The sequence below is a fragment of the Ureibacillus xyleni genome, from assembly GCF_900217795.1.
Lineage (GTDB): Bacteria > Bacillota > Bacilli > Bacillales_A > Planococcaceae > Ureibacillus > Ureibacillus xyleni.
The window spans coordinates 57,672-144,417 of the sequence record NZ_OBMQ01000010.1 but is presented as its reverse complement, the minus strand read 5'-3'; the positions used below and the strand labels follow the sequence as shown (position 1 = coordinate 144,417).

At 34.6% G+C, this 86,746-nt stretch carries 84 protein-coding genes, 8 tRNA genes and 1 rRNA gene (1 of these 93 running past the window's edge); 19 read left to right on the top strand and 74 right to left on the bottom strand.

Going from position 1 to position 86,746, the window contains the following annotated elements:
• The 21 genes from CRO00_RS14465 to acpS all read right to left on the bottom strand — a co-directional run.
• A 16S ribosomal RNA gene (locus tag CRO00_RS14465) occupies nucleotides 1-60 on the bottom strand; the annotation flags it as partial.
• Between the two features lie 115 nt (nucleotides 61-175).
• Nucleotides 176-249: transfer RNA gene (locus CRO00_RS14460), tRNA-Gly, on the bottom strand.
• A gap of 19 nt (nucleotides 250-268) precedes the next feature.
• A tRNA-Arg gene (locus tag CRO00_RS14455) sits at nucleotides 269-345 on the bottom strand.
• A 21-nt stretch (nucleotides 346-366) separates the two neighbouring features.
• Nucleotides 367-452 (bottom strand) — tRNA-Leu (locus CRO00_RS14450).
• Between the two features lie 59 nt (nucleotides 453-511).
• Nucleotides 512-586 (bottom strand) — tRNA-Lys (locus CRO00_RS14445).
• Between the two features lie 7 nt (nucleotides 587-593).
• Nucleotides 594-668 (bottom strand) — tRNA-Gln (locus tag CRO00_RS14440).
• A 4-nt stretch (nucleotides 669-672) separates the two neighbouring features.
• Nucleotides 673-748, bottom strand: a tRNA-Asp gene (locus tag CRO00_RS14435).
• A 29-nt stretch (nucleotides 749-777) separates the two neighbouring features.
• Nucleotides 778-852 (bottom strand) — tRNA-Glu (locus CRO00_RS14430).
• 1 nt (nucleotide 853) lies between these two features.
• Nucleotides 854-928 (bottom strand) — tRNA-Asn (locus tag CRO00_RS14425).
• 270 nt (nucleotides 929-1,198) lie between these two features.
• Nucleotides 1,199-1,666 (bottom strand): SprT family protein, encoded by a 468-nt coding sequence (locus tag CRO00_RS14420; protein ID WP_097074366.1) that lies wholly within the window; start codon nucleotides 1,664-1,666, stop codon nucleotides 1,199-1,201.
• A 153-nt stretch (nucleotides 1,667-1,819) separates the two neighbouring features.
• Complete coding sequence (locus CRO00_RS14415) at nucleotides 1,820-3,991, bottom strand: Tex family protein (RefSeq protein ID WP_097074365.1); 2,172 nt, start codon at nucleotides 3,989-3,991, stop codon at nucleotides 1,820-1,822.
• A 213-nt stretch (nucleotides 3,992-4,204) separates the two neighbouring features.
• Nucleotides 4,205-4,987 (bottom strand): RNA polymerase sigma factor SigB, encoded by a 783-nt coding sequence (gene sigB / locus CRO00_RS14410; protein ID WP_097074364.1) that lies wholly within the window; start codon nucleotides 4,985-4,987, stop codon nucleotides 4,205-4,207.
• A complete protein-coding gene (rsbW, locus tag CRO00_RS14405; RefSeq protein WP_097074363.1) occupies nucleotides 4,965-5,435 on the bottom strand; it encodes an anti-sigma B factor RsbW in 471 nt (156 codons plus the stop codon). Before rsbW ends, sigB begins: the two co-directional genes overlap by 23 nt.
• A 6-nt stretch (nucleotides 5,436-5,441) precedes the next feature.
• Complete coding sequence (locus CRO00_RS14400) at nucleotides 5,442-5,765, bottom strand: STAS domain-containing protein (RefSeq protein WP_097074362.1); 324 nt, start codon at nucleotides 5,763-5,765, stop codon at nucleotides 5,442-5,444.
• A gap of 76 nt (nucleotides 5,766-5,841) precedes the next feature.
• On the bottom strand, nucleotides 5,842-6,834 hold the full coding sequence (locus tag CRO00_RS14395; RefSeq protein WP_097074361.1) for a PP2C family protein-serine/threonine phosphatase: 993 nt from the start codon (nucleotides 6,832-6,834) through the stop codon (nucleotides 5,842-5,844).
• A 4-nt stretch (nucleotides 6,835-6,838) separates the two neighbouring features.
• Nucleotides 6,839-7,246, bottom strand: a complete 408-nt coding sequence (locus CRO00_RS14390) for an anti-sigma regulatory factor (RefSeq protein ID WP_097074360.1) — start codon at nucleotides 7,244-7,246, stop codon at nucleotides 6,839-6,841.
• A gap of 346 nt (nucleotides 7,247-7,592) precedes the next feature.
• Nucleotides 7,593-7,943 carry a type II toxin-antitoxin system PemK/MazF family toxin gene (locus CRO00_RS14385; RefSeq protein WP_097074359.1) on the bottom strand — a complete coding sequence of 117 codons (351 nt, stop codon included), beginning with the start codon at nucleotides 7,941-7,943 and terminating at the stop codon, nucleotides 7,593-7,595.
• A 5-nt stretch (nucleotides 7,944-7,948) separates the two neighbouring features.
• On the bottom strand, nucleotides 7,949-8,176 hold the full coding sequence (locus CRO00_RS14380) for a transcriptional regulator (protein ID WP_245987433.1): 228 nt from the start codon (nucleotides 8,174-8,176) through the stop codon (nucleotides 7,949-7,951).
• 200 nt (nucleotides 8,177-8,376) lie between these two features.
• A complete protein-coding gene (gene alr, locus CRO00_RS14375) occupies nucleotides 8,377-9,495 on the bottom strand; it encodes an alanine racemase (RefSeq protein WP_097074357.1) in 1,119 nt (372 codons plus the stop codon).
• Nucleotides 9,496-9,580: 85 nt separating this feature from the next.
• A complete protein-coding gene (locus CRO00_RS14370; RefSeq protein WP_097074356.1) occupies nucleotides 9,581-10,594 on the bottom strand; it encodes a LolA family protein in 1,014 nt (337 codons plus the stop codon).
• A 111-nt stretch (nucleotides 10,595-10,705) separates the two neighbouring features.
• Nucleotides 10,706-11,059, bottom strand: a complete 354-nt coding sequence (gene acpS, locus CRO00_RS14365) for a holo-ACP synthase (RefSeq protein WP_097074376.1) — start codon at nucleotides 11,057-11,059, stop codon at nucleotides 10,706-10,708.
• Between the two features lie 68 nt (nucleotides 11,060-11,127).
• On the opposite strand from acpS, the gene CRO00_RS14360 reads away from it, so the two are divergent.
• Nucleotides 11,128-11,733, top strand: coding sequence for a rhomboid family intramembrane serine protease (locus tag CRO00_RS14360; RefSeq protein WP_097074355.1), 606 nt, complete (start codon nucleotides 11,128-11,130; stop codon nucleotides 11,731-11,733).
• A 40-nt stretch (nucleotides 11,734-11,773) separates the two neighbouring features.
• Here CRO00_RS14360 and CRO00_RS14355 read toward each other — a convergent pair whose 3' ends face one another.
• The 7 genes from CRO00_RS14355 to CRO00_RS14325 all read right to left on the bottom strand — a co-directional run bounded on the left by CRO00_RS14355 (nucleotide 11,774) and on the right by CRO00_RS14325 (nucleotide 20,143).
• The gene (locus tag CRO00_RS14355) at nucleotides 11,774-13,270 is read right to left on the bottom strand and encodes a PH domain-containing protein (protein WP_097074354.1); all 1,497 of its coding nucleotides are present in this window, start codon (nucleotides 13,268-13,270) and stop codon (nucleotides 11,774-11,776) included.
• Nucleotides 13,263-13,742 (bottom strand): PH domain-containing protein, encoded by a 480-nt coding sequence (locus CRO00_RS14350; protein WP_237658431.1) that lies wholly within the window; start codon nucleotides 13,740-13,742, stop codon nucleotides 13,263-13,265. Before CRO00_RS14350 ends, CRO00_RS14355 begins: the two co-directional genes overlap by 8 nt.
• A 349-nt stretch (nucleotides 13,743-14,091) precedes the next feature.
• On the bottom strand, nucleotides 14,092-15,612 hold the full coding sequence (gene cshA, locus CRO00_RS14345) for a degradosome RNA helicase CshA (protein ID WP_097074353.1): 1,521 nt from the start codon (nucleotides 15,610-15,612) through the stop codon (nucleotides 14,092-14,094).
• 361 nt (nucleotides 15,613-15,973) lie between these two features.
• The gene (locus tag CRO00_RS14340; protein WP_097074352.1) at nucleotides 15,974-16,690 is read right to left on the bottom strand and encodes an alpha/beta hydrolase; all 717 of its coding nucleotides are present in this window, start codon (nucleotides 16,688-16,690) and stop codon (nucleotides 15,974-15,976) included.
• 96 nt (nucleotides 16,691-16,786) lie between these two features.
• Nucleotides 16,787-18,154 (bottom strand): UDP-N-acetylmuramoyl-tripeptide--D-alanyl-D-alanine ligase, encoded by a 1,368-nt coding sequence (locus CRO00_RS14335; protein ID WP_097074351.1) that lies wholly within the window; start codon nucleotides 18,152-18,154, stop codon nucleotides 16,787-16,789.
• Between the two features lie 12 nt (nucleotides 18,155-18,166).
• The gene (locus tag CRO00_RS14330; RefSeq protein ID WP_097074350.1) at nucleotides 18,167-19,240 is read right to left on the bottom strand and encodes a D-alanine--D-alanine ligase; all 1,074 of its coding nucleotides are present in this window, start codon (nucleotides 19,238-19,240) and stop codon (nucleotides 18,167-18,169) included.
• A gap of 153 nt (nucleotides 19,241-19,393) precedes the next feature.
• On the bottom strand, nucleotides 19,394-20,143 hold the full coding sequence (locus tag CRO00_RS14325; RefSeq protein WP_097074349.1) for a hypothetical protein: 750 nt from the start codon (nucleotides 20,141-20,143) through the stop codon (nucleotides 19,394-19,396).
• Between the two features lie 197 nt (nucleotides 20,144-20,340).
• Between CRO00_RS14325 and CRO00_RS14320 the strand changes: the two genes are divergently transcribed.
• Nucleotides 20,341-21,531: an FtsW/RodA/SpoVE family cell cycle protein gene (locus CRO00_RS14320; RefSeq protein ID WP_097074348.1), complete on the top strand. Its 1,191-nt coding sequence runs from the start codon at nucleotides 20,341-20,343 to the stop codon at nucleotides 21,529-21,531.
• A 184-nt stretch (nucleotides 21,532-21,715) separates the two neighbouring features.
• Here the strand turns inward: CRO00_RS14320 and CRO00_RS20565 are convergent, their stop codons facing one another.
• A complete protein-coding gene (locus CRO00_RS20565) occupies nucleotides 21,716-21,847 on the bottom strand; it encodes an Lmo0850 family protein (RefSeq protein ID WP_253427679.1) in 132 nt (43 codons plus the stop codon).
• Between the two features lie 320 nt (nucleotides 21,848-22,167).
• Between CRO00_RS20565 and CRO00_RS14315 the strand changes: the two genes are divergently transcribed.
• The 3 genes from CRO00_RS14315 (at nucleotide 22,168) to cls (ending at nucleotide 25,843) form a co-directional block, all read left to right on the top strand.
• A complete protein-coding gene (locus CRO00_RS14315) occupies nucleotides 22,168-23,334 on the top strand; it encodes an MFS transporter (protein ID WP_097074347.1) in 1,167 nt (388 codons plus the stop codon).
• A 172-nt stretch (nucleotides 23,335-23,506) separates the two neighbouring features.
• Nucleotides 23,507-24,310 carry a YwqG family protein gene (locus CRO00_RS14310; RefSeq protein WP_161946702.1) on the top strand — a complete coding sequence of 268 codons (804 nt, stop codon included), beginning with the start codon at nucleotides 23,507-23,509 and terminating at the stop codon, nucleotides 24,308-24,310.
• A 75-nt stretch (nucleotides 24,311-24,385) separates the two neighbouring features.
• Complete coding sequence (gene cls / locus CRO00_RS14305; RefSeq protein WP_097074345.1) at nucleotides 24,386-25,843, top strand: cardiolipin synthase; 1,458 nt, start codon at nucleotides 24,386-24,388, stop codon at nucleotides 25,841-25,843.
• 59 nt (nucleotides 25,844-25,902) lie between these two features.
• On the opposite strand, the gene CRO00_RS14300 is transcribed toward cls, so the two are convergent.
• The 3 genes from CRO00_RS14300 to CRO00_RS14290 all read right to left on the bottom strand — a co-directional run bounded on the left by CRO00_RS14300 (nucleotide 25,903) and on the right by CRO00_RS14290 (nucleotide 28,551).
• Complete coding sequence (locus CRO00_RS14300; RefSeq protein ID WP_097074344.1) at nucleotides 25,903-26,736, bottom strand: M15 family metallopeptidase; 834 nt, start codon at nucleotides 26,734-26,736, stop codon at nucleotides 25,903-25,905.
• Nucleotides 26,737-26,839: 103 nt separating this feature from the next.
• A complete protein-coding gene (gene yidC, locus CRO00_RS14295) occupies nucleotides 26,840-27,607 on the bottom strand; it encodes a membrane protein insertase YidC (RefSeq protein ID WP_097074343.1) in 768 nt (255 codons plus the stop codon).
• A 149-nt stretch (nucleotides 27,608-27,756) separates the two neighbouring features.
• Nucleotides 27,757-28,551, bottom strand: coding sequence for a helix-turn-helix transcriptional regulator (locus tag CRO00_RS14290; protein ID WP_097074342.1), 795 nt, complete (start codon nucleotides 28,549-28,551; stop codon nucleotides 27,757-27,759).
• A 508-nt stretch (nucleotides 28,552-29,059) separates the two neighbouring features.
• On the opposite strand from CRO00_RS14290, the gene CRO00_RS14285 reads away from it, so the two are divergent.
• From CRO00_RS14285 to CRO00_RS14275, 3 genes are all read left to right on the top strand, one after another.
• The gene (locus tag CRO00_RS14285; RefSeq protein WP_097074341.1) at nucleotides 29,060-29,710 is read left to right on the top strand and encodes a LytTR family DNA-binding domain-containing protein; all 651 of its coding nucleotides are present in this window, start codon (nucleotides 29,060-29,062) and stop codon (nucleotides 29,708-29,710) included.
• 326 nt (nucleotides 29,711-30,036) lie between these two features.
• Nucleotides 30,037-31,557, top strand: a complete 1,521-nt coding sequence (locus tag CRO00_RS14280) for a succinate CoA transferase (protein ID WP_097074340.1) — start codon at nucleotides 30,037-30,039, stop codon at nucleotides 31,555-31,557.
• 140 nt (nucleotides 31,558-31,697) lie between these two features.
• On the top strand, nucleotides 31,698-32,852 hold the full coding sequence (locus tag CRO00_RS14275) for an MFS transporter (RefSeq protein WP_097074339.1): 1,155 nt from the start codon (nucleotides 31,698-31,700) through the stop codon (nucleotides 32,850-32,852).
• A gap of 18 nt (nucleotides 32,853-32,870) precedes the next feature.
• Here the strand turns inward: CRO00_RS14275 and CRO00_RS14270 are convergent, their stop codons facing one another.
• The 10 genes from CRO00_RS14270 to CRO00_RS14225 all read right to left on the bottom strand — a co-directional run bounded on the left by CRO00_RS14270 (nucleotide 32,871) and on the right by CRO00_RS14225 (nucleotide 41,446).
• On the bottom strand, nucleotides 32,871-33,158 hold the full coding sequence (locus tag CRO00_RS14270) for a hypothetical protein (RefSeq protein WP_097074338.1): 288 nt from the start codon (nucleotides 33,156-33,158) through the stop codon (nucleotides 32,871-32,873).
• A 452-nt stretch (nucleotides 33,159-33,610) separates the two neighbouring features.
• Nucleotides 33,611-33,892, bottom strand: a complete 282-nt coding sequence (locus CRO00_RS14265; RefSeq protein ID WP_097074337.1) for a GNAT family N-acetyltransferase — start codon at nucleotides 33,890-33,892, stop codon at nucleotides 33,611-33,613.
• A 72-nt stretch (nucleotides 33,893-33,964) separates the two neighbouring features.
• Nucleotides 33,965-34,876 carry a DUF1002 domain-containing protein gene (locus CRO00_RS14260; protein WP_097074336.1) on the bottom strand — a complete coding sequence of 304 codons (912 nt, stop codon included), beginning with the start codon at nucleotides 34,874-34,876 and terminating at the stop codon, nucleotides 33,965-33,967.
• 75 nt (nucleotides 34,877-34,951) lie between these two features.
• Entirely contained in the window at nucleotides 34,952-35,806 is an 855-nt protein-coding gene (locus tag CRO00_RS14255) for a CvfB family protein (RefSeq protein ID WP_097074335.1), read from the bottom strand.
• Between the two features lie 32 nt (nucleotides 35,807-35,838).
• Nucleotides 35,839-36,249 carry a transcriptional regulator MntR gene (gene mntR / locus CRO00_RS14250; protein WP_097074334.1) on the bottom strand — a complete coding sequence of 137 codons (411 nt, stop codon included), beginning with the start codon at nucleotides 36,247-36,249 and terminating at the stop codon, nucleotides 35,839-35,841.
• Between the two features lie 127 nt (nucleotides 36,250-36,376).
• On the bottom strand, nucleotides 36,377-36,655 hold the full coding sequence (locus CRO00_RS14245; RefSeq protein WP_097074333.1) for a late competence development ComFB family protein: 279 nt from the start codon (nucleotides 36,653-36,655) through the stop codon (nucleotides 36,377-36,379).
• 169 nt (nucleotides 36,656-36,824) lie between these two features.
• Nucleotides 36,825-39,248 carry a penicillin acylase family protein gene (locus CRO00_RS14240; RefSeq protein WP_097074332.1) on the bottom strand — a complete coding sequence of 808 codons (2,424 nt, stop codon included), beginning with the start codon at nucleotides 39,246-39,248 and terminating at the stop codon, nucleotides 36,825-36,827.
• Nucleotides 39,249-39,315: 67 nt separating this feature from the next.
• The gene (locus CRO00_RS14235) at nucleotides 39,316-40,077 is read right to left on the bottom strand and encodes an exodeoxyribonuclease III (protein WP_097074331.1); all 762 of its coding nucleotides are present in this window, start codon (nucleotides 40,075-40,077) and stop codon (nucleotides 39,316-39,318) included.
• Nucleotides 40,078-40,140: 63 nt separating this feature from the next.
• Complete coding sequence (gene murB / locus CRO00_RS14230) at nucleotides 40,141-41,061, bottom strand: UDP-N-acetylmuramate dehydrogenase (RefSeq protein ID WP_097074374.1); 921 nt, start codon at nucleotides 41,059-41,061, stop codon at nucleotides 40,141-40,143.
• Between the two features lie 76 nt (nucleotides 41,062-41,137).
• A complete protein-coding gene (locus CRO00_RS14225) occupies nucleotides 41,138-41,446 on the bottom strand; it encodes a winged helix-turn-helix transcriptional regulator (RefSeq protein ID WP_097074330.1) in 309 nt (102 codons plus the stop codon).
• Nucleotides 41,447-41,618: 172 nt separating this feature from the next.
• Between CRO00_RS14225 and CRO00_RS14220 the strand changes: the two genes are divergently transcribed.
• Nucleotides 41,619-42,146 (top strand): YceI family protein, encoded by a 528-nt coding sequence (locus CRO00_RS14220; RefSeq protein ID WP_097074329.1) that lies wholly within the window; start codon nucleotides 41,619-41,621, stop codon nucleotides 42,144-42,146.
• Between the two features lie 187 nt (nucleotides 42,147-42,333).
• On the opposite strand, the gene CRO00_RS14215 is transcribed toward CRO00_RS14220, so the two are convergent.
• Both CRO00_RS14215 and CRO00_RS14210 read right to left on the bottom strand, forming a co-directional pair.
• A complete protein-coding gene (locus CRO00_RS14215) occupies nucleotides 42,334-42,972 on the bottom strand; it encodes an FMN-dependent NADH-azoreductase (protein WP_097074328.1) in 639 nt (212 codons plus the stop codon).
• Nucleotides 42,973-43,120: 148 nt separating this feature from the next.
• A complete protein-coding gene (locus CRO00_RS14210; protein ID WP_272914320.1) occupies nucleotides 43,121-43,849 on the bottom strand; it encodes a DsbA family oxidoreductase in 729 nt (242 codons plus the stop codon).
• 100 nt (nucleotides 43,850-43,949) lie between these two features.
• Here CRO00_RS14210 and CRO00_RS14205 point away from each other — a divergent pair, with 100 nt between their 5' ends.
• A complete protein-coding gene (locus CRO00_RS14205) occupies nucleotides 43,950-45,329 on the top strand; it encodes an FAD-dependent oxidoreductase (RefSeq protein ID WP_097074326.1) in 1,380 nt (459 codons plus the stop codon).
• A 40-nt stretch (nucleotides 45,330-45,369) separates the two neighbouring features.
• Here the strand turns inward: CRO00_RS14205 and CRO00_RS14200 are convergent, their stop codons facing one another.
• A complete protein-coding gene (locus CRO00_RS14200) occupies nucleotides 45,370-46,293 on the bottom strand; it encodes a manganese-dependent inorganic pyrophosphatase (RefSeq protein ID WP_097074325.1) in 924 nt (307 codons plus the stop codon).
• 315 nt (nucleotides 46,294-46,608) lie between these two features.
• Nucleotides 46,609-47,463 carry a MurR/RpiR family transcriptional regulator gene (locus CRO00_RS14195; protein WP_161946701.1) on the bottom strand — a complete coding sequence of 285 codons (855 nt, stop codon included), beginning with the start codon at nucleotides 47,461-47,463 and terminating at the stop codon, nucleotides 46,609-46,611.
• 614 nt (nucleotides 47,464-48,077) lie between these two features.
• On the opposite strand from CRO00_RS14195, the gene thrC reads away from it, so the two are divergent.
• The 3 genes from thrC (at nucleotide 48,078) to CRO00_RS14180 (ending at nucleotide 50,861) form a co-directional block, all read left to right on the top strand.
• Nucleotides 48,078-49,130 (top strand): threonine synthase, encoded by a 1,053-nt coding sequence (thrC, locus tag CRO00_RS14190; protein ID WP_097074323.1) that lies wholly within the window; start codon nucleotides 48,078-48,080, stop codon nucleotides 49,128-49,130.
• The gene (gene thrB / locus CRO00_RS14185; RefSeq protein WP_097074322.1) at nucleotides 49,127-50,044 is read left to right on the top strand and encodes a homoserine kinase; all 918 of its coding nucleotides are present in this window, start codon (nucleotides 49,127-49,129) and stop codon (nucleotides 50,042-50,044) included. The genes thrC and thrB overlap by 4 nt, the downstream gene beginning before the upstream one ends.
• Before the next feature lie 169 nt (nucleotides 50,045-50,213).
• Entirely contained in the window at nucleotides 50,214-50,861 is a 648-nt protein-coding gene (locus CRO00_RS14180) for an NAD(P)-dependent oxidoreductase (RefSeq protein WP_097074321.1), read from the top strand.
• A gap of 85 nt (nucleotides 50,862-50,946) precedes the next feature.
• Here the strand turns inward: CRO00_RS14180 and zupT are convergent, their stop codons facing one another.
• The 11 genes from zupT to putP all read right to left on the bottom strand — a co-directional run bounded on the left by zupT (nucleotide 50,947) and on the right by putP (nucleotide 63,208).
• Nucleotides 50,947-51,765, bottom strand: a complete 819-nt coding sequence (gene zupT, locus CRO00_RS14175; protein WP_097074320.1) for a zinc transporter ZupT — start codon at nucleotides 51,763-51,765, stop codon at nucleotides 50,947-50,949.
• Between the two features lie 127 nt (nucleotides 51,766-51,892).
• Nucleotides 51,893-52,510 carry a phosphatase PAP2 family protein gene (locus CRO00_RS14170; RefSeq protein ID WP_097074319.1) on the bottom strand — a complete coding sequence of 206 codons (618 nt, stop codon included), beginning with the start codon at nucleotides 52,508-52,510 and terminating at the stop codon, nucleotides 51,893-51,895.
• Between the two features lie 343 nt (nucleotides 52,511-52,853).
• The gene (locus tag CRO00_RS14165) at nucleotides 52,854-53,186 is read right to left on the bottom strand and encodes an antibiotic biosynthesis monooxygenase family protein (RefSeq protein ID WP_097074318.1); all 333 of its coding nucleotides are present in this window, start codon (nucleotides 53,184-53,186) and stop codon (nucleotides 52,854-52,856) included.
• 65 nt (nucleotides 53,187-53,251) lie between these two features.
• Complete coding sequence (locus CRO00_RS14160) at nucleotides 53,252-54,241, bottom strand: siderophore ABC transporter substrate-binding protein (protein WP_097074317.1); 990 nt, start codon at nucleotides 54,239-54,241, stop codon at nucleotides 53,252-53,254.
• Nucleotides 54,242-54,671: 430 nt separating this feature from the next.
• Complete coding sequence (locus CRO00_RS14155; RefSeq protein ID WP_097074316.1) at nucleotides 54,672-55,436, bottom strand: iron ABC transporter ATP-binding protein; 765 nt, start codon at nucleotides 55,434-55,436, stop codon at nucleotides 54,672-54,674.
• Nucleotides 55,433-56,386 (bottom strand): iron chelate uptake ABC transporter family permease subunit, encoded by a 954-nt coding sequence (locus tag CRO00_RS14150; protein ID WP_097074315.1) that lies wholly within the window; start codon nucleotides 56,384-56,386, stop codon nucleotides 55,433-55,435. Before CRO00_RS14150 ends, CRO00_RS14155 begins: the two co-directional genes overlap by 4 nt.
• Nucleotides 56,376-57,329, bottom strand: coding sequence for an ABC transporter permease (locus tag CRO00_RS14145; RefSeq protein ID WP_097074314.1), 954 nt, complete (start codon nucleotides 57,327-57,329; stop codon nucleotides 56,376-56,378). Before CRO00_RS14145 ends, CRO00_RS14150 begins: the two co-directional genes overlap by 11 nt.
• 228 nt (nucleotides 57,330-57,557) lie before the next feature.
• A complete protein-coding gene (locus CRO00_RS14140; RefSeq protein ID WP_097074313.1) occupies nucleotides 57,558-58,421 on the bottom strand; it encodes a DUF6612 family protein in 864 nt (287 codons plus the stop codon).
• A 156-nt stretch (nucleotides 58,422-58,577) separates the two neighbouring features.
• Nucleotides 58,578-60,065, bottom strand: a complete 1,488-nt coding sequence (locus tag CRO00_RS14135; RefSeq protein ID WP_097074312.1) for a peptide MFS transporter — start codon at nucleotides 60,063-60,065, stop codon at nucleotides 58,578-58,580.
• 253 nt (nucleotides 60,066-60,318) lie between these two features.
• Entirely contained in the window at nucleotides 60,319-61,596 is a 1,278-nt protein-coding gene (hflX, locus tag CRO00_RS14130; protein WP_097074373.1) for a GTPase HflX, read from the bottom strand.
• Between the two features lie 124 nt (nucleotides 61,597-61,720).
• Nucleotides 61,721-63,208 (bottom strand): sodium/proline symporter PutP, encoded by a 1,488-nt coding sequence (gene putP / locus CRO00_RS14125; protein ID WP_097074311.1) that lies wholly within the window; start codon nucleotides 63,206-63,208, stop codon nucleotides 61,721-61,723.
• A 254-nt stretch (nucleotides 63,209-63,462) separates the two neighbouring features.
• Here putP and CRO00_RS14120 point away from each other — a divergent pair, with 254 nt between their 5' ends.
• From CRO00_RS14120 to CRO00_RS14105, 4 genes are all read left to right on the top strand, one after another.
• Complete coding sequence (locus CRO00_RS14120) at nucleotides 63,463-64,623, top strand: class I SAM-dependent methyltransferase (RefSeq protein ID WP_097074310.1); 1,161 nt, start codon at nucleotides 63,463-63,465, stop codon at nucleotides 64,621-64,623.
• Nucleotides 64,624-64,865: 242 nt separating this feature from the next.
• Nucleotides 64,866-65,486 (top strand): DUF47 domain-containing protein, encoded by a 621-nt coding sequence (locus tag CRO00_RS14115; protein ID WP_097074309.1) that lies wholly within the window; start codon nucleotides 64,866-64,868, stop codon nucleotides 65,484-65,486.
• A gap of 18 nt (nucleotides 65,487-65,504) precedes the next feature.
• A complete protein-coding gene (locus tag CRO00_RS14110) occupies nucleotides 65,505-66,521 on the top strand; it encodes an inorganic phosphate transporter (RefSeq protein ID WP_097074308.1) in 1,017 nt (338 codons plus the stop codon).
• 101 nt (nucleotides 66,522-66,622) lie between these two features.
• Complete coding sequence (locus tag CRO00_RS14105; RefSeq protein ID WP_097074307.1) at nucleotides 66,623-68,737, top strand: MMPL family transporter; 2,115 nt, start codon at nucleotides 66,623-66,625, stop codon at nucleotides 68,735-68,737.
• A 61-nt stretch (nucleotides 68,738-68,798) separates the two neighbouring features.
• Here the strand turns inward: CRO00_RS14105 and CRO00_RS20200 are convergent, their stop codons facing one another.
• From CRO00_RS20200 to CRO00_RS14050, 12 genes are all read right to left on the bottom strand, one after another.
• The gene (locus tag CRO00_RS20200; protein ID WP_161946700.1) at nucleotides 68,799-68,957 is read right to left on the bottom strand and encodes a hypothetical protein; all 159 of its coding nucleotides are present in this window, start codon (nucleotides 68,955-68,957) and stop codon (nucleotides 68,799-68,801) included.
• A gap of 13 nt (nucleotides 68,958-68,970) precedes the next feature.
• On the bottom strand, nucleotides 68,971-69,429 hold the full coding sequence (locus CRO00_RS14100) for a hypothetical protein (RefSeq protein ID WP_097074306.1): 459 nt from the start codon (nucleotides 69,427-69,429) through the stop codon (nucleotides 68,971-68,973).
• Nucleotides 69,430-69,759: 330 nt separating this feature from the next.
• Complete coding sequence (locus tag CRO00_RS14095; protein ID WP_097074305.1) at nucleotides 69,760-70,839, bottom strand: AI-2E family transporter; 1,080 nt, start codon at nucleotides 70,837-70,839, stop codon at nucleotides 69,760-69,762.
• A gap of 142 nt (nucleotides 70,840-70,981) precedes the next feature.
• Nucleotides 70,982-72,679, bottom strand: a complete 1,698-nt coding sequence (locus CRO00_RS14090; protein WP_097074372.1) for a M3 family oligoendopeptidase — start codon at nucleotides 72,677-72,679, stop codon at nucleotides 70,982-70,984.
• Between the two features lie 158 nt (nucleotides 72,680-72,837).
• Nucleotides 72,838-74,574, bottom strand: coding sequence for a methyl-accepting chemotaxis protein (locus tag CRO00_RS14085; protein WP_237658430.1), 1,737 nt, complete (start codon nucleotides 74,572-74,574; stop codon nucleotides 72,838-72,840).
• 503 nt (nucleotides 74,575-75,077) lie between these two features.
• The gene (locus CRO00_RS14080) at nucleotides 75,078-75,797 is read right to left on the bottom strand and encodes a YebC/PmpR family DNA-binding transcriptional regulator (protein ID WP_097074304.1); all 720 of its coding nucleotides are present in this window, start codon (nucleotides 75,795-75,797) and stop codon (nucleotides 75,078-75,080) included.
• Nucleotides 75,798-75,941: 144 nt separating this feature from the next.
• Nucleotides 75,942-76,391, bottom strand: coding sequence for a low molecular weight protein-tyrosine-phosphatase (locus CRO00_RS14075; protein WP_097074303.1), 450 nt, complete (start codon nucleotides 76,389-76,391; stop codon nucleotides 75,942-75,944).
• Nucleotides 76,388-76,849 carry a GNAT family N-acetyltransferase gene (locus CRO00_RS14070; protein WP_097074302.1) on the bottom strand — a complete coding sequence of 154 codons (462 nt, stop codon included), beginning with the start codon at nucleotides 76,847-76,849 and terminating at the stop codon, nucleotides 76,388-76,390. The genes CRO00_RS14075 and CRO00_RS14070 overlap by 4 nt, the downstream gene beginning before the upstream one ends.
• A gap of 51 nt (nucleotides 76,850-76,900) precedes the next feature.
• A complete protein-coding gene (locus CRO00_RS14065; protein WP_097074301.1) occupies nucleotides 76,901-77,500 on the bottom strand; it encodes a lysophospholipid acyltransferase family protein in 600 nt (199 codons plus the stop codon).
• 9 nt (nucleotides 77,501-77,509) lie between these two features.
• Nucleotides 77,510-78,361, bottom strand: coding sequence for a methyltransferase domain-containing protein (locus CRO00_RS14060; RefSeq protein ID WP_097074300.1), 852 nt, complete (start codon nucleotides 78,359-78,361; stop codon nucleotides 77,510-77,512).
• A gap of 60 nt (nucleotides 78,362-78,421) precedes the next feature.
• Entirely contained in the window at nucleotides 78,422-79,675 is a 1,254-nt protein-coding gene (locus CRO00_RS14055) for an MFS transporter (protein WP_097074299.1), read from the bottom strand.
• A 133-nt stretch (nucleotides 79,676-79,808) separates the two neighbouring features.
• Nucleotides 79,809-80,471: a nuclease-related domain-containing protein gene (locus tag CRO00_RS14050; RefSeq protein ID WP_097074298.1), complete on the bottom strand. Its 663-nt coding sequence runs from the start codon at nucleotides 80,469-80,471 to the stop codon at nucleotides 79,809-79,811.
• A 222-nt stretch (nucleotides 80,472-80,693) separates the two neighbouring features.
• Here CRO00_RS14050 and CRO00_RS14045 point away from each other — a divergent pair, with 222 nt between their 5' ends.
• Nucleotides 80,694-81,560: an AraC family transcriptional regulator gene (locus CRO00_RS14045; RefSeq protein WP_097074297.1), complete on the top strand. Its 867-nt coding sequence runs from the start codon at nucleotides 80,694-80,696 to the stop codon at nucleotides 81,558-81,560.
• Nucleotides 81,561-81,617: 57 nt separating this feature from the next.
• Here the strand turns inward: CRO00_RS14045 and CRO00_RS14040 are convergent, their stop codons facing one another.
• Nucleotides 81,618-82,568 (bottom strand): methyl-accepting chemotaxis protein, encoded by a 951-nt coding sequence (locus CRO00_RS14040; protein WP_237658429.1) that lies wholly within the window; start codon nucleotides 82,566-82,568, stop codon nucleotides 81,618-81,620.
• Nucleotides 82,569-82,849: 281 nt separating this feature from the next.
• Between CRO00_RS14040 and CRO00_RS14035 the strand changes: the two genes are divergently transcribed.
• The gene (locus CRO00_RS14035; protein WP_097074296.1) at nucleotides 82,850-83,299 is read left to right on the top strand and encodes a hypothetical protein; all 450 of its coding nucleotides are present in this window, start codon (nucleotides 82,850-82,852) and stop codon (nucleotides 83,297-83,299) included.
• Between the two features lie 30 nt (nucleotides 83,300-83,329).
• On the opposite strand, the gene CRO00_RS14030 is transcribed toward CRO00_RS14035, so the two are convergent.
• The 4 genes from CRO00_RS14030 to CRO00_RS14015 form a co-directional block, all read right to left on the bottom strand.
• Nucleotides 83,330-84,244 carry a glycine betaine ABC transporter substrate-binding protein gene (locus CRO00_RS14030; protein WP_097074295.1) on the bottom strand — a complete coding sequence of 305 codons (915 nt, stop codon included), beginning with the start codon at nucleotides 84,242-84,244 and terminating at the stop codon, nucleotides 83,330-83,332.
• 17 nt (nucleotides 84,245-84,261) lie between these two features.
• Nucleotides 84,262-85,113: an ABC transporter permease gene (locus tag CRO00_RS14025; RefSeq protein ID WP_097074294.1), complete on the bottom strand. Its 852-nt coding sequence runs from the start codon at nucleotides 85,111-85,113 to the stop codon at nucleotides 84,262-84,264.
• Nucleotides 85,094-86,305 (bottom strand): quaternary amine ABC transporter ATP-binding protein, encoded by a 1,212-nt coding sequence (locus CRO00_RS14020; protein WP_097074293.1) that lies wholly within the window; start codon nucleotides 86,303-86,305, stop codon nucleotides 85,094-85,096. The genes CRO00_RS14025 and CRO00_RS14020 overlap by 20 nt, the downstream gene beginning before the upstream one ends.
• A gap of 282 nt (nucleotides 86,306-86,587) precedes the next feature.
• Nucleotides 86,588-86,746 carry the 3' portion of a GntR family transcriptional regulator gene (locus tag CRO00_RS14015; RefSeq protein ID WP_097074292.1) on the bottom strand. It continues 474 nt past the right edge of the window, so 159 of the gene's 633 nt are visible here — the last part of the coding sequence; its start codon lies off the right edge, out of view; its stop codon occupies nucleotides 86,588-86,590.

Sequence of the window (86,746 nt, the reverse complement as noted above, 5' to 3'; positions counted from 1 at the left end):
TTGCATGTATTAGGCACGCCGCCAGCGTTCGTCCTGAGCCAGGATCAAACTCTCCATAAAAGAATTTGATAAAGCTCAAATTTGCTGGCATCAAAATTGATGTCAAATTGTTTCTCAAATTAATGAGAAATTAAATTCATTAACGTTTTGTTGTTCAGTTTTCAAAGTTCATCTTTGGAGCGGGTGATGAGAATCGAACTCACGACATCAGCTTGGAAGGCTGAGGTTTTACCATTAAACTACACCCGCATTTTCATTTTTTATATTTTGGCGCGCCCGGCAGGAGTCGAACCCACAACCTTCTGATCCGTAGTCAGACGCTCTATCCAATTGAGCTACGGGCGCAGATATTAAACGTTTGCTAGTTGGTGCGGCCGAGAGGACTTGAACCTCCACAGGGTTGCCCCCACTAGGCCCTCAACCTAGCGCGTCTGCCATTCCGCCACGACCGCGTTCAATGAAGACTAATTTAGTATAACACTTGTTCAATAGTTATTGTCAAGTATTAAACTGGTGAGCCATGAAGGACTTGAACCTTCGACCCTCTGATTAAAAGTCAGATGCTCTACCACTGAGCTAATGGCTCGTAAAATTGGCTGGGGTACTAGGATTCGAACCTAGGCATGACGGAATCAAAATCCGTTGCCTTACCGCTTGGCTATACCCCAACAATGGCGGTCCCGACCGGGATCGAACCGGCGATCTCCTGCGTGACAGGCAGGCATGTTAACCGCTACACCACGGGACCATTGTTGCTATCTATGTAATTTTAATTGTTGGTGACCCGTACGGGATTCGAACCCGTGTTACCGCCGTGAAAGGGCGGTGTCTTAACCACTTGACCAACGGGCCATGGCTCCGAAGGTAGGACTCGAACCTACGACCAACCGGTTAACAGCCGGTTGCTCTACCACTGAGCTACTTCGGAAAAATATCAACTTAGCTTGCCGACTTTTATTATTATATAGACATCTAATCTAATTGTCAACAAGTTTCTCAAACTTTTTTTATAGCTATTTGAAAACCGCGCTGTAATAATACCTTTTATAGAATGGTCCAATAGATTAATTTCTATACAATCAAAGACTCAATAATGACAAAAAATATTTTATAACATCCAATTAGATAAAGCAATACTTTTCTCAAATTTCACTTTTACAAAATGAACACTCGGTTTCCCAATTTAAGATGATTTTTTTTAGAGTATGAATTCATCCACTTTTTTCAACTTCCCATGACATTTTCCACATCTATATTTATCTAAGTTCATTCTTCTTTTCCTAGGATATTGTTGCTGACATTTTAAACATTCATACATATGTATAGTACTGTTTTTTTGTTTTTTATTCTCTTCAATAGAAGAACAGAAACGAGGTGCCCCAACTTTTTTTAGTAAATTGCGGAAATCTGTATCTCGATGTTTATATCCCAAACCACGAATATGTAAATGGTAGTGACATAACTCATGTAAGATAATCCCCTTCAATTCTTCTAAACCAAATACTTCATAGGATTTAGGATTAAACTCTATATTATGGCTACGTAAAAGATATCGTCCACCTGTTGTTCGTAGCCTTTTGTTAAAGTATGCCTGATGTAAAAAAGGCACTTCAAACTTTTCTAGTGAAAGTTTTTCTACTAGTTGTTGTAATTCTTGATCACCCATTTAAATCCTCCCTACTTTGAGGTGCACACTTAACTTTTATAAAGTGTTACTACTATAGACGAATTTTGAAGAATAAAACAAGTGAAGAAAATGGTTAACTTCTCTCCACTTGTTTTAAATTAAATCAAATATCAATTTTACTGTGTTTTCAGTTTAACTTTCCTGGTTTTCTGGCGGAATCATTGTTAATGAGATGCGCCCTTTTTCAACTTCTACTTTATCTACCCAGACAGTTACAATGTCACCCAATGACACTACTTCAAGAGGATGCTTAATTCTACGTTTTTGTAATTTGGAGATATGAACGAGTCCGTCTTGCTTCACACCAATATCTACAAAGGCACCAAAGTCTACTACATTTCGGACGGTCCCTTGCAATTCCATACCAACTTTTAGATCTTCCATTTTAAGAACATCCGTTTTTAATAATGGTTGAGGGAAGGCATCGCGAGGGTCACGAGTTGGTTTCATTAAAGTGTCAACAATATCTTTTACCGTTACTTCTCCAATTCCTAATTGTTCACTTAACGTTTTTATTTCAACACCTTCAAGTGCTTCTTCGCATTTTTTTGTTCCCACATCTTTCTTTGTCAATCCTACTGCCGCTAAAATATCTTCTGCTATTTTATAGCTTTCCGGGTGGATTCCTGTTGCATCTAGCGGATTTTTCGCCTCTGGAATACGTAAAAATCCAATCGCTTGTTCATATGTTTTAGCGCCTAAACGAGGAATTTTTTTTAGTTGTGTGCGGGAAGTAAATTTCCCACCTTCACTACGAGCATTTACAATATTTTCGGCAACAGTTTTAGATAATCCAGATACATATTGTAATAATGAGGACGATGCTGTATTCACATCGACACCTACTTGGTTTACTGCAGTTTCAACAATAAAAGTTAATGATTCTGCTAATTTTTTTTGGGAAACATCATGTTGATATTGTCCTACTCCCACTGCCTTTGGTTCAATTTTCACTAGTTCTGAAAGTGGGTCTTGCAACCTTCTTGCAATTGATACGGCGCTTCTTTGCTCGACTTGGAGGTCTGGGAATTCATTTCGTGCAATCTCGGAAGCTGAATATACAGAAGCACCCGCCTCATTAACAATTACGTAAGCTACGTCTGTTTTTACTTCTTTTAAGACATCTGCAATAAATTGTTCCGTTTCTCGTGAAGCTGTACCATTACCAATTGCAATAATACTAATTGGATATTTCTCAAGTACCGATTTAACGACTGCTTTTGACTTTTCAACATCTGGTTTTGGTGGATGTGGATAAATTGCTGTTACTTCTAACATTTTCCCTGTTTCATCAACTACTGCAAGCTTACACCCAGTACGATAAGCAGGGTCCACACCTAATACTACTTTTCCGCGCAATGGCGGTTGAAGTAAAAGACTGCGTAAGTTTTCTGAAAAGATATGAATTGCTTGTTCTTCAGCTTTTTCAGTTAGTTCGTTTCGTAGTTCTCGCTCAATTGAAGGTTGAATTAAACGTTTGTAGCTATCTTCAATTGCTTCTTTTACATACACTACAGATGGGGAAATTGAATTCTGAGGCAGCCATTCTTTTTCCATTACTTGAAGCACTCTATCGGTTGGTACATGAATGGCTACCTTTAATATATCTTCTTTTTCGCCACGATTTATTGCAAGTATGCGATGGGGTACAATATGCTTTACTGGCTCTTCGTATTCATAGTACATTTCGAAAACTTTCTTTTCATCTTTTTCCGCATCTTTAATCGTAGTAATAATACGCCCTTCTCTTCTTGATAGATTTCGAAGTTTCTCACGCATACCAGCATCGTCAGCAAATGTTTCAGCAATAATATCTTTCGCACCAGCAATTGCTTCTTCAACATTTGTTACCCCTTTTTCTTCATTAATAAAGGTAAGGGCAATATCCTCAACATTTTGTTTTGAGAACTTTAACAACTCGTCCGCTAATGGTTCTAACCCTTTTTCTTTTGCTATCGTTGCTTTTGTCCGACGTTTTTGTTTGTAAGGACGATATAGATCTTCAACACGTTGCAATACAGTTGCTGCTTTAATTGAAGCAGCCAATTCTTCTGTCAGCTTTCCTTGTTCTTCGATTAATCGAAGTACCTCTTCTTTTCTTTGTTCTAGTTGCTGTATGTAGTGATAGCGGTCTTCAATTGATTTAATTTGTACCTCATCTAGCGAACCCGTTGCTTCTTTTCGATATCGAGCAATAAAAGGAACCGTATTTCCATCATCTAACAGCTTAATTACTGCCTCCGCTTGAGAAGGCTTTACTGATGTACTTGATGCAATCATTTGGAGCATTTTTGAATCAATCATTAATCCACTACCTTTCGCATAACGTATCATTATTTTACCATTTACTTAACACTTTCTACTATTGAAGACTTTAGAAAATGAACAAAAGCTTAACACCCTTTCTGCAATAAGGTTTCTTAAACAAAAAAAGTCTACTCTATTATGGTCACGAGTAGACTAGTTTAAATCTTCAGTTATTAATTGCGACAGTTCTCACGCTCGGTATAGTGTTAATTATGAAACGTCTGAGTTAACCTCTATTGCATCTTGTAACTTTTGAATAGCTTTTCGTTGTATACGAGAAACATGCATTTGAGAAATCCCTAGTAAATCGCCAGCTTCTTTTTGGCTTAATTGATCCAAATATGTTAACTTTAATATGCTTTTTTCCCTCTCACTTAAAACATCCATTGCTTTTGATACAACTAATCTTCTGTTCGCTTTTTCAAAACCGTCATCTTCTTTACCAATAATATCGAATAACGTAACCGTATTACCGTCAGTATCTGCTTCGATTGAATGGTCCATCGATAGTGCATGATAGCTTCTCGACATTTCCATTGCTTCTAACACATCTTCTTCATTAACTTCTAAATATGTAGCAATCTCATGAATAGCCGGTGAATATTGCAATCTATTTGTCAATATTTCAACAGCTTCTTTTATTTTTGGACCAAGTTCCTTAATTCGCCTAGGAACATGAACATCCCATGTTTTATCACGTAAAAAGCGTTTAATTTCACCTATAATGGTTGGTACTGCAAACGCTTCAAAACTTTTCCCTATAGATAAATCGAACCTACGTACTGCCCCAAGTAAACCGAGCATGCCAACTTGTACTATATCTTCATAATGCGATTTTCCAAATGAATATTTCTTAGCTATTGATTCAACTAAAGTTTTATAGTGTAATACAAGATTGGTTAGAACAATATCATCTTCGGTTTCTTGATATTGCTCTATCCACATGTATACTTCATTCTTTTTCGTCGATTCAAGTTGAGATTTGTCCGACATCTTCTCCCACCTGCTCTCTCGTGACATACTTTGTCATGAAAACAGTAACTCCGCCTTCGTTATTAACTCTCACTTCATCCATCAATGTTTCCATTAGGAACAATCCTAGTCCACCTTCACGTATTAGTTCAATGTTATTGTGTTCATGATATGGACCAATATTTGATTTAACATCTTCAAAGTTAAAGCTACTTCCAAAGTCTGAAATCATTACTTCAATTTTATGTTGGTACAGAGCACTACCAATAACAATTTCACCGTCTTCAAATCCGTTATAAGCGTGTTGTACTACATTTGTAACAGCTTCACTTACAGCAATCTTTAAATCTTCAATTTGGTCATACGAAAAACCTACTCTAGTAGCCATTCCAGAAATCGTTAACCTAATGACGCTGACGTACTGTGGTTTTGCAGGAATTCTAATTTCAATGTAGTCAAATGCTCTCATTAATCTTCACACCTTCTTAACTGATTCGACCTCCATCAATTCGCTTAGGCCTGTTATTTCAAATAATCTCGTTAATCTACTAGATAACGCTACCAATTTTAAATTAGCATTTTGTTTCATCACTTTTTTATAGAAGGCGACAAAAACCCCTAGACCAGTACTATCCATATAACTAACATTAGAAAGATCAAGTTCGATAGACAATCCTTCAAGTAACTGTATAGAATCTAATTCCTCTCGTAACATTGAAGCAGTATAAGTATCAAGTTCTCCTTCTACAAAACCTTGTATAATGTCTCCATCTTTTCGAAACTGCACACTTACATTCATTTTGGGCACCTCCCATCAAAACCTATAATACATTTCCCTAACATCACATATTTAAACCTACCAATTACTAAATATATTATTTTTTAATAATAACAATTGTAAAATCATCTTCTAAGTTGAAATTTAACATTTGCTGCAATTTTTCATAGATAAATTCACACATTTCTTGTGCACTTAGGTGGCTAACGTTTAAAGCTAGTTCTTTTATATAGCCTCTGGAGTCAAATTCCTCCATAGTTCTAAAATCAGTTACGCCATCTGTCATTAATATTAGAAAATCGTCATTATTTAATTTTATATCATGCTGGTTGTATTTGACTTCTTGTAAAATTCCTAGCAATAATCCCTTTGTTTCTAAATCATAAAAGGTTTGTTCCGTTGAGTTATAGTAAAGTGCTGGTTCATGGCCAGCAGAACTCCATGTAAAGATATTATTCTCTAAATTAAAGCGTCCATAAAAGAGAGAGACAAACATACTGTCATCTACGCTTTTTTCGATGATATTATTTAATACTTGGAGAACATAGGAAGGATTACTCCGGGCATACTCTAATGTATCTAACCCGTATTTTACCATCGACATACAAAGAGCTGCAGGAACACCTTTGCCAACAACGTCTGTTACTGCAACACTAAAATGATTTGCATCATGCATAAAATGTACATAATCACCGTTCATTTTACGGACAGGAACTGATACCATTCCTATATCTAAATCTTTTGGGTTAGGAATGGTTGTTTCTAACAATAAGTTTTGAATTTTTGCAGCAACATCCATTTCTATTCGAATTTCTTCCTGCTTAATAAGGAGGCTCTGGTGTTCTTTAAACATTAAACCGAAATGAATCATCACTTCAATTAAAAAATCGTATGCATGCAACATTGAATCAGGTAGATCATTATAAATTTCTTCTATTGCTTGCTTATGTAGGTCAATTACATCTTCTGGGGTTAAATTTTTTTGGATAAGTTGCTTAATTAAGTTTTGTCCAATATACAAATTACTCTCATTCTGGCTTTGAATATAGTCAGATAATATTTTTTTATATTGAGCTTTTAATTGTTTCATGTCTTCACCCCTGTTTAAGCCATTTAACAATTTTGATTTTTGTACCCAATCCAACTTCAGATTGAATATCAATAGAATCTACCAATCTTTTAACAGCTGGTAACCCTGCGCCAACACTATCAGGAGAAAGATACCGGTCTTCTAAAACTTTTCTGACCTCTATAATCCCTGGACCTTTATCAATTGCAGTTATCCCAATTCCTTTTTTATCGTTACTTTCTAATCTTTCTATTATGATTTTTCCAACATGTGCATATAAAAAAATATTTTTAGCTAATTCGCTAATAGCAGCTGTTATTCTTGCTTGATCGACCGTAGTAAATCCAATCGCTTTAGCTTTATCACGACCAAGTCGACGTGCAGCTACGATATCCAATTCTGTTACAATCTCAACTGTCGACTTACAATCCATACTGCACCTCCACTAAATTAGAAATACTTTTAAATTACTAGCTAGTAAATTATGTATATTTAATCTAATATCTCTAATATATCTTATCGGACGACATTCCATCAATTACATTATTTTACTATGGACAATACTCATTTCTTAATTTTATTAATTTTCAGATATTTTAATCGTTTTATTAAATAAAACGCAAGAATTTATGAAAATATAAAATCGTCTACATAGTCATGTTAGCTATACCTACCCTAAATTGTATTTGTTACAGTTCTGAGCAAGTTTGCTTTTATTTTTAGAGAAAAAAAACACTTTCCATTTTGCTTATGGAAAGTGTTTCAATATTTTTTATGTATTAAAATTTCAATAAACCTAAACTTATTTCTAAAGCTATATCTACTTTTTCCATCAGTTCGTCATCAAGTTGTGTTATACGATCAGTTAGCCTTGACTTGTCAATTGTACGCAATTGTTCAAGCAAAATTACCGAGTTCCGTTCGAAACCATATTTTTTCGCGTCGATTTCGACATGTGTCGGTAATTTTGCTTTTTGAATTTGCGCAGTAATTGCAGCGATGATTACTGTTGGACTAAATCGATTTCCAATATCGTTTTGAATGATTAATACGGGTCTAGTACCGCCTTGTTCAGATCCGACAACCGGTGAAAGATCTGCAAAAAAAACGTCCCCTCGTTTCACAATCAAAAATGTCATCTCCCGCTTACGAGACGCTCAACCATATGCTGTGCTTCATACTCTACATGTAGACACTCACTACAAATAGAAAGATTGATCTGCGACATTTCCACATAGCCTTTCATTAAAGCTTCCCGTATTTGATTTGGTTGCTTGTGCGTTGACAATCTACGAGACGAAATATATACAAAATTCTCTTTGCCTCCAGATTTTTGCTCAAGTGAATGATATTCCATTAACATTTCTTGAGGAATAAACTCTATTTCCTTCACATTTTCAACTTTTTTCGCGTACAAAACAAGCACCTCCACAAAAACCGTCCCATTTCTCATTTCTGTTCTCATTCTATCATCTAAATGATACGTTGAAAAGATAGCTAAATAAAAAATCTAGCAAACTGTGTAATTATAACGGTTTTTGTTGGAGATTTTGTCGAATTTTCTTATTTTGTATGATAGATTCTAGGTACTCTACTAGTAATAATACAAGGAATTTCATAGTTAATCGTATTTACTTTTAGAGCCCATTCATCCATTGTTATTTCTTCGTTCTTTTGTTTTCCAATTAAAGTTACTTTTTCACCTATATTATATGCAGTTGGTAATAATATCATACATTGGTCCATACATATTCGCCCAATTATCGGAACTCGAATGCCATCGATCAAAACATCTTGACCGCTATGTTGACGAATTAACCCGTCTGCATATCCAATTGGGAGTGTCCCGATATAAGACGGTTTAGTTGCAGTATAAGTTGCACCATATCCTACAGATTGCCCGACTTGAATTTGTTTAACTTCAATCAACTCAGTTTCTAATGAAAACGCTCGATGTAAGGGAAACGGTAATTTGTTTTTAACATAGGTAGAAGGTGCGAGACCATACAATGAAATGCCAAATCGTACTGCATCAAATTGAAGATTTGAATCCTTTATTAGCATAGTCGCTGTGTTGGCAGCGTGTACTAATCGCGGTTTTGGTATTAATGAAATGTATTGCTTAAAAGTTTGTGCTTGTTTATTAAAATAATCTTCAACTTCTTCATCAGCAGTAGCAAAGTGGGTAAAAACTCCATCAACAATTAAATTTGAAGACGAACTAATCGTTTTATGAAGATCCAAAAAATCTTCAATAGAGGTAACACCGATTCTACCCATGCCAGTATCCACTTTGATATGTAGCTTTAATGGTTTAGAAAGTGTTTGAGTATTCAATTGTTCAACCCACGCCTTGGAATATACTGTTAGTGTAATATTTTCATCTGCTGCGTAGGTTGCAAAAGATACAGGCGAATAACCTAAAATCAAAATTTCGATGTTTGGAAAATGCTTACGAAGATGAAGGGCTTCTTCTGGTGTAGCAACTGCTAACATTGTTGCACCAGATTCGATCGCGACACGCGCAACCTCTACATCCCCATGTCCGTAAGCATTTGCCTTTACCACTGCTATAATTTGAACATTAGGTTGTAAATGTTCTTTTAATTGGCAAATATTCTTTCTAATTGCTTGTAAATCAATAATGGCTTTTGTTGGACGGAAGTGTTGTTTGTTTTGCATTGTCTATTTACCCTCTTTTACGATTATTAAAACTATGATTACTAGTAAAATAAATTATTTTTTTATCTCCGTCCAACAAAAATGTTTATTTTAAGCCGCCAGCTGTAACAGATGCTGCAACTTCCATCATTTCATCTTTTGTTAAGTTGTTAGACGCGATAAAGAATGATACCCCATCTCGTTCCCAACTAATCGATTTATCTGTAATCGCACCGATTGTAAATCCTAAATCTGCAGGATCTCCAGGAGCAAATACTGGAAGAGTGGAATCTTCTTCATATACAATTGGTTGTTGAACAAGTGTGAAGGATTTGTCCCCTTCAAATGTTAAAATTTTACGTTCTATACCATCTTCAGAAACTGTTTTCTCATCTACTAATTTTGTGCTATCCCAATCTAGAACTGGGTAATATGTTTGCATTTCTTTTGTTTCTACTTCAGCACTAGCTGTACTCTTGTCCTCGGCGTCATCCGTAAACTTTTCTACTGCATATTCACTTTCTTTATGTTGCATTCCTAAGTCAATGTTTTTGAAAGTAATAAGCAATTGTTCTTCTTGTGCTTCGTTTAGTACAGAAACCGATTTTGGTAACATTGTTTTCTTATCTACAGTAATCTTTTGTGTCGGCATGATACTTTTATGATTATTTCTAGTTGCTGCTGTAAAGATATAATTCTTTTCATCTTCTTTCATTTCCACTTTATCATCTGCTAATAAATCTTCCGCAAGTGCACCAATTAGGTAGGCTTGGCTATTTTGTTTTGGCCATTCACTTTGGAACTTGTACGTTTTTCTTAAAGAAGGTGTGACAACAAATACTCCTTCTTTATTTCGGATAATCATTTGCGTAACATCTTCACCTTGTTGCGTTACTTTCACACGGTAGAAATCTGGCTGAGTATGCCATACGTTCACATCGTAAACACGTGGTTCATTACCTGTTTTGATTTCCATTGTGGCATCAAGCTCGTACCCTTTTACATCGTTCCATTTGTCATTGAGATCCTTCAAAACTTCCTCCTGTGAATCCTCCCCACAAGCCGCAAGTACTAGCACACTTAACAACATGACAATAAAAGTGATTAATTTGTGTCGCAAAACTCCATCCTTTCTTCTACTTTGAGCTCAGATACGTCAAATATATGAGTGGTTGTCTAACTTTATGCTATCACTTTTGGACAACTTCACAAATTATACTGCAGAATATTTTTATTCAACTAATAGAACTTGTGCGGCTGCATATTCTTTTGAATGTGTGATGCTAACATGTCCACTCACTAATTTTCCGTTAAAATATAATTCAGGCTTACCTAATTCATTATTGAGAACTTCAATTTGATGAAATTCACAATCTTTTCCAATACCTGTCCCATTTGCCTTTGAATATGCTTCTTTTGCAGCAAACCTCCCCGCTAAAAATTCTACTTTACGTTTTTCTGATAGTTGGTAAAATATTTTCAACTCCCGCTCAGATAATATTCGTTGTTGGAATTTTTCTGAACGCTCAATTGCTTTTTCAATTCGCGCAATTTCAACTATATCTAAACCTATTCCTTTTATCATCATATGGATGTTCTCCTTTTATTATTATTTAATTAGCATGTATAATTAGATTAAATTGAGGTGGATTTATGTTTATTCGTAGAGAAAGTTTTAAACAATTTATAAAGCTTTATCCAATGGTATCAACCATTATCGCGATTAATTTCATAGTTTACATTTTAACGATTTTGCCTGTTTTTGGGGATTTTATTTTTTATGCAGGGATGAGCGTTAATTATTTAATTGGCGATGGCCAGTGGTGGCGTATCATTACTTCTGTCTTTATTCACGGTGGTTTTTTACATGTATTATTTAACATGTTCTCATTATTTTTATTCGGTCCAGAATTGGAAAAAATTGCAGGGAAAGCTCGATTTATAACCATTTATGTTCTAGCAGGGATATTCGGAAACGTTGCTACATTTGTTACACAAGACCCTCTCTATGCTAGTGTAGGGGCAAGTGGTGCTATTTTCGGTATTTTCGGCGCATTTTCAGCACTTGTTTATTATACACGTCGAACAATGCCGCAATTAAAACAAATCATCCTGCCATTAGTCATCATCAGCGTGATAATTACATTTTTATCACCGAATGTTAATATTGCTAGCCATTTAGGTGGGTTAGTTACTGGTTTTTTATTAGGTTTATCCTATTTTTCTCCAAAGAGAATTGTACGTTGGCGGAAGAAATAATGTTAAAGAGGATGTGATTGAAACTCACATCCTCTTTTTATTATGCATTAGATTTTTCAAACCATCGTAATACTTGCTCTGCATCATGTTCATTTAAATTAGACGCTTTGGCAGTTGCTCCCGTCATTCCTGACATTACAATCGCCTGAACAGAGGAAATATTTTTCCTTCTTTGAAAATAACTTTGCTTACTTTGAATCGCTTGAATACGCTTTTTCTCAACAACAAAAGTGACTTTACTAATTATTCGATATACAATTGTTAGCTGATTTCCTTTTATCGCAAAGCCCGTTGTTTTATATTGCCATAATCCCAAAAAAATAACAGGAATGATAATCAGGATTGATAAAAGTCCAAATGGGAACCAAAAGTAACTACATAAACCAATTAAGGGTACTATCCAAAAAAAATCTAACCGATAAAAGAATGGTTTTGCCTTTTTAGGTGGTCTTGTTAATGATTGCTCCCATTCAAAAGCAGGTAACAGTTCCTGGAGTGGTTGATAAACTTTCTTTTTTGAAATAAGGGGGAAGAGAGTCATTTTCTTATCTTTTTCTCCATATCCTGCACTCGCACTTTCTACTACAACTGAAGAATAACCAAAAAGCTGTTTTAGAGGATTTTCCACAATCTTTATTGCTTGTATTCTATTTAATGGTATCGTTATTTTTTTCTTTTCTAATAATCCTCTTGTAATTGTTATACGTTCATCTTCTTCGATAACAGTATAATTATAATAATTAATAAATGTAATCATTACAGATATTAACCAAGCTACTAATAGACCAGCAAATATTATTAAGGTTACAAATACGAAGCCGAACTTAATAAAAGATGACACTTCCTCAAAAATCCATTCGTAAGGTATGAACTCCGAAAACTGTGATAGTACTGCCGCTACCCCTGCTAATACAACTCCTATACTATTAGAAGTAGAAGCTAATATGATAAGATCTTTCATATTCATTTTTAAGATGGTACGTTGAGGTTGGATAATACTGTTTTCATCTTCCAAAATTGCCACATTACCCTCAACATCAGTTAAGCTATCCATGTTATTTTGCTTTACATTACGAGTTACTTGCTCAATTTGTTTAGCGGCTTCTTTTGTAATCGCTGTCAAAATAACTTCAGGTTTCCCATCTGTGCTCCCGGCAGTTTCTACCATTACTTGAACAAGCCCAAAGATTCTATGAAATATTCCTTCTTTATAATTAAAGCTTTGAATTCGATGAAATGGGATATACCTTTTCTTTTTTATTAGAAAACCGTATTCAACTCGTAACTCATCTTCCTCAAACCAATATACAAATGTCCACCATTTTAATACCCCATTAAATAAATAGGCTAGTGTAAAAATACTCATAATCACAAGTGGAATTAACTCTGCCCAAAAACCTTCTTCTTTTGGATTAAATGATACATTAAATCCATTCGCTACAAAAATAATGAGAAAAGGGATAATTAAATCTTTTAATCCTTTCACAAAGTTAATAATTGTAGACACTGGATGTAATTTATAACGGTTATTAGACATCATCTTCCGCCACCCTTGCTAAGACTGAAATACGTGATCGTAGTTGATCTGCATCATTGGTAATCAGCATTGGAATGACGTGGGTCGTTGCAGCTGTTGATATTGAAATATTGGCTAAATCGTATTTTTTTAAAATAGGTCCTTGTGCTGTATCAACATGCTGTACACGGACCATAGGAATTAAAGTAGTGGTTACCACAAATAACCCACTCTGAATCTCAATTTCATGTTCACGAACTTCATAACGCCAATGATCCCAACGTATTTTTGGAAACAACCATATTAAAGTAATTGCACAGATTAATACAATAACAGCTGCTATGAAATAAATCATGACCGACCATTCAAATTTATAAGTTAAAAAACTTGCAATACATGCCAAAATTAATACAAATAGTGTGTTAAATAATCCATATAAACGCCAAACCGTCAATCCTTTTTTTGGAATATGATACATCAATTCATTCCTCAAACCTCACACCTCTTCTCTTTCCATTTTATACGAATGACAAAGAAAATTGTTTCAAATAAAAAAAGTGCCCTAAGAAATTTAGGGCACTGAAAAAGTCGATTTTAATAAATTTTTATAATAAAAATACGCTCAGATCTTTTAGGAAGTGGGATTCACGAAGACTCCTACGGGAACAGCTTGAGCTGAAGACCCCGCAGGAGCTTGCGACGAGGAGGCTGAAGCCAAGCCCGTGGAAAGCGAAGTGAATCCCACCTTCTATTTAGAAGCAAATAATTACTATAAATTTTTATCGGTATTTAGTTTTTCAGTGGCTTCAAGAAATTTTAGGACACTTTTCAACTATATATGATTAATCTTCACGACGGGTACGTGTTGTTGTTCCTCGACGGCGATCTCCTTCACGGCGTCCACCTTCGCGACGAGCACCATCACGACGTCCGCTTTCACGGCGTCCGCCACCACTACTACGTCCACCACGACCGAAATCACGACGTCCACCTTCACGACGTCCACCACCACTACGGCTTGAAGAAGAACGTTCTTTACGCATTGGCAATGGTCGTTCTTCTGAAATTGTTACAGGAGTATCATCCGGTTCTTTTGTCATAAATTTAATTGCTGCAGCAACTAAATCCACAGCATCATAATTTTCTAATAGTTCATTTGCAAAAATACGATAATCCCCTAAATCATTTGCTTGTACAATTTCTACCAAAGTTTCCATTGATGTCTGCTGTTGACCTGCTAAAGCCTCTGATTCTGTAGGTGGGCGAAGTGGTGTCATACGTTTTTTCGTTGTTTCTTCAACGATACGTAAATAACCCATTTCACGTGGTGTTACAAATGTAACTGCAAGCCCTGATTTACCAGCACGACCAGTACGACCAATACGGTGAACATAACTTTCTGGGTCTTGCGGAATATCAAAGTTATATACATGCGTAACGCCTGAAATATCTAAACCACGAGCTGCAACGTCTGTAGCAACTAAAATGTCAATTTTATTTTCTTTAAATTGACGTAATACAGACATACGTTTTGCTTGGCTTAAGTCACCATGAATTCCTTCAGCTAAGTACCCACGAAGACTTAATGCTTGTGATAATTCATCAACACGACGTTTTGTACGACCAAAAATAATCGCAAGTTCAGGTTGATGTACATTTAATAAACGTGATAAAATATCGAATTTTTCTTTTTCTTGTGATTTCACAAAGTATTGATCGATATTTTCAACCGTCATTTCTTTTGATTTAATTTTTACTTCTTCAGGATCATTCATGAAGTTTGTAGCAATTTTTCGGATTGCTGGAGGCATTGTCGCCGAGAATAATAAAGTTTGTCTTTCTTTTGGTACATATTCTAAAATTGCATTGATATCATCAATGAATCCCATGTTTAACATTTCATCAGCTTCATCTAAAATAAGCGTTTGAACATTTTCAAGTTTTAATGTTTTACGGTTAATATGGTCAATGATACGTCCTGGAGTACCTACAATAATTTGTGGTTTGTTCTTTAATGCACGGATTTGGCGCCCAATATCCTGTCCACCATAAACTGATAAGATTTTTACACGTTTGTCATAACCAATTTTATAAAGTTCTTCAGACACTTGGATAGCTAATTCACGAGTAGGAGCAATTATTAATCCTTGAATATTTGGGTTGCTTGGTTCGATTTTTTCGATAAGTGGAATACCAAATGCTGCAGTTTTACCAGTACCTGTTTGTGCTTGCCCAATTATATCGCGGCCTTCTAAAGCAAACTTAACTGTACCTTCTTGGATTGGTGTAGCTTCTTCAAACCCCATTCGTTTCAATGAACGTAATGTCGATTCGGTAATATTTAATTCTGAAAAATTTGTCAAACTCTTCAATCTCCTTTTTTCCATTAAGTTGACAAATGGTTACATTTTCAGATGAAATGCGGCAAACTAAGGGCCTAAGTTTGGATCGTTTCCGTTACTTAATAAAACTCTGTATTTTTCAGAGAGCGATACTATATGAAAAGGAAAGCCCGGTCTTTGCCGAGCGGTTCAATTCTATATCTCCTGTTAACTTCAATAAAATAGAATAAAACCGTTAAATTCAAAAAAAAGCACTCTTCTTCATTAATGAGAAGAGCCTCGCACAAAATGTATCCATTGCTTTACATAGTCTATCATGGCTCATATCCGCATTGCAACGATAATGCTCTAGTTGTCATAAATGTTGATATTTTTTTGATTTTTACTTTAATAAAACCTTTTTACCTTCCATAAAATTCAAAATCTCTGGAAACCATACATCACAATCATCGCTATAACAAATATGGTGTTTCCCTTTTTCTGAGTAAAACAAATACTTCTCCTGCGAAGGCAACTCATCAAATAAATACTGGGCAGTTGCAAAAGGAACAATACCGTCTGCTTGGCCTTGAACGATAAATGTTGGGACATGAATAGTTCGAATATACGGTTCAACTTGCCGTACAATCTTCATGAATTGAACTGTGCTACTTACAGGTACATTTTTTAGTTTGTTCTCGTACCGTTTAAATAATTCATTATCTTTTAATTGCCCTCGTATTGCATCTTCTGCTATTATTCGTAAATCTTTGAGTAATTGTGCAGGTGCAATATACTTTGCTGCCGCACTTAATAAAACTAACTTTTTTACTTTATAACGTTTTGCTAAATAAAGTGCAATGACCCCACCCATTGAAAATCCAATCACGATAACTTCATCCACTTTTTTTGCTAAATTACGATAGCAAATTTCTGCATCCATTAACCAGTGCTCAGCCTTATAACCTTTTAAATCTAACTCTTCTGATTCTCCGTGCCCTGTAAAGGTAGGTGTACCAACTATCCAATTTGTTGTTTTATCTTTTATGTATTTGGCTAATGGCAGAATTTCATAAGGTCCACCAGAAAATCCATGCAGCATTAAAACTCCTATGCTCACATTTAATCCCCCTTAAAATATATACCCGACATAATCATACTAAAAACGAGGTGCCTATAACCAACTCCGGTTTACAGAGACACCTCACTTTTATTATTATTGGAATGATTTTAAGACTGTTTCTAACTTCATCCCTCTAGATCCTTTTAGTAAAATTAACGATTCTTTACTAGCGAAATTTTTTATAGTTTGAACAATTACATCATAATCATTCTCAGAATAGATTAGATTTTCTTTTGTAAACTTATTCAATAATTGTTCATAAAGCCATTTCATACGAGGGCCAAATAAACAAACTTTCGAAATTTCCTCTGAGTCTATTACTTCTGCAATTTGCTCGTGAAATTGTTTTTCGTTTTCTCCTAACTCCAGCATATCCCCGAGAACTAACCATTTCTCATTTTTTAAAGAAGTTGCTTGAACGAATTGAATTGCAGCGGTCATAGAAGTAGGCGCTGCATTATAAGCATCGTTTATAAATAAAATTCCATTCTCAGTAGAAATTAATTGCATACGCATATCGGTAAGTTTAACTTGTGCTAAACCAGTTCGAATTTTTTCCGTTGTAAGTCCAAGAGCATTTCCAACCAGCATTGCATTTAGCGCATTTTTAACTTGGTGTTTTCCTAATACAGGAATGAAAAATTCACCATTTATTTCACCGCTAACAGAAAACTTACTACCTTTTTCAGTTGTTTCAATATTAGTGGCAAATAAATCATTGTCTTGATTAAAGCCAAAAGCTCTACTATTTAGTTGGGACGCATCCTTCACTAGACTTTGTAATAACGGCTCATCACCATCAAAGAATAACGCACCTTCTAATTGAAGACCTTTAATAATTTCAAATTTTGCTTTTGCAATACCTTCTCTTGAACCGAGGTCTTGCATATGTGCTTCACCAATATTCGTAATAATTGCATAGTGTGGTTTTGCCATTTTTGATAAGAATTCAATTTCACCAAAACCACTCATGCCCATTTCCAAAACGGCAACTTCTGTATCTTCATCAAGGGTTAATATTGTAATAGGTAAACCTAACTGATTATTAAAATTACCAATCGTTTTTTGAACTTTATAAAACGGTTCCAGCATACTCGCTAAAATATCTTTAGAAGAAGTTTTCCCATTTGACCCTGTAACACCAATGAATTTCGCATTGTGTTCATTTCGATAAGCACGCGCCATTTGCTGTAATGCGATTTCTGAATCGTCTACAAACAAGATTGGTTTATCTTTAGGAGGATTTGGTTCATCTTTTAACCAAAGAGTTGCAGCAGCACCTTTTTCAAACGCTTGCTCGACAAATTTATGACCATTTACCGCCTCACCACGGAAAGGAATAAATAAATCCCCTTGCTGAATAGTCCTTGTGTCAATGGAAACTCCCGTAACGATAGTGTTACTGTTCTCACTCAATTCAATACTTAGCCAATCTGCAATTTCTTTTAACGTTTTTTTCATCTTTTGCTCACTCTAATCTCGGTTATATTGTAATTGTTGTTTTTCTAAATGACGTTCAATCGCTAATTCAATTAGTGTATCAATTAATTGTGGATAACTAACGCCTGTATGCTGCCAAAGTAACGGATACATACTTACCGGAGTAAATCCAGGCATTGTATTTACTTCGTTAATGTAGATTTCATTTTGAGCGGTTACAAAAAAGTCCGAACGAACAAGTCCCGCGCAATCTAAAATTTTAAACGCACGGATTGCCATATCTTTCATCGTTTCTTCAACATCTGTTGGTATTTCTGCAGGGATAACTAATGCTGTTGAACCGTCTTTATATTTAGAATCGTAATCGTAAAACTCGGTCATTGGTTTAATTTCACCTGCAACAGATACTTTTGGATTGTTATTTCCTAGTACCGCCATTTCGATTTCACGTGCATTAATACCTTGTTCCACAATCACTTTTCGGTCGTATTGGAAAGCTATTACAATTGCTTGTTTTAGCTCCTCAAGGTTTGACGCTTTACTTATACCAACACTTGATCCTAAATTCGCAGGTTTTACAAACATTGGATAGCTTAATTGGGATTGACATTGTTCTAATAAAATTTCTTGATGCTGATCCCATTCATGACGGATAAAATAAACATATGGCACTTGTTTTAATCCAGCTACACCAAATAATTGCTTCATAACGACTTTATCCATACCGGCTGCAGAAGCTAATACACCATTTCCTACATAAGGGAAATTTAAAACTTCTAATAACCCTTGAACTGTCCCGTCTTCACCATTCGTCCCGTGAAGAAGCGGAAAAATAACATCAAACTGCGCCTGCTTTCCTTGATCTAAAACAAACTCAGTAATGTTGTTTTGTTGCACATGTTCTTTCGTAAATTGTAATTGCTCAACCGATTCAGCAGCTTGCATTAATTGAGGTCCTCTAAGCCATTGCCCATCTAACGTAATATAGATTGGATGAACTTCATATTTGTCATAATTAATCGCTTTAGAAACTGCCGTAGCTGTTGAAAGCGATACTTCATGCTCTGCAGATTTCCCACCGTATAATAAACCAATTCGCTTTTTCATTATTTGACCTCCAAAATTGAGTATTTCTAGTTTAACACATGATGATATCAAGTATCATAATACAAGACATTAACCTATATATGACATATATTATAAAAGTTCGTGCAAAAAAGTGAAAAAACTCTCCGCCCGAAAAAAAAGGACAGAAAGTTTTTAAGAAATTTTTATCAATTCATCATAATCTTGTTTTAAAATAACATCTAAGTCATCCCATACTTCGTCAGGATAATCGTAATCAGATAGTGTTCGTATTTCTATACCATAACAATTATTCGGTTTATCCATCTTATAAAGGGATAACAATGCGCCTTCTTTTACAAAAGGACGATATGCTTTTAAAATAATCGGATCTATTTTAGGAATTGCTTCTTTTGACTTTCTTCGCCAAAAACTACCGTTTCCTTCTTTTTCTTTTATTAATAGGTTATATACGTTAGAAACAAGAACTTCGTAGTCATTTAGAAAACGGAAGTAAATTTTCGTCATTTTGTCATTCAAGGAGCAATAGTACGCGTACCGATTTGACAGTTTCGTAAAAAATGGAGAATGAATGGGTTCTTTTTTATGGCTAAGATAAAGTAATTCCGCTTGCTCAAATGGAGTTAAATTGTTTAGCTCTTTTTCCTTTAAAAAATCAACAAAACATAAATCACCTTTTGTATCTGCCATTTCCTTTACAAACTTTTTCAAATCTTCACCCGGGATAAAATCAAATTGGGTATGCATATTAAATGAGCCGTCTTCGTAGTCATGTTTTAATAACAATAAGTTCTGTATTGGTTCGACCGCATTAACAAACTGCTTTAATGATAAACCGCTAAAAATGACGAAATGGTCGACATCATTCATATGTATATATAGATGGTGTATAAAATCTTCAGCAGTTTTTTGTTTCTTCGCCATACGATCACTCTCCAATATTTTGGTCCAAATATTATTATATGATGTTATCTACTTTTTTGAAACATTTTCGTTACGCTTTTCGTCTCAACATAAAACTAATCGAAAGTACCCTTTTTCTGCATTTCTATGTTAAAGTAAAATGTGCAATCGTGAAAGAGGAAGATTACGATTTATTATAATTTAATAAGGTGAACAATATGGAAAATCATCGAAATTTTGCAGGTCGTTTTGATTGGAAGCTTGCTTTTATACTAGTTATCTTTTTAATTATTAGTTTGCTGGCAATTTCGTCTGCCCAAACATCAGGTCAATATGGTGCTACAAACTTCGTAATAAAACAACTTCAATGGTATGTAATTGGTGCATTCATTGTAGCTTTCGTTATGTATTTTGAGCCGGATCAATATAAAAAAATGTCTTGGTACTTATACGGATTTGGTGTGTTACTCTTACTTCTCCTAATCTTCATGCCTGAAGGTCGAGGCCAAATTGGGGAGCCAATTAACGGGGCAAAGAGTTGGTACCACTTACCAATCGGGAATATTCAGCCCTCAGAATTTATGAAGACATTTTATATATTAGCCGTTGCTAGGTTAATCAGTAAGCATCACGAACAATACGGAATAAGGACTATTAAAACAGACTTTCTGCTTTTAGGGAAAATAGGTCTGGCATTATTTGTTCCTTTAGCATTTATTATGACACAACCGGACTTAGGGTCATCCCTAGTGTTCTTAGCAATTACGGCAGCAATCATCATTGTAGCAGGTATTTCATGGAAAATTATTCTCCCTGTATTTATTAGTGGAGTTGCTGTAGGTGGGACCTTGCTATGGATGGCAGTTTATATGCAACAATTTCTTGAAGAGAAGTTTGGCTTTAGCCATTACCAATTTGCACGTATTTACTCTTGGATAGATCCTTATGCTTATTCTTCAGATTGGGGTTATCATTTAATCACTTCCTTAAACGCAATTGGGTCCGGGGAAATATTTGGTAAAGGCTATTTAGATCGAGAAGTTTACGTCGCAGAAAACCATACCGATTTTATTTTTACTGTTATTGGTGAAGAGTGGGGATTTATTGGATCTAGTTTTGTAATTTGTTTATATTTCTTACTCATTTATCACTTAACAAAAACTACATTAACATTAAAAGACCCGTTTTGTACTTATGTGTGCGCAGGAATTATTGCTATGATTACCTTCCACGTTTTCGAAAACATCGGGATGACAATTCAACTGTTGCCAATTACCGGTATCCCACTCCCATTCCTAAGTTACGGTGGTAGTTCGTTAATGGGAAATGCCCTTGCAATTGGTCTTGTATTTAGTATGAAATTTCATTACAGAACATATATGTTCTCAGCTAACGACGAAGAAGATTAATAAAATAGCTAAAAAAAATAATGTTCAAACACCCTTGGATGAAAATTCTCATTCAAGGGTTTTTTTACACAAAAAAAGAGTAAATGAACAATTGCTCATCTACTCGATATATAATCCCTACATAAATTATCGTCCCTTAGTGCAATAGTCGGGATTAATCATTTTCAAATCTTTTTGGGAATTATTATACTTGTGGAGTTTGTGTTGGTGGTGTTAATACTTTTAATAATTCTAATCGAGACTTTGTAACTGTTGCAGTAACACCTAACTTTGATAAGTTCGAAACTATTTTCTTTATGTCAACTTCTTTCGGCATGCTTTCCACCTAACCTTCCGAATATATATAATTTCTAACGTTTTTGATATTAAAAAAGTTTCATCTTACTAGAGGTCTGACAAGTTCATTTACCATATCATAACATGTTTCTTCGTAAATGTGTTTACATTTATGTTACAAGTTTATAAATGTCAATCAAAAAGCACTAAATGAATACCTCATGTCCATAATTTCTAAAAACTATTCGTTTTATTCATCTTTTATATTCGCACATCAAATTTCACCTGTTGCAACTTGTTTTCTTTTCTTTCCTCAATGTACAATAGTTACAATGTATACAGATAGAAAGCAGGGTTTTCATGAAAAAACCAATCATTTTGTTAATGTCAGTTCAATTTCTAGTGTATTTAGGATTTGGCATTATCATACCTGTATTACCAGAAGTGATTGTTCAACAAGGTTGGGATGAGGTACATGTTGGGGGATTACTAACAATTTATGCACTTGCTAGCTTCTTTACAGCACCGTTTTGGGGGCAACTTTCCGATCGTATAGGGAGAAAACAATTAATTTTAACCGGACTTGTTGGATTTTGTTTAAGCTTTGTCGTCTTTAGCGCTTTTATTAATAACTTGTTCATGCTCTACATTTCCCGTTTAATTGGAGGACTATTCTCCGGTGCTTTATATACTTCTGTAACTGGCTTTATTGCGGATATGTCCACGAACGAAACTCGCAATAAATACATGGGCTTTATGGGTATGTCTATCGGTTTAGGATTTATATTCGGACCAGCAATTGGGGGTGTTTTAGGTCATATTAACTTGCAATTACCCTTTATTGCATCAGCTTCACTAATAGGAGCACTATTTGTTTACGCTATAGTCGTGTTAAAGGAACCCGAGCGTATTGGTGAGGCAAACAAAAGGCTCATCATTCCTAAAGGTGCGTCACATCTATTCCGATATCGCATTCGTTATTTACTCATTTTCTCCTTTTTTGTGACATTTACATTAGCAGGTGTAGAAGCGACTTTTCAGTTATTCCAAATACAGAAAATCAACATTACCCCACTTCAACTAGGTTTGCTATTTATGTTTAGCGGTTTTGTTGATGCTGGAATACAGGGTGGAATTATTCGTCGTATTAAAGATGGAGCAGAAACGAAATGGTTAATAGGTGCCCAAATTGTTACCGCAATCGGCCTTTTTCTTATTACCTTAACTTCAAATTTAGTAATTGCTGGTCTAGCGCTATGTGTATTTACAGCAGGAAATGCTCTAGCCAGAACGTGTGTCGTATCACTAAGCTCTAAAGAGTCAGGTGGTAAGTATGGAACAGCTGCAGGTTTAACTTATTCAATGGACAATTTAGGGCGAATTATTGGTCCTTTATTCTTCACTACACTATTTAAAGTAGATATGTCTCTTACATACTACATCTCGATTTTATTAGCTTTATTGGCCATTTCCTTAATTATTATTTTTAACAAGTCAAAAAATTCTTTACGAATTGAACATGAATGATGATTTCACTGCGTATATTTACTTTGCGCAGTGTTTTCTTTTTTAGAAAAATTTTTCAAAAAATATGATTAGTTTTTTGCGTTATTGTGGAAAATAAAGTAAATTAGTTCATAAATTAGACAAAGGTCATTTTCTATGTGGAATTTGAGCAAACTTTGTTGGAGGAATTATGTTGGAGACAAAAGAAAACTTTGATTTACCTCAACAATTGGAAGGCTTTCGTGACAAGTTAATACCCTCCCTACAAACATCTTCAATAATTGTCCCATACCGCTCGATCATTTCCCTTACCCAGAGCAAATTTGCCGGATATCCCTATTTACCTAAAATACAATCGCATCCTAAAGATTCTGAAGGAAATTATATGTACTTGTTAGCTCAAATAAATTTTTCTGAAGCAACATTTCCTGAACCATTTCCTACTCAAGGCCTGTTGCAAATTTTTATTTCTAAAAGTTTATGTAATCCCAAACAACAGGTGCTTGAACTTTTATGGCAGCACAATTATAAAGTCCGTTACTATCCAACATTGTTACCTGAGAATGAAATTACACAGGACTTTTCATATCTAAATCCTTTTAATAACTTCCCTATTGAAAATGAAATGGGACTAAAGTTTACTACTCATGTCGAACCAGTTTCAGCTACAGATTATCGTCTAGAAAAATACTTTAAAAAGCCCCTATCGCATTACGGTGTTATTAGTGATGATGAACTTACTCTTGAGGAAATATATTTTAAATCATATTTAGGAGCAGAACATAAAATAGGCGGTTATCCATACTTTATTGAATCGGATACGAGGAAAAATTCGAAGTTCCTCGAATCCTTCGACACTCTTCTGTTACAAATTGTTTCAAATGATGATCATAATATAAACTACGGAGATACAGGCGTTCTAAAATTCTTTATTAATAGTAATGAATTAATGAATCTTGATTTTTCAAAAGTATATTTGCACGCAGAACAATACTAAGTCAAGTTAAAAATTTCTTTCGCACATTTAAATCAGTTATAATGGATTTATTAAAATCGAAGTAGGTGCATTTTCATGAGCCTCTTGTTTGGTACCATTACTAATATTCCTTTCATTCTTCTTATACTAAATTTCATTCTAGCGATAACTGTCATCTTTTTAGAACGTAAGGACCCGTCATCAACTTGGGCTTGGATTCTCGTTCTTTTCTTCATCCCGCTATTTGGTTTCGTTCTTTATTTATTACTCGGGAGACAAATGAGGAAAAAGCATTTGTTTAGATGGGAAGGCCAAAAAGATATCGGAATTGATAAGCTTATTAATTATCAAATTGAAGCGTTAGAAGAGAACTCCCTGGATTTCAATACTGACACTGTAGAAAAATATAAAAGTCTTATCCACATGAATTTGAAAACAAGCGATTCCGTTCTTACACAAGATAACCATATACAAATATTTGACGATGGCACCAAAAAATTTGAATCCTTAATTAAAGATATATTAAGTGCAAAAGATCATATTCATATTCAGTACTATATTTTCAAGCTGGATAACCTTGGAAATCGGATATTCTCTGCACTAAAAAAGAAAGCAAAACAAGGCGTGAAAGTTCGAGTTCTTTATGATGAGATGGGCTCTCGTGGTTTACGAAAAAGTCATTTCAAAGAACTATTAGATTTAGGGGGAGAGGTAGAGGTATTCTTCCCCTCTATCCTACCGTTATTAAATCCCCGTTTAAATTTTAGAAACCATCGAAAAATCGTTGTAATCGATGGGCGAGTTGGTTATATCGGTGGATTTAATGTTGGAGATGAGTATCTAGGGTTAAACAAGAGATTTGGTTATTGGCGAGATACTCACATAAGAATTGAAGGTAGTTCTGTACACCCTTTGCAAACTCGCTTTTTGCTCGATTGGAATCAAGCAAGTGAGAACAATATCGATTATTCTGAAAGCTATTTCCCTGCCATCCCTAAAAAAGGTAACGTAGCGATGCAAGTTGTATCAAGCGGACCTGATAATGAATGGCCGACGATTAAGAATGGCTATTTGAAATTGTTAATGGATGCAAAACGTTATATTTATATTCAAACACCATATTTTATACCTGATAGTAGCTTCTTAACAGCTATTGAAATTGCTGCACTATCTGGTATTGATGTTCGAATTATGGTACCGAATAAGCCGGACCATATGTTTGTATACTGGGCAACATATTCTTATGTTGGTCAGCTGTTAAAAGCTGGCGCAAAAATATATATATACGAGAAAGGTTTTATTCATGCAAAGACCATTGTCGTTGATGATGAAGCTTCAACAGTCGGTACTGCAAACATTGATGTACGTAGCTTTAGTTTAAATTTCGAAGTAAATGCATTTATTTATGATCATTTAATTTCCCATGAGCTAGCAGAAATATTTGAAAAGGATATACAAGATTGCACCGAATTAACCCTTGAAAAATATGAAAGTCGCCCGTTATTTATCAAGTTTAAAGAATCTATATCTAGATTACTTACACCGATATTGTAGCATTTAAAAAAGGGTTCTCAAAATCAGCACGATTTTTGAGAACCCTTTTAAATTTGATTTTATTGGATATTAAGATATTCTTCTAAAGTTAAATTTGAAGCCTTCACTTTTGCCGCCAAATCTACACCTAAATATCTAAAATGCCAAGATTCATACATATACCCTGTAATAGCCTCTTTGCCTTTTGGATATCGTAGAATAAACCCGTATTTGTGTGCATTTTCAACTAACCATTTTCCTGCTGGCGTTTCACCAAATTCTTCTGTTAGCCATAAATCCTCTTTACCCTTTTCCCCAATATCAAAGGCAAACCCAGTTTGATGTTCGGAGTATCCAGGTCTTGCACTATAACGATCCGCATTTTCTTTCCCATCACGTTCTACGTATTTGTTATACAACGTTTCCTGATATTCGTAAGATCGATATGTACTAAAAGCAACCAACACAAACCCAAGTTCTTTTGCATCTACTGCCATTTTTTCAAATGCTTCACGGGCATCTTTATTTTCACCTGGAGCAAAATTACTCGGTAACGGATATTTTTTATTCGCAATAAGTATCCCATCTACATAAGTTGGTTCGGTCGGTTCCGGTTGGCCTTCAATATAGCCTCCGTTTGTTATATCTACATTATTTTCTTCTACTGGTTCTGTAGTTGACTCTCCATTTTGGCTTTCCTCAGGCTGATCCTCAGTAATTTGGTTATTTGCTGAATCGGCTGTATTCTCCTCTGTTTGTTGTTGCTCCTTGTTGTCATCATTTAAACTAGATTTATTTTGATTTGTACCCCAGAAGTAAATACTTATGATAATAGCTAAAAGAATTAGAATACCACTAATTAAGTATTTACCTTTATTTGACTTTTTATTGTTGACATATCGATACTCTTTCATGCCACATTGCCTCTTTCCTTTACAATGGTTCTATTTTAGCACTAATTGTTTCAATTTTCTTCATATAACTTTTGTAGTTTTAAAAACAAGAAAAACCGAGGTTTTATTTAACCTCGGCTTGTTTTGCAGGGTGCTCAGAATAATATTTACGTCCAATATATGTTTGAGCTATTAGTAATAATCCGCTGATTGACCAATAAAGTGGAAGAGCTGCCATAGATGTGAATGAAATAAATACAATCATAATTGGCGAAATATAAATCATTAATTTCATTTGAGCTTTTTGAGCTTCAGGCACAGTCCATAATGAAACTTTCGCTTGAACAAAATAAACTATACCAGCAATTGCGGTCATTAAAATATCTGGGCTACCTAAGTTAAACCATAAAAATTCATGAGTTTTAACATCCCCAGAGTATAAAATTGCAAAATAAAGACCCATAATTATTGGCATTTGAATAACAATTGGCAAACATCCCATATTTAATGGATTAATACCATTCTCGCGGTATAATGTTAGCATTTCTTGTTGAATTGCCATTTGTTCTTCTTTTGTTTTTGCTTCTTTTAATCTTGCTTGGATCTCGTCCATTTTCGGTTTAACAACATCCATTTTCGATTTCATTAATGATTGTTGACGGTAATTTTTCAACATAAACGGCATTAATATTAATCGAATCGCTACCGTAATCGCAATAATAGCTAAGCCATAACTGCCATTAAATAAGTCATTACCTAAAAAATCTAATAACCAATTCATCGGTTTTACAAAAGTACCATAAAAGAACCCTTCTTGATTTTCAACTGCTTGACATCCTGTGAGTACAAGTAATAATAAAGCAAGCATTGAAAATAGTTTCAGCTTTTTCATTTTTCCACCTACTAAATATTTTCGCTAAAATGAAGTATACAGTAAAAGAAATGTGAATATCAATTAGCAGGTACAATATATTCACTTTAAAAATTAGAATAGAAGAGAAATACAGTCGGCAATATCTGCCAACTGCATCAAATTAAAGTTTATACTCTTTCTAAATCCACTTCAGGAATTTCAAATCTGTAAAATTCATGATGTAATTCGTCTCTAAAATGTTTCGGTGTAACCCCAGTATACTTCTTAAAAATTCTAGTAAAATAACTTTGATTACAAAAATGGAACTGTTCAGATATTGATGTTATACTTTTATTTGTATGCCTCAGATAGTATTGAGATTCTTCTACTCTACGAACATTTAGGTATTCAACTAATGTAATACCGACATGTTCTCTAAATATACGTGATAAATGGCTAGTACTTATATGAAACTTTTGTGCTATACTTTCTACTGTTAGGTCATTTTCTAGTTCATCATTTATGTACATTATTACTTTATTTACTGTTTGATGTCGGAATGTAGGCTGTTTTCGGTCTGCGATGAAGTAAACATAGAAATCGATTAAATCATCAGCGAACTGTAAAAATTCAGCATCCTTCATTTTATTCTCAATCATGTCGACACAAGCTAGATTAAAGGCAAACGCTTTCTTTGAAGGCACTTGGTTATCTAGCAATTTTCTAGCGACAATAGACGATAAAATGGCAAAGTAATTTCTCACTACTTTAATTACTTGTTTACCGAAACGAATAGAAAGAATATCAATGATTTCGTGTAAAGATTTTTTCGCTTTTGTTCCCTCTAAGTGAAAGATTTCAAATAACAGCTTTGATTCAATATTAAAAAATTCCTCAATTCCGTTATATTGATTTATACTATCAATTTCCTGAAAATACCTTTTTGAAATTGTTTCCGATATTGAATGTTGGTGTAGCTGCATAGATTATCCCATCTTTCTTCAGAATGCAATTTGCATAATTGTTTTTCAAAAGCAATAATGAACTTCTAGTATTCTAATATACCTATATGAATTATGTATATTGATTCTTTAATAAATTTCTGCAATAAAAAAAATGACCTATTGAGTATATTATGCTAAATATTTCAATTTTAGTAGTAGATAAATGAGAATAAAGAATTATCCAGTAGTAACTAACCTGAATATTACCATAATTTCATTTTTTTTCAACTTAATTTTCCAAATGTGTGGATAATAGGTTATTATTATCTTTTACACTATGAATAGGTTATTTACCTTATAATTGTATAATTTCCTTTTAATAAGTTACACTATTTCGAGAATGAAAACTGAAAAAGTGACAAAAATAAGAAGAAAATTTTTTTACTAGCGAAAAATTCCTAAATTATTCCGCAATCTTCTCTATTTCATTTATATAATTATGTAGTAGAATATATGATATATGTATACAAAAAAGAGGTGTAATAAAGTGGATCCAAAACAAATTGAAGAAATTATGGATGTCATTAAAGATTTCTTCCCTGAAAATACGTCTATAGCCATTTCAGATACGAATGAATATCTGTATTATCAACCAAGTAAAAAGGTTGATTTAAAAATAAAACCTGGCGATCCAATTAAAGAAGGGTCTGCAGCACATCAAGCTCTTACATATGGACAAAAAATCAATACTTATATTGAGTCTGATGTATTCGGAGTTCCATATTACGGCATGAGTATTCCATTAATTGAAGAAGGTGAAACAAAGGGATCTGTTACAGCAATATTCCCACAAAAGCCATCTCCATTTTTAACAAACTATATTACAATTAAAATAGATGATTGCTGGTATCCGATTAAACATAATCAAGTTATTTACCTTGAAACTCAATTACGAAAAACTTTTGTAAAAACAATGAGTAGAGAAGGATATCACCGTCTAAATTTAAGTGATTTAGAATTATTCTTGGCACCAGATTCTTTTATCCGATGCCACCGTTCATATATTGTCAATATCGACTATATTGAGGAAATCCAACCAGATTCACATTCAACATTCTTATTAATTATGAAAGACGGTACGAGAATTCCGGTAAGTCAAAGATATGCAAGTTATTTCCGTCGTTCTTTAGGTTTTTAATATTAAGGCGTTGTAGAAGGTTAACCTCTACAGCGCCTTTTTTGATTGTTTAACTAGTTTCTATACTCCCTTAATCAATTCACCATTTTTCGCTATAATTTTACACTTATTAAAAGTCACACCTTCTTTAATTTTACAAAAAATCTATCGTTTAGTTGCGAATATTCTCGAAAATACAAGATTTAAGCACTTTCATGTTAATCATGAAGAATTTGTGACAATATGGTGGTATTATCATTATACAAGTTGAAACATTATTCGACTAAAAGTACAGAAAATTCTACATAATTTTTAGTTTTATATCTATTTTGGGGGAGGATTTTATAATGGATCCAAGAGTTGAGAAACGCCTAGGTTTAAAACAATTAGCAGAGAAAGTAGTATCTGCACAAGAAGCAGCTGCTTTAATTGAAGACGGTACTGTAGTTGCTATGTCAGGGTTCACTCGTGCAGGGGATGCAAAAGTTGTACCAATGGCATTAGTTGAAAGAGCAAAAAACGAAAAATTTAAAATCGATGTATATACAGGGGCTTCTTTAGGGCCAGAAGTGGACAACTACTTAGCTGATGCTGGTGTAATTAACAAACGTGGACCTTTCCAAGGGGACGCTGTAATGCGTGGTTTAATTAACAAAGGTGAAATTTCTTATGTTGATGCTCACCTTTCACATAATGCTGAGTTAGTACGCCAAGGTATTATTGGACCAATTAAACATTTAATCTTAGAAGCAGTTGCAATTACTGAAGATGGTTTGATTATCCCAACAAACTCTGTTGGTAACTCACCAATCTTTGCTCAATATGCTGAAAACATTATTATCGAATTAAACATCTCACATCCTGAAAGCTTAATCGGTATTCACGATATTTATGTTCCAGCAGAACAAGGTCAACGAGAACCAATTCCAATGACAAACGCTGAACAACGTATTGGTGAAATCGGTATTCGTGTTGATTTAGATAAAATTCAAGCAATCGTAGTTTCTGAAGAGCCAGATGCGCCTTCATTAATCGTTCCTCCAGATGAGGAAACACAAACAATGGCAAACCTTTTATTAGACTTCTTCCGCGCTGAAATTAAAGCTGGACGCCTAACAAATGAGTTAATGCCTTTACAATCTGGTGTAGGTTCTGTAGCAAACGCTGTACTTGACGGTTTTGCTGATTCAGAATTCGAAAACTTAGTTGTAGCTTCAGAAGTTTTACAAGATGCTGTATTCAACTTAATCGATGCTGGTAAAGTTCGTTTTGCAGCTGCAACTTCTATTACTCTTACTGAAGAATTACAACAACGTGTATATGGCAACTTAGAAAAATATGCTGACAAAATCGTTTTACGTCCACAAGAAATCTCTAACCACCCAGAGCTTATCCGTCGTTTGGGATTAATCTCAATCAACACTGCTCTTGAGTTAGATATTTACGGTAACGTTAACTCTACACACGTTTCAGGAACAAAAATGATGAACGGTATCGGCGGTTCTGGTGACTTCGCTCGTAATGCTCGTCTAGGTATTTTCGTAACGAAATCATACGCTAAAGGTGGCGCTATTTCGTCAATCGTTCCAATGGTATCTCACGTAGACCATACAGAACACGATGTAGATGTAATAGTAACTGAACAAGGTATTGCGGACTTACGTGGTCTAGCTCCAAAAGAACGTGTGTCTTTAATTATTGAAAACTGTGCTCACCCTGATTTCAAAGAGCAATTATGGGATTACTACAACCGTGCTGTAGAAGCAACAGGTAATGCACAAACTCCTCATATCTTAGAGGAAGCTCTTTCTTGGCATGTAAACCTTGCTAAAAACAAAACAATGAAAAAAGAAACTACAAACGCTTAATATAGGAATTGCCCCGAAAGCATCAAAATGTTTTCGGGGCAATTTTTTTGAATCTACTTTTAAATAAAAAGATATAATTTAAATACTTCTTTTAATGATATAATTGAAACAAGATTGTGTATCATTAGGGGCGATTTTATATGAAATACTTTATATATACGGTTATTTTCTTTTCCTTTTTTGACTTATTTACGCAGTTACCAGTAATGAGTACCTTTGCAAAATCTGTTGGAGCTTCTTCATTTATTACTGGACTCGCAGTCGGAATGTATTCTTTTTCAAATACCTTTGGAAATGTCATTTCTGGATTTTGGACGGATCGTAAAGGCCCGTCTATTCTCTTACCATTAGGCCTTGTTTCAACAGGTCTTTCACTATTGTCATATGGAGTGGTTAACGATGCACTTTCCCTACTTATCATAAGATTTGTACACGGACTTGTTGCAGGTTTGATTGTTCCTGCTGCATTTACTTACCATTCAACTATAATGGTTAAAGAAGAAAGGGGTAAAAGCAGTGCGCTTTCAGGAGCTTTTGTCGGTATCGCAGCAATTACTGGTCCTGCATTTAGCGGTATATTAGCAAGCAGAACATCTGTCCCATTTGTTTTTAGTATTTCCGGTATTTGTATGCTACTAATCGGAGTTATTGCGATTTTTGTTTTAAGAAGAATCAGTATTAAACGAAAAATAACAAATTCTTATAAAGAAAAGGATTCAATAAAAGTGCGCTATTTATTCCGCAATCCTGGGGTAATTAAAGCATTTTGGGGTGCATTTTTCCTTATGTTTGCCCAAGGTGTAATTGCTTATCTATTGCCCCTACAAACCGTTGTACTTGGTTATGATTCAAAAGTTAGTGGTACTTTATTAAGTACATTTGGAGTCGTTGCTGTGTTAGTGTTCATATTACCAACAAATCGAATATTTGATAAAGTAGCTCCTATTTATACACTTTCTTTAGGTATAGCTTTAATGGGGTCCTCCCTGCTTTTATTAAGCGTTTCGACAGTAATTGTCGTTCTTTATCTCGCTATGGCTAGCTATGGTATAGGATTTGGTTTATTATTCCCCTCTATTAATGCACTTCTAATAGATTCTACCGACGAAAAAGTGAGAGGAAAAGCATATGGATACTTTTATGCATTTTTCTCATTAGGGGTTGTTGTTGGCTCTTCTGTATTGGGTTTGCTACAGTTAAGTATTTCACAAGGATTCCTATTTACAGGTGTGATTTTACTTTTATTTTCCCTAGTCGTTTTGATAAATAAAAGAAGTCAACAATTCTCCACTTAGGGAATTGTTGACTTCTTTTTAATGTAAATACGGCTGTTGATTACTTTCATTATAGTAAGCGAGGGCTGTTTGTGCTCCACCTTCCCCTACAAAGTTGTTTTCACGAATTCTCTGGTTTGTCGTGCTTGCAGGCGTTTCTGCTATTTCCTTTAATGAATTATTATCGTAGTTAGGGTCGGTTTTTGATCCAAAGATATTACTAATCATTTGTATTGCTTTTTCCCTATTATTTTTTTTGCTCAAATAAGACGCTGCACCAGCCACTAATGCTGATATTACAATTCCTTTTCCTTTCAACCTCGCCATTTTTCATCCCTCCAAATCATCTTCTAACAATTACTTTTCCCTATTTTCAACTGTTTATCTAAGGATAAATATTGAAATGTAGTCTTAACGGAGGATATTACACTTTTTTAGTAATACTTTCTAGTTCAGTTGAATATTCTTATATATCTGTTCTATTTTTAATTGCAAACATTCTATATTAACATATATCACAACTAAAAAGATACCATATTTCTAATAAATTCCCCAAAATTCTACAGTAAAAATAGACAAAGGACTAAAGCATTCAAAAAGGAGGCACTAAACAATGAATGAAAATGATTTCACTTATGATTGGAAAGAAATTACTTCGATTATCGTTGCATCATCTGTTTTAACTTCTCTTATTTTTGCTTTTACACATCTCTTTTATTAGCATAAAGAACAAATGAAAAGGCAATCAAATTGTTATATCAACTTGATTGCCTTAATTTTTATGCTTTTATATCGTCGTATGCGTTACTCTTTTCGAAGGATGCGACAACGTAAGAACAAAGCGGATTCATTTTATAATGATTTTCTCTTGCATAATCTGCCGCTTGATCTAATAGCTTCTTTGCTACTCCTTGGCCGCGCAGTGTATCTGATACATAAGTATGCGTCATATCCATGATTCCATTGCGTAGATTCCATTCAATGATAGCTAACTTTTCTCCATCTTGTTCATATTCATATGCAAAATGATTTGGACTTTTTTCTGCAAATTTAAAATCCATTTTCATCCCTCCCATTTGCATCAATATAACATAGTTATGCTCAATTTGTAATTTAATTGCTCGTTTATTACATTATTTAAACCAAGATGAGATTGTATCAATTAAGTTATTAAAGAAGTTTTTTACACCAGTCCAGAAACCTTCATCTTGAAGAACATCTCCAAACTTTTCTTCAAATGCCGTTGTTAAGTCTGTTAGTTGCTCAGAAAGTTTTGTAAAATCAATATCAAGTTTACTAATACGATCCATTAAGTCCACTAATAGTTGACGATCTTGTTCGCTTAGCTGAATATTTAATGCTGCAAGTTGATCTTCAACGATTTTTGCAACTTCTTCTTTCGTTGCAGGATCTAGTTCTGCAATTTGTTGTTTAATCCCTGTTAATAATTCAGCAATTTTCTCATCGCTAATATTAGCATTCTGTGCAATTTGAGTCGCTACAGATAATTCATCATTTGCAACATCTGTTCGCTCAATGTCTAAAGTTTCCCCTGTTTTCACTTCATATGCTTTGTAAATTCCTACTAAAGCAGAGTGTCCAGTTACTGGTTTTGGAGCAGCGATTTCTACTACTGCATCTTCAATTCCAGCTGTGAGCATTGCGTTTGCGTATACTTCAGAAGTAACTTCCGTAATGTTATCAGGTGTAACGATGCTAATAATTAGGCCTTTTCCGGTTTCTTGACGTGTAATTTTGGCTGATGAGTACATTCTTGAACTTGCATTACTATCTTTTATATATTTAACTAAATCTTCACCTGATACGGTGATTTCATCTACTTCTGGTTCTTCATTTACTTGTAATGCATCTTTTACTGTTGATTTTTCTTGCTCTGATAAATTCGCTCCATAAACTACAATCGGTACGCCTAACTTTTCATTGATTGCTTTTACGTCATTTGTAGCAGCAAATGAGCTTGTAGGGACAATTACTGTGAACAGCAAAGCAAATACAGCGACTATAGATAGCCATCTTTGTTTCATTTTCTTAACCCCTTTCGTAAATTAGTACGATAAAAAAAGTAAAAGGTTCCACATACCCCTTTTACTTTGCTTACTCTAAATAATTTCGGTCCATCCGTCTTGTTGCTTGATTTTTCCTGCTTTCATTAAGGTGCCAAGTGCTCGCTTAAAAGCCCCTTTACTCATCTTGAACATCTCAGAAATTTCTTCTGGTGAGGACTTGTCTCCAAATGGCATTTTTCCACCTACACTTTGTAAATAGTGTAAAATTTGTTCAGCATCTTTTCCAAGTCGTTCATGTTTCCGCGGCAACATAGATCCATTTAACGACCCATCTTCTTTTACATCAATTACACGGATAGAAACTTCTTGACCAAGTCTAGGTTCTGCTTCCATTTCAGAATTATGAACAAAGATTCGGTACGGTTCATCTACTCCAAGTAGGAACGCGCCAACAGGTAATAGTCGGTAAGGTCGTGCTGCAATATTTTTATTATGCATTTCTTCAAATGCACCTTCGTATAGTTCATTTACTTTTTCTTCTGTAATTAATCGTCCAAATAAGTCACCATTACGATCTGTTCGAAGTGTAATATATAGGTGATCGCCTACTTGTGGCCAAAGTTCCGTTAGCTGAGGTAAATCTTCTCCTTTTACAAGGACCTCTCGAGTTGAGCCAATATCAACTGTTGCTCCTTCTTTAGATACTTTAATCACCCGCGCCCAACCATAATCGCCTTGTAGTATTTGTGGAATCACAGTTGTTGCTTGTAGATTACCTCGGCGATCTGCAAATAAGAATACTTTTAATTTTGCACCTATTTCTAAAGGTTGTTGTAATTCTGAACTATTTAAAGGGATTTCTAAATCTCCATTTGTTAAGAGCCACTTTGAACCTTGCTCTTCAAGTACAGTTAATTCCACAACGTCACCTGATTTTAGTTCGCTCAATTTAGTCTTTCCTTTCCAATCCATTGCAAATTTTATTGTTCTTTCATTTCTTCAAGTTTTTTTAAAAATGGCTGATTTTCTTCTAGTAATTGTACTAAATCAGCAATACGGTCAATGGCATTCCAGCTTAAATGATGTTCAATACCTTCTACATCTTCATATATTCGTTCTTCGTCTACACCAATAAGACGTAAAAATTGCTCCAGTAACTCATGCCTTTTTACAAGACGTTTACCTAGTTTTTCACCTTTTGATGTTAGTGTTAGCCCACGATATTTTTCGTATACTAAATATCCGTCTTTATCTAATTTTTGAACCATTTTAGTTACAGAGGAAGGAAGAACCGATAATGCTTCAGCTATGTCAGACACCCTCGCATATCCCTTATTTTCAATTAATAAATAAATTTGTTCGATATGGTCCTCCATACTAGGTGTTGGCATAACAAGTCTCCTCACTTTTCTAAATGTCATTCTAATTTTACTACAACAACCTAAAAAAGGTAACTTAAAACAATGAATGCTTTTATAGGTATCGTAAAAATATGTCACATTTCGACAATTTAAAAAATTAACTATTATGATTACATTCTTTACCAACTGCATAAATGGATAAAATTATTTGTCTGTTTATTTGTTGTATATTTTCAGGAGTTTTTAAGCGTTTGAAAGCTTCATCACGGGCAGTATTCGTAGTTACATAATAAGAGGGCATTTTATTTAATGCATGTGCAGTTATCTCTAATTCACAGGACTCACAATGACAAAAGGTTTGATACTCTGGACCATGTAGTAAAAATCGAACTAAACCATATACAATTTCTTCGGTAACGTTTACCAAATTTGGCATTAAAATCGATCACCCCTCCTTCAATATTTTTTCCTATAATTTGTTTCATCATAACAACAAGCATAAAGTCCGCTTTTTCTACTGTCAATAATTAATAGAGTCTTTGGAGCAAAATATTAATAAAGGCAGAATTCATTTCAATTTAACGAATTCTGCCTCTTTTCACCTTTTATTCACCATGCAAATTTAATATATATGCTTTGTTAATATCACCATTAATAACTGTTTTGTGGTAACGTCCGAAAATCCAATCAGTGAGTTGGTTATCATACCATTTCGATTTTACATGACCACTCTGGCCTGGTGCAACGAGGTGGTATGCAACTGATGTGTCATTTAAATCGATAACAAATCTCCATGATGCGCCGTGATCTACATTGCCCTCTCCATCTTCTGAAGCAGCTTGTACGGATACACGAGAGCCCCCAACAGAATGTTTATCAGGATTTAAATAAGTAGCAAGAAACTCTGATGCATTTGCTAATGGATGATCGAATGTTAACTTATTATAACTTCCCCATGTCCACTTAGAAACATTTTCACCATATTTTGCAGAAATTTCGTTAACCGTTTTCTCAAATGAAGTGAAAACTACCTGATCTACCCCACCAGCTCCACTCAACCAAACACCTTCATTTCCTGCGTAAGCGTCTCGTAAAAGTTGATCAGTGATTTGAAATTTTCCAGGCATCATTTCATAAACATCTTCAGGCATGTTTCCTTCAAACAACGTGTTTTGAATTTCCGTCATTAATAAATTAAATACTAATGGTGCACCTTCATCTTTACCGTCATACAGTTCCCATTCTTCAAGTAAAGTAATGATGTCTGCATATTTTCCATCTGAATCCATTTTTTTAATCGTTGAAAGTATATGTGGTAAGAATTCTTCAGCATATAAATTTTTCTTATCTGATTGCATTGCTTGCATGTCTGCTACAGTTAGTCCTTTAATCTCTTTACCGGTCTTTTCATCAATACTTCCGATTTCAATCGATTCAATCATCTCTACAATACGTTCATAACGATATGGAGGTGCCCAATAGTTGGTAATATGATATGGATATTCATCACCAATAATTTTATTGTTAGCTGTCGCGATATAGCCTTCTTCAGGATTTATTACAGTTGGCAACTCATCAAAAGGAATATAACCTTCCCAACCGTATTCAGAAGAATCCCCTGGTACAGGGAATTGGCCATCTCCTGCTTTACGGATTGGAATGTTTCCGTTTGCTTTATAAGCAATCGTTCCATCTGTAGAAGCAAATACAAAGTTTTGAGCTGGTGCTTTAAAATCTTCTAAAGCATCTTCAAACTCTTCCCAATTACTAGACTTATTAAAACCAATTACAGCTTCTAGTTCTTGAGTTGGTTCTAGTGCTGTCCATTGCATAGAAAACATAGCTGTAGGTTCTTCTTCTTCAAATATAAAATCTGAAATAATTGGCCCATGACGAGTCACGACCACTTCATAATCAATTGTTTTTCCGTCTTTAACCTTGATTGGCTCCTGACGTACTTCAGCTTGTTCCCATTTACCATTATATTTAAATTGTGTTGGATTTTCTGAATTTGGAGTCTCAATGTAAAGATCTTGTACATCCGGGTTCACATTTGTAACACCCCAAGCGATTGTTTCATTGTGACCCAAAATGATTCCAGGAACCCCTGGGAAAATAACACCACTCACATTTTGCTCAGGAGATTGCAAGTGCATCTGATACCAAATTGATGGAGTACCTAAGCCTAAATGAGGGTCGTTTGCAAGTAAAGGTTTTCCATTTTCCGTCAATACACCTGATACAACCCAGTTATTGCTACCATTAAACTCATGTGGTAGAAGGTCTGGATTAAATTTCCCTGCTATTTTTACAGGGTTTTCTAAGTTTGCTTGAATTATAGTTGCAGCATCTTCTGGGTAATCGATAACTAGTTCTTGCACTTGTTCTTCAGTAAAGTTTTGAAGTGCCCAATGGTTAAATGCTTGAACAGCCCAATTTCCACCTAAGTCATAAGCCATATATTTGCCGATTGTTAATGAATCAATTGGTGTCCACTCTTTTGGTTCATAGCCAAGAAGCTTGAATTCATAAGAAAGCTTGCTCGTTCCATTGACTTCATTGATAAATGCATTTACCCCTTCAGCATACCAATTCAGAATTTGTTTCATCTCTTCACTATACCCATCATAGGACTTCTCAGCAGCATTTCGTAGACTAAACGTACGGAAAAATTTATCCGACTCTACAGCGGATTGCCCAACAACTTCAGCTAAAGTTCCACTTGCTTGTCGGCGCGCCAAATCCATTTGGAAGAGGCGGTCTTGCGCTTGTACATAACCTTGTGCGCGGTATAAATCTGCTTCCGATTTTGCTTCGATATGAGGTACCCCCGCTCCATCTCGGGTTACTACAACATCATCTTCTAAAATTGAAACAGTTAAATCCCCTTCAATAGTTGGTAAAGAATTTTTAACGTAGAGATGAATACCTATTACGCCTACTCCACCTGCTACAATGACTATTCCTATTATCCAAATAATCCAATCGATAATCTTTTTCTGTTTTTTCTGTACTACTTGTGCAGACATTTTTCCTTTCCACCTCTCATTTCAAAAACCCCTGTTACTTCCAACACTTTTATACTGGATAATTCTATCACTTCATGGTTATTAATTCTAATACGATTGGACAGTGATCGCTACCCATAACTTGTGAATGGATATCCACATTTGTAATAGAATCTACAAGTCGGTTTGACACAATAAAATAATCAATTCTCCAGCCGATATTTCGCTCACGAACCTTGTTCATATAGCTCCACCAAGTATATGCATCGGTTTTAACTGGATTAATAATTCGATAGGAATCCCTAAATCCTGATTGAAGGAGCTTTGTCATTTTTTCTCGTTCCTCAAATGTAAAGCCAGAATTACCGACGTTGGATTTTGCATTTTTTAAGTCAATTTCTTCATGAGCGACATTTAAATCTCCACAATAAATGACGGGTTTATGTTCATCAAGTTTCTTTAAATATTCAAATAAATTATCTTCCCATTGCAATCTTTTTGGCAATCTGGCTAAGTCGCGCTGAGAATTAGGAGTATAGACGTTTACTAAATAAAATTCCTCGTATTCTAATGTGATAATACGTCCTTCTGATTCTGTTTCTTCTTCTCCTACTCCATACGATACTTTAAGCGGCTCATATTTTGTAAATATTGCAGTACCGGAATAACCTTTTTTCTCGGCATAGTTCCAGTATTGAAAATATCCATCAAGAGGTAAATCCACTTGTCCTTGCTGGCATTTCGTTTCTTGTATACAGAAAAAGTCGGCATCTACTTCTTGAAAATAATCTAAAAAACCTTTTTTAACGCATGCTCGAATTCCATTCACATTCCATGATACAAATCTCATTTAAATATAAACCCTTTCTATGTATATAAAGCGCCTTTCATATTGAGAGGCGCTCATTCTTTATTATTTGGTTAGGTCTTCCCCAACTATTTTCACTTCAAGTTCTAGGTCAACCCCGAACTTATCTTTTACAACGTTTTGAACCATTTTAATTGTTTCAATATAATCCGTTGCTGTAGCATTTCCCTTATTAATAATAAATCCCGCGTGTTTCTTTGATACTTCTGCATCGCCTACACCTTTTCCTTGGAGGCCACTATCTTGTATTAATTTCCCTGCAAAGTATCCAGGTGGACGTTTAAAAACACTACCTGCAGATGGATATTCTAATGGTTGTTTTGACTCGCGTTGGTAAGTTAAGTCGGCAATCTTCGCATCAATTTCTGCTTGAATTCCCTTTTCAAGTTTGAATCTAGAAGAAAGAACAAAATATCCTTTTTTTGCAATGATACTTTTTCGATATTCTAATTCTAGTTCATCTTTTGTTAAAACTAATTTTTTGCCTTCATTTGTAAGAACTGTTGATTCTATAATGATATCTTTAATCTCGCCACCATACGCCCCTGCGTTCATTGCCATTGCCCCACCAACAGAACCAGGTATACCGCATGCAAATTCAAAACCTGTTAATGAATGGCTAGCTGCTAATCTTGAAACTTCTTTAATAAGTGCGCCACTTTGTGCATAAATTTCATTACCTTCAACACGAACTTCATCTAATTTTTGAAAACAGATCACTATCCCACGAACCCCGCCATCACGGACAACCATATTCGATCCGTTGCCCAGCATTAAAAGGGGTACATTATTATCATAAGCATACTTAACGATAGATGTTGCTTCCTCTTCTGTTTCAGGTAAAACGAACACATCGGCATTTCCGCCAAGTTTCGTCATTGTATATGTTTTAAGAGATTCATTGATTTTTATATTTTTTGGGTTAACAATTCTTTCTAAGTCTTGAGCCCATTTTTGTATTGTCATAAAAGCAATTTCCTTTCTCACGTCATACTTCCTAGTATGGGTAATTTAAAGCTTTTTGACAAGTAATTCAAAGGTGCTATTTTAGCCAATCTTTTGACCATTGTTCAATTTCTCGAATAGCCCCCTCGAGCGCAACGCCTTTTTCAGTAAGGGAATATTCGACTCGAATAGGAATCTCAGAGTAAACTCTTCTTTCAACAATCCCTTCCTTCTCTAATTCCTTTAGCCGTTCCGAAAGTAGTCTGCCACTCACTGGTAAAGCTGATTCAATTTCATTAAAACGTTGGGGGCCTTCTAACAATTGGTATAAAATTAACGTAGTCCATCTTTTTCCTAACAATTCCATTGCTTTCGAAAGGCGTGGACATAATTTTGTTTCTTTCATTATATTTAATCCCCCTGTTTACTTCTTGTCAGTTATCTTCTCTTATTAGTGTACCATTTTCATTAGGTTACAAAAAGTAACTTTTCAATTAGTTTTATTATTAACAGATATTGTCTAGTTATTCATATTAGGCTATTATTTAGTAATAATAGAAAATAGTTGAGGTGTTACCATGGTAAAGTACGCAGTAGATTTTTCTCACTCAGCAATTACTTTTTCTGTTAAACATATGATGATATCAAATGTAAAAGGCTCCTTCGACTCTTTTACAGCTATTGTTGAGGCAGATACAATAGAAGATTTAACTACAGCAAAAATCTCAGTAGTAATTGATGTTGCTAGTATTTCCACAAAAGATCAAGCACGAGACCATCACTTAAGTTCGGCAGATTTTTTCCATGCCGATAAATACCCAAAAATATATTTCACCTCTAAAGAAATTATTGCTATTAACGAACATACCTATCACATTATAGGAGATTTAACTATAAAAGAAGTTACGAATTCGATTATATTTACAACATCCTTTATAGGGCATACGAAAAGTCCTTGGGGGCAAGAAAAGTACGGATTTACTGCAGAAACAAAGGTGAATCGACGGGACTTCAAGCTATTATATAATGCCGTACTTGAATCTGGAGGTTTATTAATCGGTGAAGATGTAGATGTGTTTATTGATTTTCAACTTTATCTAGTTTAATTGTTTGTTCCTCGTAAATCAGCATGCCATCACTCCTTCAAAGATTTTATGAAACTATGGAAGGGTCTATTCATCACGAATATAGAAAAGGACTTTTATGGAAATTTGTATTATTTAAAAATACTGCAATGCTTAACATCTCACTTAATATATAAATAGAAAAACCCGACATTCGTCGGGTTTTTAATTATGCATTTACTGTTGCTAATTTTTGTACTGAATCTTTAACGCGTTCCATGCCTTGAGCAATAATTTCCTCAGCTTTACTAGGATCAGCATTATGACCTTCAATTACAACTTCGTCAAGAAGCTGCATACCTGCTACGCCACCGAATACATTTTTAATGTAGTTAGCTGCCATTTCTAAAGGCTGTGCTTCTGGTGTTGAATAAATTCCACCACGAGCATTTAATACAACAAATTTTTTATCTTGCATTAATTGTAATGCTTGTCCTTCTGGAGTGTACTTAAACATAAATCCTGCTTGGTAAATATAATCAATGAATGTGTGTAATTTTGCAGGAATTGTTAAGTTCCACATTGGGAATGCAAGTACGACTACATCTGCTGCAGTAATAGCGTCCATTGCTTTTTGTTTTGCTGAAAGTAAACGTGATTCAACGTCTGTTAATTCTTCACCGTTTTGTACTTTTCCAAATGCGTTAAATAAATCTTGTCCAAAATAAGGTGTATCTTCTTCATACACATCATAAGTAGTGATTGTTAAGCCTTGTACTTTTTTTGCTTCTTCCACATAAGTTTCAAACATTTTTGTTGAAACTCCATCAGGTCTATTATTTGCTTTAATTACTAATATATTAGTCATCTATTAAACTCTCCTTAATCTCTAGTTCATAAATCTTGAAATCAAGATATGGAATTATCATAAAGGAGAATTAATATTATTTCAATAAAATAAGCCTCATACTTTTGACCGAAAACCGCATTATCGCAAGTAATACCTAAAGAATTTATTAGAAATTACACTGCCCATCTGAACAATTATCCCCTTGATCGCCTACCATTTTTAATTTGGGCTTTAATCCTGCTTCAATTGCTACTTTTTCTATCGTTTGTTCAAACAATTCTTGAGGTTGTGCACCAGAAATTCCGTATTTATTATTAAATACAAAGAATGGTACACCCCGTACCCCAATTTGCTGAGCCTCGTATATATCGCGTTCAACCTCTTTAGCAAATTGGTCACTATCTATTACTTGTCGTGCTCCCTCTTGGTCAAGACCAACTTCATCTACTAAATTTAAAAGAACATCATGTTGACCAATAGCTTTACCTTCTAAAAAGTAGGCTTTAAGTAGTCTTTCACTTAATTCTGCACCTTTTTGTTTTGTTGCTGCCCATTTTGCAAGACGATGCGCTGCAACAGTATTTGCTTCTTTCATAATATCAAAATCATATTCTAGGCCAACTTCTTTAGCGCGTTCTGCTACTCCCTTTGTCATATTTTTTGCTTGTTCGATTGATACGTTATACTTTTTCGCTAAGGAAGAATAAACGGAATCTTTAGCATCTAAAGGCGTCGTAGGATCTAACAGAAAACTCTTATATTCGACCTCCACCTGACCTTCATAACCTGAATCTTTAATTGCCTTCTCCAATTGACGTTTCCCTATATAACAAAATGGACAAACATAATCTGACCATACTTCAATTTTCATATTTACTTCCTCCTTTCCCCCTATTTTACGATTGCATCAATATTCCTACAATTATTGTGCTCAACTGAATATTGTATTAGAAAAATTCCAATACTGGTTAAAAATAATCTTAGTGGGGGCCCTTATGCAAAATTCATTGTGGCTATCAAATATTAACAACATTTCTTCTACAAAAATTTCAAATAACATGGAGTGTGATGTTTGTATTATTGGTGGTGGTTTAAGCGGTGTTTATACTGCTTATCTACTTGCTAAAAAAGGTATTAATGTTGTGCTTATTGAAGCAAAAGAAACGGTAGGAATTGGTACAACAGGTCATTCTACAGGAAAGTTAACTCCTCAACACGGTTTAGTTTTCAGTAAGATGTTAAAAAGCTTTTCTGAAGAAGAAATTAAAACTTATTTTGATGCAAATAAAAGAGCCATTGATTTTGCTCTTCAAGAAACTCCAATCGATCTATATCAAAAAGTCGATTCATTTATTTATGCAACAACAGATGAAGGTAAACAAACATTACAAGATGAATTAAACGCTTATAAAACATTGGACTTACCTGGTATTGAAACGACTGAAACGGAATTGCCTTTTTCAGTAACATCCTCTATAAAAATGCCAGATACGTTCCAAATCCATCCAACGAACTTTGCAATACATTTTGCAAAGCATGCATTAAAAGAAGGCGCACAGATATACGTTCGTAGTCGCGTAACAAAATTGGTGATTGATGAGAATTATGTGTTAACAGAAGATGAGCACCGTATCTCTTATAAACATTTAGTTCTATGTTCTCATTATCCAATCGAATCAATAAAAGGTTTATACACGACAAAACTTTCAGTGGAGCGCTCTTATTTACTGGCTTCAAAAACTTCTGAATTATTAAAAGGTCAATATCTATCTGTTGACAGTGCATCAAGAACGATTCGAACAGCCTTAGTTTCTAACACCCCTTATTTTATTTACGGTGGAACTAGTCATACTGCTGGGACGAAGAAAAATACGCAAAATTATTATGACACTTTAAAATCTGAAATGGCTTCGGTATTTGATTTAGCCGAGCCAACATATTGCTGGAGTGCACAAGATCCAGATACACCAGACTTAATGCCATATATTGGTCAATTAACTGAAAATGAATCTAATATTTTTGTTGCCACTGGCTATCGAAAATGGGGACTTTCTAATTCACTAGTAGCAGGTGAGATTATTTCAAGCGCTATTATGAGAGAAAAACATAGAGCAGCTGATGTTTATAGTCCTTCAAGAGGCAATTTTGGACTTAATTTTTTACGGGCATTAAAGATTCTCGGTCTAGTTACAACTAATCTTGCAGGTGGATATATAACGAGAATGGAAGCGCCAAAATGCACACATCTCGGTTGTAAAACAAAATGGAACGAAGGCGATGAAACATGGGATTGTCCATGCCACGGCTCTCGTTTTGATAAAAATGGCAATGTCATTGAAGGCCCTGCAGTTTATCCTTTAAAATTAAAAAAATAAAAAAAATCCCCGAACAGTGATTCGGGGATTTTACTATTTATTATAGACCTTCTGTTAAAACTGGTACAATTTGCTTTTTACGTGATACAACGCTAGGTAAATCCACTAAGTCATTTACTAGTTCTTTACCGAAGCTAGCTGCTGCTGCTTGAGCTGCATTACCTACTACAACTGCTGTTGAATCGTTATTTAGAATATCTGTTACAACGAAGAAGAAAAGATTTAAATTATTATCTTCAACGTTTTTATTTAATAAATTAACTAATTCTTCTTTTCGATTTAATACATCATTTACATCCACAGCATTTACTTGTGCAACAACTGCTTTTACTTCACCAAATGTAAATTCTTTTGCATCTAATGACAATAAGTCTTCTAATGATTTATCGGATAAATCTGCGCCTGCTTTTAACATCGCTAAGCCATATTCAGCTGCATCAACTCCAGCTATCTCAGCCAATTCATTTCCAGCTTGTACATCTTGTTCTGTACAAGTCGGTGATTTGAATAATAATGTATCAGAAACAATAGCAGATAGCATTAATCCCGCAATATTTGCTGGAATTTCAATATTATTTTCCTTAAAAATCTTATTTAAAATCGTTGCTGTACAGCCAACTGGTTCTGCACGATAGTATAATGGGTCAGAAGTTTCAAAGTTCGCAATACGATGATGGTCAATTACTTCAGTTACTTTTACCTGTTCAATCCCATCAGCCGATTGTTGACGTTCATTATGGTCAACTAAAATAACACTACTCGCTTCTTCTGCTACATTTCCAATTAATCTTGGTGCTTCAAAACCAAATTTGTCTAACGCAAATTGAGTTTCGTTATTCACTTCGCCTAAACGTACTGCTTCAGCTTCAACACCTAGTTGTTGTTTTAAGTATGCATAAACAATTGCAGAAGTGATTGTGTCTGTATCTGGATTTTTATGTCCAAAAACTAATACTTTGCTCATGAAATGAGGCCTCCTATAATCGTGGGTTTATATTTCGAATTTATTTTAACATACCTATCGATAATTAGAAAAATAGAACTTTGCTTCCATGTAATATTTATCCACCCGTTAGACAAATCTCGACAACATTATTCGATACTTTTCAAAAAGCCTCACCCTATTTACTAACCCATTGATTTTTACAATTCAAGGCTATTTTAGGCTTTATATATATCCCTTTACGAATATATAAACTGTATATTTATGCACATCTTATTTACTTAGAAAAAAACGAATTCGCCTGTGCCCGACGAATTCGCTTTAACTTTACAATTTCTATATAATCTTAGCCTTTTCGAGAAAAACAAAGTTACTTTCTATTTGCGCATTAGATTTTTGGTAAGTTTTATATTGTCTTTTATTTTGAGCGACCATCCCTTCAACTAATCCATGGATTAACGAATGAGATGCGATAATAGTTTCTGCAGAAGCTTGTTTTTGTGCTCCCACAGTAAATACGATATCTGCATATTCTCGAATAGGAGATAAACCTGAATTTGTAATTGCAACTACCTTCACATTTTTATTTTTTGCTAATTTTGTAATCGTTAATACATCCTCTAGAACCGCATCTAACGCTAATACAAATAGTAATGAATGTTCGTCCATCCCACTAATTTGTTGAACAATATCTTCCACATCATGTTGGATTTGTTTTACATGTCTTCGGTAATTTCCTAAAGTACTACTTAAGAAGCTAGCTGATGGAGAAGATTGTCTAAAGCCTAATACATATAAAAAATTGGATTCATGCATCCATTTAACGGCTTGTTCAAACTGCCTTTCTTCTACTAATTGAATTGTATTTAAGATGCTTGTAATATCTCGATTCATTACATTACTAACAAGATGTTCCTGTTTTTTTGTAATAAGTGGATGATCACCCACCTCAGTTTTCTGAACACCCATTAAATCTTCTTTAATTCTTTCCTGCAGTTCAGAAAAACCAGACAATTCCATCGCATAACAAAATCGAATTACCGTCGATTCACTTACCCCAATAAGCTTACCAACATCGGAAGCAATATGAGTTGCGATAATATTCGGGTTATCAATAACAAATTGCGCGACCTTTCGTTGCCCTCTAGATAAACGGATGAATCGTTTTTTTATTTCATTACAAATGCTCATGTTAACTTCCACTTCCTTCCTGTTAATTGCATATGTATACATTTATTTTAATAAAAGCTAGATTAACACCATTGTAAATTGAATACAATGAGTTTTCAGAAAAAACTTTAATCTACTAAAATAAAAATCCGAAAATGACATCATTTTGTCAAATTTTCTGATAGTTTAACAAGATAAAATTCGACAATAAACGAGACACTCACCCTTCTTCTGAGTGTCTCGTTTATCCGCGCCGAAAGCAAAAGCGGCAGGCGCAATATTTAGTACTTCATTTTCTTAGGAGTTAATTTCAATATTTCCTCTGTGTCTCGTTTATCTGCGCCGAAAGCAAAAACTGCAGCTATTATCCCTTACTTCCACTTAATAACAATGTATTCTTAAATACTCACAACATTTTCTAGGTTATAATTGACTTACTGTGGTTCATTTAGGTTTCTCCAATTAACAAAACATGATTATGGCTTCACTTTCTCATATTAATTATGATCCTTAAATTAATGAGAGTATTTTGTTAATTTCCTAAATACTATTGATAAACACCACTATTTTCGTTAAAATGTCTTTTATATACAAACAACTGTTCATCCAGTGAGAACAAAAGGAGCTAACTCGTTATGTGGAAAGGTCTTATTGAAGAATATAAAGAATTTTTACCTGTTACAGAAAATACGCCGTCTCTTACTTTAAATGAAGGAAATACTCCCCTTATTCATTTAGTAAATTTATCAAAAGAATTAGGCATTGAATTATATGGAAAAATCGAAGGAGCTAACCCTACAGGATCATTTAAAGACCGCGGTATGGTTTTTGCTGTAGCAAAAGCTATTGAAGATGGGGCAAAATGTGTTATTTGTGCTTCTACTGGTAATACATCTGCGGCTGCATCAGCTTATGCAACTCGTGCAGGTATTCAATCTATCGTAGTTATCCCTAAAGGAAAAGTAGCTCTTGGTAAACTAGCACAAGCATGTATGTATGGTGCGAAAATTATCGAAATTGACGGTAACTTTGACGATGCATTATCAATTGTTCGTCAAGTTAGTGAAACAACACCTGTTAAATTAGTAAACTCAGTTAATCCATATCGTATTGAAGGTCAAAAAACTGCTGCATTTGAAATTGTAGACAGCTTAGGACATGCTCCAGATTACTTATGTATTCCGGTTGGTAACGCAGGTAATATTACTGCTTACTGGAAAGGTTTTAAAGAATATAATGAAGCAAAAAATACGGGCCTTCCAAAAATGTATGGTTTCGAAGCTGAAGGCGCTGCAGCTATCGTTAAAGGTGAGCCAATCGCAAACCCAGAAACAGTGGCAACTGCAATTCGTATCGGTAACCCCGCTAGCTGGAAATTTGCTGAAGCAGCTCGTGACGAATCAGGCGGTATTATCGATTCAGTTACAGACGAAGAAATCTTAGCTGCATACAAACTAATTGCTGGGACTGAAGGTATCTTTGTTGAACCGGGTTCTGCTGCATCGCTTGCTGGTGTAATTAAATCTGTAAACAGCGGGAAAATTGAAAAAGGTAGCCGCGTAGTAACTGTATTTACAGGTAACGGCTTAAAAGACCCAGATACAGCTATGAATGTATCTACAGTGGATTTAGTTTCACTTAAAAATGATGAAGAAGAAATTCGTAAATATATTGAGGGAATTCTATGAGTAAAAAATGGCAAATCACTGTCCCTGGAAGCACTGCTAACTTAGGACCTGGGTTTGATTCCATTGGGCTTAGTTTGTCCTTATATCTAGAATTAACAGTGTCGATTACGGACAAGTGGGAAATCATCCACATCTCTGATCACTTACCGAAAGAGTTCGTATTAGAAGAACATCTAATATACACAATTGCAAAAGAAACAGCAGCTCGTTTCGGAAAAAGTTTACCACCATGCCGAATTGAAATGAAAAGTGAATTACCTTTCGCTCGTGGTTTAGGTAGTAGTGCTGCCGCTATTGTAGCTGCAATTGAATTAGCAAACCTTGTTTGTGATTTAAATCTTACAACTCAAGATAAATTGAACATTTCATCACAAATTGAAGGACATCCTGATAATGCAACCGCATCTGTTTTAGGTGGTCTTACAATCTCTGTCCTCGATGAAGATGGGGTTGTTGATACAATTCATGTACAAGATATAGATGCAGCTTTTGTTGTGTTCATTCCAAATGTTGAATTAAAAACCTCAGAAGCTCGAAAAGTATTACCTGAACAGTTTGATCGAGGTTATGCAGTACAAGCAAGTGCAAATGCTAACATGTTAGCAGCTTCTTTAATCAACAAAGACTATGAACGAATTGGTCGTTATATGGAATCTGATTTATTCCATGAACCATTCCGTGCAAAATTAATTCCTTACTTCCATGAAATTCATATGGCAGCTAAAGAAGCTGGCGCTTATGGAACAGCATTAAGTGGTGCGGGCCCAACTGTTATTTCAATTATCCCTATTGCCATTTCTGAGCAATTTGTAAAACAAATGAAGAAGCAATTCCCAGAACACGAAATTATGCTAACAAGAGCAGACCACCAAGGCGTTTCAGTTATTGAAGTTGCTAATGATGTTTTAGCATAATCTTAAAAATTCCAAATAAAATTAATAAAGATGCCTATTAAATCATATATTTGATTTATGGGCATCTTTTTGTTTTTTCCTCTAACAAAAGATGTTCAACTCAAGGCACATTTCTTCCATTTCTCTTCCTTAACCAATTCCAAAATACGTTCGAAAGGGGTAATTCATTATGAAAATTGGCATTATCGGTGCGTCTAGTAAAGCCGGTAGAAATATTTTAATGGAGGCTAAAATGCGGAACCATGAAATTACCGCATTCGTACGTCATAGAGAAAGATTAATAGATCCAAATATTAAAATTGTTAAAAGGGAAGCATTTGAACTAACTAAGAAAGATTTAATGCACTTCGATGTTTTAATCAATGCATATAGTGCCTTACCCGGTGAAAAATTTCTACATGTAGAATTAGGTAGACATTTAATTAAACTTCTGGAAAAAACAAATACAAAATTATTTGTTGTTGGTGGTCCAGGAAGTTTATTTATTGACCGTGAGTGTACAACACGTCTTATAGATATCCCTGAATATCCCCAAGAATCTAAAAGCATCGCACGTCAACAGCTCCAAAATCTAATTGATTTACAACGCTCATCAATAAAATGGACTTTTTTAAGCCCGTCTCCTTTATTTGATTCAGATGGTCCTCGAACTGGCCACTACATTTTAGGTAAAGACCGCCTTCTTCTAAACTCACAACAAATTAGTTATGTAAGTTATGCGGATTATGCTGTTGCTGTTTTAGACGAAATCGAAAATCCCCATCATGTAAATGAACATTTTACAGTCGCTTCAGAAAATGCGACATCTGCTTCTTAAATGGATAATAGAATTTCAACAATGTTTGAACAATATAAAATAGGGAGCCGTATAAGCCATATAACTTATACGTTTCCCTATTTTTTTACGCTAATAACAATAAACTCAATGCCATGACAACCATACCTGCCACTAATCCATAAATTGATAAATGTGTCTCGTCATATTTTTGAGCAGCTGGTAGTAACTCGTCTAGTGAAATAAAGACCATGATCCCTGCAACACCTGCAAAGATAATACCAAACATGGTTTCAGTTAAAAATGGCATTAATATTAAATATGCAACAATTGCTCCGATTGGTTCTGCTAATCCGGAAGAGAAGGATAATTTAAATGCTTTTTTGCGAATACCAGTTGCAAAATAAATTGGAACAGCTACCGCAATCCCCTCAGGAATATTGTGAATAGCCACTGCTATTGCTATAGCTATACCAACGTTTGGGTCCTGAATAGCAGACATAAACGTCGCTATACCTTCTGGAAAGTTGTGTATACCGATTGCTAATGCTGTAAATACGCCCATTTTCATTAATTTCTCTTCATCTACACCATTTTCATTTAGCTTAACAGCATTAACATCTTCAACCGTTTTTACCTCATGCGGATTATTTTTCTTTGGAATAAACCGGTCAATCAGTGCGATAAATAGCATACCTCCAAAAAAGCCGATAACGGTCATCCTATAGCCTTGGGTTTCTCCTAATGCATTCGTAAGAGAATCTTTAGCTTTTACAAAGATTTCAATTAAGGAAACATAAATCATGACACCAGCAGAAAAACCTAACGCAACTGAAAGAAACTTCTTATTCGTTCTTGATGTGAAAAAGGCAATTAAAGCTCCAACTCCAGTGGCTAACCCAGCAAACAGCGTCAAACTTAAAGCAAAGATGACGTTTCCATCCATATTGAGATAATCTCCTTCTTTTATGTTACTAGTATTATATACTCAGAAGTTTCCTTTGTGCAACTTTTTTTAACCTAACAACATATTTTGTTTTCGGAAAACATCCGAATAAAAAAATAACACCATATTAGGTGTTATTTTTTATCTTATTAAATTTAGTCTTTCTTTGTTCATACCAAAATGCACAAAGAACGAACCAGCTATAGGCTATTGTCCATCCTGCAATGACATCTGTTGGATAATGATGACTTTCCGCAATTCTTGACAATCCTATCAACATTGAAAGCATAGCTGCAATTAGCCAGACTATTATCATTTTCTTTTTGCTTACGATAACTTCCGCTAATAAATATGCTATTGTAAATAAATATAACAACGAAAGCATTGCATGGCCAGATGGGAAACTAAATGAAGTTATTTGATCGGCAATCTCTGGCCTTGGTCGTTCAACTACATTTTTAATTATTTGGTTTAAAACTCTTCCACCTGCAATCGTCAACAGGACAAACAGCATACCTCGGTAATTTCTTTGTTTGAACCATAAGATGACTAAAAGAATTAAAGCAACCGCTACAATTAGTGATGTACTTCCTAAGTAGTGAAAGGCAATAATCATTTTGTTACCATAAAATAGGTCCGATATTGCTTCGTCAAGTTTTAAAAATAGTGGTTTTTTGAAGTTTGTAGAAATAATAATGAAAATACACAAAGAAATGAAAGCTAATATGTACGATATTTTTTTCATAAAGACCTCACCTTCTAATAAATATTAACATAGTAAATTATATTATTGAGGATAATAAAATAACATAAAAAAACGCCCTATCTTAGGGAAGCCACTGAAAAACTAAATACCGATAAAAATTTATAGTAATTATTTGCTTCTAAATAGAAGGTGGGATTCACTTCGCTTTCCACGGGCTTGGCTTCAGCCTCCTCGTCGCAAGCTCCTGCGGGGTCTTCAGCTCAAGCTGTTCCCGTAGGAGTCTTCGTGAATCCCACTTCCTAAAAGATCTGAGCGTATTTTTATTATAAAAATTTATTAAAATCGACTTTTTCAGTGCCCTAATCTTAGGACGTTTCTTTTACTATTCAACCACTGAATAACTTCCGTGTTCCATATTAATTATATATTCTGGTTTTGGTGGTTTGCCGCCATGTTCTTTGATTTTTGCTTTGTGTCCTGCTATATGCTCAGGGCTCTTTTCCCAAGCTTTCCATGCCTCTTCAGACTCCCAGCGCACAATCATAAGCACTTCCTCTTCACCGCGACGTACATTTTTCACAAGCAGTTCACGACTAATAAAACCTTCACGTTGCTCAATTAAAGATGGACCTTGATCTGGTCTTTTCTTAAAACGCTCAATAATTTTATCAGAATTTCCTTCTGTTACAATCCATTTACGAATTTGAACAAACATTCCTTTTCCCCCTATGCTGTAATAAAAGCTGCCCTAAACATTAGGACAGCCTATGCATATAAAAATTATTTTAATTCATTTTTAATTTCTTCAATTTTTGCTAACTCTGATTGTAAACCACCAGTTACTAAGTACCAAAGTGCTCCGTCTAAGTATACAATTTTACCATTTTGAGCAGCAGTTGTTTTGTTAATAATCTCATTTTCAATTGCTTCTTTTACATTTGATTCTTCACCTGTAGCAGCTACGCGGTCAACAACAAATAGTAATTCTGGGTTAATTTTCAAGACTTGTTCGTAAGTTAATTGTGCTCCGTGAGTTGAGTTTTCTAGTGACTCATCTGCAGCTTGGAATCCAAATACGCTGTGTACATATCCGAAACGAGAACCATCTCCAGGGCCGTATGCAGATAATGTTTCATTGTAAAGAGTTACTAACGCTTTCCCGTTTTCAGAAGACACTGCTTTTACATCTTCAATTGCTTTTTCAACTTCAGCTAATTTTTCTTTAGCTTCATCTTGTTTACCAAACATTTCAGCTGCAATGTTTACTGAATCAATGAATGAGTTCCAATAGTTTGCAGTATCAACACCAACAAATACTGTTGGAGCAATTTCACTTAGTTGATCGTAGAAATCAGCTTGACGACCAGAAATAAAGATTGCATCTGGCTCCATAGCAGCAATATCTTCAAATAAAGGTTCTTTTAATGTACCAGCGTTTAAGTATTTTTCATCTTCATATTTCGCTAAATGTTCAGGAAATACTCCTTTTGATACACCTGTTACTTCAACACCTAATGTATCTAATGTATCTAAGAAACCATAATCCATAACTACAATCTTTTTCGGCATTTCTTCAAATGTAACATCATCATAACCTTCTACTGTTGATTTAACAGTTAGTGGGTATGTAGAATTTCCAGTTTCAGTTGTTGCTTCCTCTGAACCTGTATTTGTATCTGTATTTTCTGTTGATTCTTCTTTAGAACCACAGGCAGCTAGTACTAGTAAAAGCGCCGCTAAAAGTAAAGTTAACCACTTAAAATTTTTCATTTAACTCTTCTCTCCTGTCATTTCGATATTGATAATCATTATCAACTAAATAGAATTATATCTTATTTTTATTTTCTGTCAACGGGTTTTTAAATTTTTTTCGATCGTAATCTAATTGAACTGTATTCTCTCACACTGTTCGGGCTTAAGGTCACTTGATGCGGTTTCTCTTGCTGTTTTGAAACTATGAAAGGCATTTCCACCGATTTCTCCCGTTGTTTTTGGTATTCATCATACGTTATGGTTCTTGAGGCGATTTCCCCCAATTTTTCATCAACCCTTAGCTGTCATCTTTACAACTAGCGCTTAAGAAAGGATTTGGTTAAACTAAATAGCTACTTTACTCCAACTTTGCCTAAACCAATGCACAAAAAAATGATTTAGAAAAGCAATATCTTAAATATATGCTTTCCTAAATCATTTAAAAATATCAATGTGAATTAAAATATACACAAATACGGCAACCGTTTTGCTCTTGGACAGGGATATCCATATCATAAATTTGTTTTAATGCTTCTGAATTAATAATTTCGTTGGTTGGACCATCTTTAATCACTCGGCCATCTTTCAAAGCGACAATGCGATCTGAATACACAGATGCAAAATTAATATCATGAAGTACGATAATTACTGTTTTTCCAAGCTCATCAACAAGTTTACGTAGGATTTTCATAATTTGAACAGAGTGCTTCATATCTAAATTATTCAACGGTTCATCTAATAATACATAGTCCGTATCTTGTGCAATAACCATAGCAATAAATGCCCGTTGACGTTGACCACCAGATAATTCATCTAAAAAACTATGTTGAAGATCTGATAAATTCATATATTCTAATGCTTTGTCTACAAATTTTATGTCTTCTTCATTTAAGCGACCTTTAGAATATGGATATCGGCCAAATGAAACAAGTTCACGTATAGTTAAACGAACATTCATAAAGTTTGATTGTTTTAATATGGATACACGTTTAGCAAACTCATCTGACTTAATGCGTTTAATGTCATTTGTATCTAATAAGACTTCCCCTGTATCCGCGTTTAACAAACGACTCACCATTGAAAGTAGTGTTGACTTCCCTGCCCCATTCGGACCAATAAAAGAAGTGATTTTCCCGGTTTCAATGGTAACCGATACATTATCAACTACAGGTTTCTTTCCAAAAAACTTACTTAATTCTTTTACTTGAATCATCCTGCAGACCTACTCTCTCTTAATAATAAATAAATAAAGTAAATTCCACCGACAAAATTGATAATTACACTTAACGTTGTGGAGAGCTCAAACAGATGTTCAATAATGAACTGTCCACCAACTAGTGCAATAATACTTATTAAACTAGCACCAAAGATTAGAACTGAATGCTTATACGTTATTAAAAATTGGTACGACAGGTTGGCAACAATTAAACCGAAGAAAGTGATTGGTCCCACTAAAGCAGTGGATGTTGCAATTAAAATAGATGATAATACCAGTACGTTCATAACAAGTTTATCGTAATTAACACCTAGATTAATGGCGTTTTCACGACCAAGCGACATAACATCTAGCTGGCTCATAATTTTAAATCCATATATAAAGGCTACAATTAATATTGCTAAAGCAATCCAAATTAAATCCGCATTTACTTTTGAGAAACTAGCGAACATTTTACTTTGTAAATTTAAATATTCGTTTGGATCAATTAGTACTTGTAGGAAGGTAGTTGCACTTCCAAGCAAGGTACCAATAATCATCCCTACAAGTAATAAAAAGTAAATCGGGAATTTATCAGCTCTAAATAAAAAACGATATAAAATAAGCGCAAATAAAACCATTGCAACAATCGATAATCCAAAATTCAAAAATTTATTGATGACTAAAATCGATGTTGATCCTAGGAAAAAGTAAATAAATGTTTGAACAACCATATACATAGAATCTAATCCCATTACAGAGGGTGTTAGAATACGGTTATGAGTAATGGTTTGGAATACTACTGTGGAATAGGCTATTGCCACACCCGTTATAGACATCGCTAAAATTTTTATTAACCTTCTAGGGAATGCATAGCTAAAGCCACCCTTAATATCGTAGAATGCATATAGCAACACAAAAATTAATGCGATTGCTGCTAATATTAATAACTTTGTACTATTTCGCATATGCTCTCCCCCTAAACAACATGATTAAGAAGATCGCACTACCGATTACTCCCACTGTTAGATTAATTGGAATTTCATATGGATAAATGATGAGACGTCCAAGAATGTCACAAGCTAGTAAAAATACAATACCTAATACTGCTGTATGTGGTAACGTCTTCGCTAAATTGTCTCCTTTAAAAATTGAAACAAGATTCGGCACAATAAGTCCTAAAAATGGAATAACCCCTACTGTCAGCACAACTGTTGTTGAAATTAACGCTACTAACACTAGTCCTAAGTTCAACACAAACTTATAACGAACTCCTAAGTTTTTTGCGAAGTCTTCACCCATACCAGCTACTGTAAAACGATTCGCATATATGTACGCAATAAGTAATACTGGAATACTCACATATAATAGCTCATAACGACCTTTGATTATTAGTGAGAAATCACCCATAAGCCATGCATCGATATTTTGCAAAAGATCATTTTCATACGCAAAAAATACTGTGATTGACGATAAAATATTCCCATACATAATACCGATTAATGGGATAAAAATTGCATCCTTAAACTTAATACGGTTTAAAATTTGCATAAATACAAGTGTCCCTATTAAAGCAAACGCAAAACTAAAAATAATTTGCTGTGTATAGGTTGCACTTGTGAAAAAAAGCATTGATAATAATATTCCAAGTTTTGCAGCATCTAAGGTACCTGCTGTTGTAGGGGATACGAATTTGTTTCTACTTAAACTTTGCATAATTAACCCTGCAATACTCATCCCCATACCTGCTAGTATGATTGCTGCTAAACGAGGGATTCGACTAATGTAAAAAATCTCTGCTTCGTCAGAATTAAAATCTAGTAGGTCCATTGGTGAAATATCCGTTGCACCAAGGAACAATGATATGCTTGATAATATAACTGCCGCTACAATTAAAATCCAAAGTCTCATTTTTATCCCCAATAATATTTTATTTATATAATAATAGAATGTTGAAAATGATTATCATTCATTACATTTTTATTATAACATACGTCTATAAGCAGTCCAACAACTAAATGAGAACATTTATCACAAACTAATGTATAAAATATTTGTCCATATTCTAATTAATTCCTCTAACTACTTTGTTGCGCAATAAAAAAATTCCCAATGACCTAAATCACTGGGAATCTTGTACTAATATTCAACTTCAACTGCCTTATCAATCACGTCTTGTGGAACCGTTATATTTTTCACGCCATTATAGTTATTAAATAAAATATTTGTGTCCATTGCCATGGATATTTCTTCACCTTCAACACCAATACCCATATTTACTACCATATCCATTGAAAGAATATCAAAATTTTCTTTATTAATGTTAATCGTGTAATTGATTTTATCAAATGACATATTTTCAATCATTTGTTGATCGGCTTCGGGAATACCTAACATTTGATTTAATTGCATTTGCTCTAACATATATTGTTTAAACTTATCACTTGCAGCACTTAAAGTTAAAACATACTCAGAATCTGTTTGTTCAAATTTGAAATCATCAATAAATGCTTTTAAAGCTTCTAATTGCTCTGCTGCGTTTGCTTGGCTTGCTGTTTGTCCCATCACCATATCAAATTGTTCAGATGGAAGCTTCATCCATTGTTTTGATTCAGAGTCTTGCATAAATAGCCCTTGATCTGACATGTACATTTCCATATCTACATTAATGTCTTCACCTGATTCGGGATCGGCCATCGTCATTGTGCCATCCATATACATTGATAATGGATCTACAATCATGTCCATTTTCATATTACTTTTTGTTCCCATTTCAAATTTCTCTTCACCAGAACCGAATACAAGCGTTTGGTTCATTTTCATATCTGCACTAACACTTTCTAACGTATTCTGTCGTTCAATAGCTTTCTCATATACTTCTTGTAAAGTCAATTCACTTTTGCTTTCTTCTTTAGTTCCTGTTTTCGGCTCTGCAGTATCTGCACATGCCGCTAGTAAGAACATTACTAAAGATGTTAAGAAAGCTAATCCCCATTTTTTCACTACATATCCCGTCCTTTCTAAATAAGGGTACCATTAAATAACGGATAAGTAATCGTTTAGGTGCCATGTTTTTGTATAAACTTAAAAAATTGCATCTATTTACATAAAAAAATTGTCCGAAATGTAAATAGTAATCACATTTCGGACAACAACTAGTTAGTTAACCCCACGCATTGCTTTTGAAATAATTGGTGTTAACAGTAATAAAATAACGCCTAGCACAATAGACATAATACCCAAAGAACCAAAATACGTAATTTCTGAAACTGCCTCATAAAGTCGAACTAGCTGAGCATTTATTGCTTGCGCGGCTGCACTTGTCAAGAACCATAAAGACATTGTTTGCGCAGCAAATGCAGCCGGAGCTAATTTAGTTGTTGCAGATAACCCTACAGGAGATAATAACAACTCTCCAACTACAACAAGGAAGAATGAAAGCACTAACCACCAAGGACTAACAAGCTCAGTACCACCCGACATTTTTGCCGGGATAATCATGACTAAGAAGGAAGCACCTGCAAAGAATAGTGAAATCGCAAACTTTTTAGGAGTTGATGGTTGTTTTTCTCCAAGACGAAGCCACATCCACGCAAAAATTGGAGCAAACATAATGATGAATAATGGATTAAGTGATTGGAACCAAGAAGCTTTCAGTTCAAAACTACCAACTGATAAATCTGTTCTTGTATCAGCATAAGTTGCTAAAATCGTCGCTCCTTGCTCTTGAATGGCCCAGAACATAACTGCTGCAATAAATAATGGGATATATGCAAGCAATCGCGACTTTTCTTCTTTATTTGTTTTCGGACTACGATACATCACAACGAAGAAAATCGTCGGAATCAATACACCTAGTGTTGTAATAAGTAGACTAAATAGTGCCATCGTTAAATTATCTGTTGTGTATAATATTAACCCTACTACCAAAATTGCGAAAATTCCAAGCACAAAATTTCTTATGGCTTTCTTTTTCTCTTCTTTATTCATTGGGTTTGGAATATCAAGTCCTGCTAAACCTAAGTTATTTTTCTGTGTCACATAATAAACAATTAATCCAATTAACATACCAATTGCAGCAACACCAAAACCTAAATGGAAACTAATGTCTTCCCCAATTGTTCCTACGATAAATGGTGCTATGAATGCACCCATGTTGATTCCCATATAGAAAATACTGAAACCTGAATCACGACGGTTATCATTTTCAGCATACATATCCCCAACAATTGTAGATACATTAGATTTTAAGAATCCTGTCCCAATAATGATAAATAGCATTGAAATTAACAAGCCCGTAAATCCTAGTGGGAGTGCTAATACAATATGGCCAATCATAATTAAGATACCACCGTAAAATACGGCTCTTCTTGTTCCCCATAAGCGGTCAGCAAACCATCCGCCAATTACACCAGACATATATACTAATGACCCGTAAATGGCCATGATAGAATTGGCTGTACCTCGATCTAAACCAAGTCCGCCTTCATGTAACTCATAGTACATATAGAAAATAAGAATGGCGCGCATACCATAATACGAAAAGCGCTCCCAGAACTCAGTAAAGAATAGTGTAAATAGGCCTTTAGGATGCCCGAAGAATCCCTTTTGAGGAACGGATTTCACTATCTCACTTTTATTATGCATATAAAAACACCCTACCTGTATATTTTTTCATTTTTTCAGACAATTTATTACGAAGTCAGTTGTCTGACAATTGCACTTCACAACAATAAAGTATTTTTAAAGTTTTTTCAATATATTAATTAATATTTAGAAATTTATCTTTTTTCTATATTTTCATTAATATTTAAACGAATCCTATCATATCAATATTTATATCGGTATAATAATTTTAAAATAAAAAAAGATAACGACATTATATCGTTACCTTTTTGTTTTATTTTATTACATACTGTTCATATTTTTTGTAATCAACTTCTTTTAATTCTACAAATAGCTTAGTCCCATTTTCTTCATATTCAGTATTTTTAACTAAGGCATTTCCATTTAGATACGAAACGATATCTCCTTTATCAAATGGAATTAGCATTTCACAAGTTACATAGTTGGAAAAAATGTGCTGACGAATCATATCAATCAACTCATCCAATCCCGCACCTTCTTCAGCTGATAACCAGATATTGTCGCCACTTACTAATGGATATTTTACATTCGCTAGGTCTGATTTGTTATAAATATATATGGTAGGAATTCCTTCAATGTCAACTTCCGCTAACGTTTTATTTGTTACATCCATCATAAAACGGTATTGTTCATTTGATACATCTACAACATGAAGCAACAGGTCAGCATTTTTAGCTTCTTCCAAGGTAGAGCGGAATGCCTTTACTAAATGGTGAGGTAGTTTGCTTACAAAACCTACAGTATCTGTTAAAAGGAAGGTTTTTTTATCTGCCAATTCAATATTTCGAACGGATGTATCAAGTGTTGCAAAAAGCATGTTTTTTTCAAACACTTTTTTATTATCCTCTTGTCCAATTTTACGCAAGATGCGATTCATAATTGTTGATTTTCCAGCATTCGTATAACCTACAAGGGACACAACAGGCAGTTCATTTTTACGCCTTTTTTTGCGCTGAGTCTCTCGTTGTTCTTTTACACCTTCTAGCTCTTTTCGAAGCCTAGCAATTTGATCTTCAATTTTACGACGGTCTAGTTCTAACTTAGTTTCCCCAGCACCACGGTTTCTAAATCCTCCACCAGTGCCACCACCTTGACGAGAAAGGGATGCATGCAAACCAACTAATCGAGGTAGCATGTATTGTAATTGAGCTAACTCTACTTGCATTTTCGCTTCACGTGTATTAGCACGTCGATCAAAAATATCTAATATGAGCATCGTACGGTCAATCACTTTACATTCTAAATCATGTTCAAGATTTCGGATTTGTGAAGGTGACAGCTCATCATTGAAAATTACGAGATTAGCTTCAATTTCATCAATATAGTTTTTAATTTCTTCAATTTTACCAGTTCCTACATAATGGGAAGGGTTTACTCGTTCCAAGTTTTGTGTTACTTGTCCAACAACTTCAACTTCCAGAGCCTCAGCTAAACTCGCTAATTCTTCCATGGAATAATCAAAATTAGGATCGTTTACTAAGTTCACTCCTACTAAAATGGCTTTTTCGATAATTACTTCGATATCTTTCATATTGCTCAATATAATTCCTCCCTCGTTATAGGGTCCATTTAAAATATCGTACCATATATTATATCCTCACAAACAAAAATAAAGACCCTTAAAACAAAATGCTTTAAGAGTCTCAGGTGTATATTTATTTCGATTCTGATTTTAGAAGACTTAATGTTTCATTAAATTCTTCTTCAATTTCTTTATTCGGTTTAAATGTAATTAAACTTACAACTACAGTGATCACTAGGTTAATTAAGAAACCTGGAACAATTTCATATAACATTCCTGATAATGCTTCACTTTGTCCCCAAACGAAGGCAACAACTGCACCTGCTAACATACCAGCTAGTGCACCTACATTTGTTAACTTTCTCCAGTACAAAGCAAGTAAAATTGTAGGACCAAATGCAGCACCAAAACCTGCCCAAGCAAATCCAACTAAATCTAGAATTGAACTATCTGGGTTCCAACCTAAAATTGCTGCGATAACGGCAACAACTAAAACAGCAATACGACCAGCAAATACATAATGTTTATCTGACGCATCTTTTTTAAATAATGCTTTATACATATCTTCAATTAACGCAGATGAAGTAACGATTAATTGTGAAGAGATTGTACTCATTACAGCTGCTAAAATTGCTGCTAACATAATTCCCGCAATAAACGGATGGAATAAAATTTGTCCCATAACGATGAAGATTGTTTCTGGGTCTTCAATTGTTTTACCTGTTTGTTGGAAATATGCAAGACCAACTAATGCTGTACCCATTGCACCAATTAAACTTAAAATCATCCAACCAATACCAATACGACGAGCTTGCTTTGTTTCTTGAACAGATTTAATCGCCATAAAACGAACAATAATATGAGGTTGTCCAAAGTACCCTAGACCCCAAGCAACAGATGATACAACACCAGCAACAGTTGCCGTTGAAGCAAATAAACTAAAATGTTCTGGGCTTACTGCTTTAATAGAATCAATTGTTTCCCCAATACCACCAGTAAAGAAGATACCAATTGCCGGTACTAATACTAAAGCTAAGAACATGATTAAACCTTGTAAAAAGTCTGTGTAACTAACAGCTAAGAATCCACCAAATAATGTATAACCTACTGTTACAATTGCTACAACTAATAAACCAGTGTGATAATCAAAACCAAATGAACTCTCGAAGAATTTACCACCTGATACCATTCCTGAAGATACATAGAAAGTAAAGAATACTAAAATTACGATTCCAGAAAGAATACGAATTAATTTTGTATTATCTCTTAGACGGTTATCTAAGAAACTTGGAATTGTGATTGAGTTCTTTGAAACTTGTGTATATACACGTAAGCGCGGTGCAACAAGTAACCAGTTAAGCCATGCTCCTACTGTTAATCCAATTGCAATCCATGCTTCAACTAACCCTGCTGCATAAATAGCACCAGGTAGTCCCATTAGTAACCAACCGGACATATCTGCAGCACCAGCACTTAATGCTGTAACAGCTGGCCCTAAATCACGACCACCTAACATGTAATCATTTAGGTTTGTTGTTCTTTTATAGGCATACCAACCAATAACTATCATAGCTACCATATAAATTACGATCGCTAAAAGCTGAAATCCGTAATCTGACATTTTTGCATCCCCCTTGATGTAAGCGTTCTATTTTGGATGAAATAGTGTTTAAAGTAGAAGTTTTTGTAACACTATATCATTTGATTATAATTTATCACATTTTCGTCACAAAGTATTCTAGTATTTTTTAGAAATTATTTTCTTTTTAGTTATACTAATTCAAATTGTCTAATAATTCAAGCACTCATGTTGCTACCACAATTTTTTTCCGATATGTTAAACTTATGCCAATAAGTATAAAAAGGCGGTTTACAATGGAATACGAGAAAATGAAAGAAGAGTTTATAAACCGAGTAATATCTAAGCAGCTAGTTTCTGCTACAGTTAGTCAACCAAGGCAAAAAACGAATGAACTTAAAAGAATAAAATTAAAACCCATTGAGCTTAAAGGTATGTACCATATACAAATTGAGTATCAATATGAAAGAATCCTAAAACACAAAAACATTATATTAGAGGAATTTTCAGATAATTTCGAAATAATATTACAGAGCTTCCGTCAGATTCACGCTCAATTTGTAAATGAGACGATTCAAGTTCAATTGTCAAAGAAAAACAAAGTTCTTTGGAAGGTAGAAGAGTCTAATTCTATAAAGCCAGTTAATTTATCACACAACCGTAAGAAACAGTATTTATTAGATGATGCCACTCCCTACCCATTCCTTATTCGTCTTGGCGTTCAAACAGAGGATGGAAAAGTCAGAAAACAAAAATATGATAAATTCAAGCAGATAAATCGATTTGTTGAATTTATTGACGATTCGTTATCACACTTACCGAAAGATCGCCAAATTCGAATATTAGATTTCGGTTCAGGTAAGTCTTATTTAACTTTTGCATTATATCATTATTTAAAAGTGGAAAAAGGATTGGATATTAAAGTAACTGGGTTAGACCTTAAAAAAGAAGTAATAGAGGAATGTAATCGAATTGCACAGGATTTACATTACGACCAATTAGAATTTTTAGTTGGAGATATTAATGATTACAATGATGAAGCCGCTGTCGATATGGTCGTTACTTTACATGCTTGTGATGTAGCAACTGACATGGCATTAGCACGAGCAGTAAAATGGGGTGCCAAAGTCATTTTAAGTGTCCCTTGTTGTCAACATGAATTAAATAGACAATTAAATTCTCCAGCACTTGAAATCATGACGCAACACGGTCTTATAAAAGAGCGTTTCGCATCTCTTGCAACTGATGCCATTCGTGCAGAAATACTATCATTAGTTGGTTATGATACGCAGATTTTGGAGTTTATTGATATTGAACATACACCAAAAAATATTTTAATCCGAGCTTATTACACAGGCAAGCAACCTTCTATTGAACAACGAAGAAAATATGATACCTTTGTACATTTTCTATCAGCCAATCCATTTCTACAAAATGAACTTAAAGAACACTTATAATTACAGCCAAAGTATTTCACATAATTTTCACCCATTAGGCAAGTATATTAATTAGGGAAAATCCCTTTTTAATAACTTGCTTTTTTATTTCGAGTAGCAAAAATTGTCGAAATAAATATTACAGCATTGTAAATTTTGTATAAATCAATGCACTTTATGTATAGATTTTTTTAATATTTTGTTATGATTGTTTAGGTTTTATTTAACAATAAAATTATTCGGATATCAGGGGGCACTACCATATGTTTAGTTCAAAAAAACCAGATCCATTTTTCTTATCTTTGCATAAGATTGCAGAAAATATGAGAGAAGCTGTACATTTTGCAAGGGATTACCGGATCGAATCGATTGCTGATCTAAAAGAACTGAGTATAAAAATGAAGAATTACGAAACTGATGGAGATAAATTAATTCATGAATTAATCGTCATGTTGAACAAATCATTCATGACACCGATTGAACGTGAGGATATTTTAGCTTTAGCAAATAAAATGGATGATGTATTAGACGGTGCTGAACATTGTTTCGCTCACTTTGAGATGTTCTCGTTCATTGATATAGATGAATCAATGAATAAATTCTTAGATTTCATTTCAAAAAGTGCTGACGAAATCGTTTCTGCGACAGACCTTTTAAATAAGAAAGACTTAATTGCAATGCGTAAACACATCATCCTTATTAAAGATTATGAACGCGAATGTGATGAAATTTCTCGTTCATCCATTAAACAATTATTCCTAAAAGAAAAAGATCCAATTCGTTTAATTAAAATGAGAGACATTTACGATCAATTAGAAGAAATTGCTGATTCATGTCAGGACGTAGCCAATACTTTAGAAACAATTATTATGCGTAACGCTTAGAATCAGGAGATTTTATAAATGGATACTATATTAATTATTACAATATTAGTCGTAATTTTTGCTTTAGGATTCGACTTTATCAACGGTTTCCATGATACAGCAAACGCTATCGCTACGTCCGTTTCAACACGGGCCTTACCACCACGCGTTGCTGTAATGTTAGCCGCTATAATGAACTTCGTTGGTGCTATTACATTTGTTGGGGTAGCGAAAGCTATTGCTAAGGATATTGTTGATCCCTTCTCATTAAATGCAACAGCTGATGACACAACGGGCTCTGTCGTTATTTTAGCTGCATTAATTTCTGCGATTACTTGGAACTTACTTACTTGGTATTTTGGGATTCCGTCAAGTTCATCCCATACATTAATCGGTTCCATTGCTGGTGCAGCAATTGCAGCAGCTGGATTTAACATACTAAACTATAGTGGTTTTTCAAGCATTCTTATTGGTTTAGTTGCATCGCCGTTTATTGCATTTGCTGTCGGATATATTTTCATGTCTGTCTTTAAAGTCGTATTTAAAAATCTAAATCTGTATAGGACGAATAAAGGATTTAGAACTTTACAAATCTTCACAGCTGCTATTCAATCCTTTACACATGGTACTAACGATGCCCAAAAAGCAATGGGGATTATTACAATGGCATTAATTGCTGCTGGATTACAAACTACAGATGAAGTACAAGAATGGGTTCGAATCGCCTGTGCCCTTGCAATGGGTCTTGGTACTTCTGTTGGTGGATATAAAATCATTAAAACTGTTGGCGGTAAAATTATGAAAATCCGTCCAGTTAACGGTGCTGCTGCTGACTTAGCTTCTGCTTCTGTAATTTTCGGTGCAACCATTATTCATTTACCGGTTTCTACTACTCATGTTATTTCTTCAGCAATTATGGGGGTTGGTTCTGCCCAACGTGTGAAAGGTGTCAAATGGGGCGTTGCACGTAAAATTGTCGTAACTTGGTTAATTACAATGCCTATTTCTGCTATAATGGCAGCTATTATTTACTTTATATTAAATATTTTCTTTTAAACAATAATGCTAAACGATTCCTTTCGTTTGGCATTTTTATTTATGGCAGTAATGACGTAATATATTTGTGTAAGAACAATTTAAAGAAAGGCGGTCTATAGGTGCTAAAATTCTCACAGCTCGTAACAAAACACGTAAAATTTATTATTACCATTTGGGTAATATTATTTGTTACACTTGCTTTTTTTGCAATCCAATTACCTCAAAAACTTGAAGGTGATGGTTTCTCAGTAGACGGTGACCATAATAAGGTAATGATTGAACTGTCAAAAACTTTTGACCTTCCTGAGAAATCAATTATCGTTTTATTTGAAAAGAAATCAAATACTGAAATTGAAGAAATACTTTCTAATTTGAAAGAAGTAAAAGAAATTCATAGTGTAACCTCTCCTATAGAGAACAATCAATTACATAAAGACGACTATTCATATGCAATATTAAATTTTGGAAAAGAAGTGGATGACTATAACTCCATCGTTGAAAAAATTAGGGAAATTCTTGTAGATGAAAAAGGTGTTTCGATTACTGGGGAACCTGTCATTTCGAAGGATATAAACGTTGCCAGCCAAAAGGATTTAGCAAGCGCTGAAGCTATCGGACTACCTATTGCAATTATTGTCCTTTTGCTTGCCTTTGGGACAATTATGGCATCATTATTACCAATTATTATAGGCGCAGTAAGTGTCGTTACGGCACTTGGGACACTTACATTATTAGGAAGTTCCTTTAACCTATCTATTTTCATTTTAAATATCGTTCCAATGTTAGGTTTAGCACTTAGTATCGATTTTGCTCTATTATTTATTAACCGTTATCGAGAAGAACGAACTCATTCTTCCATTGAAGATTCTGTCCGCGTAACCATTCAAACAGCTGGACGCTCAATTATCTTTTCTGCTGTTTGCGTAATGATTGGGTTAGGTGCAATGGCTGTAATTCAAGTTGAAATCTTTCAAAATATTGCCTTAGGTGGGACAATTGCTGTTTTCCTAGCTGTATTATCCGGCATCACGTTACTGCCTTCCCTACTTATTGTTTTAGGAGATCGCTTAAATAAAGGTAGAATATTACGGGTAAAACCGGTCGCTACCTATTGGAGAACTTTTGCCGGCTTTGTCATGAAACACCCCGTTTCAATTATTATCGTGTCACTCGTAATTCTTGGAGTTGGGATGGTTCCTTTAAGAGATATGGAATTAAATATCCCATCAGCTGACTCTCTTCCAACTTCTTATGAATCAAGACAGGCTTATGATCAGTTACAAGAAACCTTTGATTATGGAAAGGATGCTTCAGTAATACTCCTTGCTGAGAGAAAAGAAGGTTGGGAAGATGAAGAAGCCCTTCAGCAAATTTTTGATATTCAACAAAAACTACTAGAAGACCCACTAGTCACAAAAGTGGAAAATATTTTTACAACAGCTGGAGTAGAATCTGTTGAAATGTGGCAAATCGCACAACAAAACCCTCAAACTGCTGAAATGTTAAAAACCGTAAAGGAAAACTTCATTCAAGATAACCAAATGTTTTTAACCCTTACATTAGATGCGGAAAGTACCTCTACTGAAGCACAAGATTGGGTGCGTGAATGGAAGGATAAAGATCTTGGTGTAGACTTTGCTCTTGCAGGGCACCCAAAATTCAATCAAGAAATATTTGATGAAATTTCAAATAAAATTTTCATTGCTGTAGCAATTATTCTTGTGACAACCTTTATTATTTTAATGATTGCTTTCCGCTCTTTACTAATTCCGTTAAAAGCAATTCTAATGAATATCATTGGTTTAGGATCTGCATTTGGGATATTGGTTTATTTATTCCAGTATGGTCATTTAGGGTTAGATGAAAGTACCATCGCATTGATAATACCTGTAATTGTCTTTTGTTTAGTATTTGGATTAAGTATGGATTATGAAGTATTTTTAATATCCCGCATTCAAGAGGAGTATCAAAAGGGTGTAAGTAATACAAAAGCTACGGTAGATGGTCTTGTATCAACAAGTAAAATCATTACTTCAGCAGCTCTCATAATGATTGTAATAACAGGTGCATTTGCCTTCACTGATGTGTTACCAGTAAAACAGATAGGTGTTGGAATCGCCATTGCTGTTGCAATAGACGCTACAATTATTCGATTAATGCTTGTACCGAGCTTGATGAAATTACTAGGGGATTGGAACTGGTGGATACCATTCATTAAAAACAAACGCCAATAATTAAAAAAATCGTCCTTACTTAAATAGTAATGGACGATTTTTTATTCAAACAAAGCTCATTTTATCGTTCAGCGTTTTCGTTTACCTGTACCTCGAAGGACATTTCACCTGGGTTTTTCGGTTCGTATGTTCTAAAGAAAACTTGCATAGCTATCGTAACTAGTATAGCAGCTAATATGATTGCTCCTAATAAATAGAGTGCTGCTTTTTTTCCGTTCATTTCATTTTTCCCCTTATTTTTTTGGCTTAAAACCTTCTTCTCGTAAATATTCTACCGCAGCCTCACGAGTTCCAAAAGTCTCTTCTAAATTATTTTGGAAATAGATATCCCAGTTTCGTTGTTCATGAACTAAGTTTAAAATAGTTCCTCTTTCTGAAATCCACTCTTCCTCAATAAAAACGTCTACTTCTTCTGATAAATAATCGATTGCGTCCCGAATAATTGCTTTTAGTTGATTTTCATCAAAGTCGCGAATATTTACTAATCCCTTATCATTTGCCAACTTCTCATATTTTAGTAAATCTCCAATATACACAAACCCATTTCCATTTGGGTGGAGCTTTTCTACAACGATTGTTTTTTCATATAAACTGTCTTCAAAATGATAGTTGACGCGTTTTAAAGAAATTTCTTTTTTCGTTAATTCCGGAAACGATTCGATGATGGCTTGTTTTTGTTCAAATGTAAGCATTACATGAACTCCTTTTTAATTCAATTAACTATAATTTACACTAAAAATAAAAACAGTACACCTATTTGGTAGAAGCCACTGAAAAACTAAATACCGATAAAAATTTATAGTAATTATTTGCTTCTCAATAGAAGGTGGGATTCACTTCGCTTTCCACGGGCTTGGCTTCAGCCTCCTCGTCGCAAGCTCCTGCGGGGTCTTCAGCTCAAGCTGTTCCCGTAGGAGTCTTCGTGAATCCCACTTCCTAAAAGATCTGAGCGTATTTTTATTATAAAAATTTATTAAAATCGACTTTTTCAGTGCCCTATATTTGGTATACTGCTTGTTTCATTAAACAGATTTTGTTGCTGCTTCTTTTATTTTTTTACGTTCTTCATAAATGTTTTTCACAACTGCTTTGATTACTGCATAAGTAGGAATTGCGATAATAATGGCTATAAAACCACCTATATTTCCTGCTGCGAGTACAATTGTAATGACGGTAAGCGGGTGAACATCTAAAGTTTTTCCCATAATATTCGGCGTTATTAAGTTACTCTCTAGCTGTTGTGCTACAAGTGTAATTACCCCTACCCATACAACTAAAATCGGATCTTGAATAAGTGCAACTACCACTGCAGGAGCTAGTGAAATCCATGGACCAATAAAAGGAATCATATTCATAAAGAATGCAAAAATCGCAAGCAATAATGAATATTCTAGTCCAATGATTATATAGCCAATAAACATCATTGCTGCAAGGATTAAACTAATTAACACTTGTCCTTGAACGTAATTTCTTAATACGTCATCAATATCAGCTAATGTTTCTTTAACCCATGTACGTCGCTCACCTGAAAATATTTTATAAATGTTAGGGGCAAACTTTTCATGATCCTTTAACATGTATATAAAGAAGAATGGTACTAAAATTAATGTAAATGTAGCTGAAACCGTTCCACTAACAAAAGTGACAATATACTTACTACCCGTCATTGCAATATTTTGGATTGAGTTCGAAACAGAATCAACAAACGTTTCCACTTGCGGAGGTAGTTTATCTTTATTTTCCAAAACAATATCAGCAGTATCCATTATTTTATCCCCAATGTATGGAGCATTTTTCACTAAATTATTAACTTGATGACTTATCGGATTGCCAATCATTAAGAGAATGCCTGTTACAATCCCCGCTAATAATAATACAATTGTTAATATACTAGCCCATCTTGGTGCACCTTTTTTCTCCATAAATCGCTGTAATGGCTCAGAAATATAGTATAAAACCCCACCAAGCAATAACGGGATAAAAATAGTTTTAATAATGATAATGATTGGATTAAAAATATCATGTATCTCAATAACGTATTTTACAATTAATAAAGTAATTAAGATTCCTATGCCGACTTGGAACCATACTTTTTTAGTCATCTTTCTTCACTCCCTTCCATATTGTCCCATAAATAATCCATTCCTATTCAACCATTATAAAACTATTTACGGTATATACTAGAAAAAGTGTCGAAATCTTTTAAAAAACCTCTCGAAAAAATTTTTTCCGAGAGGTTAAACTTCATAATTTTGTATCATCTACTGAATATAAATAATCTTGGATAACATCAATAACCGATTCAACGCAGCCCTCTTCAAATGGTGAAATTAAACCCGCTTCCTTCACCAGCTTTGTAAAGGACATGGAACCACCCAATCCACAAAGATATAGATAATCCTCCCAAGTAGATTTAAAGTCTTCTCTCGAGCGTTTCCAAAATTGGAAGGCACACACTTGGGCTAATGTATAGTCAATATAATAGAATGGGCTAGAATAGATATGACCTTGACGTTGCCAAAATCCTCCCTCTTCTAAATATGAATATCCTCCATAATCTCTGTGAGGTAAATATTTTTCTTCAATCTGTTTCCACGCTTGCTTACGTTGAGATGGTGTCATGGCTGGATTTTCGTAAATAACGTGTTGGAATTCATCTACTGTCACCCCATACGGCAAGAACAATAGCGCACTACTCAAATGGGCAAACTTATATTTTTCTGTTTCTTCTTTAAAGAATAACTCCATCCATGGCCATGTGAAAAATTCCATACTCATCGAATGGATTTCGCAAGACTCATATGTTGGCCATATATACTCTGGAATACCGATATTCCGACTACGATAAACCTGGAATGCATGCCCTGCTTCATGAGTTAATACATCGATATCACCAGATGTCCCATTAAAGTTTGAGAAAATAAAAGGGGATCCGTAATTATCTATGAACGTACAATAGCCTCCACTTTCTTTTCCCCTTTTCGCTTCTAAATCCATTAGTTGTCGTTCAATCATGAAATTAAAAAACTCGCCCGTTTCTTTAGATAATTCTTCGTACATCTTTTTGCCATTATGAATGATCCAATCAGGTTCGCCTTTTGGTAATGCATTTCCTGTTAAAAAATTTAAGCCTTCATCATAAAATTTAAAGTCACTAACGCCTATACGTCTAGCTTGGCGCTCATATAATTTTGTTGCTACTGGAACAATGAACTTTTGTACTTTATGTCGAAATGATGAAACCATTTCCGCATCGTAGTCAATTCGGTTCATATTAATGTAACCAAGCTCAACGTAGTTTTTATAACCTAATGTTGTAGCGATTTTATGGCGTAATTGAACTAACTGATCAAATATTATGTCAAATTGTTCTTCATGTTCTTTAAAGAAATTGAAACGAGCTTCTACTGCTTCTTTACGTATTTGACGGTCCGTGGATTCTGCATATGGGGTAAGTTGTGCAAGCGTTAACGTTTTGCCATCAAATTCAATTTGTGCTGAAGCTACGAGTTTATTATATTCAGAGATTAATTTATTCTCTTTTTGCATGAGTTCAATGATTGCAGGTGAAAACGCCTTAATTTGATTTTCTGCTAATGCAAAAAGCTGAGTCCCCCATTTTTCTTCAAGTTGTTTGCGTAGCGGTGATTTAACAAGCTCCTGATAATATTCAAAAACAAGCTCTTCAACTTGGGGGGTAATTTCATCAAGAAAATCTCGTTCATTTTGGTAAAATTCATCGTTTGTATCAATAGATGCACGAATATAGACTAGATTTGATTGTGTTGAAAAATCATTGCGATATTCATTTATTTCTTCAATTAGTTTATTTTGAGCCTCAATTGTATCTGCCTTTTTAAACTGATTAATCAATGCTCTAACCTGCTGTTGCATGTCATTGAAGTTTGGTCTTTTATACTCATAATCTTTAAAAGTAACCATACTCTGTGCACCTTCCTTTAACATTTTATACATCCATTATGACTATTCTGACAATTGAATACAAGTATAGAAAAAGCTCAAGAGGACAAGTTGCCTCTTGAGCTTTTCTTGATTTTAGCTACGCTTGATTAAGCCTACGTTAGCCACCTTTTGCTTTTCTACTTCACTCTAAATTGTTGGATTGAATCTTGAAGTGCTGATAATTCTTCTGTGAGATCGTTCGATGATTCAGTCACAAGTTGAATTGCTTTTTGTTGTTCTTCTACAGATGCCGTTACTTCCTCAGCTGTTGCAGCATTGCGTTCACTAATTTCAGCAATATTTTCAATTGCACGTGTCATAATATTTTTAGACTCATTTAATACGTTGACACCCATCGTAACATCTTCAATTGTTTTAACGATATTTTCGACAGCTGCTTCAATTTCCTTAAAGGAGCTTTCAGTTTCAGTTACCGATTTGTTTTGGTCTTGAACAATTGAATATGTTTTAGACATCTCATTTGTTACAATATCAGTTTCACTTACTATGCCGCGTAACGTATTACGAACAAGATCTGTTGCCACACTAGTCTGGTCTGCTAGTTTTCGAACTTCTTCTGCAACGACAGCAAAACCTTTTCCATGCTCTCCTGCTCTAGCCGCCTCAATGGATGCATTTAGTGCGAGCAGGTTCGTTTGATCTGAAATTTCATTGATCGTACCAACAATTCCTTCGATTTCTCTAACTTTTAAGATTAGACTTTCAATTACTGTTTGCACTTTCGTAATTAATTCATAAGTTTCATTGGAACGAGTTTTTAGAACAGTTAAATTTTCTAATCCTTGGTCATTTGAGCATCTCATTATTTTCGATGATTCCAACATCGATTGATTTTTCTCATGTAACATTTCAATTTCCTGAGCTAATGCAATTGTTGTACGATTGGTCTCTTCTGAATCAGATGCTTGTTGTGATGCGCCCCTTGCTACCTCGGAAACAGCTTTTACGATATCTTCGCCATAAGCAGTCGTTTCTTCCGCAACAGCTGAAAGATTAGAAGATGTACTTTGAATTTCAACGATTGTCGATTCAACACCTGAGATTACATCTTTAAGCTGCTGTACCATATGATTAAATCCATTATTCAATAAACCAACTTCATCTGTACGTTGTAATTCTTCAATTTCGACAGTTAAATTACCCTTAGCGACTTCATTAACTCTATTAGATAATTTCATTAATGGAACAGCAAAATGTTTAGAGAACATAATTGTAGTGATTGCTCCAATAATTAACGCAACAATCATTGTAAGTATAATTGCAAACAATAAATCGTTAGCTGGGGCATTAAAATCTTGGTTATATGTACCTGAAGCAACAATCCAATTCCAATTTGGATCAAGTTTAGAATAGATTAGTTTAGGAGCTACAACCGATTGACCTGGAAGCTCGAATTCATAATATGTAAACCCACCGCCTTCTAAAGCTCTTTCCTTCACTTCACGGATAAAATACTGTCCAGAGCTGTCTTGGTCATTCCAAAGATTATCCCCTTCTCTTGTAGGATGGCCAAGCAGTGTTCCATCTTCACCCAAAATATAAATATATCCATTTTCACCTAAGTTTCCTGGATACGTAATATCACGTTTGCCTTCATCATTCATTTTTCCGATTAATGCTGTTTTCACTTGTTCCTGCGCTTCTTCTAATTCAAGCGTACCATTTTCAACCTCTTGATTAACAGATTCAATCAGTTGTAAGGCAGATTCAACACTATTTTTTATTACTTGTTCCCCTAATTCATCCATACTATTTTTTGCTTCGTAATAACTTACTGCTCCAATAATTAACGTTGGAATCAATAATAATAGGAAGGAATAAGCAAATAATTTCCCCTGTATTGAACGCTTCAACTATATCACCCCTCTAAATATAGTATTTTCCACTATTATTATTACATATTTTCGAAATTAAACAATGCTAAAATAGTTGCTTTTAAAATAAATTTCTGTTTGTAACCGTTTTCTCTCTAATAAATAAACAACGGATATTTATTTATTTAGGAAAATTGTACTTAGTTTAAGTATGTTAACTAGCAGAAATTATTCTATAAAATTCTATACGATGATATTAACCGTTACTTGTAAGCTCTAGCAAGAAATATATTTATATATTAGTTATATGTAATTCGTTTTGAAGACTTAGATCTGAGGAGTAGTATTATGGAATAAATGTATTCCGCAAACCTATGAATACAAGAATTAGAGAAAGAATCTCCAAAAATTGTATTCATCACACTTATGAAGACAAAAATTCAAAAAAATCACAAAAAGGTTGATTTCAATTCCCTACATTACTTCAAAGGAAAAAATTAATACTAAAAAACCAGTAGCAAATTCGCTACTGGCATAGATCATTATTCTCCTAAATCTGCGTTATGATATACACGTTGAACATCGTCTAGGTCTTCAAGTGCATCAATCATTTTCTCAAATTTTGCTATATCCTCAGCAGATAACGATACTTCTGTTTGAGGTAGCATCGTTAGTTCTGCAACTGTAAATTCCTCAACACCTGCTTGTTTAAAAGCTTCTTGAGCTGCGTGGAATTGATCTGGTTCTGCATAGACAATTGTTACATCATCTTCTTCAAAAACATCACGAGCGTCTACATCTGCTTCTAGTAAGATTTCAAGCACATCATCTGCAGATTTACCTTCAATACCAAATACAGCTGTAGAATCAAACATATACGTTACTGAACCACTAACACCCATGTTTCCGCCGTTTTTACCAAAAGCAGCACGAACGTCAGAAGCAGTACGGTTTACGTTATTTGTAAGAGCATCAACAATAACCATTGTGCCTCCTACACCGAAACCTTCATAACGTAACTCATCGTAATCTTCGCCGCCAGCACCTTTAGCTTTATCAATCGCTTTATCAATGATGTGTTTTGGTACATTGTATGTTTTGGCACGTTCTAAAACTGCTTTTAATGCTGTGTTCGATTCTGGATCTGGTTCACCTTTTTTAGCAGCAACATAAATTTCAGTACCAAATTTCGCATATATACGACTGGTATTTTTATCTTTTTCTGCTTTTTTATCTTTAATGTTATTCCATTTACGACCCATCAGATTTCACTCTCTTCCAATATATAATTTAGGGTATTGAATAAACTATCCTATTAAGTAAATGAGACTGTAATATTATACACCAATCTGTGAACAAATAAAAAGTCCACAATTGTTAGAAATAGTTCCTCATTATTAAAAAGTTTAAATAATTTTCTCAAGTAAAACTTCACAACCCTCTAATACTAAATCATAGGTTTCTTGAAAGTCCCCGGTATAGTAGGGATCTGGGACATCTTTTTGATGAGTCGTTAAATCTAAAAAGCGAAAAATTTTTGGATGCTCTGGTTGCCCCAGCATTTCACGGATGTTACGAACATTATTGCTATCCATCCCAACAATGTAATCGAAGGATTCAAAGTCTTCTCTCACTAGCTGTCGCCCCTTCATACCACTTGTAGAAATACCATATTCTCTCAACTTTGATTGTGTACCTTTATGAGGTGGGTCACCAATATGCCAAGAGCTTGTAGCAGCTGAATCGACCTTTATTTCACTGCTTAATCCTTTTTTCTCTATTAAATCTCGCATCACGGCTTCTGCCATTGGAGAGCGACAGATATTTCCTAGACATACAAATAGTACTCGAATCATTTTATTTCCTCCAAGACTTTTTCATAAATTTTTGAAGAATTTCCAAAAGGGTCATATGTTATTCCGTTTTCTATCCAGCCCAATTTTTCATAAAACCCATCTAAATTACTCTCTAAATATAACGTCTTAAAACCAAGACTCTGTGCTACCACCTCACCGTGTCGCAATAGGTTCGCTGCTATGCCTTTCCCTCGATGCTCATCTTTAACATAAAGGCACGCAAACCAAGGATATAAATCATGACGACTATTAATATCATTTCTTAATAAGGCATAAGTTCCAACCAGTTGCCCCTCAATTATCGCCACAAAAAAACGAGGTATCCCATCCGGCCCATTCGCATACTTCATGCATTGTTCATAAAATGGTTTATTCTTTTCCTGCCCCCAATAACCCCAGAACAACTCTAGTGCATCATTGAAACGTTCTGGTATATCCTGAACATCTCTAATTTCCACTTTTTGCACCCCTAGTAAAAAGCACTCCCCATAATTGGAAAGTGCATTTGATTATTTTATTTTCGAATTTAATTCTTCTGTTAACTTCATTAGTTCTTGCTCTAAGAAATGTGTATATTCATCACGTGCTTCTTTTCCGCTCGGTACTGTAAAAGGTTTACCGTAGATCAAATATCCCTTTTGACGTTTAAATACTTCCCCTAGATTTTTTGGACCTACATATGCTGCAGGTACAATTTGTGCCTTTGATAATTGAGCAATCGTGATCGCACCTTGCTTTAGTTCCGTATTCTCTGTTGTACGAGTTCCACTTGGAAAGATCCCAACCACTTTTCCTTCTTTAATTAATTGACGTGGAATTTTAATCACACTTGGTCCAGGGTTATCACGATCAACAGGAAAAGCATTTAATCTACTAATCAGCGGCCCCAATACTTTCATATCAAACAACTGCTTTTTAGCCATAAAGTGGATATTTGTTGGATGTAAAGAAACGCCTAGATTTAAAATGTCTACATACCCATTATGTGTACATGCAACAATATAGCCGCCTTCTTTTGGAATATTTTCCTTTCCATAAACCTTTGCCTTTGAACCGTTTAACGTTAGAAATATATTAACTAACCTTGCTCCAAAATCATATAACGCCACTTGTCATTCCTACCTTTTTATATCATTTCGATTATATTCACCTATTAAAATGTCCAAATCAATCGTGATTTTTTCTAATGAAATCCCTTTATCTAAATGCCAGCCTAATGGAGTCATTTCTAGCAGTTTAGGTACAAGTTCAGGTTCTAACTCACTTGTATATGTGATTCTCTCTTGCTGAAAATTTGTAAAATGCTCCTTAAAACGCTCAACAGTTTGTTCATTAGAGTAGGTTTCTTTTTCAGATTGTGCAAATGCTTGTTCCCGTATCTCTTTTAAATAGTTTGATTGAGGGACAACTTTTATAACTTTTCCATTTGGTTTCAATAACCGACTAAATTCATCGTAATTAGCTGGTGATAATATATTCAATATTATATCGAAAGATTGTTCTTTAAACGGACTATTCGCTAAATCTCCAACACACCAAATTTTATTTTCGTAATATTTTGCGGCTGTTTGAATGCCCTCTTTCGAAATATCAATACCAACAGCTACGACATTATCTAAAGAAGAACAAATTCTCTCCAAATGCGAGCCTTCTCCACAACCTGTATCTAATATCGTTTTGCTATCATTACTTATATATTTTGTCATTACTTTTTGTAAAGGGTCATACAAACCACTATTTAATATGATTTTTCGGGATTCAAATAAGCTTTTACTATACATGGATGTGGTTGGCTTTACCATAAAGTTAACATATCCTTGTTTTGCAATAATAAATGAATGGTTTTTGTTGCAATTTACTTGTCCATCCTCATCAACATCCATTCCCTCATTGCAGATAGGACAGGAAAATAACGTGTGATGTTCCTTCATAAGTAATATACTTGCAGCTCTTTTTGATACTTTTCCCACATAAATGCTCCTTTTGACTTGCTGTAAGTATCATACCATTTCATTATAGATAATGAAAAACTAAACAAGTTCTTTTGGATTTTGTTTCTTAATTAGTAACACGAATAAACTTCCTAATAAACAGAATCCTCCTGCAAATAGGAAAGCCCACATATAGGAGTCAAAAATTTTATAAACAACCCCTCCAGAAAATGCCGCAACCCCTGCTCCCACTTGATGAGCAGCCGTAATCCAGCCGTACATCATCGCACTTTTTTGAAGACCAAATCTTTGTCTTGCTAATCCAATCGTTGGAGGTACTGTTGCAATCCAATCTAGCCCATAGAAAATTGAAAAGATTACAAGCCAAATGTAAGATCCTTGTGCTAGTGCGAAAGGTAGGAACAATAGAGAAATTCCACGTAATAAATAATACCAAAAAAGTAACCAGCGATTATCGAAACGATCGGATAACCATCCTGAAACAGTCGTTCCTATTAAATCAAATACCCCCATTAAAGAAAGTAAGGAGGCTGCAGTTACTAAAGGAATACCAAAACTTACACAATAGGAAATAAAGTGTGTCCCAATGAGGCCACTCGTTGATAAACCGCAAATAAAGAAACTTCCGGCTAACAACCAAAATTCTTTTACCTTTAACCCTTCTAGTAATGAATTAATCGCCATTTTAAATGGATTTCGATTCATTACTGGAGGTTCTTCCATAACACGATCCTCTTGGCCAAGGGGTGTGGTACCAACATCTTTTGGCCAGCTTTTCATAAAAATAGCAATTAAAATCAACATGGCTATACTTAACACAAATATCAGGGCAATTGCTGCACGCCAAGAATAGTTTTCTACAAAACTAGCTAATACCGGTAAAAGTACTAACTGCCCTGTTGCAGTGGCAGCAGTTAAGATTCCAACTGCCAGCCCCCTTCTTTTTACAAACCACCGATTGGCAACTTGAGTACTCAATACTGTTAAAAACAAACCCGAGCCAATTCCTAACATTACGCCCCATATTAAAATAAGCTGCCATTCGCTTCTCATAACGAAGGTTAAGGATAGCCCTATTGCTAAGATAGACATCGAATACAGCATCATTTTCTTCAATCCAAAAATATCCACAAACGCAGCCATAAACGGTCCAGAAAAGCCATACAAAAGTAACCCTACTGCAAAGGCTAAAGATATAGTCGGACGCCCCCAACCGAACTCTGTTTCAAAAGGGTCGATAAAAATTCCGGATGAAGAGCGAATTATCCCTGCAACGATGATTGAAGTGAAGGTTACCGTCAAGACAATCCAGCTATAATGTATTTTCCTCATTTGCTCTCCTTAATTCCTTTTCTATTTATTGTACATGATGGTAATCCCGTTGTTTATAGAATTTTAATAGTTATTTGATAAATTGAGTGTATATGAAAAACCGAGTCACACACTTGACTCGGTTTCAAAGTTTTTAGTTTGCTACAACTTGACTTGCTTTTGTTTTCTTTGGTGAATTTTTGATGGATTTATACTTATTTAACTCTTGATAAATCTTTGAAATTTCTTCTTTTGATAAGAAATTTTCTGATGATTCTTTCCAATATGCATTTAATTCCTTTAATTTCATAACTTCAGTATTTTTTGATTGGACTTCAATTTTCTTAAACGAACAGTTATCACTAAATACTGCTATAGAATAAAAAGGTGCTGCATCAGCTATATCGAGAAGCTGTTTTAAATCTGAGATTATTATTTTATTCTCGATTAATGGATTATCAAACTTATGAAGCTTTTCGCGGTATTGCACCTCGGCCCATTCAGGATCGTTTTCCCTACCATAAATCCAGCCTGTCATATGTTTAAAATTAATAATATAGATTCCGGATTGGTGAACAAAGATTGCATCCACCAGTACATTATTGGATGGAAGTACAACATTTAACAGAATTTCATATTCCCCTTTTGCTTTTTGTAGACCAGTCACAAGCTTATAATATGCGCGCGTTTCTTTTTGTAAAAGACTAATATATGAGTACCCTGTTATTTTACTAAACTTACTGTTGTCGTATATGTATAATGAGATTGCAAAGAAAATTCCAATTAATAAAACCAATATTAAAAACCAAATAATCATTTTCCTCCCCCTTACATCGTGTTTTCACTGCACTAATTTTATCAAAAATAGTAACCTCTGACTATGCAACAGAAGACATACTCGTTTGGCGTTATTATTTCAAAGAACTCTATTTTTATTAATATATAATGGAAATTTTAATATAATCTGTCTAAAGTAAGCACATTAAAACAGGATTAAATTTGTCTAGTACATTAACATATTTATTGAGGTGATTGGTATATGGGTTGGGTTGAGGCAATACAAAAAGCGATTGATTATATCGAAACTAGTTTAATGGATAATTCTTTATCCATTGAGAAAATTGCAAAAGTTACTAATTCATCGGTATTTCACTTTCAGCGAACGTTTTTTCTATTAACGAATATGACTGTTAGTGATTATATCCGTAGACGCCGTTTAACTTTAGCTGCTGAGGAATTACTTAATAGTGAGGAAAAAGTTATCAATATTTCCTACAAGTACGGCTATGAAACACCGGAAGCATTTACAAAAGCTTTTCGAAAGCAACATGGCATTACACCAACTGATGCACGAAAGAAAAAAGGACACTTACAATCCTACAATCGCCTCGTCATTCAAATTAATGTAAGGGGAGCAGAGCCAATGAAGTATAAAATTGTTGAAAAAGATGCTTTTCAAGTAGTTGGAGTAAAAAGGACATATAATTGTAATAACGGAGAGAACACAAGAGGAATTCCTCAATTTTGGGAAGATGTTCATAAGGATGGAACGAATGACCGTTTAATCAAGCTAAGTAATGGGCATATCCCAGTTATTTTAGGAGTTTGTGTGGTTGAGGAACATCAAAAAGAACAAGGTTTAATGGACTATTGGATTGCCGCAACTTATGAGGGAGAAATTCCAGATGGTTTATTATCTTATGAAGTACCTGCATCAAAATGGGTTATTTTTGAAGTTCACGGTCCAATGCCACACGCTATGCAAAATACGTGGAAAAAGATCTACTCTGAATGGTTCCCTTCAAACTCCTATAGACCAACAGGAACTGCTGAGTTAGAAGTTTATACGAATGACGACCCATCTGCAGAAGATTGTTATTCTGAAATTTGGATTCCAATTAAATAGTATTCCACAAGGCATACAAACCCTATATAACGTTTGTATGCCTTCCTCCTAGCATTTTTACTTCGGATACTTTTTTACTTTCTCGACAGCTTCTAGTAATTTTTCTGTAACTATATCCGATTCTTCAATATGATTTGTAAGAACTTTTTTTGTTTCATCAAATATCATCGTTGATCGATTAAAATTATTTAAAACATTTAAACTAGAGGATTTTTGGTTTTTAATATGTGATAACAATTCTTGAATTTCAGTTTGCACATTGGAAATCATTTTTAATAATGAATAGATTTGTTCAGATGTTTCCGCGCTTTTTTTAACACCTTGATTCACTATCTTCAAATTATCTTTCGTATTTTCATAAACCTTTGAAATTTGAAGTTGTGTATCCTTTGTTAGTTTTACAATATCTTCAGTACTTTCTTTCGTACTTTCAGCTAGTTTTTTCACTTCATCTGCAACAACAGAAAATCCCTTTCCATGGTCTCCTGCTCTTGCGGCTTCTATTGATGCATTTAATGCTAGTAGGTTTGTTTGATTTGAGAAATCACTAATTACATTCACAATCGCTTCAATTTGCTTTGATCGTTCACTAAGTACGTTCATATTTTCTGATGTTTTCTTTGATTCTTCTCCTAATTGGTCAATTAATTGCTCAACATTTTGTACTGCTTCCCTACTGACTTGTGATAGTTTTACCATTTCGACAGAAGCATCAATTAACTTACTTCCCTTTTCCAACGCCTTATCAGAAATTACATTCGATTCAATTGTACTTTCCTCAACACGATTAAACTCAACTAAAATGTCCTTCACCATTCCACCTAATGTAATATGTTGTGAATTCACTTTATCATGCTGCTCAATGGTAGAAACCAATTCTTTATGTAAATCATTTAAAAATATTTGAAATGCATGTTCCTTTTCATCCAACTGTGCATTTAATTCGTCAATCCTTTGTTTAAAGAGCTCTATGTCTTCTTTTTTTGATTTAAATAAAGATCCCATCATCCATTCTCTCCCCTTAAGATGCATTTTGAATATATCTTTTAAAAATTATATCATATTCCCTTATTTAAAATTACAGACGATTTTAGCTAATAAAGTCGATAAATTTCGAATCTTCAATAAAAAGGTCATTTCCTAGGAAATCATGTTGATAACAAACTTTTTTATGTATAAATTTCATTACATTCTGTTTTAATTTTTAGTTATTATTCATAAAAAATAGGTATATTGCTAATAATAATAATACAGTCTTCCAATACCTAATAATAACGGAGGTTTTTACTGTGGACATTTATGAAGAAAATGCTATACCAGCATTTCTTGAGTCAACTCAATTAACTTTTGAATTGGAAAGTGTCGACGTTTATAACACACTACTATTTCCTGCTCAAACAAAGGATTACGAATTAAATCCACAAGTAGAGGTACCTTATAATTTTGAAAATGAACAACGTGACCAAAAAAGTGTCGATGAAGGACATTCACCGTGGAGACTGGACCCGCTATTTACAACTCAAGTATTTGTCAGTTTACAAATTTTACCTGGTGGGATAAAAGGAGAGTATCCAATAGAAGAAGACAATTTAAAACTCGTTTATAGTACGGATGATATTGCAATAGTTGCAGTAAATGATGAAGATACCCATATAACAACTGTCTATTTAAAGCGATTAATCCGACAAGATAATAGCGGAATTTGGACAGTTGTTGGATACGATCATAAAGATAAATAAACCTCGCTACATACATAGCGAGGTTTTTCATTATTCAATTCCTTTTGTCCACTCAGCAACTTTTTCCGTATTTTCATCAACCCATTTAGCAGCCGCTTCCTCTGGGTCAACTCCACCATTTATTTCAAGCATTACCTCTTCAATATCAGCAGACGTCCAATGGAATGCATCAATTACTTTATAAGCATTCGGCATCTCTTCTTCTAGACCAACACGAGCAAATGTATTGATTGTTTCCTCACCACCATAAACACCTTTAGGATCGTCTAAGTATTTTAAATCATATGATGCAAATTTCCAGTGAGGTGACCAACCAGTAACAACAATTTCTTCTTCATTTTTAATAGCTTGGTCGAGTGCTACTGTCATTGCCCCAGAAGAAGATTGTAGTAGCTCAAAATCAGCCAAATTTTCATACTCCGTTAATGCTTTTTCTGTTGCAGCCATTATCCCTGCACCTGGTTCAATTCCTGTAATTTGTTTGTTAGCTTGGTCTGCTAAATCTTCAATTGAGTTAACATCTTCCATATAACTCGGGACTACTAATCCTATTTTTGCACCAGCTAAGTTTTCACCTAACTCATCAAGATCTGCTTTATATTGATCATATTGTGAAGCATGTGTATGAGGTAACCAGCCAGCAACCATTGCATCTGCTTCTCCATTTGCGACTGCTTCCCACATGATAGCATTGTCTAATGGAGTTAACGTCACATCATAACCTAAGTCCTCTAGTACTTTTCCTACAACATGAGTAGAAGCTATCTCTGTATCCCATTCAACATAGGCTAAGTTAATTTTTTTAGACTCTTCCGATGTTGCAGGTTCCTTAGAATCTCCAGCAGTTTCTTTCTTAGTTTCTCCCTCATCTGAGCCACTACATGCAGCTAACATTGCTCCCATACTAAGAGCTAAACCCATCATTTTCAACTTTTTGAAATCCATACGAATCTTCCTTTCTGTTATTGTTTCTTTTTATTTAAGCTTTGAGTTAGGCGATCAATGATAATAGCAAAAATTACTAAACTTAGTCCCGCAACAAAGCCATTTCCTACTTGTGCTCTTTGCAATGCAGATAACACTTCTCGGCCTAAGCCAGGTGCGCCAATCATGGATGCAATAACGACCATCGATAAAGATAACAGTACAGTCTGATTAATTCCTGCCATAATAGTTGACTTTGCTAGAGGCAATTCCACTTTTATTAACTTTTGCCATCCTGTACTTCCATAAGAATCTGCTGCTTCTACTAACTCTTTCGGAACTTGTCGAATTCCTAAGTTTGTAAACCGAACAGTTGGTGGCAATGCAAAAATAACAGAAGCAAAAACCCCTGGAACGACACCAATACCAAAGAAAGCAACGGCTGGTATTAAATAGACAAAGCCAGGCATCGTTTGCATAAAGTCTAAAATTGGTTTAATAATTTGTTCTGCAACCATGCTCTTTGACATCAAAATTCCAAAGGGCACTCCTATGACAACGGCAATAATACTTGCAAAAATTACAAGGGTTATCGTGTTCATCAATTCTTCCCAAAGGCCTTGATTATAAATAAAGAGCAATCCGACTATTGAGAAAATTGCCAAACCAAATTTCTTTTTAGTCGCAAAAAAAGCAATAATAGCGACTATAATGATAAAGATAATTGGTGGAACTGCAATTAGCATTTCAGTAATAGCTTCCATTGCAGACTTTCCACCTTTTTGAACAAAGTCAAATAGTGATGAAAAGCTATCGGTTAACAAATCCATCATTTTTTCAGTTGCATCTGAAACTGGTAATCTTGGGATGCTATCTAATAGATTGCTCATCTAACTGCACCCCTTCCGAATTTGATGAGAGTGCTTGAATAACGACTCCCCTAATTAATACACCAACTAATTTTCGCTCCCTCACTACTGCAACAGGAGTTGGTGATTCAGAAATAATACCTAAAACTTCTTGAATTAACATATCAGGCGGAACTGTTGGCATATCTGTCCTTACAATATTCATTACGTTTTTTTCGCCACGTTTGGAAGCTTCTAACGCATCGTCAGCAGTGATATATCCAACATAATCCCTCTTTTTATCCACCGCTAACAACACACTAACTTTTTCGTCTCGCATTCGTTTTAAGGCTACTTTTGGTCCATCTAACTCTACATTGACACTCATTGGTCGGATCATCGCATTTTCAACAGTTAGTACTTTGGATCGGTCAACATCTTCTAGGAACGTTTTGACATAATCGTTCGCAGGATTTGTTAAAATTTCTTCCCCAGTACCAATCTGAATAATTTTCCCGTCCTTCATTAACGCAATCCGATCGCCGATGCGTAAAGCTTCGTTCAAATCGTGAGTAATGAAAATAATCGTCTTCCTCACTCGTTGTTGTAAATCTAATAATTCATCCTGCATATCTTTGCGGATTAACGGATCGAGGGCAGAAAAAGCTTCATCCATTAACAGAATGTCAGGGTCATTTGCTAATGCTCTGGCTAGACCAACCCGTTGTTGCATACCACCTGAAAGTTGACTAGGATATTGATCTTTATATGGGAGTAACCCCGCGTTATCTAAAGCCTTTTCTGCTTTCAATCTTCTTTCTTCTTTTGAAATACCGCGCACTTCTAATCCATATTCAGTATTTGCAAGGACAGTTCGTTGTGGGAATAAGCCGAAATTTTGAAACACCATACTCATTTTTTCTCGCCGGATTTTTCTGAGTTGTTGTTTATTCATTTTGGAGATGTTTTCGCCGTCTATGTATATATTTCCACTGGTAGGTTCGATGAGGTGATTTAATAAACGGACTAACGTAGATTTACCACTGCCCGAAAGACCCATGATAACAAAGATTTCACCTTCTTCAACAGTAAAAGATGCATCATAAACACCTATTGTTGCACCGGTTTGCCTTAAGATTTCTGTTTTATCTTTTTTTTGTTCAACAAGCTTTAGGGCACTATTAATGTGTTTACCAAAGATTTTTGTGACGTTTTCTACTTTAATTTTCCCCATGCCATTCTCCTTTCCAATTATTCTCTTAAACATTTCAGTTGCGTTACAAAAGTAACAACTTAATGCTAACAAAGGGTTGTCACTTTTGTCAAACTATTACCTTTTTACTTTATTTTTTCATGTAATATTAAATTCCGATATTACTTTTGATTATGTTAATTAGTGTTCAGAAAACTGCAATCTAAACCTACACTACATCTACACTTGTTAGTAGTCTGTCATATACTTTCTTAATAATAAAAAAATCTATTGGCACCAATTCAATTAGTACCAATAGATAGATTAATTTGGATATAGAAATTTTTGAACTCGTTCTAAACATTCATCATTACCAATAAAGAAAATAATGTCATTTTTTTCAAAAGTCGCATATGGACCAGGTGATATAATTAGCTCGTTTCCTCTACGTATTCCAACAATTGTGGCCATTGTATTTTGCCA

What these genes read in the sequence shown, in the direction of transcription:
- CRO00_RS14420 (WP_097074366.1), bottom strand. Translation starts at nt 1,666, where the DNA reads ATGGGTGATCAAGAATTACAACAACTAGTAGAAAAACTTTCACTAGAA.
- CRO00_RS14415 (WP_097074365.1), bottom strand. Translation starts at nt 3,991, where the DNA reads ATGATTGATTCAAAAATGCTCCAAATGATTGCATCAAGTACATCAGTA.
- sigB (WP_097074364.1), bottom strand. Translation starts at nt 4,987, where the DNA reads ATGTCGGACAAATCTCAACTTGAATCGACGAAAAAGAATGAAGTATAC.
- rsbW (WP_097074363.1), bottom strand. Translation starts at nt 5,435, where the DNA reads ATGAGAGCATTTGACTACATTGAAATTAGAATTCCTGCAAAACCACAG.
- CRO00_RS14400 (WP_097074362.1), bottom strand. Translation starts at nt 5,765, where the DNA reads ATGAATGTAAGTGTGCAGTTTCGAAAAGATGGAGACATTATACAAGGT.
- CRO00_RS14395 (WP_097074361.1), bottom strand. Translation starts at nt 6,834, where the DNA reads ATGAAACAATTAAAAGCTCAATATAAAAAAATATTATCTGACTATATT.
- CRO00_RS14390 (WP_097074360.1), bottom strand. Translation starts at nt 7,246, where the DNA reads ATGGATTGTAAGTCGACAGTTGAGATTGTAACAGAATTGGATATCGTA.
- CRO00_RS14380 (WP_245987433.1), bottom strand. Translation starts at nt 8,176, where the DNA reads ATGTTAATGGAATATCATTCACTTGAGCAAAAATCTGGAGGCAAAGAG.
- alr (WP_097074357.1), bottom strand. Translation starts at nt 9,495, where the DNA reads ATGCAAAACAAACAACACTTCCGTCCAACAAAAGCCATTATTGATTTA.
- acpS (WP_097074376.1), bottom strand. Translation starts at nt 11,059, where the DNA reads ATGATAAAAGGAATAGGTTTAGATATAGTTGAAATTGCGCGAATTGAA.
- CRO00_RS14360 (WP_097074355.1), top strand. Translation starts at nt 11,128, where the DNA reads ATGTTTATTCGTAGAGAAAGTTTTAAACAATTTATAAAGCTTTATCCA.
- CRO00_RS14355 (WP_097074354.1), bottom strand. Translation starts at nt 13,270, where the DNA reads ATGTCTAATAACCGTTATAAATTACATCCAGTGTCTACAATTATTAAC.
- CRO00_RS14335 (WP_097074351.1), bottom strand. Translation starts at nt 18,154, where the DNA reads ATGAAAAAAACGTTAAAAGAAATTGCAGATTGGCTAAGTATTGAATTG.
- CRO00_RS14330 (WP_097074350.1), bottom strand. Translation starts at nt 19,240, where the DNA reads ATGAAAAAGCGAATTGGTTTATTATACGGTGGGAAATCTGCAGAGCAT.
- CRO00_RS14325 (WP_097074349.1), bottom strand. Translation starts at nt 20,143, where the DNA reads ATGGCGAAGAAACAAAAAACTGCTGAAGATTTTATACACCATCTATAT.
- CRO00_RS14320 (WP_097074348.1), top strand. Translation starts at nt 20,341, where the DNA reads ATGGAAAATCATCGAAATTTTGCAGGTCGTTTTGATTGGAAGCTTGCT.
- CRO00_RS20565 (WP_253427679.1), bottom strand. Translation starts at nt 21,847, where the DNA reads ATGCCGAAAGAAGTTGACATAAAGAAAATAGTTTCGAACTTATCAAAG.
- CRO00_RS14315 (WP_097074347.1), top strand. Translation starts at nt 22,168, where the DNA reads ATGAAAAAACCAATCATTTTGTTAATGTCAGTTCAATTTCTAGTGTAT.
- cls (WP_097074345.1), top strand. Translation starts at nt 24,386, where the DNA reads ATGAGCCTCTTGTTTGGTACCATTACTAATATTCCTTTCATTCTTCTT.
- CRO00_RS14300 (WP_097074344.1), bottom strand. Translation starts at nt 26,736, where the DNA reads ATGAAAGAGTATCGATATGTCAACAATAAAAAGTCAAATAAAGGTAAA.
- yidC (WP_097074343.1), bottom strand. Translation starts at nt 27,607, where the DNA reads ATGAAAAAGCTGAAACTATTTTCAATGCTTGCTTTATTATTACTTGTA.
- CRO00_RS14290 (WP_097074342.1), bottom strand. Translation starts at nt 28,551, where the DNA reads ATGCAGCTACACCAACATTCAATATCGGAAACAATTTCAAAAAGGTAT.
- CRO00_RS14280 (WP_097074340.1), top strand. Translation starts at nt 30,037, where the DNA reads ATGGATCCAAGAGTTGAGAAACGCCTAGGTTTAAAACAATTAGCAGAG.
- CRO00_RS14275 (WP_097074339.1), top strand. Translation starts at nt 31,698, where the DNA reads ATGAAATACTTTATATATACGGTTATTTTCTTTTCCTTTTTTGACTTA.
- CRO00_RS14270 (WP_097074338.1), bottom strand. Translation starts at nt 33,158, where the DNA reads ATGGCGAGGTTGAAAGGAAAAGGAATTGTAATATCAGCATTAGTGGCT.
- CRO00_RS14265 (WP_097074337.1), bottom strand. Translation starts at nt 33,892, where the DNA reads ATGGATTTTAAATTTGCAGAAAAAAGTCCAAATCATTTTGCATATGAA.
- CRO00_RS14260 (WP_097074336.1), bottom strand. Translation starts at nt 34,876, where the DNA reads ATGAAACAAAGATGGCTATCTATAGTCGCTGTATTTGCTTTGCTGTTC.
- mntR (WP_097074334.1), bottom strand. Translation starts at nt 36,249, where the DNA reads ATGCCAACACCTAGTATGGAGGACCATATCGAACAAATTTATTTATTA.
- CRO00_RS14245 (WP_097074333.1), bottom strand. Translation starts at nt 36,655, where the DNA reads ATGCCAAATTTGGTAAACGTTACCGAAGAAATTGTATATGGTTTAGTT.
- CRO00_RS14240 (WP_097074332.1), bottom strand. Translation starts at nt 39,248, where the DNA reads ATGTCTGCACAAGTAGTACAGAAAAAACAGAAAAAGATTATCGATTGG.
- CRO00_RS14235 (WP_097074331.1), bottom strand. Translation starts at nt 40,077, where the DNA reads ATGAGATTTGTATCATGGAATGTGAATGGAATTCGAGCATGCGTTAAA.
- murB (WP_097074374.1), bottom strand. Translation starts at nt 41,061, where the DNA reads ATGACAATACAAAAATGGGCTCAAGACTTAGAAAGAATTGTTAACCCA.
- CRO00_RS14225 (WP_097074330.1), bottom strand. Translation starts at nt 41,446, where the DNA reads ATGAAAGAAACAAAATTATGTCCACGCCTTTCGAAAGCAATGGAATTG.
- CRO00_RS14220 (WP_097074329.1), top strand. Translation starts at nt 41,619, where the DNA reads ATGGTAAAGTACGCAGTAGATTTTTCTCACTCAGCAATTACTTTTTCT.
- CRO00_RS14215 (WP_097074328.1), bottom strand. Translation starts at nt 42,972, where the DNA reads ATGACTAATATATTAGTAATTAAAGCAAATAATAGACCTGATGGAGTT.
- CRO00_RS14205 (WP_097074326.1), top strand. Translation starts at nt 43,950, where the DNA reads ATGCAAAATTCATTGTGGCTATCAAATATTAACAACATTTCTTCTACA.
- CRO00_RS14200 (WP_097074325.1), bottom strand. Translation starts at nt 46,293, where the DNA reads ATGAGCAAAGTATTAGTTTTTGGACATAAAAATCCAGATACAGACACA.
- CRO00_RS14195 (WP_161946701.1), bottom strand. Translation starts at nt 47,463, where the DNA reads ATGAGCATTTGTAATGAAATAAAAAAACGATTCATCCGTTTATCTAGA.
- thrC (WP_097074323.1), top strand. Translation starts at nt 48,078, where the DNA reads ATGTGGAAAGGTCTTATTGAAGAATATAAAGAATTTTTACCTGTTACA.
- thrB (WP_097074322.1), top strand. Translation starts at nt 49,127, where the DNA reads ATGAGTAAAAAATGGCAAATCACTGTCCCTGGAAGCACTGCTAACTTA.
- CRO00_RS14180 (WP_097074321.1), top strand. Translation starts at nt 50,214, where the DNA reads ATGAAAATTGGCATTATCGGTGCGTCTAGTAAAGCCGGTAGAAATATT.
- zupT (WP_097074320.1), bottom strand. Translation starts at nt 51,765, where the DNA reads ATGGATGGAAACGTCATCTTTGCTTTAAGTTTGACGCTGTTTGCTGGG.
- CRO00_RS14170 (WP_097074319.1), bottom strand. Translation starts at nt 52,510, where the DNA reads ATGAAAAAAATATCGTACATATTAGCTTTCATTTCTTTGTGTATTTTC.
- CRO00_RS14165 (WP_097074318.1), bottom strand. Translation starts at nt 53,186, where the DNA reads ATGTTTGTTCAAATTCGTAAATGGATTGTAACAGAAGGAAATTCTGAT.
- CRO00_RS14160 (WP_097074317.1), bottom strand. Translation starts at nt 54,241, where the DNA reads ATGAAAAATTTTAAGTGGTTAACTTTACTTTTAGCGGCGCTTTTACTA.
- CRO00_RS14155 (WP_097074316.1), bottom strand. Translation starts at nt 55,436, where the DNA reads ATGATTCAAGTAAAAGAATTAAGTAAGTTTTTTGGAAAGAAACCTGTA.
- CRO00_RS14150 (WP_097074315.1), bottom strand. Translation starts at nt 56,386, where the DNA reads ATGCGAAATAGTACAAAGTTATTAATATTAGCAGCAATCGCATTAATT.
- CRO00_RS14145 (WP_097074314.1), bottom strand. Translation starts at nt 57,329, where the DNA reads ATGAGACTTTGGATTTTAATTGTAGCGGCAGTTATATTATCAAGCATA.
- CRO00_RS14135 (WP_097074312.1), bottom strand. Translation starts at nt 60,065, where the DNA reads ATGCATAATAAAAGTGAGATAGTGAAATCCGTTCCTCAAAAGGGATTC.
- hflX (WP_097074373.1), bottom strand. Translation starts at nt 61,596, where the DNA reads ATGAAAGATATCGAAGTAATTATCGAAAAAGCCATTTTAGTAGGAGTG.
- putP (WP_097074311.1), bottom strand. Translation starts at nt 63,208, where the DNA reads ATGTCAGATTACGGATTTCAGCTTTTAGCGATCGTAATTTATATGGTA.
- CRO00_RS14120 (WP_097074310.1), top strand. Translation starts at nt 63,463, where the DNA reads ATGGAATACGAGAAAATGAAAGAAGAGTTTATAAACCGAGTAATATCT.
- CRO00_RS14115 (WP_097074309.1), top strand. Translation starts at nt 64,866, where the DNA reads ATGTTTAGTTCAAAAAAACCAGATCCATTTTTCTTATCTTTGCATAAG.
- CRO00_RS14110 (WP_097074308.1), top strand. Translation starts at nt 65,505, where the DNA reads ATGGATACTATATTAATTATTACAATATTAGTCGTAATTTTTGCTTTA.
- CRO00_RS20200 (WP_161946700.1), bottom strand. Translation starts at nt 68,957, where the DNA reads ATGAACGGAAAAAAAGCAGCACTCTATTTATTAGGAGCAATCATATTA.
- CRO00_RS14100 (WP_097074306.1), bottom strand. Translation starts at nt 69,429, where the DNA reads ATGCTTACATTTGAACAAAAACAAGCCATCATCGAATCGTTTCCGGAA.
- CRO00_RS14095 (WP_097074305.1), bottom strand. Translation starts at nt 70,839, where the DNA reads ATGACTAAAAAAGTATGGTTCCAAGTCGGCATAGGAATCTTAATTACT.
- CRO00_RS14090 (WP_097074372.1), bottom strand. Translation starts at nt 72,679, where the DNA reads ATGGTTACTTTTAAAGATTATGAGTATAAAAGACCAAACTTCAATGAC.
- CRO00_RS14080 (WP_097074304.1), bottom strand. Translation starts at nt 75,797, where the DNA reads ATGGGTCGTAAATGGAATAACATTAAAGATAAAAAAGCAGAAAAAGAT.
- CRO00_RS14075 (WP_097074303.1), bottom strand. Translation starts at nt 76,391, where the DNA reads ATGATTCGAGTACTATTTGTATGTCTAGGAAATATCTGTCGCTCTCCA.
- CRO00_RS14055 (WP_097074299.1), bottom strand. Translation starts at nt 79,675, where the DNA reads ATGAGGAAAATACATTATAGCTGGATTGTCTTGACGGTAACCTTCACT.
- CRO00_RS14050 (WP_097074298.1), bottom strand. Translation starts at nt 80,471, where the DNA reads ATGATTATTTGGTTTTTAATATTGGTTTTATTAATTGGAATTTTCTTT.
- CRO00_RS14045 (WP_097074297.1), top strand. Translation starts at nt 80,694, where the DNA reads ATGGGTTGGGTTGAGGCAATACAAAAAGCGATTGATTATATCGAAACT.
- CRO00_RS14040 (WP_237658429.1), bottom strand. Translation starts at nt 82,568, where the DNA reads ATGATGGGATCTTTATTTAAATCAAAAAAAGAAGACATAGAGCTCTTT.
- CRO00_RS14030 (WP_097074295.1), bottom strand. Translation starts at nt 84,244, where the DNA reads ATGGATTTCAAAAAGTTGAAAATGATGGGTTTAGCTCTTAGTATGGGA.
- CRO00_RS14025 (WP_097074294.1), bottom strand. Translation starts at nt 85,113, where the DNA reads ATGAGCAATCTATTAGATAGCATCCCAAGATTACCAGTTTCAGATGCA.
- CRO00_RS14020 (WP_097074293.1), bottom strand. Translation starts at nt 86,305, where the DNA reads ATGGGGAAAATTAAAGTAGAAAACGTCACAAAAATCTTTGGTAAACAC.